Source organism: Bradyrhizobium iriomotense, from assembly GCF_030160715.1.
Lineage (GTDB): Bacteria > Pseudomonadota > Alphaproteobacteria > Rhizobiales > Xanthobacteraceae > Bradyrhizobium > Bradyrhizobium iriomotense.
In genome coordinates, this window is record NZ_BSOW01000010.1 from 1 (window position 1) to 111,454 (window position 111,454).

The 111,454-nt window shown below is 63.8% G+C and carries 110 protein-coding genes, 3 pseudogenes and 1 riboswitch (1 of these 114 cut by a window edge); of the genes and pseudogenes, 69 read left to right on the forward strand and 44 right to left on the reverse strand.

The features are described 5' to 3' along the window. Nucleotides 1-178 precede the first annotated feature (178 nt). Entirely contained in the window at nucleotides 179-322 is a 144-nt protein-coding gene (locus QQL28_RS45910) for a tyrosine-type recombinase/integrase (RefSeq protein WP_348522502.1), read from the reverse strand. A 377-nt stretch (nucleotides 323-699) separates the two neighbouring features. Here QQL28_RS45910 and QQL28_RS15530 point away from each other — a divergent pair, with 377 nt between their 5' ends. The 3 genes from QQL28_RS15530 (at nucleotide 700) to QQL28_RS15540 (ending at nucleotide 4,499) form a co-directional block, all read left to right on the forward strand. Then, nucleotides 700-2,301, forward strand: coding sequence for a sugar ABC transporter ATP-binding protein (locus QQL28_RS15530; protein ID WP_284266692.1), 1,602 nt, complete (start codon nucleotides 700-702; stop codon nucleotides 2,299-2,301). Then, nucleotides 2,289-3,281, forward strand: coding sequence for an ABC transporter permease (locus QQL28_RS15535; RefSeq protein WP_284266694.1), 993 nt, complete (start codon nucleotides 2,289-2,291; stop codon nucleotides 3,279-3,281). Before QQL28_RS15530 ends, QQL28_RS15535 begins: the two co-directional genes overlap by 13 nt. 66 nt (nucleotides 3,282-3,347) lie before the next feature. After that, nucleotides 3,348-4,499: a substrate-binding domain-containing protein gene (locus QQL28_RS15540; RefSeq protein WP_284266696.1), complete on the forward strand. Its 1,152-nt coding sequence runs from the start codon at nucleotides 3,348-3,350 to the stop codon at nucleotides 4,497-4,499. 80 nt (nucleotides 4,500-4,579) lie between these two features. Here QQL28_RS15540 and QQL28_RS15545 read toward each other — a convergent pair whose 3' ends face one another. Beyond that, complete coding sequence (locus QQL28_RS15545) at nucleotides 4,580-5,374, reverse strand: DeoR/GlpR family DNA-binding transcription regulator (RefSeq protein ID WP_284266699.1); 795 nt, start codon at nucleotides 5,372-5,374, stop codon at nucleotides 4,580-4,582. A 347-nt stretch (nucleotides 5,375-5,721) separates the two neighbouring features. Between QQL28_RS15545 and deoC the strand changes: the two genes are divergently transcribed. The 4 genes and pseudogenes from deoC (at nucleotide 5,722) to rbsK (ending at nucleotide 10,207) form a co-directional block, all read left to right on the forward strand. Further along, nucleotides 5,722-6,639, forward strand: coding sequence for a deoxyribose-phosphate aldolase (deoC, locus tag QQL28_RS15550; RefSeq protein WP_284267142.1), 918 nt, complete (start codon nucleotides 5,722-5,724; stop codon nucleotides 6,637-6,639). Nucleotides 6,640-6,641: 2 nt separating this feature from the next. Then, on the forward strand, nucleotides 6,642-9,029 hold the full coding sequence (locus QQL28_RS15555; RefSeq protein WP_284266701.1) for an aldehyde dehydrogenase family protein: 2,388 nt from the start codon (nucleotides 6,642-6,644) through the stop codon (nucleotides 9,027-9,029). Between the two features lie 79 nt (nucleotides 9,030-9,108). Next, nucleotides 9,109-9,240: pseudogene (locus QQL28_RS15560) on the forward strand (RbsD/FucU domain-containing protein); the annotation flags it as partial. Between the two features lie 43 nt (nucleotides 9,241-9,283). Next, entirely contained in the window at nucleotides 9,284-10,207 is a 924-nt protein-coding gene (gene rbsK, locus QQL28_RS15565; RefSeq protein ID WP_284266705.1) for a ribokinase, read from the forward strand. A 313-nt stretch (nucleotides 10,208-10,520) separates the two neighbouring features. Here rbsK and QQL28_RS15570 read toward each other — a convergent pair whose 3' ends face one another. Continuing rightward, on the reverse strand, nucleotides 10,521-11,525 hold the full coding sequence (locus QQL28_RS15570) for a LacI family DNA-binding transcriptional regulator (RefSeq protein WP_284266707.1): 1,005 nt from the start codon (nucleotides 11,523-11,525) through the stop codon (nucleotides 10,521-10,523). A 292-nt stretch (nucleotides 11,526-11,817) separates the two neighbouring features. Between QQL28_RS15570 and QQL28_RS15575 the strand changes: the two genes are divergently transcribed. The 6 genes from QQL28_RS15575 (at nucleotide 11,818) to QQL28_RS15600 (ending at nucleotide 18,935) form a co-directional block, all read left to right on the forward strand. Beyond that, nucleotides 11,818-12,891 (forward strand): ABC transporter ATP-binding protein, encoded by a 1,074-nt coding sequence (locus QQL28_RS15575; protein WP_284266709.1) that lies wholly within the window; start codon nucleotides 11,818-11,820, stop codon nucleotides 12,889-12,891. 85 nt (nucleotides 12,892-12,976) lie between these two features. Beyond that, on the forward strand, nucleotides 12,977-14,209 hold the full coding sequence (locus tag QQL28_RS15580; protein WP_284266711.1) for an ABC transporter substrate-binding protein: 1,233 nt from the start codon (nucleotides 12,977-12,979) through the stop codon (nucleotides 14,207-14,209). Nucleotides 14,210-14,367: 158 nt separating this feature from the next. Next, entirely contained in the window at nucleotides 14,368-15,258 is an 891-nt protein-coding gene (locus QQL28_RS15585; protein ID WP_284267143.1) for a carbohydrate ABC transporter permease, read from the forward strand. Continuing rightward, nucleotides 15,255-16,109 carry a carbohydrate ABC transporter permease gene (locus tag QQL28_RS15590; RefSeq protein WP_284266713.1) on the forward strand — a complete coding sequence of 285 codons (855 nt, stop codon included), beginning with the start codon at nucleotides 15,255-15,257 and terminating at the stop codon, nucleotides 16,107-16,109. Before QQL28_RS15585 ends, QQL28_RS15590 begins: the two co-directional genes overlap by 4 nt. Nucleotides 16,110-16,170: 61 nt before the next feature. Further along, on the forward strand, nucleotides 16,171-16,926 hold the full coding sequence (locus QQL28_RS15595; protein WP_284266715.1) for an SDR family NAD(P)-dependent oxidoreductase: 756 nt from the start codon (nucleotides 16,171-16,173) through the stop codon (nucleotides 16,924-16,926). 17 nt (nucleotides 16,927-16,943) lie between these two features. Continuing rightward, entirely contained in the window at nucleotides 16,944-18,935 is a 1,992-nt protein-coding gene (locus QQL28_RS15600) for an alpha-glucosidase (protein ID WP_284266717.1), read from the forward strand. 219 nt (nucleotides 18,936-19,154) lie between these two features. On the opposite strand, the gene QQL28_RS15605 is transcribed toward QQL28_RS15600, so the two are convergent. Together QQL28_RS15605 and QQL28_RS15610 are read right to left on the reverse strand one after the other, a co-directional pair. Beyond that, entirely contained in the window at nucleotides 19,155-19,457 is a 303-nt protein-coding gene (locus tag QQL28_RS15605; protein ID WP_284266719.1) for a hypothetical protein, read from the reverse strand. A 166-nt stretch (nucleotides 19,458-19,623) separates the two neighbouring features. Then, entirely contained in the window at nucleotides 19,624-19,938 is a 315-nt protein-coding gene (locus QQL28_RS15610; RefSeq protein WP_284266721.1) for a hypothetical protein, read from the reverse strand. 472 nt (nucleotides 19,939-20,410) lie between these two features. Here QQL28_RS15610 and QQL28_RS15615 point away from each other — a divergent pair, with 472 nt between their 5' ends. Then, nucleotides 20,411-23,155: a bifunctional diguanylate cyclase/phosphodiesterase gene (locus QQL28_RS15615; protein WP_284266723.1), complete on the forward strand. Its 2,745-nt coding sequence runs from the start codon at nucleotides 20,411-20,413 to the stop codon at nucleotides 23,153-23,155. A gap of 32 nt (nucleotides 23,156-23,187) precedes the next feature. After that, nucleotides 23,188-24,111, forward strand: a complete 924-nt coding sequence (locus QQL28_RS15620) for an amino acid ABC transporter substrate-binding protein (RefSeq protein ID WP_284266724.1) — start codon at nucleotides 23,188-23,190, stop codon at nucleotides 24,109-24,111. Nucleotides 24,112-24,121: 10 nt separating this feature from the next. Here the strand turns inward: QQL28_RS15620 and QQL28_RS15625 are convergent, their stop codons facing one another. The 3 genes from QQL28_RS15625 to QQL28_RS15635 all read right to left on the reverse strand — a co-directional run bounded on the left by QQL28_RS15625 (nucleotide 24,122) and on the right by QQL28_RS15635 (nucleotide 27,134). Then, nucleotides 24,122-24,274, reverse strand: a complete 153-nt coding sequence (locus tag QQL28_RS15625) for a hypothetical protein (RefSeq protein WP_284266726.1) — start codon at nucleotides 24,272-24,274, stop codon at nucleotides 24,122-24,124. Nucleotides 24,275-24,385: 111 nt separating this feature from the next. Further along, a complete protein-coding gene (locus QQL28_RS15630; RefSeq protein ID WP_284266728.1) occupies nucleotides 24,386-25,723 on the reverse strand; it encodes an ABC transporter substrate-binding protein in 1,338 nt (445 codons plus the stop codon). A 43-nt stretch (nucleotides 25,724-25,766) separates the two neighbouring features. Next, the gene (locus QQL28_RS15635) at nucleotides 25,767-27,134 is read right to left on the reverse strand and encodes an FAD-dependent oxidoreductase (protein WP_284266730.1); all 1,368 of its coding nucleotides are present in this window, start codon (nucleotides 27,132-27,134) and stop codon (nucleotides 25,767-25,769) included. Nucleotides 27,135-27,317: 183 nt separating this feature from the next. Here QQL28_RS15635 and QQL28_RS15640 point away from each other — a divergent pair, with 183 nt between their 5' ends. The 4 genes from QQL28_RS15640 to QQL28_RS15655 all read left to right on the forward strand — a co-directional run bounded on the left by QQL28_RS15640 (nucleotide 27,318) and on the right by QQL28_RS15655 (nucleotide 30,151). Further along, the gene (locus QQL28_RS15640) at nucleotides 27,318-28,937 is read left to right on the forward strand and encodes a winged helix-turn-helix domain-containing tetratricopeptide repeat protein (RefSeq protein ID WP_284266732.1); all 1,620 of its coding nucleotides are present in this window, start codon (nucleotides 27,318-27,320) and stop codon (nucleotides 28,935-28,937) included. A gap of 108 nt (nucleotides 28,938-29,045) precedes the next feature. Then, nucleotides 29,046-29,258, forward strand: coding sequence for a hypothetical protein (locus QQL28_RS15645; RefSeq protein WP_284266734.1), 213 nt, complete (start codon nucleotides 29,046-29,048; stop codon nucleotides 29,256-29,258). 64 nt (nucleotides 29,259-29,322) lie between these two features. Next, on the forward strand, nucleotides 29,323-29,544 hold the full coding sequence (locus QQL28_RS15650; protein ID WP_284266736.1) for a hypothetical protein: 222 nt from the start codon (nucleotides 29,323-29,325) through the stop codon (nucleotides 29,542-29,544). Nucleotides 29,545-29,731: 187 nt separating this feature from the next. Beyond that, nucleotides 29,732-30,151 (forward strand): DUF4118 domain-containing protein, encoded by a 420-nt coding sequence (locus tag QQL28_RS15655; RefSeq protein ID WP_284266738.1) that lies wholly within the window; start codon nucleotides 29,732-29,734, stop codon nucleotides 30,149-30,151. Nucleotides 30,152-30,160: 9 nt separating this feature from the next. Here QQL28_RS15655 and QQL28_RS15660 read toward each other — a convergent pair whose 3' ends face one another. Both QQL28_RS15660 and QQL28_RS15665 read right to left on the reverse strand, forming a co-directional pair. Further along, nucleotides 30,161-31,450: a glycosyltransferase family 87 protein gene (locus QQL28_RS15660; protein ID WP_284266740.1), complete on the reverse strand. Its 1,290-nt coding sequence runs from the start codon at nucleotides 31,448-31,450 to the stop codon at nucleotides 30,161-30,163. 204 nt (nucleotides 31,451-31,654) lie between these two features. Beyond that, nucleotides 31,655-32,626, reverse strand: a complete 972-nt coding sequence (locus tag QQL28_RS15665; RefSeq protein WP_284266742.1) for a LysR family transcriptional regulator — start codon at nucleotides 32,624-32,626, stop codon at nucleotides 31,655-31,657. A gap of 119 nt (nucleotides 32,627-32,745) precedes the next feature. Here QQL28_RS15665 and QQL28_RS15670 point away from each other — a divergent pair, with 119 nt between their 5' ends. The 9 genes from QQL28_RS15670 to QQL28_RS15710 all read left to right on the forward strand — a co-directional run bounded on the left by QQL28_RS15670 (nucleotide 32,746) and on the right by QQL28_RS15710 (nucleotide 42,181). Beyond that, nucleotides 32,746-33,780, forward strand: a complete 1,035-nt coding sequence (locus tag QQL28_RS15670) for a class 1 fructose-bisphosphatase (protein ID WP_284266744.1) — start codon at nucleotides 32,746-32,748, stop codon at nucleotides 33,778-33,780. 12 nt (nucleotides 33,781-33,792) lie between these two features. Then, entirely contained in the window at nucleotides 33,793-34,668 is an 876-nt protein-coding gene (locus tag QQL28_RS15675; RefSeq protein ID WP_284266746.1) for a phosphoribulokinase, read from the forward strand. 31 nt (nucleotides 34,669-34,699) lie between these two features. After that, the gene (gene tkt, locus QQL28_RS15680; protein ID WP_284266748.1) at nucleotides 34,700-36,718 is read left to right on the forward strand and encodes a transketolase; all 2,019 of its coding nucleotides are present in this window, start codon (nucleotides 34,700-34,702) and stop codon (nucleotides 36,716-36,718) included. Nucleotides 36,719-36,730: 12 nt separating this feature from the next. Next, nucleotides 36,731-37,816, forward strand: coding sequence for a class II fructose-bisphosphate aldolase (gene fba / locus QQL28_RS15685; RefSeq protein WP_284266750.1), 1,086 nt, complete (start codon nucleotides 36,731-36,733; stop codon nucleotides 37,814-37,816). Between the two features lie 38 nt (nucleotides 37,817-37,854). Next, nucleotides 37,855-39,315, forward strand: coding sequence for a form I ribulose bisphosphate carboxylase large subunit (locus QQL28_RS15690; protein ID WP_284266752.1), 1,461 nt, complete (start codon nucleotides 37,855-37,857; stop codon nucleotides 39,313-39,315). Between the two features lie 11 nt (nucleotides 39,316-39,326). After that, nucleotides 39,327-39,734, forward strand: coding sequence for a ribulose bisphosphate carboxylase small subunit (locus QQL28_RS15695; protein ID WP_284266754.1), 408 nt, complete (start codon nucleotides 39,327-39,329; stop codon nucleotides 39,732-39,734). Nucleotides 39,735-39,833: 99 nt separating this feature from the next. Continuing rightward, complete coding sequence (cbbX, locus tag QQL28_RS15700) at nucleotides 39,834-40,766, forward strand: CbbX protein (RefSeq protein ID WP_284266755.1); 933 nt, start codon at nucleotides 39,834-39,836, stop codon at nucleotides 40,764-40,766. Continuing rightward, on the forward strand, nucleotides 40,763-41,500 hold the full coding sequence (gene rpe / locus QQL28_RS15705) for a ribulose-phosphate 3-epimerase (RefSeq protein WP_284266757.1): 738 nt from the start codon (nucleotides 40,763-40,765) through the stop codon (nucleotides 41,498-41,500). The genes cbbX and rpe overlap by 4 nt, the downstream gene beginning before the upstream one ends. A 468-nt stretch (nucleotides 41,501-41,968) precedes the next feature. Then, nucleotides 41,969-42,181 carry a hypothetical protein gene (locus tag QQL28_RS15710; RefSeq protein ID WP_284266759.1) on the forward strand — a complete coding sequence of 71 codons (213 nt, stop codon included), beginning with the start codon at nucleotides 41,969-41,971 and terminating at the stop codon, nucleotides 42,179-42,181. A gap of 15 nt (nucleotides 42,182-42,196) precedes the next feature. On the opposite strand, the gene QQL28_RS15715 is transcribed toward QQL28_RS15710, so the two are convergent. Beyond that, nucleotides 42,197-43,033: a universal stress protein gene (locus QQL28_RS15715; protein WP_284266761.1), complete on the reverse strand. Its 837-nt coding sequence runs from the start codon at nucleotides 43,031-43,033 to the stop codon at nucleotides 42,197-42,199. A gap of 205 nt (nucleotides 43,034-43,238) precedes the next feature. Here QQL28_RS15715 and QQL28_RS15720 point away from each other — a divergent pair, with 205 nt between their 5' ends. Both QQL28_RS15720 and QQL28_RS15725 read left to right on the forward strand, forming a co-directional pair. Continuing rightward, nucleotides 43,239-44,819: a Do family serine endopeptidase gene (locus QQL28_RS15720; RefSeq protein WP_284266764.1), complete on the forward strand. Its 1,581-nt coding sequence runs from the start codon at nucleotides 43,239-43,241 to the stop codon at nucleotides 44,817-44,819. A gap of 255 nt (nucleotides 44,820-45,074) precedes the next feature. Beyond that, entirely contained in the window at nucleotides 45,075-45,437 is a 363-nt protein-coding gene (locus QQL28_RS15725; protein ID WP_284266766.1) for a hypothetical protein, read from the forward strand. Between the two features lie 86 nt (nucleotides 45,438-45,523). On the opposite strand, the gene QQL28_RS15730 is transcribed toward QQL28_RS15725, so the two are convergent. Both QQL28_RS15730 and QQL28_RS15735 read right to left on the reverse strand, forming a co-directional pair. Further along, nucleotides 45,524-45,772, reverse strand: a complete 249-nt coding sequence (locus tag QQL28_RS15730; RefSeq protein WP_284266768.1) for a DUF6496 domain-containing protein — start codon at nucleotides 45,770-45,772, stop codon at nucleotides 45,524-45,526. A 63-nt stretch (nucleotides 45,773-45,835) separates the two neighbouring features. Then, nucleotides 45,836-46,030, reverse strand: coding sequence for a DUF3072 domain-containing protein (locus QQL28_RS15735; protein WP_254097036.1), 195 nt, complete (start codon nucleotides 46,028-46,030; stop codon nucleotides 45,836-45,838). Between the two features lie 115 nt (nucleotides 46,031-46,145). On the opposite strand from QQL28_RS15735, the gene QQL28_RS15740 reads away from it, so the two are divergent. The 3 genes from QQL28_RS15740 to QQL28_RS15750 are packed head-to-tail and all read left to right on the forward strand — an operon-like array spanning nucleotide 46,146 to nucleotide 46,885. Next, on the forward strand, nucleotides 46,146-46,409 hold the full coding sequence (locus tag QQL28_RS15740; protein WP_284266774.1) for a hypothetical protein: 264 nt from the start codon (nucleotides 46,146-46,148) through the stop codon (nucleotides 46,407-46,409). Between the two features lie 15 nt (nucleotides 46,410-46,424). Next, entirely contained in the window at nucleotides 46,425-46,649 is a 225-nt protein-coding gene (locus tag QQL28_RS15745; RefSeq protein WP_284266777.1) for a hypothetical protein, read from the forward strand. A 35-nt stretch (nucleotides 46,650-46,684) separates the two neighbouring features. Then, nucleotides 46,685-46,885 carry a hypothetical protein gene (locus QQL28_RS15750; protein ID WP_284266779.1) on the forward strand — a complete coding sequence of 67 codons (201 nt, stop codon included), beginning with the start codon at nucleotides 46,685-46,687 and terminating at the stop codon, nucleotides 46,883-46,885. 73 nt (nucleotides 46,886-46,958) lie between these two features. Here QQL28_RS15750 and QQL28_RS15755 read toward each other — a convergent pair whose 3' ends face one another. Continuing rightward, nucleotides 46,959-47,186: a hypothetical protein gene (locus QQL28_RS15755; RefSeq protein WP_284266781.1), complete on the reverse strand. Its 228-nt coding sequence runs from the start codon at nucleotides 47,184-47,186 to the stop codon at nucleotides 46,959-46,961. A gap of 94 nt (nucleotides 47,187-47,280) precedes the next feature. Next, on the reverse strand, nucleotides 47,281-47,538 hold the full coding sequence (locus QQL28_RS15760) for a hypothetical protein (RefSeq protein WP_284266783.1): 258 nt from the start codon (nucleotides 47,536-47,538) through the stop codon (nucleotides 47,281-47,283). 161 nt (nucleotides 47,539-47,699) lie between these two features. Here QQL28_RS15760 and QQL28_RS15765 point away from each other — a divergent pair, with 161 nt between their 5' ends. Further along, nucleotides 47,700-47,921 carry a hypothetical protein gene (locus QQL28_RS15765; protein WP_284266785.1) on the forward strand — a complete coding sequence of 74 codons (222 nt, stop codon included), beginning with the start codon at nucleotides 47,700-47,702 and terminating at the stop codon, nucleotides 47,919-47,921. Here QQL28_RS15765 and QQL28_RS15770 read toward each other — a convergent pair. From QQL28_RS15770 to QQL28_RS15780, 3 genes are all read right to left on the reverse strand, one after another. Further along, nucleotides 47,918-49,405 (reverse strand): HWE histidine kinase domain-containing protein, encoded by a 1,488-nt coding sequence (locus QQL28_RS15770; RefSeq protein WP_284266788.1) that lies wholly within the window; start codon nucleotides 49,403-49,405, stop codon nucleotides 47,918-47,920. The genes QQL28_RS15765 and QQL28_RS15770 overlap by 4 nt on opposite strands. A gap of 13 nt (nucleotides 49,406-49,418) precedes the next feature. After that, on the reverse strand, nucleotides 49,419-55,703 hold the full coding sequence (locus tag QQL28_RS15775) for a HAMP domain-containing protein (protein ID WP_284266790.1): 6,285 nt from the start codon (nucleotides 55,701-55,703) through the stop codon (nucleotides 49,419-49,421). A gap of 354 nt (nucleotides 55,704-56,057) precedes the next feature. Beyond that, nucleotides 56,058-56,582, reverse strand: a complete 525-nt coding sequence (locus QQL28_RS15780) for a DUF4142 domain-containing protein (protein WP_284266792.1) — start codon at nucleotides 56,580-56,582, stop codon at nucleotides 56,058-56,060. 98 nt (nucleotides 56,583-56,680) lie between these two features. On the opposite strand from QQL28_RS15780, the gene QQL28_RS15785 reads away from it, so the two are divergent. The 3 genes from QQL28_RS15785 to QQL28_RS15795 all read left to right on the forward strand — a co-directional run bounded on the left by QQL28_RS15785 (nucleotide 56,681) and on the right by QQL28_RS15795 (nucleotide 57,444). Beyond that, a complete protein-coding gene (locus QQL28_RS15785; protein WP_284266794.1) occupies nucleotides 56,681-56,878 on the forward strand; it encodes a hypothetical protein in 198 nt (65 codons plus the stop codon). Nucleotides 56,879-56,999: 121 nt separating this feature from the next. After that, complete coding sequence (locus QQL28_RS15790; RefSeq protein ID WP_284266796.1) at nucleotides 57,000-57,134, forward strand: hypothetical protein; 135 nt, start codon at nucleotides 57,000-57,002, stop codon at nucleotides 57,132-57,134. Between the two features lie 103 nt (nucleotides 57,135-57,237). Next, nucleotides 57,238-57,444: a hypothetical protein gene (locus QQL28_RS15795; RefSeq protein ID WP_284266798.1), complete on the forward strand. Its 207-nt coding sequence runs from the start codon at nucleotides 57,238-57,240 to the stop codon at nucleotides 57,442-57,444. Nucleotides 57,445-57,585: 141 nt separating this feature from the next. Here the strand turns inward: QQL28_RS15795 and QQL28_RS15800 are convergent, their stop codons facing one another. The 5 genes and pseudogenes from QQL28_RS15800 to QQL28_RS15820 form a co-directional block, all read right to left on the reverse strand. Then, nucleotides 57,586-57,834, reverse strand: coding sequence for a hypothetical protein (locus QQL28_RS15800; protein WP_284266800.1), 249 nt, complete (start codon nucleotides 57,832-57,834; stop codon nucleotides 57,586-57,588). Between the two features lie 525 nt (nucleotides 57,835-58,359). After that, a pseudogene (locus QQL28_RS15805) lies at nucleotides 58,360-58,786 on the reverse strand (hypothetical protein); the annotation flags it as partial. Further along, entirely contained in the window at nucleotides 58,786-59,133 is a 348-nt protein-coding gene (locus QQL28_RS15810) for a DUF3147 family protein (protein ID WP_284266802.1), read from the reverse strand. The pseudogene QQL28_RS15805 and the gene QQL28_RS15810, both read right to left, overlap by 1 nt. Then, the gene (locus QQL28_RS15815; RefSeq protein ID WP_284266804.1) at nucleotides 59,130-59,513 is read right to left on the reverse strand and encodes a phosphatase PAP2 family protein; all 384 of its coding nucleotides are present in this window, start codon (nucleotides 59,511-59,513) and stop codon (nucleotides 59,130-59,132) included. Before QQL28_RS15815 ends, QQL28_RS15810 begins: the two co-directional genes overlap by 4 nt. Before the next feature lie 233 nt (nucleotides 59,514-59,746). Beyond that, complete coding sequence (locus QQL28_RS15820) at nucleotides 59,747-59,974, reverse strand: hypothetical protein (protein WP_284266806.1); 228 nt, start codon at nucleotides 59,972-59,974, stop codon at nucleotides 59,747-59,749. A gap of 157 nt (nucleotides 59,975-60,131) precedes the next feature. On the opposite strand from QQL28_RS15820, the gene QQL28_RS15825 reads away from it, so the two are divergent. From QQL28_RS15825 to QQL28_RS15885, 13 genes and pseudogenes are all read left to right on the forward strand, one after another. Next, entirely contained in the window at nucleotides 60,132-60,491 is a 360-nt protein-coding gene (locus QQL28_RS15825; protein ID WP_284266808.1) for a PRC-barrel domain-containing protein, read from the forward strand. A gap of 33 nt (nucleotides 60,492-60,524) precedes the next feature. Then, nucleotides 60,525-60,683: a hypothetical protein gene (locus QQL28_RS15830; RefSeq protein WP_284266810.1), complete on the forward strand. Its 159-nt coding sequence runs from the start codon at nucleotides 60,525-60,527 to the stop codon at nucleotides 60,681-60,683. A 297-nt stretch (nucleotides 60,684-60,980) separates the two neighbouring features. Further along, on the forward strand, nucleotides 60,981-62,009 hold the full coding sequence (locus QQL28_RS15835; protein ID WP_431309609.1) for an HlyD family secretion protein: 1,029 nt from the start codon (nucleotides 60,981-60,983) through the stop codon (nucleotides 62,007-62,009). Further along, on the forward strand, nucleotides 62,006-63,619 hold the full coding sequence (locus QQL28_RS15840) for a DHA2 family efflux MFS transporter permease subunit (RefSeq protein ID WP_284266814.1): 1,614 nt from the start codon (nucleotides 62,006-62,008) through the stop codon (nucleotides 63,617-63,619). The genes QQL28_RS15835 and QQL28_RS15840 overlap by 4 nt, the downstream gene beginning before the upstream one ends. Nucleotides 63,620-63,807: 188 nt before the next feature. After that, nucleotides 63,808-64,545, forward strand: a complete 738-nt coding sequence (locus tag QQL28_RS15845; protein ID WP_284266863.1) for an SDR family oxidoreductase — start codon at nucleotides 63,808-63,810, stop codon at nucleotides 64,543-64,545. A gap of 58 nt (nucleotides 64,546-64,603) precedes the next feature. Beyond that, nucleotides 64,604-65,606 (forward strand): annotated as a pseudogene (locus tag QQL28_RS15850) (NAD(P)H-dependent flavin oxidoreductase). Between the two features lie 148 nt (nucleotides 65,607-65,754). After that, nucleotides 65,755-67,350 (forward strand): NAD(P)/FAD-dependent oxidoreductase, encoded by a 1,596-nt coding sequence (locus QQL28_RS15855; protein ID WP_284266865.1) that lies wholly within the window; start codon nucleotides 65,755-65,757, stop codon nucleotides 67,348-67,350. Beyond that, the gene (locus tag QQL28_RS15860) at nucleotides 67,350-67,772 is read left to right on the forward strand and encodes a c-type cytochrome (protein WP_284266867.1); all 423 of its coding nucleotides are present in this window, start codon (nucleotides 67,350-67,352) and stop codon (nucleotides 67,770-67,772) included. The genes QQL28_RS15855 and QQL28_RS15860 overlap by 1 nt, the downstream gene beginning before the upstream one ends. 23 nt (nucleotides 67,773-67,795) lie before the next feature. Then, nucleotides 67,796-68,290: a RidA family protein gene (locus QQL28_RS15865; RefSeq protein ID WP_284266869.1), complete on the forward strand. Its 495-nt coding sequence runs from the start codon at nucleotides 67,796-67,798 to the stop codon at nucleotides 68,288-68,290. Between the two features lie 96 nt (nucleotides 68,291-68,386). Next, nucleotides 68,387-69,826, forward strand: a complete 1,440-nt coding sequence (locus tag QQL28_RS15870; RefSeq protein ID WP_284266871.1) for a M20/M25/M40 family metallo-hydrolase — start codon at nucleotides 68,387-68,389, stop codon at nucleotides 69,824-69,826. A gap of 135 nt (nucleotides 69,827-69,961) precedes the next feature. Further along, nucleotides 69,962-70,372 carry a hypothetical protein gene (locus QQL28_RS15875; protein ID WP_284266873.1) on the forward strand — a complete coding sequence of 137 codons (411 nt, stop codon included), beginning with the start codon at nucleotides 69,962-69,964 and terminating at the stop codon, nucleotides 70,370-70,372. A gap of 198 nt (nucleotides 70,373-70,570) precedes the next feature. Then, complete coding sequence (locus tag QQL28_RS15880; RefSeq protein ID WP_284266875.1) at nucleotides 70,571-72,145, forward strand: alkaline phosphatase D family protein; 1,575 nt, start codon at nucleotides 70,571-70,573, stop codon at nucleotides 72,143-72,145. A 156-nt stretch (nucleotides 72,146-72,301) separates the two neighbouring features. After that, nucleotides 72,302-73,135, forward strand: coding sequence for an aldo/keto reductase (locus QQL28_RS15885; RefSeq protein ID WP_284266877.1), 834 nt, complete (start codon nucleotides 72,302-72,304; stop codon nucleotides 73,133-73,135). Between the two features lie 58 nt (nucleotides 73,136-73,193). Here QQL28_RS15885 and QQL28_RS15890 read toward each other — a convergent pair whose 3' ends face one another. Beyond that, nucleotides 73,194-73,418 carry a hypothetical protein gene (locus tag QQL28_RS15890; RefSeq protein WP_284266879.1) on the reverse strand — a complete coding sequence of 75 codons (225 nt, stop codon included), beginning with the start codon at nucleotides 73,416-73,418 and terminating at the stop codon, nucleotides 73,194-73,196. Nucleotides 73,419-73,526: 108 nt separating this feature from the next. Beyond that, nucleotides 73,527-73,991: a hypothetical protein gene (locus QQL28_RS15895; RefSeq protein ID WP_284266881.1), complete on the reverse strand. Its 465-nt coding sequence runs from the start codon at nucleotides 73,989-73,991 to the stop codon at nucleotides 73,527-73,529. A 153-nt stretch (nucleotides 73,992-74,144) separates the two neighbouring features. Between QQL28_RS15895 and QQL28_RS15900 the strand changes: the two genes are divergently transcribed. Next, nucleotides 74,145-75,425 (forward strand): amidohydrolase/deacetylase family metallohydrolase, encoded by a 1,281-nt coding sequence (locus QQL28_RS15900; RefSeq protein ID WP_284266882.1) that lies wholly within the window; start codon nucleotides 74,145-74,147, stop codon nucleotides 75,423-75,425. Between the two features lie 90 nt (nucleotides 75,426-75,515). Next, nucleotides 75,516-75,788, forward strand: coding sequence for a helix-turn-helix domain-containing protein (locus QQL28_RS15905; protein WP_284266883.1), 273 nt, complete (start codon nucleotides 75,516-75,518; stop codon nucleotides 75,786-75,788). A gap of 8 nt (nucleotides 75,789-75,796) precedes the next feature. On the opposite strand, the gene QQL28_RS15910 is transcribed toward QQL28_RS15905, so the two are convergent. Together QQL28_RS15910 and QQL28_RS15915 are read right to left on the reverse strand one after the other, a co-directional pair. Next, nucleotides 75,797-77,032, reverse strand: coding sequence for an aminotransferase-like domain-containing protein (locus QQL28_RS15910; RefSeq protein ID WP_284266884.1), 1,236 nt, complete (start codon nucleotides 77,030-77,032; stop codon nucleotides 75,797-75,799). Between the two features lie 53 nt (nucleotides 77,033-77,085). After that, a complete protein-coding gene (locus tag QQL28_RS15915) occupies nucleotides 77,086-77,619 on the reverse strand; it encodes a DUF3124 domain-containing protein (protein ID WP_284266885.1) in 534 nt (177 codons plus the stop codon). A 67-nt stretch (nucleotides 77,620-77,686) separates the two neighbouring features. Here QQL28_RS15915 and QQL28_RS15920 point away from each other — a divergent pair, with 67 nt between their 5' ends. From QQL28_RS15920 to QQL28_RS15935, 4 genes are all read left to right on the forward strand, one after another. Next, the gene (locus QQL28_RS15920; RefSeq protein WP_284266887.1) at nucleotides 77,687-79,411 is read left to right on the forward strand and encodes a cation:proton antiporter; all 1,725 of its coding nucleotides are present in this window, start codon (nucleotides 77,687-77,689) and stop codon (nucleotides 79,409-79,411) included. Nucleotides 79,412-79,579: 168 nt separating this feature from the next. Further along, on the forward strand, nucleotides 79,580-80,656 hold the full coding sequence (gene ribB, locus QQL28_RS15925) for a 3,4-dihydroxy-2-butanone-4-phosphate synthase (protein WP_284266889.1): 1,077 nt from the start codon (nucleotides 79,580-79,582) through the stop codon (nucleotides 80,654-80,656). 97 nt (nucleotides 80,657-80,753) lie between these two features. Beyond that, entirely contained in the window at nucleotides 80,754-81,968 is a 1,215-nt protein-coding gene (locus tag QQL28_RS15930) for an acyl-CoA dehydrogenase (protein ID WP_284266892.1), read from the forward strand. A 134-nt stretch (nucleotides 81,969-82,102) separates the two neighbouring features. Then, complete coding sequence (locus QQL28_RS15935; RefSeq protein ID WP_284266894.1) at nucleotides 82,103-83,026, forward strand: MBL fold metallo-hydrolase; 924 nt, start codon at nucleotides 82,103-82,105, stop codon at nucleotides 83,024-83,026. Between the two features lie 106 nt (nucleotides 83,027-83,132). On the opposite strand, the gene QQL28_RS15940 is transcribed toward QQL28_RS15935, so the two are convergent. After that, nucleotides 83,133-83,987 (reverse strand): DUF1499 domain-containing protein, encoded by an 855-nt coding sequence (locus tag QQL28_RS15940; RefSeq protein WP_284266896.1) that lies wholly within the window; start codon nucleotides 83,985-83,987, stop codon nucleotides 83,133-83,135. A gap of 196 nt (nucleotides 83,988-84,183) precedes the next feature. On the opposite strand from QQL28_RS15940, the gene QQL28_RS15945 reads away from it, so the two are divergent. Continuing rightward, nucleotides 84,184-85,380, forward strand: coding sequence for an HTTM domain-containing protein (locus tag QQL28_RS15945; protein ID WP_284266899.1), 1,197 nt, complete (start codon nucleotides 84,184-84,186; stop codon nucleotides 85,378-85,380). Between the two features lie 73 nt (nucleotides 85,381-85,453). On the opposite strand, the gene QQL28_RS15950 is transcribed toward QQL28_RS15945, so the two are convergent. Further along, nucleotides 85,454-87,082 (reverse strand): fatty-acid--CoA ligase, encoded by a 1,629-nt coding sequence (locus QQL28_RS15950; protein ID WP_284266901.1) that lies wholly within the window; start codon nucleotides 87,080-87,082, stop codon nucleotides 85,454-85,456. A gap of 64 nt (nucleotides 87,083-87,146) precedes the next feature. Here QQL28_RS15950 and QQL28_RS15955 point away from each other — a divergent pair, with 64 nt between their 5' ends. Next, nucleotides 87,147-88,229, forward strand: a complete 1,083-nt coding sequence (locus QQL28_RS15955) for an extensin family protein (protein WP_284266903.1) — start codon at nucleotides 87,147-87,149, stop codon at nucleotides 88,227-88,229. 34 nt (nucleotides 88,230-88,263) lie between these two features. Here QQL28_RS15955 and QQL28_RS15960 read toward each other — a convergent pair whose 3' ends face one another. Then, the gene (locus QQL28_RS15960) at nucleotides 88,264-88,947 is read right to left on the reverse strand and encodes a L,D-transpeptidase (RefSeq protein ID WP_284266905.1); all 684 of its coding nucleotides are present in this window, start codon (nucleotides 88,945-88,947) and stop codon (nucleotides 88,264-88,266) included. 344 nt (nucleotides 88,948-89,291) lie between these two features. Between QQL28_RS15960 and QQL28_RS15965 the strand changes: the two genes are divergently transcribed. Further along, the gene (locus QQL28_RS15965) at nucleotides 89,292-90,269 is read left to right on the forward strand and encodes a magnesium transporter CorA family protein (RefSeq protein WP_284266906.1); all 978 of its coding nucleotides are present in this window, start codon (nucleotides 89,292-89,294) and stop codon (nucleotides 90,267-90,269) included. A gap of 187 nt (nucleotides 90,270-90,456) precedes the next feature. Next, a complete protein-coding gene (locus QQL28_RS15970) occupies nucleotides 90,457-90,675 on the forward strand; it encodes a hypothetical protein (RefSeq protein ID WP_284266910.1) in 219 nt (72 codons plus the stop codon). A 124-nt stretch (nucleotides 90,676-90,799) separates the two neighbouring features. Here the strand turns inward: QQL28_RS15970 and QQL28_RS15975 are convergent, their stop codons facing one another. The 3 genes from QQL28_RS15975 to pdxH form a co-directional block, all read right to left on the reverse strand. After that, complete coding sequence (locus QQL28_RS15975) at nucleotides 90,800-91,570, reverse strand: class I SAM-dependent methyltransferase (protein WP_284266911.1); 771 nt, start codon at nucleotides 91,568-91,570, stop codon at nucleotides 90,800-90,802. Between the two features lie 109 nt (nucleotides 91,571-91,679). Then, on the reverse strand, nucleotides 91,680-92,432 hold the full coding sequence (locus QQL28_RS15980; RefSeq protein WP_284266913.1) for an SDR family NAD(P)-dependent oxidoreductase: 753 nt from the start codon (nucleotides 92,430-92,432) through the stop codon (nucleotides 91,680-91,682). A 16-nt stretch (nucleotides 92,433-92,448) separates the two neighbouring features. Next, nucleotides 92,449-93,090 carry a pyridoxamine 5'-phosphate oxidase gene (gene pdxH / locus QQL28_RS15985; RefSeq protein WP_284266917.1) on the reverse strand — a complete coding sequence of 214 codons (642 nt, stop codon included), beginning with the start codon at nucleotides 93,088-93,090 and terminating at the stop codon, nucleotides 92,449-92,451. A gap of 113 nt (nucleotides 93,091-93,203) precedes the next feature. Here pdxH and QQL28_RS15990 point away from each other — a divergent pair, with 113 nt between their 5' ends. After that, nucleotides 93,204-93,614 carry an RT0821/Lpp0805 family surface protein gene (locus QQL28_RS15990; protein WP_284266919.1) on the forward strand — a complete coding sequence of 137 codons (411 nt, stop codon included), beginning with the start codon at nucleotides 93,204-93,206 and terminating at the stop codon, nucleotides 93,612-93,614. A gap of 112 nt (nucleotides 93,615-93,726) precedes the next feature. Then, nucleotides 93,727-94,680, forward strand: coding sequence for a J domain-containing protein (locus QQL28_RS15995; protein WP_284266921.1), 954 nt, complete (start codon nucleotides 93,727-93,729; stop codon nucleotides 94,678-94,680). Nucleotides 94,681-95,046: 366 nt separating this feature from the next. Here the strand turns inward: QQL28_RS15995 and QQL28_RS16000 are convergent, their stop codons facing one another. Together QQL28_RS16000 and QQL28_RS16005 are read right to left on the reverse strand one after the other, a co-directional pair. Further along, nucleotides 95,047-95,817, reverse strand: coding sequence for an anti-sigma factor family protein (locus tag QQL28_RS16000; protein WP_284266923.1), 771 nt, complete (start codon nucleotides 95,815-95,817; stop codon nucleotides 95,047-95,049). A gap of 106 nt (nucleotides 95,818-95,923) precedes the next feature. Continuing rightward, nucleotides 95,924-96,412 (reverse strand): sigma-70 family RNA polymerase sigma factor, encoded by a 489-nt coding sequence (locus QQL28_RS16005; protein ID WP_284266925.1) that lies wholly within the window; start codon nucleotides 96,410-96,412, stop codon nucleotides 95,924-95,926. 171 nt (nucleotides 96,413-96,583) lie between these two features. On the opposite strand from QQL28_RS16005, the gene fabI reads away from it, so the two are divergent. The 6 genes from fabI to QQL28_RS16035 all read left to right on the forward strand — a co-directional run bounded on the left by fabI (nucleotide 96,584) and on the right by QQL28_RS16035 (nucleotide 103,772). Next, nucleotides 96,584-97,399, forward strand: a complete 816-nt coding sequence (fabI, locus tag QQL28_RS16010) for an enoyl-ACP reductase FabI (RefSeq protein WP_284266928.1) — start codon at nucleotides 96,584-96,586, stop codon at nucleotides 97,397-97,399. Nucleotides 97,400-97,412: 13 nt separating this feature from the next. Continuing rightward, nucleotides 97,413-98,012, forward strand: a complete 600-nt coding sequence (locus QQL28_RS16015) for a histidine phosphatase family protein (RefSeq protein ID WP_284266930.1) — start codon at nucleotides 97,413-97,415, stop codon at nucleotides 98,010-98,012. A gap of 213 nt (nucleotides 98,013-98,225) precedes the next feature. Continuing rightward, a complete protein-coding gene (gene aroC / locus QQL28_RS16020) occupies nucleotides 98,226-99,314 on the forward strand; it encodes a chorismate synthase (RefSeq protein ID WP_284266933.1) in 1,089 nt (362 codons plus the stop codon). Nucleotides 99,315-99,378: 64 nt separating this feature from the next. Continuing rightward, nucleotides 99,379-100,575, forward strand: a complete 1,197-nt coding sequence (locus tag QQL28_RS16025) for an adenylate/guanylate cyclase domain-containing protein (RefSeq protein WP_284266935.1) — start codon at nucleotides 99,379-99,381, stop codon at nucleotides 100,573-100,575. 35 nt (nucleotides 100,576-100,610) lie between these two features. Further along, complete coding sequence (locus QQL28_RS16030) at nucleotides 100,611-101,141, forward strand: GNAT family N-acetyltransferase (protein ID WP_284266937.1); 531 nt, start codon at nucleotides 100,611-100,613, stop codon at nucleotides 101,139-101,141. Nucleotides 101,142-101,471: 330 nt separating this feature from the next. Then, nucleotides 101,472-103,772 (forward strand): phospholipase C/P1 nuclease family protein, encoded by a 2,301-nt coding sequence (locus tag QQL28_RS16035; RefSeq protein ID WP_284266939.1) that lies wholly within the window; start codon nucleotides 101,472-101,474, stop codon nucleotides 103,770-103,772. Nucleotides 103,773-103,861: 89 nt separating this feature from the next. On the opposite strand, the gene QQL28_RS16040 is transcribed toward QQL28_RS16035, so the two are convergent. The 7 genes from QQL28_RS16040 to QQL28_RS16070 all read right to left on the reverse strand — a co-directional run bounded on the left by QQL28_RS16040 (nucleotide 103,862) and on the right by QQL28_RS16070 (nucleotide 109,219). After that, nucleotides 103,862-105,340 (reverse strand): FAD-dependent monooxygenase, encoded by a 1,479-nt coding sequence (locus tag QQL28_RS16040; protein WP_284266941.1) that lies wholly within the window; start codon nucleotides 105,338-105,340, stop codon nucleotides 103,862-103,864. Between the two features lie 227 nt (nucleotides 105,341-105,567). Then, complete coding sequence (locus QQL28_RS16045; RefSeq protein WP_284266944.1) at nucleotides 105,568-106,338, reverse strand: hypothetical protein; 771 nt, start codon at nucleotides 106,336-106,338, stop codon at nucleotides 105,568-105,570. Between the two features lie 85 nt (nucleotides 106,339-106,423). Beyond that, complete coding sequence (clpS, locus tag QQL28_RS16050; RefSeq protein WP_284266946.1) at nucleotides 106,424-106,729, reverse strand: ATP-dependent Clp protease adapter ClpS; 306 nt, start codon at nucleotides 106,727-106,729, stop codon at nucleotides 106,424-106,426. Between the two features lie 34 nt (nucleotides 106,730-106,763). Then, nucleotides 106,764-107,105: a DUF190 domain-containing protein gene (locus QQL28_RS16055; protein ID WP_284266948.1), complete on the reverse strand. Its 342-nt coding sequence runs from the start codon at nucleotides 107,103-107,105 to the stop codon at nucleotides 106,764-106,766. Nucleotides 107,106-107,107: 2 nt separating this feature from the next. Next, on the reverse strand, nucleotides 107,108-107,536 hold the full coding sequence (gene crcB / locus QQL28_RS16060) for a fluoride efflux transporter CrcB (protein WP_284266950.1): 429 nt from the start codon (nucleotides 107,534-107,536) through the stop codon (nucleotides 107,108-107,110). A 5-nt stretch (nucleotides 107,537-107,541) separates the two neighbouring features. Then, a complete protein-coding gene (gene crcB, locus QQL28_RS16065; protein ID WP_284266952.1) occupies nucleotides 107,542-107,931 on the reverse strand; it encodes a fluoride efflux transporter CrcB in 390 nt (129 codons plus the stop codon). Nucleotides 107,932-107,956: 25 nt separating this feature from the next. After that, a complete protein-coding gene (locus tag QQL28_RS16070; protein ID WP_431309610.1) occupies nucleotides 107,957-109,219 on the reverse strand; it encodes an MFS transporter in 1,263 nt (420 codons plus the stop codon). A 36-nt stretch (nucleotides 109,220-109,255) separates the two neighbouring features. After that, nucleotides 109,256-109,332: riboswitch (Fluoride riboswitch) on the reverse strand. A gap of 303 nt (nucleotides 109,333-109,635) precedes the next feature. Between QQL28_RS16070 and QQL28_RS16075 the strand changes: the two genes are divergently transcribed. Beyond that, entirely contained in the window at nucleotides 109,636-110,478 is an 843-nt protein-coding gene (locus QQL28_RS16075; RefSeq protein ID WP_284266954.1) for a DUF1194 domain-containing protein, read from the forward strand. Between the two features lie 22 nt (nucleotides 110,479-110,500). Here QQL28_RS16075 and QQL28_RS16080 read toward each other — a convergent pair whose 3' ends face one another. Both QQL28_RS16080 and QQL28_RS16085 read right to left on the reverse strand, forming a co-directional pair. Next, nucleotides 110,501-111,280, reverse strand: a complete 780-nt coding sequence (locus QQL28_RS16080) for an enoyl-CoA hydratase/isomerase family protein (RefSeq protein ID WP_284266957.1) — start codon at nucleotides 111,278-111,280, stop codon at nucleotides 110,501-110,503. 13 nt (nucleotides 111,281-111,293) lie between these two features. Beyond that, nucleotides 111,294-111,454 carry the 3' portion of a hypothetical protein gene (locus QQL28_RS16085; RefSeq protein ID WP_284266959.1) on the reverse strand. Its footprint extends 40 nt past the window's final position, so the window shows 161 of its 201 coding nt (coding positions 41-201); its start codon lies beyond the right edge, outside the window; its stop codon occupies nucleotides 111,294-111,296.

Below are 111,454 nucleotides of genomic sequence, written 5' to 3' on the forward strand. Positions count from 1 at the left end.
CGTCATCCATGCTGGCCCCCGTTCCCCAGCATGGAGTTTGAATCAGAAATTGTCTCCTCTGGGAATCCCGATTCCGGGAAAAAACAACATGCTCTAGCGGTGATGGCCGTTGGCGCCCCCTGCATGTAGTCGGGGTGATGGTGGCTATCGTTCTCTTGCAGGACCTCGACGGACATTTCTAAGAACCCCGCGGCCTCCCAGAGTGGCGCCCGCGCTGTATCAGCCACGTTGCTGCCGTGTGGCGCAGCGTGTGTGGGCTCACTTTGCCGGACAGACCGGCAAGACGGACGGCGCTGCCAAATCCCTTCTTGACCGAGGCGATGACGTTGACTGCTCATCCGATGATCTGGCGCACGTTGTCGTAGGCGCGATCCCCCGCGGCTTTCTTCGACATCGGTGAAGTCCACTCCGGCGTGACCGCCATTTGGAATCGCGCGGCCGGTCAGCCACCGCCGGGCTCCCGTTGGCCGTGTGCGCCGAGCGCAACACGATCAAAGCGACACACCCAATGCAAGTGTAACAGCCATGCGGTGTGAACGCGCGATGGCGACCGCGCAAACCGTGGCTGCGCCGCAATCCGAACGCTTGCCAGGCGATCTCTCCCATTGACAGGCCACTCGATGTGATAGAATTATAACACACTAAGTTGCAGTAATAACAAAATGTCACTATCGTACCAATGGTGATCGGGAGGAGACCTTGGAGCCGTCTGATTCGGTTGCAGCACAGCACCGACCGCCGACGCCGCTCGTGATGGTCAACGCCATCAACAAGAGCTTTGGCGGTGTGCGTGCGTTGCGCGACGTGAATCTGCAGGTGCGGGCAGGGGAGGTGCATGCACTGCTCGGCGAGAACGGCGCCGGCAAATCCACGCTGATCAAGATCCTCAGCGGTGTGCATGCCTTCGACAGCGGTGCGATCGAGATTTCCGGCCGGCCGGTTGCGTTCGACAGCCCGGCGAAGTCGCGCGAGGCGGGGATCGCGGTCGTCTACCAGGATTTGAGTCTCGTTGAGTCGCTCAGCGTCGGCGATAATCTGATGCTCGGCCGTGAGCCGCTCGCCCGCTTCGGCTTCGTCAGGAAGCGAGCGTTGATGATGCAGGCCGGCGCGATGCTGGCGCAGCTCGGCATTCCCCTCGATATCAAGGCGACCGTCGGCTCGTTGCCGTTCGCCTACCGCCAGATGACAGAGATCGCCAAGGCGCTGATGGGCGAGGTGCGGCTATTGATCCTCGACGAGCCGACATCCTCGCTGACCTCAGACGAGGTCCGCATCCTCTTCGACGCGATCGGCAAGGTAACGCGCCGCGGCGTCGGCGTGATCTATGTGACCCACCGGCTCAACGAGGTGTTCGAGATCTCGCAGCGCGTCACCGTGCTGCGCGACGGGGCCAATGCCGGCACGTTCGTCACTGCCGATACCGACATGAAGCGGCTGGTGAATGCGATCGTCGGAAGCGATCGATCCGCGCCGGCGGCGACCCGGGCGGAGCCACAGGCAGCGCGCGCCGTCGAACCGTCGCCGGTCCTGTCGCTTTCGAACGTCTCCAATGATCGGCTGCGTGCGGTGGAGCTATCGGTCATGAAAGGCGAGATCCACGGCCTCGCCGGATTGATCGGCAGCGGCCGCACCGAGATCCTGGAAACCATCTTCGGCCTGCGCCCGGTCGAGAGCGGCACGTTCGAGGTCGAGGGAAGGCGATGGCTGCCGAAGAGCCCGGCCGATGCGATCGATCAGGGAATCGCCCTGGTGCCGGAGGATCGACACGTGCAGGGCCTGGTGCTCGATCATTCGATCGAGCGCAACGTCACGCTGTCGCGCCTGCCCTATTTCTCGCGGTGGGGCTGGATGCAGCAGCGCGCTGCGACGAGGCGCGCTGAGACCGCCATCGGCAAACTTGCGGTGAAGGCGCAGGGCGCATCGAGCCTGGTCAGGACGCTTTCCGGCGGCAACCAGCAGAAGGTCGTGTTCGGAAAATGGAATGATCCGCGGCCGCATGTGCTGCTGCTGGACGAGCCCACCGTTGGCGTCGACGTCGGCGCGCGTGAGGAAATCTACGGCGTGATCCGGCATGCCGTCCGCGACGGCTCTGGCGTCCTTGTTGTCTCGTCCGACCTCGTCGAGCTGATCGAGCTCTGCGACCGCATCTCCGTGATCGTGAACGGCCGCGTCGCGAGAGTTCTGGTGCGCGGCGAGATCGATGACGCGGAGGAGCTGCACCATCTGCTTCAGCTGTACCAGGCCTCCGGCCAGGACACCTCGAACGGCGTATTGCAAGAGTTGCCAGCATGTCCGAACTGACCGCGCCCAACATCGTTGCCGCGCCGACGCGAGCCGACCGCCGCCGCAAGCTGTTGCAGAACCTTCTGCGCGGCGAGCGGCCCTACATGCTCTACATCGCCTTCGTGATTCTGCTCGTCGTGTTCAGCCTGTCCTCGCCCTGGTTCCTGTCGGTCGATAATTTCCTGAACATCGGGCGGCAAACCACGCTGGTGTCGATCGTCGCCGTCGGCATGACCTTCATCATCATCGCGCGCCAGATCGATCTCTCGGTTGCATCGACGCTGGCGCTATCGGGCATGGCGGCCGCGCTGGCAATGAGCCAGATCAACAACAGCTGGATCGTCGGCGCGGCGGCCGGGCTCGGCACCGGTGCGCTGGTCGGACTGCTCAACGGCATCCTGACCACGCAGCTTTCGATCCCGTCGTTCCTGGTCACGCTCGGCACGCTGAGCATGGCGCGGGGCCTTGCGATGATGGTCACCAATACCAAGCCGGTCATCATCACAAACGAGACCTATTTCGCGATCTTCGGCGAAGGCACGTTCCTCGGCATGCCGGTGCCGATCGCCTGGACGCTTGCGGCGATGATCGTCGGCATCCTGATGCTGCATTATAACGTGTTCGGGCGGCGGATCTACGCCGTCGGCGGCAATCCGACCGCGGCGCTCTATTCCGGCATCAACACCAAATGGGTGACGACGGCGGCCTTCGTGCTCACCGGCACACTGGCCGGCCTCGCGGCGCTGGTGCTGTCGGCGCGCTCGCACGCGGCGCGGCCCGACGTTGTGCAGGGCATGGAGCTCGACGTCATCGCGGCCGTCATCCTCGGCGGCTGCAGTCTGTTCGGCGGGCGCGGCTACATCCTGGGGACGCTGTTCGGCAGCCTGATCATAGGCACGCTGAACAACGGTCTGGTGCTGCTCGGCGTCAGCTCGCCCATGCAGCTCGTGATCAAGGGCGCGATCATCGTTGCCGCGGTTGCCTTCACGAAACGCTAATCGAGATCAGTAGGGGCAAAGTCGCCGGCCTCGGTGAAACGGCGACCAACGGGAGGAGTACGAACAATGAAGCCACGCTCACGACAAACCTTGCCGCTGACCGCGTTGATCGCGGCGACGGTCATCTCGATCGTCCCGTCGGCGCGCGCCGAAGTGCCCGCGACCTGCGTCAAGGGCGTCGATCTCGCGACCCTTGGGCCGAAGTCGATCATAGGGCAGGGCCCCCACGGCGAGAAGGCCGCCTCGCCCGAGGTGCTCGCGCTGTCGGATGCCGATGTCGCCAAGATCAAGGAGAAGCATTTCAAGGTTGGCATCTCCATGCAGACGGTCAATCTCGACTGGTCGCAGCTTCAGATCCAGGGCATCACCGATACGCTGAAGAAGTACGGCGTGACGGTGACCGGCGTCGCGTCCGCCGAGTATCAGGTCGACAAGCAGATCGCCGACATCGAGAACACCATCCAGCAGCATCCGGACGGCATCATCTCTATCCCGGTCGATTTCACCGCGACCGCGCCCACCTACAAGAAGATCGCGAAAGCCGGCATCAAGCTGGTGCTGATGGATAGCATTCCGACCGGCCTGAAGCATCCGGAGGAATATGCCTCGATGGTCTCGGCGGACAGCCAGGGCAACGGCGTGATCGCGGCGCAGATCCTGGCGTCCTGCGTGGCGAAGGACGGCACGATTGGTCTCGTCAATTTCGGCGTCGACTATTTCAGCACCAACGAGCGGACCAAGGGCGTTCGGGAGTGGATGAAGGCGAACCGGCCCGATATCAAGATGAAGCAGGTCGACTTCACCGATCCGCCAAAGGTCTCGCAGATCGCGGGCGACTTCCTCACCGGCAATCCGGATATCAAGGGACTGTTCGCGGTGTGGGATCAACCGGCGCTGGATACGCTGAGCTCGATGCGGGCGCAGGGCATCGACATTCCCGTCACGACGGTCGACCTCGGCCTGCAATCGGCGATCGAGATCGCCAAGGGTGGTCCGCTGAAGGCGACCGGCTCGCAGCGTCCCTATGACCAGGGTGTCGCGGAAGCGATGGCGATGATGAATGCGCTGCTTGGCAAGGAAACCCCGGGCTGGATCGGCGTGCAGTCGCTCCCAGTGACGCAGTCCAACGTGCTGGAGTCCTACAAAACCGTGTTCAAGAAGGAGCCGCCGGCCGAACTGGCCGACGCCTGCAACAAGGCCAAGCCGGCCTGCAACTGAGGCCCCCGGGCGATGCGCGGTCTCTAACGCCCGCGCATCATCCAGCAAGCCTGATCCGGGCGAGCCAGCCCCCGTCCGGATCAGGTGGCGCCCGAGACGTATTCGACGGGAAGGCCGCGCAAGTGCTTGCGCATCTCCGAAGGCACTGCGCCGCCGACGATGACCCGCGAGAATGAGCTGACATCGGAGAAGAATGCCGGCTTCAGGCTGCCGAGCTTGCTGGCATCGACCACCAAAATGCTCTCCATCGCGGTGGCGATGACCGCCTGCTTAATCGCGACCTCGTGAAAATTCGAGCAGCTCGCGCCGCGTGTCCAGTGCAGGCCGCCGGCGGAGATGAAGGCTTTGTTGACCCCGAGCCGCCGCAGATAGGATAGGCCGTCGTCCGACGAGAATGACTGCGATGACGGATGGTAAAGCCCGCCCATCATCATCACCTGCGTCGCGGGCCGCCGCGTCACGATCGATGCGACGTTCAGCGAGTAGCAGATCACCGAGAGCGGCATGTCCTCGGGCAGGCAATCTGCCAGCGATTGCATCGTAGTGCCGCAATCGATGAAGATGGTGTCGCCTTCCTTGATCGAGGCGGCTGCAGACCGGCAGGCGAGCCGCTTATCCTGCGTGTGCTGGTCGATCTCCTGCTCGAACGTGTACTTGATCCCGGTCGGCGATGCCGCGTTGACGACGTAGCCGCCGAGGAGGACGAGCACGGCCTCGGGGCCGGCCAGGTCCCGCCGCACCGTCATCTCGGAAACTTTCAGCAGCTCAGCGGCGTCCTTCAGATGCAGCGCGCCGCTGCTCTCGACGGCACGGCGCAGCCGCTGCAGTCGCTGGACGCGTGTCTCGTTGGGTCGTGCGTTCGATGTTTCTGCCATTTTCATCACCGACCCTGCTTATCCGGTTGACAATGATCTTACAATGATGTGAGTTTATCAACGAAGGAATGTTACAATAATAACATGAGGCCGACAGGGACGATCCGGTGTCTGGCGGTATGCGTCGGGAGGCGGTGGGACTTCGGCGGGCAAGGGTGGAGGATCGCATGTTGCAATCGACACATTCAATCTATCTGGCGTCTCAGCCGATTCGCTAGGACCGCACGGCTTAACCGATGGCGCAGAGCGTCTTGATGCCAAATCCATCCGCCGTGCAGGCGCAGCCGCACGCGCGGGGCGAGAGTCATGTCCATCCCGTCGCGCGCAATAGCGGTCGCGCGCTCGAGATGGATTGGGTCGACGAGATCAGGATCAATCTGTCCGCGGCCGAGCGCCGGGTCGCGAGCCTGCCGGGCCGACGCACCGTCAAGAAGGACGCGCAGGCGGCGTGGCTGCTGAAGGCCATTACCTGCATCGACCTGACGACCCTCAATGGCGACGATACTGCTGAGCGGGTGAAGCGGCTCTGCGCCAAGGCGCGGGCGCCGGTGCGAAGCGACGTCCTCGAGGCGCTCGGCTTTGCCGGGCGCGAGCTGCACACGGGCGCGGTCTGCGTCTATCACCGCTTTGTTGCAACCGCAGTCGAGGCGCTCGATGGCTATGACATCCCTGTCGCCGCGGTCTCGACGGGATTTCCAGCCGGCCTCGTGCCGCACGATCTGAAGCTGAAGGAGATCGAGGCATCCGTCAGGGACGGCGCGCAGGAGATCGACATCGTCATCACCCGCGAGCATGTGCTGACCGCCGACTGGCGCGCGCTTTATGCTGAGGTGAAAGACTTTCGTGCCGCTTGCGGCGATGCGCATCTGAAGACGATTCTGGCCACCGGCGATCTCAAGACGCTGCGCAACGTCGCCAAGGCATCGATGGTCTGCATGATGGCCGGGGCGGACTTCATCAAGACATCGACCGGCAAGGAAGGCGTCAACGCGACACTGCCGGTCACGCTCGCGATGCTGCGGATGATCAGGTCGTATCAGGAGCGTACCGGCTTCAAGATCGGGTTCAAGCCCGCCGGCGGAATCTCGACAGCGAAGGACGTGCTGAACTATCAGTTTCTGATGAAGGAGGAACTGGGACGCGACTGGCTCGAGCCGGATCTGTTCCGCATCGGCGCCTCAAGCCTGCTCGCCGACATCGAGCGCCAGCTCGAGCATCACGTCACCGGCCGCTACTCGGCCTTCAACCGTCACCCCGTGGGATGAGCATGAGCGTTGCACATTACTACGAGACCATGGACTATGGTCCCGCACCCGAGGCGGACGTCGAGGCGCGCGCCTGGCTGAAGCGGCACGACGCGACATTCGGGCATTTCATCGGCGGCAAATTCGTCGCGCCCCATGCCGGCAAGTATCTGACGACGATCGAGCCTGCCACCGGCAAGACATTAGCGAAGATTGCGCAAGGTGCGGCAGCGGATGTCGAGGCGGCGGTCTCCGCCGCGCGATCAGCGCAACCGCTGTGGGCAAAGCTCGGCGGTCACGGCCGCGCCCGTCATCTGTATGCGCTCGCTCGCATGCTGCAGCGTCACGCCCGGTTGTTTGCGGTGCTGGAAGCGATCGACAACGGCAAGCCGATCCGGGAAACGCGCGATCTCGACGTGCCGCTTGCCGCGCGGCATTTTCTCTATCACGCCGGCTGGGCGCAGTTGCAGGAGCGCGAATTCGCCGATCAGGTGCCGATCGGCGTGATCGGCCAGATTATCCCGTGGAATTTCCCGCTTCTGATGCTGGCATGGAAGATCGCGCCCGCGCTTGCCGCGGGCAATACGGTGGTGCTGAAGCCGGCGGAGTTCACCTCGCTTACGGCGCTGCTGTTCGCCGAGCTCGCGGCCGAGGCCGGCTTGCCGCCGGGCGTCTTGAATGTGGTGACGGGCGACGGCGCCACCGGCGCGTTGCTGGTCGAGAATCCCGATGTCGACAAGATCGCCTTCACCGGATCGACCGAGGTTGGGCGGTCGATCCGCCAGTCGACCGCAGGGAGCGGCAAGTCGCTGACGCTCGAGCTCGGCGGAAAATCGCCGTTCATCGTGTTCGACGACGCCGACATCGATGGCGCCGTGGAAGGCGTGGTCGATGCCATCTGGTTTAACCAGGGTCAGGTTTGCTGCGCCGGATCGCGCCTGCTGGTGCAGGAGGGGATCGCGGATACTTTCCGCAAGCGCCTGATCCGCCGCATGGAGACACTGCGCGTCGGTCCGCCGCTCGATAAGGCGATCGACATGGGCGCGGTGGTCGCGCCGGTGCAGCTCGAGCGGATCAAGTCGATGGTCGAGACCGGGGTGAAGGAGGGCGCCGAGATCTATCAGGCGCCGGCTGCAATCCCGAACGAGGGATGTTTCTATCCGCCGACCTTCCTCTGGAACGTGCATCCATCATCGACCGTGGCGATTGAGGAGATCTTTGGCCCGGTGCTGGTGGCGATGACGTTCCGCACGCCTGACGAGGCCGTGATGCTCGCCAACAATACGCGTTACGGCCTTGCGGCGAGCGTGTGGAGCGAGACGATCGGGTTGGCGCTCGATATCGCGCCGAAGCTTCAGGCCGGCGTGGTCTGGGTCAACGCGACCAATCTGTTCGACGCCAGCGTCGGATTCGGCGGTTATCGCGAGTCCGGATTCGGGCGCGAGGGCGGCCGGGAGGGCATGTACGAATATCTCAAGCCGAAGGCATGGAGCACCCGCAAGCCGCGGGCCAAGGTATCGGCGATGCCGGCACCATCGGCCGACAGTGCCGGGTTTGGCGTGCCATCGATCGACCGGACGGCCAAGCTGTTCGTCGGTGGCAAGCAGGTCCGGCCCGACGCCAATTATTCGCGCGCCGTGCTGTCGCCGAAGGGCCGGCATCTCGGCGAGGCCGGCGAGGGCAACCGCAAGGATATCCGCAACGCCGTGGCTGCGGCACGGTCGGCGGAAGCGTGGGCGCGGGCGACGGCGCATAATCGCGCCCAAATCCTCTACTACCTTGCCGAAAATCTGTCCGCGCGGAGCGACGAGTTCGCCCGGCGCATCGGCGACATGACGGGTATGTCGATCGCCAAGGCGCGTGCCGAGGTCGACGCGAGCGTCGAGCGGCTGTTCAGCTATGGGGCTTGGGCCGACAAGTTCGAAGGGAGCATCCACGCCCCGCCATTACGTGGCGTCGCGCTTGCAATGCACGAGCCGATTGGCGTGGTCGGAGTGGCCTGCCCGGACGAGGCTCCGCTGCTTGCCTTCATCAGCTTGGTAGCGCCGTTGATCGCAATGGGTAACCGTGTCGTCGCCGTGCCGAGCGAGCGCCATCCACTCGCTGCAACCGATTTCTACCAGGTGCTGGAGACGTCGGATGTGCCGGCGGGCGTGGTCAACATCGTCACCGGCGACCGCGAGGGGCTCGTGAAGGTACTCGCCGAGCACGACGATGTCGACGCGCTCTGGGCGTTCGGGTCGCAGGAGGCTTCGTTGGCGGCGGAGCGGCTGTCGATCGGCAATCTCAAGCGTACGCTCGTCGACCATGGCCTGGCGCTCGATTGGTACGACAAGACTGCGAGTGAAGGTCCGATCCTGCTTCGCCATGCGGTGCAGGTGAAGAACATCTGGATTCCCTATGGAGACTAAAAAATCGCCTTGGGGTGATGACGGTTGAGGATCCGGACCGCCAGAGTTCGGACGATCGAAGAGAAGGGAGGGACGCAACATGCTGAAGAGCATCAATGCACTGCTCAAGGCCGACGTACTCTATGCCCTGCTTGCGATTGGGCACGGGGATCGGCTGGTGGTCTGCGACACTAATTTCCCGGCCGACTCGATCGCGCGCTATGGCTGCTTCATTTTTACCAAAGGCGTCATCGCCCCTGACGGAGAATGATCAGATGAGCAGGAATGGTGTCGCCGTCCTTGGCGTCTTCGTCGTCGACCTGGCGTTCCGCGCCGGCAACATGCCCGCGATCGGCGAGACCATCGCGGGATCCGGGTTCGCCATGGGGCCCGGTGGCAAGGGATCGAACCAGGCCGTCGCGGCCGCGCGTGCGGGGGCAGGGGTGACCTTCATCTCCCGGATCGGCAACGACGCCTTCGGCGAGCTTGCGATCAAGACCTGGGAGTCCGAGGGGATCAGGCCGCGCGTTGCCAAGACCGCGGAGGCGCCGACCGGTGCCGCATTCATTTATGTCCATGAGACGCGCGGCGACAACGCGATCATCGTGGTGCCGGGCGCGGCGGGCGGTATCAGCCCTGCCGATGTCGATGCGGTGGCGGACGCTATTCGCGAGAGCCGCGTGTTCGTGACGCAACTCGAGCAGCCTGTCGAGGCGGCATTCAGGGGACTCGAGATAGCGCGCGCTGCAGGCAGCATCACGGTGTTTAATCCGGCGCCGGCGATCAAGTTCGATCAGAGCCTGTTCGCGCTTTGCGACTACGTCGTTCCCAATGAAACCGAAGCGGAAGCGTTGACCGGAATCGCCGTTGGCGATCTTGACGGTGCCCGACGGGCCGGCGACGCGCTGTTGGCCAAGGGCGCCGGGACCGCGTTGATCACGCTCGGCGAGCGCGGCGCCCTGTTTCATGCACGTGGCCGCTCGCTGCATGTGCCGCCCTTTACCGCCGGCAAGGTGGTCGAGACCACCGGCGCGGGCGACGCATTCGTCGGCGGCTTCGCGGCGGCGCTCGCTGATGGCGTCGATCCGCTGGAGGCTGCGCGCTTCGGGGCGGCCACGGCAGCAATCTCGGTCACTCGTCCAGGGACAGCGCCTGCGATGCCGCGCCGGGCGGAGATAGACGCGCTACTGAGGGAATAGTTCGCTTCACGGCTTCCCGTCCGGGCCTTTGGTGGGCACGTAAAGCCGATACAACGGGGGCGAGGACTTGCCTGACGCCGAAGGGATCATGAAGGATGTGGAGCGAGTTGAGCCCGGCTTCTCATTGGAGGCCGGGCTCTGATCGATAGCGCCGTTTCATCGCGTGTGTCTTGGTCGGCCGCCGGTTATAGGGCGAGCGATTGACCGGTCTCAGCGAGATGCCGACGTTTGTCCCGGAGCGCCTTGTCTGCCTCCCAGCTCATGTTTGGACGATCGTTGACGGCGCCTTGTCTGCAGATTGAAAGCTGCCAAATCAGCTACTTTGCCTGTGAAGCAACGAGAAAGAAGTGTCGATGACGGCCCGCTCCGTCTTGCCATCAACTCCCGCAATTCTCTCAATGACAAGCCGAGCAGCTTCCCTTCCAATGAGATCACCCGGCGGGCGGATTGTGGTCATGGATGGGTTACATCCTGCGCTGAAGCTCAAGTCACCGAATCCGACCACCGACAAGCGCTCGGGAACCGCGAGGCCGAGGCGCTGACATTCGAAAATCGCGCCTAGTGCGATGTGATCGTTCGAGCAGGCGATGCCGTTGACGCCTGGAAAGCGACGCAAGGCCTCCGTGAGCAGCATGGCGCCCACGTCGGCGCTTGCCGGGGCCGGATGCTGTATGATCCCGGCACTCACGTCCGGCACGCTCCGTGCGGTCTCGACGAAACCCTGTGCACGCTGTGCAGCGCGACGATCCTCCTGCAGGCGGGCTCCAAGAAACAACAACTGCTTGCGTCGGCGTTGTATCAGATGCGACGCAGCGGCGCTGCCGACCTGAACGTGATGGAAGCCGACCGCCATGTCGATGGGCTGCGCACCGAGCTCCCAGATCTCGACAACCGGCACCTTGCCATCGCGTAACAGCTTGCGGGTAGCTGCGGTGTGGGAGAGTCCAGTCAGGACGATGGCCGCTGGTGCCCACGACAGCGCCGTGCGCACCAGATCTTCCTCGTCGTGCTCACTATATTCCGTGTGCCCCAGCATGACCTGGAGGCGCTGCTTGCTCAGTTCGGACTGCATGGTGGCGACGGTCTCGGCGAAGAACGCGTTGCGAACCGAGGGGACAATGATGCTTACGACGCGCGACGAAGCGGCTGCTAGGCCGCCGGCCATCAGGTTCGGCACGTAGTCGAGCGCCTTGATGGCGCGTGCGATCGATTGGCTGGCAGCCGCGGAAACCGCGTCGGGCTTCCTGAAATAAAGAGATACCGTAGAGGGCGAGAGCTCAGCACGGGCCGCCACGTCCATGATCGTGACCCGCTGCATCTTTCGCCGGGAGCGCGGAGACTTTGGTGAGGCCATCGGAAAATAATAGCGCTGCGAACGCTGCGAGCATAAGTGGGAATGCCCTCGGAATGCAATCGCTTCTTTTCTTGTATATTGTGGCGTGATATCAGGGCATTGTCGTCAAATTTGACCACCGTCAAGGATAAGAGCGGCTTTCGCCTTGATCTAAAAATTGCAGCGCTGCGATGGTGGGCGGAAGATCGAACGGCGTGGCTTAGCAGTGCTTCGGCGGCGCTGCGAAGGCTGCAGGATGCGCGAGGGAGGTGACGGGATGGCTTCAGTCAGCCTGTGCAAGCTCGACAAGAGCTATGGCTCGTATCGGGTCGTGAAGGGGATCGATCTCGAGATCGCCGATGGTGAGTTTGTGGTCCTTGTCGGCCCATCGGGCTGCGGAAAATCGACTACGCTGCGAATGATCGCGGGACTGGAGAGCATCACGGGCGGCGAAATCCGAATTGGTGAGCGCGTCGTCAATGCGCTGCCGCCGCGTGAGCGCGACATCGCCATGGTCTTTCAAGACTATGCGCTCTATCCCCACAAGACCGTGCGCGAGAACATGGGCTTCAGCCTGAAGGTGCGCGGTGCGAGCGCCGAAGAGGCTGAGGCCAAGGTTGCTGCGGCGGCGAACATGCTCGGCATCGCGCATCTGCTTGACAGGCGGCCGGGGCAGCTCTCGGGCGGTCAGCGTCAGCGCGTCGCCATGGGGCGTGCCATCGTGCGGCGTCCGCAGGTGTTTCTGTTCGATGAGCCGCTGTCGAACCTCGACGCGAAGCTGCGCGGCGAGGTCCGCGCCGAGATCAAGAGGTTGCATCGAGCCATCGGGACGACCATCGTCTATGTGACCCACGATCAGGTCGAGGCGATGACGCTCGCCGATCGCATCGTCATTCTTCGTGGTGGCGATATCGAACAGATTGGAACGCCCGATGAGGTATACAACAATCCGGCGAGCGTATTCGTCGGCGGCTTCGTTGGCTCCCCGTCGATGAACTTCGCCAAGGCGAAAGCCGCGGGCGGCCTCCTCGATTTCGCCGACGGCAATCGTCTGCCGCTCGCCGCGCTTGGCGGTTGCGCTATGTCCGCGGTCGACGGCCGCGAGTTCATCGTCGGAATCAGGCCCGAGCACTTCACCACCGCGGCGACCGATACCGGTCTGAACTGCGTGGTCGAGGTCGTCGAGCCGCTCGGCTCCGACACGCTGGTGCATTTCTCCATCGGCGGATCCACGCTGACTGCCCGGTTGCCGCCCCAGGCGAGGCCCACGCCGGGCGAGGCACTGTGGATCGGTCTCGATCCCAGGAAGATCCACCTGTTCGACACGTCGACCGAGCGCGTCGTTCACTGAGCCGGATCGGTTAAGCCGGATCAAATTGCATTGACTGAGATAAAGACCCGCGAAAAGGGGCAACAAATTCAGCCAGGAGGAAACGATGAAGTTTGCAAGGCTTGCAAGTCTGTTGTGGTGCGGCGCCGTGCTGGCCTCGAGTCCGGCGTTCGCCGAAACGCAGTTGAAGGTCTATCTCTCGAGTCAAGGCCAGCCGGCCGTCTGGCGGAAGGCATTGGATCAATTCGAAGCGCACAACCCGGGGATCAAGGTGACGATCGAACTCGGCGGTGCGACGTCCGACTTGCAGGCGCAGTACCTCAACACCGTGATGTCGGCGAAGGATTCGTCTCTGGATGTTTTGATTCTCGACGTCATTCGACCGGCGCAATTCGCAGCCGCCGGCTGGCTATCTCCATTCGCCGGGAGGGATTTGCAGTCCTACCTCCGTCCCTATGCCGAGGCCAACACCGTCGACGGCAAGGTGGTTGCGTTGCCGGCCTTTGCCGACGCGATGTTCCTCTATTATCGGAAGGATCTGCTCGACAAATACGGTCTCCCGCCGCCGAAGACCTGGGACGAACTCGCCATCGCGGCGAAGAAAGTCACGGAGGGTGAGCACAGTCAAGATCTGCAGGGGCTTTCCTTCCAGGGCAAGGCGATCGAGGGCGCGGTTTGCACCTTCCTCCTGCCTTATTGGAGCCAAGGCAAGACGGTCGTCGAAGGCGGCAAGCTCACGTTTGATCGCGACGCCGCAACCAAGTCGCTGGCTCTCTGGAAAAGCTTCGCCGAAGCCGGCGTCGCCAAGAAAAACATTTCGGAAGTAGCGACCGACGACACGCGCAAGGAGTTTCAGGCCGGCAATGTCGTGTTTGCCGTGAACTGGGGCTACGCATGGGCACTGTCGCAAGGGGACGGGTCAGCGGTCGTCGGCAAGGTCGGGGTCGCGCGTCTGCCTGCCGTTGCCGGCGGTGAGCAGTCGAGCTGCCTCGGTGGTTGGGAGTGGGGCGTTTCCGCCTATTCCAAGCACCAGGAAGAGGCGAAGAAGCTCGCCGAGTACCTCTCCAGTCCCGAGGTTTCGAAATTCATGGCGATCAACGGCTCGCTGCTGCCGACCTACGCCGCGCTTTACACGGATTCCGAGGTAAACAAGGCTGCCCCGTGGTTTGCCGATGCAGTGCCCGTGGTGCGAACGGCGAGAGCAAGGCCAGTCACGCCGCGCTACAATGAAGTCAGCGAAGTGATCCGAACCACAGTCAACGCGGTGTTGGCAGGCGTCACTACCCCGGCCGACGGCGCCGCCCAGATCGAGAATCGCTTGAAGCGGATTCTCCGCTAGGGTCGGTCGCGACCGCGAGCAGAGGTGTCCTTCCTTCGTTCACGCCTTGCTCGTCGTCGTGAATCGATGCCGCGCCTCGAAAGACAATGCGGACCGGGCACATGACCGTGACATCCAGACTCGAGCAAGTCGCCGAACGCGTCGAAACCCGACGCGCGATGCTGTCACGCTTGCTTGATCCGGATGAAACCACGCTCGGCGCGCTGTTGCTTGCACCGGCCGCCGTTCTGCTCGGGGGCGTGATCGTCTACCCGGTCTGTAAGCTGCTCTACACGAGCTTCCTCGATCTGTCGCTGACGTCGGGTGCGCCGGCGCGATTTGTTGGGCTCGCCAATTTCCAGCAGATGCTTGAGGATCCGGTGTTCTGGCAGGCGACCTGGAACACCATCCTGATTACCTTGATCACGGTACCGGGAGCGCTGGTCGTTGGGCTCGGACTTGCGCTGCTCGCCAACCTCCCATTCAACATCCGCTGGCCGGTGCGGCTGTCGCTCCTCATCCCCTGGGCGCTGCCGCTCTCCTTCGCGGGCCTGATCTTCGCTTGGTTCTTCCATTCGGAGTACGGCGTCGTGAACGACGTGTTGAACCGCGTCGGCCTCCCCGGTGCGATCTGGTTCAATTCGCCGAGACTCGCATTCGCCGCGATCTGCCTTACGATCACCTGGAAAGCTTCGTCCTTCATGGCGATGATCATTCTCGCCGGCTTGCAGACCATTCCGCGATCGCTCTACGAGGCGGCGGACGTCGACGGAGCCGGGCGCGTGCGGCAGTTTTTCGAAATTACGTTGCCGCTGCTCAAGCCGACCATCGTGGTTGCATTGATTTTCAGGACGATTGCCGCGCTGCAGACCTTCGATATTCCCTACATGATGACGGGCGGCGGGCCCGGCACGTCGACCGCGACGCTCGCCATGTATATCCATCAGAACACCGTGTCGTTCCTCGATCTCGGTTACGGATCGGCGCTCGCGGTGGTGATGTTCATTCTCTCGATGTGCGTGACCGCGGTCTATCTGCGCATGATCAGCGGCAGGGAGGGCGCCCGATGAGTGCAACCGCGATTTCAACCAGCGGATCACTCCTGTCGGGAAAGCCGCTGCGCGCGGTGGCGGCCGTTATTCTCATCGTCAACGGCCTATTTCCTGCGCTTTGGATTCTCCTCACCTCGTTCAAGACCGAGGCGGAACTGACGCTGAAGCCGATCACCTGGCTGCCGCATGCGCCGACGCTGCAGAACTATATGCAGGCGTTCGCCGATCAGCCGCTGCTCATCTTTCTGTTCAACAGCTTCATGGTTGCGCTGTTGTCGACCGCGTTGACTCTTCTCATCTCGGTTCTTGCGGCTTATGCGCTTGCACGGCTGAATCTCCGGTTCCGGGGACTGATCATGTCGCTGATCATCGCGGTCTCGACCTTTCCGCTGGTGACGCTGCTGGTGCCCCTGTTCGAGACGATGCGCGCGCTCGACCTGCTCAACACCTGGACTGCGCTGATCCTGCCTTACACGGTGTTAAGCCTGCCGGTGTGCACCCTGGTGCTGACCTCGTTCTTCGAAGGCATCCCGCGGGATCTCGAGAACGCCGCGATGATCGACGGCTGCACGCGATTTGGCGCGCTGTTCAGGGTGGTGGTGCCGCTCTCTGCGCCGGGCGTCTTTACAGCGGGCATCCTCGCCTTCGTCAACTCCTGGGACGAATTCCTGCTGGCGTTGTCATTCAACTCCAACCCGGCGCTGCGGACGCTGCCGGTTGGTATCCAGCTCTATCAGGGCGAATTCGCCTTTCCCTGGCCGGTCATCTCTGCCGCGCTTGTCGTAGGCATCGTGCCGGTCGCGGTCCTGATCGTGATCTTCCAGGAGCGCGTGGTCTCGGGGCTGACGGCGGGGGGACTCAAGGGATGAGGTGTTAACGTGTCTAAGAAACGTCGACCATCTGAGCAGAGGCTATTGCGAGGCGCCTGAAATGACCGCTTACGATTCCGTTCGCTACACTTCCCTGAAGGACCGCAACGTGCTGATCACCGGTGGCGCCTCCGGCATCGGCGCCGAGATGGTGAAGGCGTTCGCGGCTCAAGGGGCGACGGTCTCTTTCATTGACATCGATGTCGATGGGGGTGCGGCGATCGCAGCCTCGACGGGAGCAGAATTCACCGCGTGCGACATCACGGATATCGCAGCGCTGAGGTCCGCTATCGCGGCCGTGGAAGGCAGACATGGGCCGGTCGCGGTGCTGATCAACAACGCAGCCCGCGACGATCGCCACGCCATGGCCGATGTGGAGCCCGAGGCGTGGCGGCGCACGCTGGCGCTGAACCTCGATCATCAGTTTTTCGCGAGCCAGGCCGTGCGCACGCGGATGGCCGAGGCTGGCTGTGGATCGATCGTCATGTTCGGCTCGGTCTCCTGGATGCGCGGAATTCCGGGAATGGCCGGCTACACGGCGGCGAAAGCCGCGATCAACGGCATGACCAAGACGCTTGCCCGAGAGCTCGGCCCGGCCGGCATTCGCGTCAACTGCATCGTGCCCGGCGCAATCGTGACCGAGCGCCAACTGCGGCTGTGGACGACGCCGGAAAGCAATCAGAAGTTCATCGACAGCCAGGCGCTTAAATTCCGACTCGACGCCACGCATGTGGCGCGCATGGCGCTGTTTCTCGGCTCCGATGAGAGCGCCGGCTGCACGGGCGCGAACTTCGTTGTCGACGCCGGCCTGACATGAGTACTGAAGGAATGGACATGAGACTTGAGACCACCCAGGCGGGTTTTACGCTTTCTCTCGATGGTCGCCTGCTTCTGAGACACAGTGCGGCGGCTCCGTGCTTCTTCGTCGGGCGAGGCAACGACAGCATCGAGATGCATCGTGGCCGTTTCGAGATCGAAGATCGCCTTGTCGAGCGCTGTCCGCTGGCGCATGCCGAGATCGATGGTGAAAGGATCGTTCTTGCAGTCATGAAGGGGCAGCCACCGCGCCTGGTCATCAGGCTCGAGGGGAATGCCTTGGTGCTGCAAACCGTCGATTCCACCGTGAACCGGTTCTGGATTCGAGTGGCTGCCGATCAGGATGAGCACGTCTGGGGCGGTGGCGAGCAGTTTTCCTATTTCGATCTGCGCGGTCGTCGTTTTCCATTATGGAGCTCGGAGCCGGGCGTCGGGCGTGACAAGACGACGGAGATCACGTTCAAGGCGGATGTCACTGACAAGGCGGGCGGCGACTACTACCACACTTACTATCCGCAGCCGACCTATCTCTCATCGGCGCGCTATGCGCTTCATGTCGCAACGTCCGCCTTCAGCGCCTTCGATTTCCGCGACCGTTCGTTTCACGAAATCGAGGTCTGGGCTGTTCCGGAGCGGATCGAGCTTTTTGCCGCACCGTCGTTCATCGAGCTGGTCGAGATGCTGTCCGGCCGTTTCGGACGCCAACCGCCGCTGCCGGAATGGGTCTACAACGGCGCGATCATCGGGTTGAAGGATGGGACGAATTCATTCAAACGCCTGGTCAAGATGCGCGAGGCCGGCGTCAAGGTCACCGGCCTGTGGTGCGAGGACTGGGTCGGCATCCGGCCTACCGCGTTCGGCGCGCGGCTGTTCTGGAATTGGCAGGCCAACGAGACGCGATATCCGGGCCTGCGGCAGCGCATTGCCGAACTGAACAGCGAGGGCATCCGGTTCCTCGGCTATGTGAATCCCCATCTCTGCGACGATGGGGCCTTGTTCAAGGAGGCGGAGGCCGCGGACTATTTCGTCAGGGATGCCTCCGGGCGAACTGCCCTGATCGATTTCGGCGAATTTCATTGCGGCATCGTTGATTTCACCAATCCAGATGCTGCGGCATGGTTCTCCGAAGAAATCATCGGCGTGAGAATGCTCGACTATGGCCTGTCCGGCTGGATGGCCGATTTCGGCGAGTATCTGCCGGCTGACGTGCGTCTCGCCAACGGGATGGACGCGAAGCTCATGCACAATCAATGGCCGACGCTCTGGGCGGAGGTGAACGCGAAGGCGGTGGCGAGCCGCGGCAAGACCGGTGAAGGGCTGTTTTTCATGCGCGCCGGTTTCACAGGCGTGCAGAAATATTGCCCCTTGCTCTGGGCCGGCGACCAGTCGGTCGACTTTTCCCGCCACGATGGGCTCGTGACGGTGATGTGCGCGGCGTTGTCCTCTGGACTGCTTGGGAATGCGTTTCATCATTCTGACATCGGGGGTTACACGAGCCTGTTCGGCAATGTCCGCACGCCCGAGCTGATCATGCGCTGGGCGGAGATGGCTGCGTTCAGCCCGGTCATGCGGAGTCATGAGGGCAACAGGCCGCGCGACAATTTGCAGCTCGACGGCGATGCCGTAGTGCTGCAGCATTTCGCGAGGATGACCGAGATCTACGTTCATCTCGCCCCCTATCTCAAAACCTTGTCGCTGGAAGCCGCTCAGCGCGGCCTTCCAGTGCAGCGTCCCTTGTTCTTACACCACGAAGCCGATCGCCGGACGTACACCATTCAGGACAGCTATCTCTATGGTCCCGATCTGCTGGTCGCGCCCATCTGGCAGGCATCCCAAGAACAGCGGACAGTGTACCTCCCAGCCGGAACCAGTTGGGTCCACGTCTGGACAGGCCAGTCATTTTCAGGCGGCGATAAAATTACCGTCGACGCTCCACTAGGACAGCCGGCGGTCTTTCATAGGGCGGACTCCGCGTTTGGATCATTGTTCCGCGGATTGCGGGAGATCTAGGCGACACGTGGGTGGATGAAGCAGCATCCGACAGAGCGCCTCGCCTCATGGCGCTGTGTGATTGGCAAGCAGGATGGCAGGGAGTCCAGGGTAGAGAGCCGCTTGCCGGATTCACAACCTTAGAGCGTGTCTCCAGATTTGACTATGGGGATACAATAGTAGGTGCGGCGCCGCCGGGATCGGCCGCGCCGCTGTGACTTGCGCTACAGAGCAGGAGCGTCAGTACTCATCCGGCACGTAGGCCGGCGCGCCCCAGCCAGGCTCGCTATATCCATAGCCGTAACTGCGGCCCCAGTAGCCATAGCTGTTGGTGTGGTGCCAGCTGCTAAGGTTTCGACACTGGCCGACGCCAGCCATCAACTGGCCGCCGCTCATCGCCGGGCCAGCCGCGCCAACGACATTTTCACTCGACGGGGTGCACCAGCCCGGTCCGCGTCCCGCGGCAAGAGAAGGGCTTGAGGTCGCGAGCGGCAAAATCATGGCCGTCAGTGCGGCCGCGCTCACAAGTTTCAAACGCGTCATTATTGTCTCCATTGCTTGGATTGACAGAGGGCCAATCCCTGCCGCCGCCAGCCGTTCCTTACGGAACGGTCGCGATCTCGCGAGCACGGGTTTCCTCGGGTTTCACGGAACGGCGTGGATCCGCATCAGCACCTTCACGGGCGCGCGGTCTGCCAAGCGCGCGTCATCATCTGCGCGCGACCAGCACGCCCAGGAGAAACGCCACCAGCAGCGACGGTAGCGGCGCCTCGCGCACCATTCCACGCACGATGTCCGGCCAGTGCTGTTGGTCGGCGCCGGTCTCGACTGTTGGCCGGATACCCCACTCCGATGCAAGCGCGCCGATTTCACGCGGCGTGAGTCTTGAGGCGTCGCGGACGCGGAAGATCGCGGCTTCCGAACGGTCGCGCGCGGGCAGCGCCATGAGCGTAGCGAGCGCGGTGCGCAACGTCATCTCGCCATAGCCTTGCAAACGAACCGACTCTTCCGGGTCGGATGTCATATGTAGTTCTCCCTCACGCGGCGAAGTGACGGGCGAGGGTGAACACCGCCGTCGCGCAGAGAACCAGCGTGGAAATCGCGCCGGCGACGCCGCGCACAAGGCGGGCGCGTGTCAGATGCCTTGCCATGCGCCTCTCCTCTTCCTTTGAGGAAAATCGCGGCGCGGCCGGTTGGTTCCTCATGGAGAGACATAACCGTGGCTAAGGCTCGGTATGGCGTCGCGCAAAATCACCCGTCGCCAGCCAAAATCCGGCAAGCTGTGCTCGCCTCATAAGTAATCACACCCCAGGTACCCTGCATTTTCTCGATGCTCCGATCTCCGTAGAACTACCGAAAAACGCAGGCGCAACCATGCGCTCCTCTGCATCATTTGCGGTCACGTAATACGCACGTAACCGTAACTGACGTTTCAGCATCGACCTCGCGCCCGCCTTAACTTGTTCCAAGAATTCAAAGCCTAGACCTGCCGGAAGATGAAATTCCGAAAAGATCCGCAGGGGATCATGTTGCCGGCTGGCCGTTCGCTCAAAGGCCTCGTGACGATGTTCGGACGGGAGGGCGGGGCCCTGCCGATGCGCCGGACCGGCTCGACGCGTCCCGTCGTCGCCCTGATGCTGTGCGGCGCGTTCCTGATCGCGCTCGTCGTCTGCACTATCGCCCTTATCCTGTCCAACCTGCGCGATCACGCGATCGCGGAGAGCAAGCAGCAGTTGCTGGCAACTGCGAGCGTACTCGCCAAGCAGGCCGCCCGTGACTTCGAGGCCGTCGACCTGATCGAGGCGAATCTGATCGAGCACATGCAGACCCTCGCGGTCGTCTCGGACCAGGTCTACGCACGCGCCATGGCGAGCCGCGATATCCAGCTCATGCTCCAGGACAAGATCAGCGGTTTCCCGCATATCGAGGCCGTGATGCTCGTCGGCGCCGACGGCACGGTGATCAACTCGTCCATCGCGTGGCCCACCCCATCCCTCAATGTCGCAGAGCAGGATTACTTCCGGTCCCTCAAGGCCAATCCGGCGCTGACCTCGAAGCTCGGCCGTCCGGAGAAGGATCTGCGGACCGGGGCCTGGACGATATCGCTGGCCCGGAAGTTCATGGGCTCCGACGGCGAATTCCTCGGCCTCGTAGTCGGCACGATCAAGTCGCACTATTTCGAGGAGCTCTATCGAACGCTGGTCCGCGGCCCCGACGAGTCGATCGCGTTGCTTCGGCACGACGGCGTGATGCTGGCACGCTATCCGCACGCCGATTCCCTGATCGACAAGTCCGTGTCCGGCAGCTGGCTGGACGAGATCATGCGAACCGGCGGCGGCGTCACCCGACTGACCGATGCGGAGGGCGGCACTGACCGGCTGATCGCGGGCGCACGCCTTGCCAATGTCCCGATCCACCTGACCACCAGCACCACGGTGCCCGCCGCGCTCGCTGGCTGGCGGACGGAGGCGTTGTTCCTGATCGGACTCACTATCGTGCTCGTCATTGCCATCGGCGGCGCGGGAGCCATGGTCGTGCAGCACTTCCGCAAGCAGAGCATCCAGCTCGACGCAACCCTCAACAACCAGTCGCAGGGCGTGTGCATGTACGATGCGCACCACCGTCTCATCGTGTGCAACGACCGCTACGCCGAGATGTTTTGCCTGCCTCGCGAACTCACGCGACCCGGCACCACGCTGCACGAGATCTTCGGCCACCAGATATCGCAAGGCCTGTACTCCGAGAGCGACCCCGACGCGCATATCGGCGACCTGCTCGCCGTGATCGCGGCCAACAAGCCGGCGAGCATCGTGGCTGAGCTGCGGGACGGACGTGCCGTGGTCGTCGTGTTCCGGCCGGTGCCTGGCGGTGGCTTCGTGATGACGGTGGAGGACATCACCGAGCAAAAACGGGCCGAGAAGCGCATCGCGCACATCGCACACCATGATGCCCTGACGGGCTTGCACAACCGCGCCTCGTTTTCCGATTATCTCGCGACGACGGTCGACGAGACGATCAGCGCCGGCGGAGCGTTCGCGATTCTGTGCCTCGACCTCGACCGCTTCAAGGAGATCAACGATCTGCATGGCCATCTGATTGGCGACGCGCTGCTCTGCGAGGTGGCGCGGCGTCTGAAAGAGGTCGCAGGGAGTGCGTTCCTGGCCAGGGTCGGCGGCGACGAGTTCATCGCGGTGCTGCTCGGCGAGGCGCAGGCTGCGGCTGCCGGTCAGCTTGCGGAGCAGCTGCGGACGGCCCTCGTCGGCGACATCGAGATCGCGGGACGGCAGGTGCGCATCGGGCTGAGCATTGGCATCGCGCGCTCTCCCGCCGACGGCAACGATCCGACCACGCTGCTGGCCAATGCAGACATCGCTCTCTATCGTGCCAAGTCCGAAGGACGCAACGCGATCCGCTTCTTCGAGGCGGACATGGGCGCGCAATTGCGTGATCGCCGCGAATTGCAGCACGATCTGCAATCTGCGGTGGCCAATGGCGAGCTGCGCCTCGATTACCAGCCGCTGGTGCGGATCGGCGGCGAGATCGTGGGCTTCGAAGCCTTGGTCCGCTGGCACCATCCGAAGCGCGGCGTCGTCTCCCCCGGCGTCTTCATTCCGCTCGCCGAGGAGAACGGCCTGATCGTCGCCATGGGGGAATGGATACTGCGTGCGGCGTGCCGTGAGGCCGCGTCCTGGTCGAATGAGCTGAAGATCTCCGTCAATCTGTCGCCGGTGCAGTGCCGCAACGACGACATCGTGCGGCTCATCCACGAGATCCTGATCGAGACCGGATTGAGCGCAAGCCGGCTCGAGCTCGAGATCACGGAAGGCGTCCTGATCGACGACTTCTCCGGCGCTGTCTCGATCCTGCGCCGGCTCAAGGCGCTCGGCGTGCGCATCGCGCTCGACGATTTCGGCACCGGCTACTCGTCGATGTCTTATCTCCAGGCATTCCCGTTTGACATGATCAAGATCGACCGAAGCTTCATCTCGAACCTCGAGCGCGCGCAGTCGAAGGCGATCCTGCGCGGCGTCATCGGATTGGCGCGCGGGCTCGAGCTTTCGGTGACGGCCGAGGGCGTCGAGACGCAGGCGCAGCTCGATGTCCTGTCGCAGGCGGGATGCGATTTAGCGCAGGGCTTTCTGTTCGGACGGCCGGCCTCGATCAATCAATACGCGCAGATCGTGGGCGGAGCGCCGAGCCTTGCTCGGCGCGTCTTGGCGAGCCAGGCAACCACGGCATGAGCGGGCGTCGATCCCGAGGAGAAGATGGACCAATGAAGATCAAGATCATCCTGGCCGCAGTCGCGCTGAGCGTCGCGACGCGCGCGGCGATCGCCGAAGAACCGTCCGGTACGCTGGGGAAGATCAAAAGCTCCGGCTCGATCACGATCGGACATCGTGAATCATCGATCCCGTTCTCGTACTATGACAGCAACGAGAAGGTCGTAGGCTACGCCATGGACCTCTGCTACCTGGCTGCCGACGCCGTGAAGGCGCGCCTCGGGATGGAGAAGCTCGACGTCAAGCTCGTGCCCGTCACCCCGTCGGGTCGCATTCCGTCGGTGCTGAACGGGACGATCGATCTCGAATGCGGCACGACCACAAACAACATCGAGCGGCAGAAAGTGGTGTCGTTCTCGACCACCTATTTCGTGGCCGCGAACCGCTTCATGTCAAAGACGAAAGCCAAGCTGCGGACTCTGGATGACCTCAAGGGAAGGACCGTCGTCTCCACGATCGGATCGACCAATCTCAAGCAGCTCAGCGAGCTCAATGCGCAGCGTCATCTCGATCTCACCATCCTGGCCGCCAAGGATAACGGCGAGGCGTTCCGGATGCTGGAATCCGACCGCGCCGACGCCTTCGTGATGGATGATATCCTGCTCTACAGCCGCATGGCTCACTCGACCACTCCCGGCGAGTACAGCGTGTCGGAGGACGCGTTGTCGGTCGAACCATATGGCATCATGCTCCGGCGCGACGATCCGGCCTTCAAGAAGGTCGTCGACGATGCGCTCACGGCCGTCTATCGCGGCGGGGAGATCCAAAAGATCTATGCCAAATGGTTCCTGGCTCCGATTCCGCCGAACGACGTCAATCTCAACGTTCCGATGAGCGCGCAGCTTCAGCGCACGATCGAGCATCTGATCGACAGCGGCGATCCCGACGCGTATCTGGCGGAAAAAAACACGCAGTGACGAGCCTGCGTCAATCGTGATGATGGACCTCGACGGTTAGCTTGTGGACGGCCGGATCTTCGGCGACGAGCCGGGCCAGGGCGATACCGAAATTGCGCGTCATCTCAAAAGCCGTCGGACGTTGCCCGCGCGTACTGGGAAGCGCGAAGTCGAGTGTGGCCACCGACCACGGCGTTTCGTTGGGTACCCAGGTGTCGCAAACCTAGTAGTAGCGCGGGTCGCGTTTGGTCACTTCCGATCCGCTACGTGGAGCGAGCCGCCATGCCTACCGTCCTCAGCCTCGCATGAAGCCCTCGCACTCGCCCTCCGCCCACGCGAGGCTGTTCTCCATCGCTTCACCCCGCGAGTAGCGGAGGCACATCTTGGTCAGCGTCGCCTGCGTAAAGATTTGCTGCGCGATCTTCGGCGGGGCGGGCCAAGCCGCGATTGACAGTCTCTGATGATTGTGGGGATTGGGATAGTGATAGAGCGTGCCCTTCGGCGGCTCCGCTTCCGCCCAGACTCTTAAGTTCGTGAACTTCTCGTAGGCAGGGAGATCATAACCGCCGCTGGCGACTACCAGCTTCTCAATCGACGACGGCTGAGAGAGATGCGCGAGCAGGCTCTTGGCCGCCTCCTTGTTCTTGGAGAAATTCCAGACGCCCCAAAAGAAGGGCAAATACGGCGCAAAGCGGCCTTTCGGGCCAGCCGGGAAGCCGTGGGTCCAGCATTGCTCGGCAATTTGCGGCGCGTCGCGTTTGGCGACTGCCCAAGCGCTCGGTGCGTTCATGATCAGCGCCCCCCTGCCAGAGATCAGCCATTTATTGTTGGAAGCATCGTCCCACGCCGGCACGTCGGGGGGCAGGAACGCGATTAGCTTCTTGTAAAATTCCAGCGCCTGACGCACCTCGTCGGTCTTGACGGTGAGATTGCCTTTGACATCGACGAGCTGCGCGCCGAATGACTGGAAGAATGCGCCGGCGGCAACCACGCTGTCAGGGGTCTCTCCCAATCCGATGCCAAAGGGGAAGCCGCCTTTGTGGCAGGCTTCGGCCGCCTTCAAGAACACGTCCATCGTCCAGCTGTCGGCCAGCGGCGAGCTGCCTGCCGGGTATATCGCCCGCACGTCGATGCCGGCGTATTTTTTCATGAGATCAATGCGAGAGCAGGGAGCCAGAATTGAGCTACCAATAGTAGCGGGAACGGCCATCCAACTGGCGTTTACCTGGCCGAGATACTTCACCGTGCCGTTCGCCTCGCCGTTCTGTCTGAGGATCGGCTCCATGACATCGTTCACCGGCTCGAGCTGTTCGGCATAATTGTGAACACGCCATGTCGCCATCGCAAGAATGTCGTGTCCAGCTTTCGCTTGCGCTTCGGCAGCGCCGGTTAGAAGTAGTTTGTTGCCTAAGCTAGTAATGTAATCGATCCGAACCTCGACCTTTGCCTTCTCGGCCCATTCTTTGACGATATCCGCTGAGGTCGCGTTGGCGCCCGGCACAAAGTGGTCCCAGAAACCTATCGATAGCTTACCGGCAGCGTGAGCGCCGCGCACATAAGGCGTAGCGAGGAGCGCTGCGGACGACGTGGCGGCCGCGGCTACAAATTCTCGCCGAGAAAGTTTTCGTGACATTTGCTTCCTCCCTGCTGAGCCAGTCTGCTGGTCGAAAACGGCGTCAACCCCTCCCCGCAAGAGCAGTCTCGGTCATTTTCGCAAGCACACGCTGCACGAGCGCGGGATCGCGATAGACGCTGCGTGGCTTCAATAGATGTTGGACCTCGACCGTTAGCTTGTGGACGGCCGGATCTTCGGCGGCGAGCCGGGTCAGGGCGATACCGAAGTTACGCGTCATCTCAAAATCCGTCGGACGTTGCCCGCGCGTATTGGGAAACGCGAAGTCGAGTGTCGCCACCGACCACGGCGTCTCGATCAGCGTCGGCACTTCGGCGAAGAAAGCAGGTGCCAGCCCGGCGATTGGATCGCTGTTTCCCGCTGGTCTCTCGAGAAGCCGCTGGAGCAGGCACGCCTCCAGGGCGGCCACGCTCATGCCTTGCCCGTAGACGGGATTGAACCGACAAATTGCGTCGCCGATCGGCAACAGGCCGCGGGGAAAACCATCGAGTCGCTCGAAATGACGCCGCACGCTTTCCGGGAAACCGTAGCGCGCGACCCCGTCCAGGCGCCTGGCGTACTTGATCGCGTTGTAGATCGTCGGCGTCCGAAGTGATCGGGCATACGTCAGGAACCCCTCCGCATCGCCGGGCGGGACTTCACCGAGGCGACCGCTAAGGGTTGCCATCCACCGGTCGCTCTCGAGCGGAAACAAGATGCCACCCCGGCGATTGTGGGGCGCCTCGGCCAAGGTGATGACGCTTTTCCACTCAGTCGGGGCGTCGTCGGGGACGGCAAAGACGCATGTGGAATAGGAGAGATCGATGCCGATTGTGGTCTCCTCTGGCAGCGGTCGGCCGATCGATTGCAGCAGGGCGAGAGTGAGCGTGCCGCGCCCGGACGCGTCGACGACAAGATCCGTGGCGATCATCTCGCTCGCGCCCTCGCCATTCTCGCAGCGCACGCCGGTGACCGCCTCACCATTTGGCGAGGCCAGCACTTCCGTGACCCGGCAGCGCTGGCGCAGCATGATGTTGGCGAGGCCTTCGACCCGACGCCGCACAGCGCGCTCGATGGTGGGCCGTGACGCCGCGTAACCGCAGCAGCCGAGATCACGTTGCGGGAAGGGATTGTAGCCCGGGGGCTCGAAGCGAGTATCGAGACCGGACTGGAGCCGCACGCCTCCCGCCCGAGCGAGATCCTGTTCGAACCCCGGGAACAGCTCGCTCAGGGCGCGCTGGCCGCTGAGCAGCAGCGCATGCACATGCCGCGCCTGCGGCGTCCCGGCGCGAGGCGTGGGCTCCGAGGGCAGAGAGTCGCGCTCCAGAACAATGACCTGCTCGAAGTAGTTGGCGAGCGCCCCTGCGGCCACGAGCCCGCCCATTCCCGCGCCGATCACGACAGCCTGCTTGCCGATCAGAGTTGATGCCATCGCCACCTCCCCATTCCCAAGTATGTTTTGATCGACACGACGGCGCTTGGTGACCGCTTGAAGACGGTATCAGGCCATGGGCGGGGACTCTTGACATTCTCCTTACATTCCCCTCACCGGCGGCTTATCTTGCGTTGCAACCGGCGCGAGAGACCGACGGAAGTCACTCAAGGAATTGTCAGCTTGCGGTATCTCTTCGAGGAGTACGCATTAGACACCGACCTTCGCGAGCTTTACCGCGGGGCGCACTTAGTCTCCGTCGCTCCGCAGGTATTCGACCTGCTCGATTACCTGATCCGCAACAGGGAACGGGTCGTGAGCAAGGACGACCTCATCAATACCGTTTGGAACGGCCGTGTCGTGTCCGATGCGGCACTGACGACGCGCCTGAATGTCGCTCGGAGTGCGATCGGGGATTCGGGCGAAAAACAGCGTCTGATCAAAACCCTGCAACGCAAAGGCTTTCGTTTTGTTGGAGCGGTGCAGGAAGTGCAGGGGCCCGTAGACGCGCTGCTCCCAGCCCGTTCTGGCGAACAGAGCTTTCAGGGTATCGCTGGTCCGGATCGGCCCGACGCCGCGACCGTTACGATGTCGTTTCCTGCGCCGCGTCTTTCCATCGTCGTGCTGCCATTCGCAAACATCGGAGGTGATCCCGAGCAGGACTATTTCGTCGACGGCGTGACCGAGAGCCTGACCACCGACCTTTCGCGCATCAGCGGCTCATTCGTGATCGCGCGTAACACCGCTTTCACCTTCAAGGGCAAAACCGTCGATGTAAAGCAGGTCGGGCGCGAGTTGAACGTCCGCTATGTGCTCGAAGGCTCAGTGCAGCGAGGCGGCAACCGGCTTCGCGTGAATGTTCAGCTGATCGATGCGGAAACCGGTAACCACCTGTGGGCCGAGCGGTTCGAGAAACCCGTCGCCGACCTGTTCGATACGCAGGATGAAATCGTATCGCGGCTGGCAAATACGCTAAACGCCCAGCTCATTCAGGTCGAGGCGCGGCGAGCGGGCCGTTCAATTCATCCCGATGCAATGGACCTGTATTTCCAGGGCTGGGCTTGCGAGAACAATGGGACGACCGCGGAATACATGGCGCAAGCGCAGGCCTTTTTCGACCGTGCCCTGGCGCTTGATCCCGGGAACATTGAGGCGCTGGTCGGTTCGGCGCGGGTTAAAGCGGCGATTGGCGCCAACCTTATGCGCGATGACTGGATCGCGCATTTCATTGCGGCCGAGGCAGTCTTGATCCGGGCTCTGTCCCTTGCGCCAAACCATGCTCGGGCCCATAGCGTCCTGGGCCTCGTCCAGTCATTTACCAATCGCGCGGTCCAAGGCATCGCTGAATGCGAACGGGCATTGGCACTGGATCACAATTTGGCCGACGCTCATGCCTTCATTGGTCTCGCCAAGTCCTTTCTCGGACGCAGCGATGAGACCGAGGCCCATGTCCGCGAGGCGCTTCGCCTCTCTCCTCGCGATAACTACGCCTACAGGTGGTCGATGTTTGTCGGTCTCGCCAAGTTGGCGATCGGCGCCGACGTGGAAGCAGTTGCCTGGCTGCGCCGGAGCATCGAGGCCAACCGAAACCTTCCCTTCTCGCATTGCCTTCTCGCCGCCGCCCTGGCCCTGCTCGGCTCACTGGACGAGGCGCGGGCCGCCGCGCAGGCGGGCCTTGTGCTCAATCCGACCTTCACCCTCCGCCGCCTCCGAGCCCGCGTGTTGAGCGACCATCCGGCTTACCTCGCCGGGCGCGAACGTGTGTATCAGGGCCTGCGCATGGCCGGGGTGCCGGAGGGATGAACGGCACGAGGTTGCCGGTGCGACCGAAGCGCCGAAGCGGGCCGGGCCAGAAGCGTTGCGTCTGGCCAGACCTCTGTGATTCAAGCCTCCAGACTGGGGACTCGAATCATGCGCTACGAACTCGCCGATTATGAATGGATCGCCATCAAGCCCATGTTGACCGGTGATTTGCCCGACGTGTCAAATGATTTCGTAAAATCCGTAGAGCCTCATGCCGGCGAGGGTCGGCTCCTTTGCATGGGGTTGTTTTTCAAATTTTTTGTCGGGCCGCGCCGGCGCAAGGATTGGGAAACTATCCGCCGTCTCTCCGTCCGCCGCTAACGAATCGAAAAAGTTTCTGACGCACCTTTGGGCCCAACGAATGGGAATTGGGGAGTTTCTTGATATGGACGGGCAAGCCATCCTGGAGAACGTGCGGCGCTATCGGGCGATCGCGTCGTTGCACCGCCAGACGGCCGCGTTCCGGCCGCGTCAGAGCTGGTCTCTGCTGGAGCAGGCGAGCGAGTGGGAATCCCGCGCGCTGGCGGAGCTCGAGGCTTACTTTGCCGGTCGCGATCGTCGCTGGTCCGGACCCGCGCAAGCCGGTCTGGAACTGATGGCGGCCTAGACGCCGACGACCAGACCACGATGAGTGACGGCCGGAAGCCTCGTCTTTGCGATGGTCAGCCGGCGGTGGCCATTTACCAAGGCCGCGCATGGCCATTTCCGCAGTGCACATCTATCGCAGGCCCTGAACAGGTGTGCTAGCTTGGTTGGAACCTCAGCCGTGTTCGCGGCGCAAAAGGGGATTCCCAATGAGCCGCCCGGAAACGTTCGCTGGACCAAAAATACGACCTTGGTCCTGGCAGGCCTTTGCGTTCGCCTTCATTGTGCTGGCGACTTCAGCCGGCTTTCAGGGCGTCTGCGTTCTCTTTGGCGCTCAGCTTTATTTCGCGGCGTTCCTGCCGGCCGTTTTCGTCGTGGGGATCGTTGCGGGGGCGCCTGCGGCGGTGCTCGCCGTCCTGCTCACCGTTCCGCTGGTGTGGTGGGCCTTCATGCCGCCGTTCTTCGAGTTCAGCCCGCTGACCCGCGCCGACGCGCATGACATCAATCTGTTCTTCTTGTTCAGCGTGCTGTTGATCGGCCTTGCCGATCTCTGTCGTCAGACCATGACGATCATCAATGGCGGCGGCCTCGAGGCAACCGACAAGACCGTCGCGCCGAATTCGCAATAGCGCGCGCGGTCAGGGACTCGCCTTGGCCGATGCGGGCTCGGCTACAACCGCAGCCGAAGCAGGACCAGCGCCAGCAACGCAACGCCGCAGCACAATGCGAAGGATGAGGGCGAGGAGCAGGACCATGGCGAAAGCGCCGACGGCGGGGATCACCTGATGGTCCACCGTCTGATCAGCGCCTTGCAACACTTTCAGGCCCGCCGTCTCGAGCATCCCGTAAGCGCCGGCAATGAGGACAAGCGCGTAAAGGATGCCTCGCTCGGCGGAACTGGCCGCTCTGGTGAGGTCAGGGATCAGCAGCGCCAGACCGATGCCCACGATCGGGAGATCGTAGTCATAGGCGTAGGGGCTGATCATCACCGACACCAGCGCGGCGACGCCGAGCGCGGTGCGCGGCGACAGCTTGCGGGCCACCGCAACGCCAATCGCAAGCAGCGCAAGGCCGGTGCAGATCGCTTGCCCCCAGAACGCATACGCTGGGGCGACGCCCAGCGTATGCAGGGCGGCATAGCAGGAAATCATGCGAAACAGCGGATAGTCGCCGTGCTCCAGATAGGTCGCCGAAGCCCTGACGGCGTCGAAGAGCGCGGGCCAGATCTGCGGACCGAACAGCAGCGTGCACAGAACCGAGCTGGCCAGCACGCCGATGGCGGCGGTCAAAAGCGTCACCCAGCGGCGGGTGATCAGGAGATAGACAGCCATCGCGACCGCCAGATGCGGCTTGATCACCATTGCCGCGAGCGAGAGACCCGCGAAGACCTGTCCTGAGGCGTCGCGTTTCTCGACATTGAGGCAGATCAGGCCGATCAGTCCTGCAGTCAGGAATCCGTTCTGTCCGCAGGAGAGGGTGACGGCGAGCGCGGGAAACATCACCACCAGCACCAGCGCGAAGGCCCGCCCCGCGATCGCCCGTAGCGTCATGAGGAAGAAGGCGAGCGTGGCGGCCGTGAACAGGAAATAAGCGAGCCCGACCGGCAATAGCGCGAAGGGCGCAATCAGCACGTTGAATTGCGGCGGATAGGTCCAGGGCAGGAAGTTCGTGGCGCCGGACATCTCGCGCTGCATCTGCAGGAGCTTGTCGAGCTGATAGGCCTGGTGGACATCGCCGAGCCAGACCCTTTGCGCGACGATGTGGAAATCGTCGAAATCGACGAGACCACGCTGTTGCAGCGGCCCGATCCGGGCGAACCATATCGTCTTGGCGAGAACGCCGATCGTCACCGCCCCGAGGACGAGGCGCGTGTACATCGTTCGCTTCACTTCCGAGGATTGCGCCAGCTCCAATGTCTTGGCGAACATGAATTGACAGCCTTCTGGCAGAATTGACAGGTCGTGCCGGTCGCGAGCCTCGCGCTTGAGTGCCGCAACCGCACGTTGTGGATTGGTGCAGGAAAATCCTTAAAAGAAGCGCATCCGGGGGTTGTGAGGCGGCGAATTGCCGCATGGGAAGGGGTATTTAGGATTAACAATTCCATAGGAGCCTTTGAAATCGTCGAGCGTCGGTTATCGTCCGCGCAATTCCGGCACATCAGGCAGGTAGTTCGAACCCTCCGAGCCCAGAAAATCGAACATCGCCTGCGCCGGCGGCAGCAGCACCTTGTCGCTGCGGCGGATCACGTACCATTGCCGGACGATGGGTAGGCCCGCGACGTCCAGGATGATGAGACGGCCTTCGGCGAGCTCATGCGCTACCGTATGCGCGGAGATGAAGGCGATGCCGAGACCTGCGATCACCGCCTGCTTGATGGTCTCGTTGCTGCTCATCTCCATGCCGATGACCGGCTCGAGATCCGACTTCTGGAACATGCCTTCCATCAGCGTCCGCGTGCCGGATCCAGGCTCGCGGGTGAGGAAGGTCTCGTGCACGAGGTCGGTCAGGTTGAGGCCGGAATCCTTCGCCAGCCAATGTCCCTTGCGCGCGACGATGATGTGCGGGTTGCGCCCGAGCTGGCGGACGTCGACCGTGACGTCGGCCGGTGGCCGACCCATCACCGCGAAATCGAGGTCATAGCCGTGCATGGCCTCGCGGATCTCCTCGCGATTGCCGATGGTCAGCTTGATCTCGATCTTCGGATAGCGCTGCGAGAACGCCGCGATGGCATGCGGCACGAAGTATTTTGCGGTCGAGACCGCGCCGAGATGCACCGTGCCGCCGGTTCGCCCCGCCAGAAGATCGAGCGCGCCCTGGCAATCCGCGATCGCGGCTTCGACGCGATCGGCGAGCGCCAGCACCTCCTTGCCCGCCTCCGTCAGCAACATGCCGTCGCCGGTCCGCTGCACCAGCGGCAGCCCCGCCAGATCCTGCAATTGCCGGAGTTGCTGGGTGACCGCCGGCTGTGTCAGCCCGAGATGCGTCGAGGCCGCCGTCACGCTGCCCTTGGCCGACAGTACGGCGAGCGACCGTAGCTGTCGGATCGTCAGATGCCGGAGCTGGGTCGCTGGGTGGCTATTATAAGAAAATTCTTTGGCTGCCATTATGAATAGAAATTTTCCTTATTAGATCGGCTCTGTCAATTTCTTCGTGCTGGGACCAGCCGCTCCACTCCCTGACCCGGGAGCAAGGACTGCGGCGGCCGCGAGGGGATGGACGCAAGATGACCGGGCAACTCAGGCTGGATGACTATCTTCAACGGTACTCTGAAACCGCGCCCGAGGCGCTGGCCGTGGCAGTCGCGGTCGATGCCATCGCCACCGCGGCGATCGAGATCGCCGACCTTACTGGTACCGGTCAGTTGTCCGATGCCTCGGGTCTGACCACCGGCTGCAACAGCGACGGCGATCTGCAGCGCGACCTCGACGTACGGGCGGATGCCATCTTGCGCCGCTGCCTCGGCAAAGCGCCGATCGCCGCGCTTGCCTCAGAGGAGATGCGCGAGCCGCAGATCGTCGACCGCGCGGCAAAAATCTGCGTCGCGATCGATCCGCTCGACGGCTCCTCCAACATCGACATCAACATGACCGTCGGCACGATCTTCTCGATCCTGCCCGCACCGGACGATCTCGGGACTGCCTTCCACCAGCGCGGCTCGGCGCAGCTTGCGGCGGGGTTCGTCACCTACGGTCCGCAGACCTCGCTGGTGCTGACGCTCGGCGATGGCGTCGACGTCTTCACGCTGGATCGCGCGCGCTCGTTCCGCATGGCGCGGCGCGGCGTGCAGATCCCGGAGACGGCCGACGAGTTCGCGATCAACGCCTCGAACCGCCGGCACTGGGATGCGCCGGTGCGCGCCTTCGTCGACGAATGCCTCGCCGGCGTCGACGGTCCGGCGAACCGCAATTTCAACATGCGCTGGGTCGCCTCGCTTGTCGCGGAAGCCTATCGCATCCTGACCCGCGGCGGTGTGTTCCTCTATCCCTCCGATGCGCGTCCCGGTTACGGCGACGGCCGCCTGCGCCTGACCTACGAGGCGCATCCGATGGCCTTCATCATGGAGCAGGCCGGTGCCGCGGCCTCCACGGGGCGCGAGCGCATTCTCGATCTCGCCGCGCACAATCTGCATCAGCGCGTGCCGTTGATCATGGGTTCGCAGCACGAGGTGCGGCGCGTCGAGGAATTGCATTGCGATCCGCTGCTGGTCGCGAGCGTGTCGGCGCCGCTGTTTGCGCGGCGCGGCTTCTTCCGGCTGTGAGGAGGATAGGGCATGTCCAGGAAACATCCGATCATCTCGATCACCGGCTCGTCCGGCGCCGGCACGACCTCGGTCAAGAAGACCTTTGAGCAGATCTTCTTCCGCGAGCGCGTCAATGCCGTCTACATCGAGGGCGACGCGTTTCACCGCTACGACCGCGCCGAGATGCGCACGCAGATGGCGAAAGAGGCCGAGCGCGGTAACAAGCATTTTAGCCATTTCAGCCCCGAGACCAATCTGTTCGAGGAACTGGAGCGGGCGTTCCGCGACTATGGCGAGACCGGCACTGCAGTGACGCGCCATTACATCCACGACGCCGAAGAGTCCGCGTTGCATGGCGCGCCCCCCGGCACCTTCACCGAATGGGAGCGGCTACCGGAGAACTCTGACCTTCTGTTCTACGAGGGCCTGCACGGTGCCGTCGTCACCGACAAGGTGAACGTCGCGCGCTACGCCGACCTGAAGATCGGTGTCGTGCCTGTCATCAATCTCGAATGGATCCAGAAGCTGCACCGCGACCGGAGCGCGCGCGGCTATTCGACCGAGGCCGTCACCGACACAATTTTGCGGCGGATGCCGGACTACATCCACTACATCTGTCCGCAATTCACCGAGACCGACATCAACTTCCAGCGCGTGCCGACGGTCGACACGTCCAACCCCTTCATCGCGCGCTGGATCCCGACGCCGGACGAATCGATGGTCGTGATCCGCTTCAAGAACCCGCGCGGCATCGACTTCCCGTATCTCCTCTCGATGTTGCCGCACAGCTTTATGTCACGCGCGAATTCGATCGTGTGCCCGGGAGCGAAGCTCGATCTCGCGATGCAGCTGATCCTGACACCGCTGATCATGCAGCTCATCGAGCGCAAGCGAAGCCTGAAGTGATGCGCAAGCACTACGATAACGGGAGCGTCTGATGAACATCTCGGTTCATGCCGAAGTCGACCTCAACGCGGTCAGCCATGCCGATCTCGCCAACGCCGTCCGCTTCCTTGCGGTCGATGCCATCGAGCTATCGCAGTCCGGCCATCCAGGCCTGCCCATGGGCATGGCCGATGTCGCGACCGTGCTGTTCTCGCGCTTCCTCAAATTCGATGCCGCGCATCCCAACTGGCCGGACCGTGACCGCTTCGTGCTCTCGGCAGGCCATGGCTCGATGCTGCTCTACGCGCTGCTCTATCTCACCGGCGGCGCCGTCAGCCTCGACGACATCAAGGCGTTCCGGCAGTGGGGCTCGAAGACGCCGGGCCACCCCGAATATGGCCACACTCCGGGCGTCGAGACCACAACGGGACCGCTGGGGCAGGGGATCGCGACCGCGGTCGGCATGGCGCTCGCCGAGCGCATGGCCAATTCGCAGCATGGCGATGACCTCGTCGATCACTTCACCTACGTGATTGCCGGCGACGGCTGCCTGATGGAGGGCATCAGCCAGGAGGCGATCTCGCTCGCCGGTCATCTCCAGCTCGGCCGCCTCATCGTGCTGTTCGACGACAACGGCATTTCCATCGACGGGCCGACCTCGCTTGCGACCTCGGACGATCAACTCGCGCGCTTTGCCTCCTCCGGCTGGTCGGTCCGCCGCGTCGACGGACATGATCCGGAAGCGATCGCACAAGCGATCGCGGAAGAGCGCCAAACCGCAAGGCCGTCGCTGGTCGCATGCCGCACCATCATCGGCTACGGCGCGCCGGATCGACAGGGCACTGAGAAGGCGCATGGCGCGCCGCTCGGCACCGAGCAGACTGCGGCCGCCCGCCGGACTCTCGGCTGGGATTATCAGCCTTTCGTGGTGCCGATTCCGATCCTGAAGGCGTGGCGCTTGATCGGACAGCGCGGTCAGGTCGACCGTCTCGCCTGGCTCGATCGCTATGAGTGTGCGAGCCCGGCGCAGCGCGAGCTGTTCATCGAGGGCAAGGTTCTGGCCCTGCCGAGCGCCTATGCCCAGGCGTCGGCGAAATTGCGCGAGCGCTTTGCCACCGAGCGTCCGAAGCTTGCGACGCGGCAGGCCTCGCAACAGGTGCTCGACGGCATCGCCTCGTCGATTCCGGGGCTGATCGGCGGTTCGGCGGATCTGACCCATTCCAACCTGACGCATGCGAAGACGCAGGTTCCGGTCACGCGCGACAGGTTTGCCGGCGACTACATCCACTACGGCATTCGCGAACACGGCATGGCCGCCGCGATGAATGGGATTGCGCTGCATGGCGGCTTCATCCCCTATGGCGGCACGTTCCTCGCCTTCTCCGACTACAGCCGGCCGGCGATCCGCCTTGCAGCCCTGATGCGGCTGCGCGTCATCCATGTGATGACCCACGACTCCATCGGGCTTGGCGAGGACGGTCCGACGCACCAGCCGGTCGAGCATCTCGCCGCGCTCCGCGTGATTCCAAATCTGCTGGTGTTCCGTCCCGCCGACGCCGTGGAGACGCTGGAGGCCTGGGACTGCGCGCTGGAAGCGACGACGCGTCCCTCGGTGCTGTGCCTGTCGCGTCAGGCCTTGCCGACCTTCCGCAGCGATGCGCGGGGCACGAACCGCGTCGCGCGGGGGGCCTATCTCGTCGTCACGCCTGACGGCGGCCGCGATGTGACGCTGATCGCAACCGGCTCGGAGGTCTCGATCGCGATCGAGGCCGCACGCCTGCTCGCGACCGAGCATATCCGTGCGGCCGTGGTTTCGGCGCCGTGCTTCGCGCTGTTCGAGGAGCAGCGGGAGGAGTACCGCGCCGCCGTGCTGGGCATCGCGCCGCGCGTCGGTATCGAAGCCGCAGTGCTCGGCGACTGGCCGCGCTGGATCGGCGCCGACGGCGAGTTTGTCGGCATGCGCGGTTTCGGTGCATCCGCACCGGCGCCTGTGCTGTACCGCGAATTCGGCATCACACCGCAAAACATTGCGGAAGCCGCAAGGCGGGCCATCGCCCGCAAGAGCCAATAAGGAGGACGTCACGTGGCCCGTATCACCCTTAGGCAACTGCTCGATCACGCAGCTCACCACGGCTACGCGGTCCCGGCGTTCAACATCAACAACATGGAGCAGGGCATCGCGATCATGCAGGCCGCGGCCGAGGTCGATGCGCCCGTCATCATCCAGGCCTCGCGCGGTGCGCGCAGCTATGCCGGCGATCTCATGCTTTCGCACATGATAGACGCACTGGAGCGGACCTATCCGGACATCCCGCTCTGCATGCACCAGGACCACGGCAATGACGAGGCGACCTGCGCATCCGCGATCGCCCACGGCTTCACCTCGGTCATGATGGACGGCTCGCTGAAGGCCGACGCCAAGACAGCCGCCGACTACGACTACAACGTTGCGATCACCCGCCGCGTCGTCGATCTCGCGCATTGGGTTGGAGCGTCGGTCGAAGGCGAGCTCGGCGTGCTCGGCTCGCTCGAGCATGGCGGCGGCGAGCAGGAGGACGGTCACGGCGTCGAGGGCAAGGTCAGCCATGACCAGTTGCTGACCGATCCCGATCAGGCCGTCGACTTCGTCCGTGCCACCAAGGTCGATGCGCTCGCGATCGCGATGGGCACCTCGCACGGCGCCTACAAGTTCAGCCGCAAGCCGGATGGCGACATCCTGGCGATGCGGGTGGTCGAGGAGATCCATCGCCGGCTCCCGAACACGCATCTCGTCATGCATGGTTCCTCGTCGGTACCGCAGCCGCTCCAGGACATGTTCAACGCGTTCGGTGGCGAGATGCCGCAGACCTGGGGCGTGCCGGTGGAGGAGATCGTCCGCGGCATCAAGAGCGGCGTGCGCAAGGTCAATATCGATACCGACTGCCGCCTGGCGATGACCGCGGTGTTCCGCAAAGTGGCGTCGCAAGCGCGCTCGGAGTTCGATCCGCGAAAATTCCTGAAGCCGGCGATGGATGCGATGCGCGACCTCTGCCGCGAACGCTTCGAGCAGTTCGGCACCGCAGGCCATGCCGGCAAGATCAAGGTCATTCCCATGAGCGAGATGGCGCGGCGGTACCGCGCCGGCGAATTGGACCCGCGCGTCGACGTCCGCGAGTCGGTCGCTGCTTAGTCAATCAGAAAGAGCACACAGAAGAGCAGGAGAGAGACATGAACGCACATGCAGGCACGGTCCGCGGCAAAGAGCGCTATCGCTCCGGCGTCATGGAATACAAGCGCATGGGCTATTGGGAGCCCGACTATGTGCCGAAGGACACCGACGTCATCGCGCTATTCCGGGTGACGCCGCAGGAAGGTGTCGACCCGATCGAGGCCTCCGCTGCGGTGGCCGGTGAATCCTCGACCGCAACCTGGACGGTGGTGTGGACCGATCGCCTGACAGCCGCGGAGAAATATCGCGCCAAGTGCTATCGCGTCGATCCGGTCCCGGGCACGCCGGGCTCGTACTTCGCCTATATCGCCTATGACCTCGACCTGTTCGAGCCGGGCTCGATTGCGAACCTCTCGGCCTCGATCATCGGCAACGTCTTCGGCTTCAAGCCGCTCAAGGCCTTGCGGCTGGAGGACATGCGCTTCCCGGTCGCCTATGTGAAGACGTTCCAGGGACCAGCCACCGGCATCGTGGTCGAGCGCGAGCGGCTCGACAAGTTCGGCCGGCCGTTGCTAGGGGCAACGGTGAAGCCGAAGCTCGGTCTCTCGGGGCGCAACTATGGCCGAGTTGTCTACGAAGCACTTAAAGGCGGGCTCGACTTCACCAAGGACGACGAGAACATCAACTCGCAGCCCTTCATGCATTGGCGCGACCGCTTCCTCTATTGTATGGAGGCCGTCAACCGCGCGCAGGCTGCCTCGGGCGAGGCGAAGGGCACGTACCTCAACGTCACCGCCGCGACGATGGAGGACATGTATGAGCGCGCCGAGTTCGCCAAGGAGCTCGGCTCGGTCATCGTCATGATCGACCTCGTGATCGGCTACACCGCGATCCAGTCCATGGCGAAGTGGGCGCGGCGCAACGACATGATCCTGCATCTGCATCGTGCCGGTCACTCGACCTATACGCGACAGAAGAGCCACGGCGTGTCGTTCCGCGTCATTGCCAAATGGATGCGGCTTGCCGGCGTCGACCACATCCATGCCGGCACCGTGGTCGGAAAGCTCGAAGGCGACCCCAATACCACGCGCGGCTATTACGACGTCTGTCGCGAGGATTTCAACCCGACAAAGCTTGAGCACGGCCTGTTCTTCGACCAGTCCTGGGCGAGCCTGAACAAGATGATGCCGGTGGCGTCCGGCGGCATCCATGCCGGCCAGATGCACCAGTTGCTCGATCTCCTCGGCGAGGACGTCGTGCTGCAATTCGGCGGCGGCACGATTGGTCATCCCATGGGCATTGCTGCCGGCGCGACCGCCAACCGCGTGGCGCTGGAAGCGATGATCCTCGCCCGCAACGAGGGCCGCGACTACGTCCACGAAGGGCCGGAGATCCTGGCCAAGGCGGCACAGACCTGCACGCCGCTGAAGGCCGCGCTCGACGTCTGGAAGGACGTGACCTTCAACTATCAATCCACCGACACGCCGGACTTCGTGCCGACGGCGCTGGAAACCGTGTGAGGAGACGCAACATGAAACTGACCCAAGGCTGCTTCTCGTACCTGCCTGATCTCACCGACGATCAGATCACCAAGCAGGTGCAGTACTGCCTCGCCAACGGCTGGGCCGTGAACATCGAGTTCACCGACGATCCGCATCCCCGCAACACCTATTGGGAGATGTGGGGCCTGCCGATGTTCGATCTTGCGGACGCCGCCGGCGTCATGATGGAGCTCGCCGAATGCCGCAGGGTGTATGGCGACCGCTACATCCGGATCAGCGGCTTCGATTCCAGCCACGGCTGGGAATCGGTGCGGATCTCCTTCCTCGTCAACCGGCCGGCGAAGGAAGCCGAATTCGAGCTGGTGCGCCAGGAGGTTGCGGGACGCGCGATCCGCTACACCACCGTGCGCAAGCCGGCTGAGCACGCCTCGGTGTAGAGCGCATTCGTTTCCGCGCGGAGCTCTCCCTGCTGCGCTTCCTTGGCGGACAACTGCTTCGCCGCCCCTCCGCGGCGAAGCCTTTTCTTCGAGAGTCCCATGCTTGATCTGCCCCATGCGAAAGCCACCGAGACGAGCGAGGCCGTCTTCGATCTCCGCAAGGAGGCCGAAGCGGCAGGAATCACCGAGACGCTGCGCGAGCTCGATCAGGAGCTGATCGGCCTGAAGCCGGTAAAGAGCCGGGTGCGCCAGATCGCTTCGCTCCTCCTCATCGAGCGGATTCGCCAGCGCGCCGGCCTCGTCGCCGCGCCGCCGACGATGCACATGTCGTTCACCGGCAATCCCGGTACCGGCAAGACCACCGTCGCGCTGCGCATGGCAAAAATCCTTCACGGTCTCGGCTTCGTGCGGCGCGGGCAGGTGATCTCGGTGACGCGCGATGATCTCGTCGGACAATATATCGGCCACACTGCGCCGAAGACCAAGGAGATATTGAAGAAAGCAATGGGCGGCGTGCTGTTCATCGACGAGGCCTATTACCTGCATCGTCCCGACAATGAGCGCGACTACGGCCAGGAGGCGATCGAAATCCTGCTCCAGGTGATGGAGAACCAGCGCGAGGACCTCGTTGTCATTCTCGCCGGTTATGGCGAACGGATGACGAATTTCTTTGCTTCCAATCCAGGCTTCCGCTCGCGCATCGCTCATCACATCGAATTCCCCGACTATTCGGAAGCTGAATTGCTCTTCATCGCGGACTTGATGTTGCAGGAGCGGGGATATCGCTTCTCGGCTGCCGCGCGCGAGGCTTTCGAAAAGTACATCGCGCTGCGCCGGATGCAGTCGTTCTTCTCCAACGCGCGCTCGATCCGCAACGCCGTCGATCGCATCCGGCTGCGCCAGGCCGACCGCCTGGTTTCCGATCTCGACCGCATGCTCGAGATTTCAGACCTCGAGACCATTGATTCCGCTGACGTGCTGGCGAGCCGGGTGTTCAGCGGCGGAGCCGACGCGCGGAGTTCAAATCCATGACGAATGAAATCATCATCGCCCCCTCGATCCTCGCCGCGAACTTTGCGAGGCTCGGCGAGGAGATCGCCGCGATCGATGCGGCTGGCGCCGACTGGATCCATTGCGACGTCATGGACGGGCATTTCGTGCCCAACATCAGCTTTGGTGCCGATGTGATCAAGGCGATCAGGCCGTCCACCAGCAAGACGTTCGATGTCCACCTCATGATCACGCCGGTCGATTGCTATCTCGAAGCCTTCGCGAAAGCCGGTGCCGACATCATCACGGTCCATGCCGAGGCCGGGCCGCATCTGGACCGCTCCTTGCAGGCGATCCGCGCGCTCGGCAAGAAGGCCGGCGTGAGCCTGTGCCCGGCAACGCCGGAAGCTGCGATCGAATATGTGCTTGATCGTGTCGACCTGATTCTCGTGATGACGGTCAATCCGGGCTTCGGCGGGCAATCGTTTTTGGGATCGCAGCTCGAGAAGATCCGGCGCATCCGCGCGATGATCGGAGACCGACCGATCCGGCTCGAGGTCGATGGCGGCGTCACGCGCGACAACGCCGCCGTGGTTGCGGCCGCCGGCGCTGACACGCTGGTGGCGGGATCGGCGGTGTTCCGCGGCAATGGCAGTGCCGACTACGCGAACAACATTGCCGCCATCCGTGTTGCGGCGGAATCCGGCCGGGTTCCGAAGCTGCAATATGGTTCGGCATCGCCGGTGCGGACTAGCGAGAGCGAACTGGTCCGATAAGCCCGCGCGGCATTTCGCAGATGCATGCCTGCTGCGAGCGAGCGGAATTCGGATGAGTGAGCGCATCCCGGTGGTGGAACGTCGGCGCCAGGGCAGTGCGCCTCAAAATGAAAGAGCCGCCGGTTCCAGTTCCGTGCGGCTCCGGGAAGTCGCGGCTGCATGCCGATCTGTCGCAGTCCCTGTGTACCGCCGTTACCTTGTTTGCGGCCATACGCAGGAACTCATAGCGGAAATCTTTTGGCTTGACTGTGACTTGCCCCACTCGCGCCGCAACTTTGTGGCATGAACCTGACTCGGCTGACGGCAAAACCTTTCCGAAGTTTGACCCAAGGCAAAGCGAACGGGCTGGCGTCCGCGTTAACTCTCCAATGAGAGTGAGTGGCCGCGCAGCAAATGTTTCGCATGAATGCAATATCCGCGACGCAAACCGGCGAAATAAGCCGGGCGTAGCCAAGGAGGGAGATTCGCATGGAGAACGTACGTCGATACCGTGCTCTGGCGTCCTTGTGCCGTCAGCAGGCGGCATATCGACCCCTGCAAAGCTGGGATCTTCTCGGCCAGGCCGAGCACTTCGAACATCTCGCCGAAACAGAGCTGAGAGCTCACTTCGACGCATGCAATTCACAAGGTGCCGACGACGCAGCCGCCGTCGCGGAGTGGCAGCCTCCCGCCGCCGCGTGAGACGCGAAGCTCGCGTCAATGCGACATCAGCGTCGGGACCGTCATCGTGTGCAGCATCGCGCGCGTGACGCCGCCCAGCACGCGCTCCTGCAGGCGCGAATGACCGTAGCCGCCCATCACCAGCAGATCGAGGCTCTCGTCGGCTGCGAGTGACAGGATTGTCGGCTGAATGTCGGCGCGGCTCGCCGACAGGCTGACGATCCGAGCGTCCAGCCCGAGCCGTGCCAAATGCCTTGCGAGCTGATCCGCCGAAGCCGCGCCGGGCGCGGGCGTCGGCTCGTTCACCGTCATGATGACGATCTCTTCGGCCCGCGACAGGAACGGCATCGCGTCGCGCACGGCACGCGCCGCGACGCGGCTGCCGTCCCAAGCGATGCCGATCCGCCGAGTCTTGAATGTGCCGCGGAAGATATGCGGCAGGAACAGCACCGGCCCACCGGCCTGGAACAGGATCTCCTGTGGCAGGTCGCTGTCGAAGGATCCTTGATCTGCATCGGGCTGGAGCACGACGCTGAAATCGTGGAGGCGCGCCATCGCACCGACCATGTCGATCGCGTCCGCCGGGATCGCGCCGACCGGGTGGCAGCTATGGGAAATGCCGGCGTGCCTGGCTTCGGTCTCGAACACCGTGAGCACGGTCTCGGCGCGCTCGACCGCGCGCTCGCGCTCCATTTCGAACACGGCGGCCACCGCCGCGCCGCCTTCCATCACATAGGCCGTGCTGGTTGCGACATAGCCGACCGAGACCGCATCGAGATGGGCATTGAAGCCGGCTGCGAGTGACACCGCGCCATTGATGACCGGGCGCATGGGGCGTTCGGTCGGGATGTGGACGAGAATGTCTTTGATCATGGCGTCGCCTCCGGCGGAGATCATTGCACCGCTGTAATTTTCCACCGCGTGCTGAAATCGCCTTGACCTGCATCAAACGCCGTCACCCGCGGCCGCAGGTCGCGGCTTTCTTTGCCAAGAATTAATCGCGTGGACGGGACGTCGTAATGTTGCGTCGTCAATGTTGGGAGCAAGGCGACTGCTCATCCAACATGGACATTTCGACATGAACGATCACGTTAATCCCGATTCCGCCAATCCACATGTCACCAAGCCGCGTGCGATCCTGAAACCCCGGCGCCTCGCGTTACTCGGCACCGTGGCCGCGCTCGGCGTCGCAGTGCTTGCCGCAGCCCCCGGCGGACATTCGCCGTTCGACGGCGCCTCCTTCACCTCGCCTGCGCTCGCCGCCGAAACGGCTCCGACTCCGCCTGGCTTTGCCGATCTGGTCACCAAGGTGAAGCCCGCCGTGATCTCGGTGCGCGTCAAGATCGACCAGGCCGATGACAAGAGCGCGATGCTCCAGCAGAACCGGATGGACTCGGATGAGGATTCGCCGTTCGGCCAGTTCCCGAAGGAGTTCGGCTTCCGCCTGCCGAAGGGCATGCAGCAAATGCCGAACGGGATGCCGCAGCGCCACCGCGTGATCACCGGCGAAGGCTCGGGCTTTTTCATCTCGCCCGACGGCTATGCCGTCACCAACAATCACGTCGTCGACCACGCCCAGTCCGTGCAGGTGACGGCGGACGACGGCACGATCTACACCGCCAAGGTCATCGGCACCGATCCGAAGACCGACCTTGCGCTGATCAAGGTCGACGGCAAGAAGGATTTTCCGTTCGTGAAATTCTCCGAGCAGCGCCCGCGGATCGGTGACTGGGTGGTTGCTGTCGGCAATCCGTTCGGCCTCGGCGGCACGGTGACGGCGGGCATCGTCTCGGCCAACGGCCGCGACATCGGCGCCGGCCCCTATGACGACTACATCCAGATCGACGCGCCCATCAACAAGGGCAATTCCGGCGGTCCGGCCTTCGACATGAACGGCAACGTGATCGGCGTGAACACCGCGATCTTCTCGCCGTCCGGCGGCTCGGTCGGCATCGGCTTCGACATTCCGGCCAACACCGCAAAGCTCGTCGTCGCCCAGCTCAAGGACAAGGGCTCGGTCACGCGTGGCTGGCTCGGAGTCCAGGTGCAGCCGGTGACGGCTGATATTGCCGACAGCCTCGGGCTGAAGGAAGCGAAGGGCGCGATCGTCGACACGCCGCAGGACAACAGCCCGGCGGCCAAGGCCGGCATTGAGGCGGGCGACGTCATCACCGCCGTCAACGGCACCGCCGTCAAGGACTCCCGCGATCTGGCCCGTACCATCGGCACGATGGCGCCGGGCAGCTCGGTGAAGCTCGACGTCTGGCACAAGGGCGAGAGCAAGACCGTGAGCGTGAACCTCGGCGAGCTCCCGAACGAGCGCCAGGCCAAGGCGAACGACAAGGCGAACGACAAGGCGGACGAAGGTCAGCCGAGCGCGGGTACGCCGCGTCTCGGCCTCAGCCTCGCACCGGCCGGCGACGTGCAGGGCGCGGGACAGAAGGGCGTCGTCGTGACCTCCGTTGATCCGGAAGGCCCGGCGGCAAGCCGCGGCATCCAGACCGGCGACGTCATCCTCAATGTCGGCGGCAAGGCCGTCGGCAGCATCGACGATGTCCGCGCCGAGCTGAAGCAGGCAAAATCCGCCGGCAAGCGCAGCGTGCTGTTGCAGGTGAAGAGCGCGGAGGCGACGAAGTTCGTCGCGGTGCCGCTGGCGTAAGTCAGGAAACAGCAACGACCAAAGGCGGCCTTCGGGCCGCCTTTTTCATCCGTCGGTAAGATTCCCTGAGGATAGCGATAACATTCGCGTTAACGGGAGCGTTGAGGACAGGCTTCAGCCCCAAAAACCGCACTAAGTTAGAGTGATCGCGAGTCGCGTCATGCGGCTCGGCGGGCGAGGGCGGTTTTCAAGGCGGAACTTCTGGTCGCATTGCCGCTTTGTGGAACCGGATCTCGTCAGGGATCGGTGCCAACGATGGATCGATTGAAGACCTTCAGCAAGGGCGCGTTGCTTTTCGCGTCGCTTGTGCTCTGCACTCAAAGTGCTCTGGGGCGCGACGACGGACGCTATACGGATTCGCCGCTCAAGCCATGGTTCGACAGCCTGCGCAGCCACCTCGGTCCATGTTGCTCAGATGCCGATGGTGTGGCTGTCGCCGACCCCGATTGGGAATCGTACGGGGGACACTATCGCGTGCGCATCGACGGTCAGTGGGTCGAGGTGCCCGATGAGGCTGTCATCACCGAGCCCAACCGGGCCGGGCGAACCATGGTGTGGCCGGTGAAGACAGCGTTCGGCATTTCGATCCGCTGCTTCATGCCCGGCACGATGATCTGAAGGCCAATATCCGAGGGCCAAGATCTGGGGGCGAAGCATCGACATTGGGTGGCGCACGAGAGATTCGCGCACCCCCGTATGTCGTCTCACCGGGCGCTCTTCTTGCTCGACTTCCTCTTCGAGCTCTTCCGCTTCGACGTCTTCTTCGGGACTTTCTTGCCCTTCTTGCGCGCCTTCGACAGACCGATCGCGATCGCTTGCTTGCGGCTCTTCACGCGTCCGCCACGTCCGCCACGACCGCTCTTGGCCGTGCCTTTCTTGTAGCGACGCATCTCACTTTCGACCTCCTTGCCGGCGCTTTTCGAATAGCGCCGTGTCTTTGCTTTGCGTGCCATCGCTGATCTCCCTGGCTGCGGAAGAACAGCGCCTGACACGCAATAGTTCCGGACCAGCTAACGTCAGAACGAATTGGCAAGCTCGATCTCGGCCTCCAGCGCCTGGATGCGCTTTGCTGCCTCGTCGAAGCTGAGATCCCGCGCATACTGGCCGGGCTGATAGGCCTCCTCGCTCAGTCGCCTTAGCCGCAGGACCTGGGCCCTGGTCATCTGCGCGGCGAGGAAATCCTTGGCGTCGTATTTACCTTCCACTCGCATTGCCACTCTCCATCCCTGAATCGTGACTTGACTATATGTTCCTATTTTGTTCTAACAAGCCATGGACAATAGAATTAATGAAATTCGTCGAAAAATCAGTGCGTTAAGGTCCGAGATGATCGACCTTGAGGCGTCGGTGCGCGACCTCATCAACCGCGATCGCGACTGCAGCGAAAGCGCGCTTCGATTGCTCGGATTGCGCCAGGACATGAAGCAGCTGATTGCCGACTGGAAGGCGGCCGGCGGTGGCGATCTCCTGCCCAATATCGGCGAGCGGGTGAGCCTCCGCGCGAACGTCAAGAACGATCCCAAGCCGAACAAGCAGAACGATCCCGAGCAGAACGGTTACAAGGCGGCCCGCATGGCCGTGCGCCGGTGAAGCCGGGGGCTCGCCGTGGCTGAGGACCCGGACGCGTACCGGATTCTGAAGCTGCGTGCCGAGATTCTCGAACTTGGGTCGGCCATCCGCCAGTTGCGGCGTGCGGGCCTTGACGATGCCGCGGCCCAGCTTTTGATCGCGCGCAAGCGCGCGAAGCTCGAAGCACTCGTGAAGTGCGAGCCGCAAAGCGCAGCCCAGGCTCAATCCGGCCTTAACATGCCTGACATCCGACGCAGTTAAGTCCGCCACGTCACGCGGCGTGCCGGAGCCTTGCGTTGTTGGACACCGAGACGACAGCCCTGCTGCGCGCGGTTCTTGATGAAGTCTGCGCGGATATCCCTGCATCCAAGACGGCCGCGCGCGAACGCGTCGCTGCGACGATTCTCGGGATGATCCGCACGGGCCACCGCTCGATCGACGATCTGCGCCGCGTCGGCCGCGATGCGCTCAACCGGGCGCCGACGATGTGGCGCTAGCTACGGGCGTCATGGTGGCACCTTCAATAAGAAAGCCCCGCGAAGGGCGGGGCTTTTTCGGGTGTGAACGCACTCACTTGCTGGGCATGCTGCCGGCCTGATTGGTGCCCGGGCCGACATTGCCCTGGCTCGATGGATTGGCTGCTCCTCCACCGCTCGACTTCATGTTCGCACCGGTCGTGGTCTGCGACGTGGTCGCGGACGAATGATGCTTCTTGTGAGATTTGGCTTGCGCGGCCAATGGCGCGGCCGCGAGGCCTGCTGCCACGATCATGGCAAAAGCGAGCTGGGTCTTCTTCATGCGCGGAACTCCCTTGAGTTAAATTGACGCAGGGAGCCAACAGCGATCGGACCTGGGAGTTCCAGCGCGCGTTACATGCGCCCTCAAGCGGGCTTCAAGATTCCTTGTCGTCCATCAGAACGAACACGGCGCCGGTGAGAGTTGCGCCGATCGCAAAGCTCGTCACGAGCGTGATGACGAATACAAGAATGGTCGGGCTTCCTCCAGCCCTGAGCAGCGCCGCAACGGCTGGATTGATGAGTACGAGCATGAGGCCGAAGATGAGCCCGAGGGCCGCGCCCATCATCGCCTGCGTCATCAGCGTGATGGCGCCTGCCGTCGAAACCAAGCGTGGCGATTTTCGCGTTCGCATTGCCGCCCTCGACAATCATCCTGAAAACGCGCCGGACCACCCGCGAGTTCCTCGAATGCCGTATCTTCCTGAACAAATATTCACAGTGCGCGATCTTCAGGTGGCGTTCATGCGAGGCGTGAGAAGATCGGGGCTGAAGCAACGACAAGGAAAGCTCGATCATGGGACAGGTGATCTTTCTGTATCGCTCCCTTGCCTATCGAGACGCGGCGGCGGAAATGCTGCGCAAGGCGCGCATGCTGCCGCGTGGCGCCGAGCAGCGCGCCGCGCGAAGCTATGCGATGGCTCTGCGCGATCTCGAGCGGAGCGAAGCCTGGCTCGAGGGGCGCATCGCGAATGCGCCGTTGCAGATGCAGGCGGTGAGGGTGCGCGTCCGGCGCTAGCCCGAGGCGCGCTGCAATTCGCCGGCGATAGCAGCGCCGAATTTTTCGACCGCCGGCAGCGTCGCCTTCCGCGTCAGCGGCACTTCGAGGCGGCACAGAAGGCCCTCGGCGCGCCAATCGAATTGCGCCTGCCCGCCGAGCTGGGACTCGACGCTCGCGAGCAGGCTCTTGGTGCCGAAGCCGCGCGCCTTCGGCTGCCTGACCAGCGGCCCGCCGGATTCCTCCCAGGTCAGCGCGAGCATCTCGCCATTCACTTCCCAACCGATCGCGAGTCGTCCCGACCGCGTCGACAGCGCGCCGTACTTGGCCGAATTGGTGAACAACTCGTGCAGCGCCAGCGCCAGCGTCTGCGCGGTGGCAGGCACGAGCTGCACTTCGGGACCCGACAGGCGGATCTGGCCGCCGAGCGAATAGGGCGCGAGCTCCTCCTCGATCAGCTTGTTGATCTCGGCACCCTGCCAGCTCGATAGCGACAGGATGGTGTGCACGCGCGCCAGCGCATTGATGCGTCCTTCGACGGCATTGACGTAGGTCTTGACGTCGTCGGCGCGGGTCAGCCGGACGATCGATTGCGCGAGCGCCAGGGCGTTCTTGGCACGGTGATCGACTTCACGGGCGAGCAGGTTCTGCCGTTCCTCGGCGCGCTTGCGCTCGGTGATGTCGACGGTGACGCCGCTTACCCGCACAACGCGACCATTTCCGTCCAGCGTCGCCGCCGCCGTGCCGACGCACCAGCGTACCTCGCCGTCCGGCCGCTGAACGCGGAATTCGGCTTCATAGGCGCGCGTGCCCGTGTTGAATTCGGCGATCGCCTTGCGGAACTGATCGACGTCATCGGGGTGCAGCAGCGCCTGCACGCTGGCCGAGGTGACGTTGAATGTCTCCGGGTTGACGCCGAAGATGCGATACTGGCCTTCGTCCCACATCCAGTCGCCGTTGATCCAGTCCCAATCCCAGGATCCCATCTTGCCGGCGGCGATCGCCATGCTGCGCCGCTGCTCGCTCTCGAGCAGCTTGGCGGTGGAACTTTCGAGCTCGGCAGTGCGTGCGCGAACGCGATCCTCCAGCTCCTGGTTCAGCCGCTCGAGCTCGCGCGTCTTGCGATAGAGCTCGGCGAACACCTTGATCTTGGCGCGCAGCACCTCCGGGACGACCGGCACCGGAACATAGTCGACAGCGCCCATCTCGTAGCCGCGCAGGCGATCGATGTCGGAGACCTGGATTGCCGAGATGAAGATCATCGCGATCTTCTGGAAGCGCGGATGATCGCGGATCATCGCCGCGAGCTCGAAGCCGTCGAGCTCGGGCATGCAGACGTCCACTAGGATCACCGCGATCTCGCTCTTCAGCAGGATCTCCAGCGCCTCGCGGCCGGAGGAGGCGATCACGAGGTTCTCGCCGAGATCCTTCAGGATCACCTCATAGGCGAGCAGCTTCGCCGGCTGGTCGTCGACGAGGAGAATGTTGACCTTTTCGTGGTCCATACCCGGATCCCACTCAGCGGTGCAGCCACATGCGGATCGCAAGCAGCAATTGATCGGTGTTGACGGGTTTGGCGAGATAGTCGGAAGCGCCCGCTTCCAGACATTTCTCCCGGTCGCCCTTCATCGCCTTCGCAGTCAGCGCGATGATCGGCAGGCGCAAAAAGGCCGGGTTCTCCCGGATCACGCCGATGGTCTGATAGCCGTCCATCTGCGGCATCATGATGTCCATCAGCACGATCGCGATTTCCGGATTGGACTCCACCAGCGTCACCGCCTCGCGGCCGGTCGTGGCGGTCAGCACCTTCATGCCGCGCCGTTCCAAGACGCTCGACAGCGCGAAGATGTTGCGGGCATCGTCGTCGACGAGTAGCGCGGTCTTGCCGATCAGATCCTCGTCGGAACTGTTCAGCTTCTCCAGCATGCGCTGCTTTTCGGTCGGCAGCTCGGTGATCACCCGGTGCAGGAATAGCGCGGTCTCGTCGAGCAGGCGTTCGGGTGACTCCACGCCCTTGACCACGATGCTGCGTGCCATGGTGTGGAGCTCGGCGTCCTCTTCGGCCGAGAGCTCTCGGCCGGTGAAGACCACGACCGGGATGTTCGACAGCGCCTCGTCGCTGCGGATCTGGTCCAGCACCTCGAAGCCGCTCATGTCCGGCAGACGCAGGTCCAGCACCACGCAGTCGTAGGGAGCTTCGCGCAGTGTCGAGAGCGCGCCGGCGCCGGTGTCGGTCGCCACGATCTCGATGTCGTCGTGATGCAGCAGCTCGCGGATCGAGAGCTGCTCCGCCTCGTTGTCCTCCACGATGAGGAGCCGCTTGCGCCGCGGCCTTGCATATTCCTTGATCTGGGTCAGCGCGGCGGCAACGCCTTCGGTCGTGGTCGGCTTGTTGACGAAGGAGAAGGCGCCGCGGGCGAGCGCGTGCTGGCGGTCCTCGTCGAGCGTGATGATCTGCACGGGGATGTGACGGGTCAGCGGATTGTGCTTGAGCTGGCTCAGCACCGTCCAGCCCAGCATGTCCGGCAGGAACACGTCGAGCGAAACCGCCGTCGGCTGGTATTGCTTGGCGAGCTCGAGGGCTTCAGCGCCGCGTGCGGCGACCAGCACCTTGAAACCCTTGTCGCGGGCAAGATCGACCAATACGCGAGCGTAATGCGGATCGTCCTCGACGATCAGCAGAATGGTGTCCCCGGGTTCGAGATTGAGCCGGTCGTCGGGCAGTTGCTCGATGACGCGCTCGGGCGCAGTCGCCTGGGCCTGGAGCGCCGGCGGCTGGTTGGCCGCGGGCGCCGCCCGGGGCGCGAGTGTCGGTCCAGAATATTTGAGCGGCAGGTACAGCGTGAAGGTGGAGCCCCTGCCGGTCGCGCTGCGCAGGTGGATCTCGCCGCCGAGCAGGCTTGCGAGTTCGCGGCTGATGGCGAGCCCAAGGCCGGTGCCGCCATATTTGCGGCTGGTGCCGGCGTCGGCCTGCTGGAAGGCCTCGAAGATCAGCTTCTGTTTCTCCAGGGGAATGCCGATACCGGTATCGGAAACCTCGAACGAGATCACTGCGGGCGCAGCGTTGAGCACGGGGTGATCCGGCGTCCAGCCGCCGAGCGCGCCGGCGACCTTCAGCCGCACGCCGCCTTCGGCCGTGAACTTGAAGGCGTTCGACAACAGGTTCTTCAACACCTGCTGCAGCCGCTTGGAGTCGGTGACGATGCTGCGGGCGAGGTTCGGATCGACCTCGATGTTGAAGGACAGGTCGCGGTTCTCGGCCTCGTGCCGGAACGGACGTCCGACGGTCTCCAGCAGGTTGGCGGTCAGGATCTCCTCGGCGTCGACCGTCACCGTGCCGGACTCGATCTTGGAAAGATCGAGAATGTCGCTGATCAGGTTCAACAGGTCAGTGCCGGCGCCGTGGATCGTGCGGGCGAACTCGACCTGCTTGGCCGAGAGATTACCATCCGGATTGTCGGTGAGCTGCTGGCCGAGGATCAGGATCGAATTCAGCGGCGTACGCAGTTCGTGGCTCATATTGGCGAGGAATTCGGACTTGTACTTCGATGTCAACGCGAGCTCGGTCGCCTTTTCCTCCAGCGCGCGGCGGGCCTGTTCGATCTCCTGGTTCTTGCGCTCGACTTCCACGTTGCGCTCCGCGAGCTGCTGCGCCTTCTGCTCGAGCTGATCGTTGGTCTGCTGCAATTCGCGCTGCTGGGCCTGGAGCTCACCCGCGAGCTGCTGCGACTGCTTGAGCAGGCCTTCGGTCTGCATCGTCGCCTCGATCGAGTTGAGCACGATGCCGATGGAGTCCGTCAGCTGCTCGAGGAAAGTCATTTGCGAGGTCGTGAACGAGGTAAGCGAGGCGAGCTCGATGACGGCCTTGACCTGGGCTTCGAACAGCACCGGCAGCACCACGAGGTTCTTGGGTACGACGCGCAGCAGGGCCGAATTGACCGGCACCACGTCGGTCGGGATGTCTGCGATCAGGCGCGGTCGCTTGTCCAGCGCACATTGCCCGGCGAGACCGTCACCGAATTGCAGCACCTGCGGATAGGGATAGGCGCCGTCGCCGGCATAGGAGGCAAGCAGGCGGAGCTGCGGGCTGTCCTCGTTCTCGATCTGGTAGATTACGCCGGTATGCGCGTTCACCAGCGGCGACAACTCGGTGAGCAGGAGACGGCCGACGGTGGTGAGGTCGCGCTGGCCCTGGAGCATGTTGGTGAATTTGGCAAGGTTCGTCTTCAGCCAATCCTGCTCGGTGTTCACGTCCGTCGTGAGACGCAGGTTGGTGATCATGGTGTTGATGTTGTCTTTCAACTCCGCGACCTCGCCGCGGGCATCGACCTGGATCGACCGGGTCAGGTCGCCCTTGGTGACGGCGGTCGCGACCTCCGCGATGGCGCGCACTTGCGAGGTGAGATTTGCCGCCAGCAGGTTGACGTTGCCGGTGAGGTCCTTCCAGGTGCCGGCGGCGCCCGGCACGTCCGCCTGGCCGCCAAGCCGGCCTTCGACGCCGACCTCGCGCGCCACGGACGTCACCTGATCGGCGAAGGTCGCGAGCGTCTCGGTCATGTTGTTGATGGTGTCGGCGAGTGCCGCGACCTCTCCCTTCGACTTCACCGTGAGGTTCTGCTTGAGGTCGCCGTTGGCGACCGCGGTCACGACCTTGACGATGCCGCGGACCTGCTCGGTGAGGTTCGCCGCCATGAAGTTCACGGTGTCGGTGAGGTCCTTCCAGGTGCCTGCGACGCCCGGCACCTGCGCCTGGCCGCCGAGCTCGCCTTCGGTGCCGACCTCGCGTGCAACGCGCGTCACTTCGCCGGCGAAGGCGTTGAGCTGGTCCACCATGGTGTTGATGGTGTTCTTCAGCTCGAGGATTTCGCCCTTCACATCGACGGTGATCTTGCGGGAGAGGTCGCCGCGCGCCACGGCGGTCGTGACTTCGGCGATGTTGCGCACCTGTGTGGTGAGGTTGGCGGCGAGCAAGTTGACGTTATCGGTGAGGTCCTTCCAGGTGCCGCCGACGCCGGGCACCACGGCCTGACCGCCGAGCCGCCCCTCGGTGCCGACCTCGCGCGCCACGCGCGTCACTTCGGCGGCGAACGAACGGAGCTGCTCGACCATCGTGTTGAGGGTGTCCTTGAGTAGCAGGATCTCGCCGCGGACGTCCACCGTGATCTTCTTGGAGAGGTCACCGCCCGCGATCGCGGTCGCCACCTCGGCAATGTTACGGACCTGCGCCGTCAGGTTCGAGGCCATGAAGTTGACGTTGTCCGTGAGGTCCTTCCAGGTGCCGGCGACTTCGGGCACTTGCGCCTGGCCGCCGAGCTTGCCTTCGGTGCCGACCTCGCGCGCGACGCGCGTCACTTCCGATGCGAAGGCATTGAGCTGGTCCACCATGGTGTTGATGGTGTTTTTCAACTCGAGGATTTCGCCGCGCACGTCGACGGTGATCTTGCGGGACAAGTCGCCGCGCGCCACGGCGGTCGTAACCTCGGCGATGTTGCGGACCTGGGCGGTGAGGTTGCCCGCCATCGAGTTCACGCTATCGGTGAGGTCCTTCCAGGTTCCGGCGACGCCGGGCACGTTGGCCTGGCCGCCGAGACGGCCTTCGGTGCCGACCTCGCGCGCCACGCGCGTCACCTCACCCGCGAAGCGGTTGAGCTGGTCGACCATCGTGTTCAGCGTGTCCTTGAGCTGAAGGATCTCGCCGCGCACGTCGACGGTGATTTTTCGCGACAGGTCGCCGCCGGCGATAGCGGTTGCGACTTCGGAGATGTTGCGGACCTGGGCGGTGAGGTTGCCCGCCATGGAGTTCACGCTATCGGTGAGGTCCTTCCAGGTTCCGGCGACGCCGGGCACCTCGGCCTGGCCGCCGAGCTTGCCTTCGGTGCCGACTTCGCGCGCCACACGCGTCACTTCTCCCGCGAAGGCGTTGAGCTGGTCGACCATGGTGTTGAGCGTTTCCTTGAGCTGAAGGATCTCGCCCGACACGTTCACGGTGATCTTCTTCGACAGGTCGCCCTTGGCCACAGCGGTCGCGACCTCGGCGATGTTGCGGACCTGGCCGGTCAGGTTCGAGGCCATTGAGTTGACCGAGTCGGTCAGGTCCTTCCAGGTGCCGGCGACGCCCCGCACCTGGGCCTGACCGCCGAGCTTGCCTTCGGTGCCGACCTCGCGCGCCACGCGCGTCACTTCTCCGGCGAAGGCGTTGAGCTGGTCCACCATGGTGTTGATGGTGTCCTTCAGCTCCAGGATCTCGCCGCGTACGTCCACGGTGATCTTCTTCGAGAGATCGCCGCCTGCGACGGCCGTCGTCACCTCGGCAATGTTGCGAACCTGCGCGGTCAGGTTCGATGCCATCGAGTTGACGCTCTCCGTCAGGTCCTTCCAGGTGCCGGCGACGCCGAGCACGTTGGCCTGGCCGCCGAGCCGTCCTTCGGTGCCGACCTCGCGCGCCACGCGCGTCACTTCGCCGGCAAAGGCGTTGAGCTGGTCGACCATGGTGTTGAGCGTTTCCTTGAGCTGAAGGATCTCGCCCGACACGTTCACCGTGATCTTCTTGGAGAGGTCGCCGCTCGCGATCGCGGTCGCGACGTCGGCGATGTTGCGGACCTGCGCCGTCAGGTTCGAGGCCATGAAGTTGACGTTGTCGGTGAGGTCCTTCCAGGTGCCGGCCACACCAGGCACTTGCGCCTGGCCGCCCAGCTTGCCTTCGGTGCCGACCTCGCGCGCGACGCGGGTCACTTCAGAAGCAAACGAGTTGAGCTGGTCCACCATGGTGTTGATGGTGTCCTTCAGCTCGAGGATTTCGCCGCGGACGTCCACCGTGATCTTGCGGGACAGGTCGCCGCGCGCCACCGCCGTGGTCACGTTGGCGATGTTGCGAACCTGTGCGGTCAGGTTGCCGCACATCGCATTGACGGAGTCGGTGAGGTCCTTCCAGGTGCCGGCGACACCGGGCACGATGGCCTGGCCACCGAGCTTGCCGTCGGTGCCGACCTCGCGCGCCACGCGCGTCACCTCCGAGGCGAAGGAGCGGAGCTGGTCCACCATCGTGTTGATGGCTTCCTTGAGCTGCAGGATCTCGCCGCGGACGTCGACCGTGATCTTCTTGGACAAGTCGCCATTGGCCACCGCGATCGTCACCTCGGCGATGTTGCGCACCTGGTTGGTCAGGTTGTTCGCCATCGAGTTGACGCTCTCGGTCAAATCCTTCCAGACGCCGGTCACTTCCGGCACCTGGGCCTGGCCGCCGAGCTTGCCCTCGGTGCCGACCTCGCGCGCCACGCGCGTCACCTCGGAGGTGAACACGCCGAGCTGCTTGATCATGGTGTTGACGATGGTCGCCGACTGCAGGAATTCGCCGCGCAAGGGGCGGCCGTCGACGTCGAGCTTGACGGTCTGCAGCAGGTCGCCTTGCGCAACGGCTGCGACCGCGCGCGTCACCTCGCGCGTCGGCCACAGGAGATCGTCGATCAGCGTGTTGACCGAGCCTTCCATGTCGGCCCATGAGCCGGAGGCCAGGCCAAACTTCACGCGCTGGCGCGTCTTGCCTTCGCGCCCGACCACCTGGCCGACGAGCTCGAGTTGCTGCGCCATGCGCTGGTTGGCGGCGATGATCTCGTTGAAGGTGTCGGCGATCTTGCCATCGATGCCGAGATAGTCGCCGCTCATGCGCACCGAGAAATCGCCGCTGCGCATAGCCTGTAGCGCGAGCAGCAACTCCTGTCGGGAGTCGGCTTCCGGGCTGCCATTCGCCTTTCGTTTGGGGACGCGACGACCAGACTGAACCGGTCCGGGATCGAGGTCGCTCATATCATTCCCCCCGCAGGTGCGTCGCCGAATCCAAAGCAAATACGCAGCGTTGCAAATAGAACGTCGGCGCAATTCCAAATCAAGCTCCAACATTGGAGCAGGAAAAACTGGAACCTGCCTCGCTCAGCCCGGTGAAGCTAACGCGCGTCTGGGAACAGGGTTCCAACCGGGGTCAGGAATATTTTCTTGTGGCTTTTCCCGGTGTTCCGCGCGCAGGAACGGCCTAGGCGACGGTTCGGCTCGGAAACGCAGCGTCTCGGTTAGCCTGCAAAGCCGAACGAGCCTGTTAGGAAAATCGTAACCCTGATCGCCGGTGTGCCGAGAGCGAGCAGCATCAACCCGAACGGTGAGCGCCTACTTGTCGGCCATCGTGCGCGCGGCGTCCTTGAGCTGCGATCGCAGGATCGGCAATTGTTCGCGCGCGAAGGCTCTGAGCGCCTCATTGTCGGGCGCTCGCAGATAGCGCTCGAGCAGGGCGATGGTCTCTTCATATTCGGCGACCTGCGCCGCGTAGAATCGCCTGACATAAGCGGGCCCTTCGGAATCGTCAGGGCCGGCGAGTGCGGCGCCCGCTGTCGAGGTCTTGCGAGCGTTCAGCTCCGCGCCGATCGCTTGCTGGATCTGCTTCAGCGCCTTGTCGCGCCTGGCTGCATCCTCGGCGCGCGAGATCGCGAGGGTCTTGACCTCGTGATTGCCCCTAAGATCGGCGCTCTCGAGCAGGCCCTGCTGGAATCGCCCGAACGCATAGAGACCGCTGATGACGTCGGTTGCCGTCGGCGTGCGCGCGGACTCGTGCCCTGCCCATGTTCGCTCGCCGCTATTGTCGGCGAGTGCGGCAGTGCTCGTGAACAACAGGACAGTGGCGACTATCATCCGCATGAACCGTCAATGGCGGGCTTAAGCCGAAGTTCCCCCGCGACATTACGATCCGGTAAGGCGCCGTTGCGGATCGCTGAATTGTCCCCCACCTGTTCCGCATGAAGCAATCGGATATCTTCAGGGAAAATGCAGAGAACTGCCTGCATCTTGCCGAGCGGGCCGAAGGGCAACCCACCTACAAGCGCTACCAGCGGATGGCGGAAGCCTGGACGGCGCTCGCGGAGGAGCAGGATTGGCTCGATGGCGAAATCCCGCCAGTCGCCGAACGCATGCCGCAAAAGAAGCCGAAATCATAGCCGCTCTCGCGTTCGTGAGTCCTCGTGTGAGACTGCTCACTGACGATGCGCGACCAACTGACGATGATCCGGGGAAAGTCGGTACGAACCGCGTTTGTTCATTTCCAGCAGGAGGATTGTAATGGCTCCCCGTCTGGTACTGTTCGCCCTCATCATGGCGTTTGGCCTTTCCGCGACCTTCGCGACCCTGACGACGCTGCGGCAGGTCCATCTGGCGCATTCGTCGCCGACCGCCGCGCAGCATGCGCGCGGCTAAGCGCGCACCGCTTCCGTTCCGCTATCCCCGCTTGGCGCGCCGGAACCATTGCCGTTGCGGCGCGTAAGCGTCTTGAAGAGAAACGAAAGCGGAAAGCACGATCATGACGTATTCCAACCACGGCATCGTTCGCGACAAGCGCGCCGAAGATCAGCCGAGCGACAAGCAGCGCGCGCAGACTGTTCACAAGTCCGGCGCGAAAGGCTCGCCCTCGAGGGAGGCGACGCGCGATCCCGCGCTGAACGATGCAAGCAAGACGCCCGGCTCGGGCATGACGCCGGATGAATCAGGCACACCGCCCACCGGCTGAGATTCACGCAAGGAACGAATTCACCTTCGCCGCGTAGACGGATTGCTTTCGGCTTCATACCCCCGGTGGGCCGCAAGCAATCTCCAAGGCCGGCCCTGGCACCCCGTGCCGGGGCCGTTTGTTTTTCTGATCCCAATCGAATCAGTCTTCGGCGTTGCCATTCGGAAGATCAGGGGTGTGCCCCTCGGGGCCGCGGCCGAACACGCCGAAGTCGCTCGACTTGACGCCCGCCTTGGCGTCGAGGCCGACACTCGCAAGACCGAGCTTGAGAATTTCGCGCACCGCTGCGGCACGCGTCGGCATGCGGTGACGGAAGCGGAAATCGTCGACGGCCGCCAGTTCTTCAGGTGAGAGCATGACTTGCAGTCGCTCTGCGCGGAGATCACTCATCACAAGCCACCCAAAGTTAGCAAGTTGAGTAGTTTGCTCAACGAACCAAGTCGATGCGGGTTCCGCGGAGTCAGTGAAAATTGCCAAGTGAGTAAATTACCATGAAAAATCAATAGGTTGCATTGAACTTAGGGGCAGGGTGCGCGTTCTCCTGCTGATTGGAGAGCGTCATGACAGATCAAGTCAGATTGCCGCGCAAGCTTTCCGAGGAGCCGGGCGCGCCGGAGCCGCGGAGGCCGAGCCATCAGAAGGTCATTGAGCAACTCGAACGCTGGGCCAACAGCCCGGGCCTGCAACCACCGAGAGTCCCCGATGCGGAAACGATCTGAGCCCCACACATTCGAGCAACGGCTCGAACAGCAAAGACTTCGACTCGAAGAAGAGCTTGCAAGAACGCCGGTCGGACGGCTGCGCGATCTGATCGCAGCCCGGATCGAGCAGCTTCAGACCGCGGCCGAGATGAACGAGTTTCTGACGATGCGGCAACAGCCGGTTCGCTGACGTGCGGTCTTGCCAACGTCGAAGGCGCACGATGCGCAGCTTGCGACGCAGCCACCACATCGACACCGCGACGGTTCCCCAAGCGAGCAGTGCGCTCGCGAAGGCGCCGGTGATGCTTGCGGGAACGACGAGGCAGAACGCGGCCGCAAAGGCGATCAGGCCGACGCTGCCGAGGCCCGCGCCTGCGGCGTCGAGCGCTGCCGCCTCTCGGCCACGCCTTTCACCGCTGAGCCCGGCCTTCTCTTTCGTGCGGCGCTCATGCCGTTCGATCAGCGTGGCGCTGGCACAGAAGATCGCGGGCAGCGCGAGGAACAGGCCCCCCACCGACGTGCCGAATTCCTTGCCGATGAAAACCGGCCAGGACGGTTGCGCCGCCACCGAGAATAAGGCGGATAAGATATTCGTACCAATGCGTCTGCTTCAGGGACGACGCCGACAGCTTGACGGGCATCACGTAGAGCCTCCGAAGCTCGCCAGCAGGCCCAGGGCGACCGCGAGCCAGACGACGAAGGAGACGATCGTCGCGGACAGCGCCGCCATGTGCCATCGCATCAGCAATTGGCACACGACGAAGCTGTAGCAGGCGAGCGCAACTGCGCCATAGATCATGGTCCAGCTTTCGGCCGCGGCGTAAGTGGGGCCATGCTGGGCGACGGCAATGCCGAGCGTTGCCAGCGCGACCGAGGGCGCGGCGCCCAACAGGCCGGCAAAGCTCTTGGGCCGGAGCATGTCGCTCAGGATCGCGAAGGCGGACACGATCAGGCCGCCCGCGATGAAGCGTATTACGTATTCGCTCACGGCCGTCTTCGCGCGCGGCGCCTTCCAAGCCCGCGTGGCCTCATGATCCGCTCAACGGCGGCACCGAGCGCAAAGCCCACCACCACGTCGCTCGCCCAATGTGCCAGCAGGACGATGCGCGTCAGCGACAGTCCGATCGCAACCGCGCGCACGGCGCGACGCGGGCCGCGTGGCAGCAGGTCGGCCGCGGAGGCTATGGCCCCCATGTGAACGGCATGTCCCGACGGAAAGGCGTCGCGCGATTTTCCCGAGATCGGAATGCCGCGCCGGTCAGGCCTCGTCTGGTCGAAGATCGATTTCAGGATATGCGGAAGAACTGCCGTTATGAGTGACACAGCGAGCGCATGGTTGGCGATTGGCCGTGCCGTGGGGCGCCGCATCTGCGCATAGACTCGTCAGCGCCCCATGTCAGCGCCTCGGCGGCCTCCTCCATGCCGGGGTTGGCATGAGCTGCGATTTCGTCGGCGATCGCCGTGTCGATTCCGGTCGGCCTGACTGTTACGAGTGCCATCCTTGCCGGACGTCGGGGATACCGCGGCGTGCCCGATGCGGTCGCCGCGCTGGTGTTGCATGGCGACCAACATCCGATTTGAGCGCCCGTTCCAATGCTGCGCTAGTCGGCGGGATTGCGGCCGGTCCGCGGATTGAGCGGTTTGGTCGGCGCCCGACGCAACCTTTCGGGCAGGAACGGCTCGCCGGCCTGCGCACTTGGCATCGCGCGCACGTCGGCGTAGCGCTGCGCCCGCTCATGCGGAGTCTCGTTGTTGTTGATCTGTCGCTTCACATCGACGCCGCCGACGGGATCGTTGACGCCATGCTGGATATCGCGAAAGTCGCTCATGGTGATCCTCATCCCTCGCCTAATCTAGTGGGATAGGGGAGAACCGTTGCTGTCAAGCCTGGTTCCCGACGATGCGCGGAACACGAGCCGCGCGCGCCGGAACGATCGTTTCGCGGCTTGGTTGATCCGCAAAGCGAGTCTCAATGGAGATTTCACCATGATGGATCAAAGCGAAACAGGCACGCTGATCGGCAGCGACAAGGTCGAGGGGACCTCGGTCTATGGCGTCGACCACAGCAAGATCGGTTCGATCGAGCGCGTCATGATCGACAAGAAGAGCGGCAGGGTTTCCTACGCCGTGCTCGGCTTTGGCGGATTCCTCGGGCTAGGCAACGATCACTATCCGCTGCCCTGGCAGTCGCTGAAATACGATACCGACCTCGGCGGCTATGTCACCGGTATCACTGCGAAGGAACTGCGTAATGCCCCGCACTATGGCGAGGCCGCCGAGTGGAACTGGAGCGACGACGCCAAGGTCCGGGCGCTGAATGCCTATTACGGCGTGCCGATCGTCTAGAGCATCCGTCGCGCCATCGAGCAGGAGTTTCCGATGAGCAAAGAAAAGCCCACGGACGATCCCCGTCAGCAAAACGACTGGGGATCGCATGCCCAGACGGATAAGCCCTGGAAGGGTAATCCGGAAAAGGAACAGAGGTCGGGCGAGGCGAAGCCCGATCTGGAAAAGTGGCACGAGACAAAGACGCATTGAGGTGTGTGATTGCCGAGTGCGCAGCCACGCACTCCGACGTCATCGCCCGGCTTGACCCGGCGATCCAGTATTCCAGAAGCAGTCGTGGCTTCGCAGAGAGGCTGCGGCATACTGGATGCCCCGGTCAAGTCGGAGCATGACAGCGTTGGAATTTCCAACTGATTGAGGACTCAAACCGTGGATGCAAAAACACGGGAGCGTGGGCCGTCCGCGGAGCAGCCGTCGCTGCCGAAATCCAGGGATGACCCCGACAAGACCCAACAAGCTCCGTCGCCAGCGACGAGCACGACGCCGTCGTTGCGCTACCGCCTGCGGGAGCACCGGCTGCTCGCGAGCGCGGGGGCGCTCGTCCTGATCACCGTGCTCTTGGCCGGCCTCGTCTATTGGCTGAGCATCCGCCACTATGAATCGACCGACGATGCCTTCGTCGCCGCGCGCAGCTTTTCGGTGGCCTCGAAGGTCGCGGGCTACGTCGCCGACGTCCCCGTCACGGACAACCAGCACGTCAAGGCTGGCGATCTGCTGGCTCGGATCGACGAGCGCGACTATCGGATTGCTCTCAACCAGTCCGAGGCGCAGGTCGCAGCGTCGCAGGCGAATATCGGCAACGTCGAGGCCCAGATCGAGTCGCAGAAGGAGCAGATCAACCAGGCCAAGGCCCAGCTCGATCAGGCCCAGGCGCAGCTCAAATTTGCGCAGGAAGAGGACGCGCGGGCGCAGGACCTGGTCCAGAAAGGCGCCGGCACCGTCCAGCGCGCGCAGCAGACGCACTCCGACCTTCAGGCGCAGCAGGCCAACACCGAGCGTGCGAAGACCGCGGTCACCGGCGCCGAACTCGGCATCAAGACGCTTGAGGCGCAGCTCGAAGGTGCGAAGGCGCAAGCGAAGCAGTCCGAGGCGCAGCGCGATCAGGCCAGCCTGAACGTCGACTACACCAGCGTGCTCGCCGCGCAGCCGGGGCGCGTCGTCAAGCTTAGCGGTGCAAAGGGCACGTACGTCACGCCGGGGCAGAGCCTGATGATGTTCGTACCCGATGATGTCTGGATCGTCGCGAACTACAAGGAGACGGAGCTCAAGGACATGCGGCCCGGCCAGCTGGTCGAGATCCGCGTCGACGCCTATCCCGACCGTAAGCTCACCGGTCGCGTGGCGTCGGTGCAGCCGGGTTCCGGTACGGCATTCAGCCTGCTGCCGGCGGAGAACGCGACCGGCAATTACGTCAAGGTGGTGCAGCGCGTGCCCGTGAAGATCGTGGTCGATAGCTGGCCAGCCGATCTGCCGGTGGGTCCGGGCATGTCGGTCGTGCCCTGGACGAAGGTGCGATGACGGACATCGCGCAAGGCAGCGCAGGCGGCTGGTCGCCGGAACGCTCCGCGGCGGGCGGACACAATCCCTATCTGATCGCCTTCGTGGTCTCCATCGCCACTTTCATGGAGGTGCTCGACACCACCATTGCCAACGTCTCGCTGCGCCACATCGCCGGCGGGCTCGCCGTCGGCCTCGACGAGAGCACCTATGTCATCACGAGCTATCTCGTCGCCAACGCCATCGTGCTGTCGATCTCCGGCTGGCTCTCGACCGTGATCGGCCGCAAGCGCTTCTACATGATGTGCGTTGCGACCTTCTCGGTGGCATCGCTGCTCTGCGGCTTCGCCTGGAGTCTGGAGGCCCTGGTGCTGTTCCGCATCCTCCAGGGTCTCGGCGGCGGCGGCATGGCGACCAGCGAGCAGGCGATCCTTGCGGACTCCTTTCCGCCGCACAAGCGCGGTCAGGCGTTCGCGATCTATGGCGTCGCCGTCGTGGTCGCGCCGGTGATCGGCCCGACGCTCGGCGGCTGGATCACCGATACCTATTCCTGGCACTGGGTGTTCCTGATCAACGTGCCGATGGGTCTGATCTCGCTGTTCCTGGTCGGCACGCTGGTCAAGGAGCCGTCGAGTGCGGAAGAGGAGAGGGCGAAGCTCCTGAAGAGAGGCCTTCGCCTCGACTATGTCGGCTTCATCCTGGTCGCGATCGGCCTGGGCTCGCTCGAATTCGTACTCGATGAGGGCCAGCGCAATGATTGGTTCGGATCGACCATGATCGTTGCCTTTGCGTGTCTCGCAGCGTTCTGCCTGCTCGCGCTGATCCCGTGGGAATTGGCGCGCGAGGATCCCATCGTCGACATCCGCCTGCTCGGCCGGCGGCAGTTCGGCGCCTGCTTCGTGGTGATGCTGGGCACCGGTGCGGTGCTGATCTCGACGACGCAGCTCATTCCGCAGCTCTTGCAGACCGAGCTGAGCTACACCGCGATGCTTGCGGGCCTTGCCTTGTCGCCCGGCGGCGTCGCCACGCTCATTCTGATGCCTGTCGTCGGGCGCCTCATCGGCATTGTGCAGCCGAAATATCTGATCATGACCGGTGCGGCCATCTGTGCGGTTGCGATGTGGCACCTCACCGGGCTCAACGGTGACATCACCTACGGCTACGCGGCGATGGCGCGCATCCTGCTTGCGCTCGGGCTGCCCTTCCTGTTCCTGCCGGTGACGACCGCATCTTACGACGGCGTGCCGCAGGACAAGACCAACCAGGCCTCTGCGCTGATCAACGTTGCGCGCAATATCGGCGGTTCGATGGGCGTTGCGCTGGCCCAGACCATCCTCGCCCAGCGCCAGCAATTCCACCAGAACCGGCTGATCGAGCATCTCGCGCCGTCCGATCTCGGCTATCAGCAGAGCGTGGATGCGGTGACGCGGTTCTTTCAGGCGCAGGGCTCGAGCGCGTCGGATGCGGCGTCGCAGGCGATCGCCTGGGTCGGCAAGACCTTGCAGCAGCAGGTGGACTTCCTCGCCTATATCGACGTGTTCTGGACGCTGGCGATCATCGCCGCGCTGATGGTCCCCATCGCCGCCATCCTTCGCCCGATCGACCTGCACGCGCCGGCCCGCGGGCATTGATTGCTCTCGCAAGGTCCAACGATTTCCAAGAAAAGTCTGAAAAAGGAACTTATATGAAAGATCAAGATATTTCAAACTAAACCATAGCCCGCAATGCGAGAGTTTGACAGTTCTATTTTAGAACTATAGGTTCGGCCTCAATATTCCAACGGCCGCGCCGCGGCGCGGCCTCACAGGAGGAGGCGACCTTGTCCAAGCGAAACGCCACGGCTGCGGTCATCGGCGCCGGCGACTATATCGGCTCCGAAATCGCCAAGAAGTTCGCATCGGAAGGCTTCACCGTATTCGCCGGACGCCGCAACGGTGACAAGCTCGCGCCGCTCGTTCGCGACATCGAAGCGGCCGGCGGCGAAATCCATGCCCGCTCGCTCGATGCGCGCAAGGAGGAGGAGATCATCTCCTTCCTGGAAGACTCGGACAAGCACGCGCCGCTTCAGGTCTGCATCTTCAACGTCGGCGCCAACGTCAATTTTCCGATCCTCGACACCACCGAGCGCGTGTTCCGGAAAGTCTGGGAGATGGCCTGCTATTCCGGCTTCCTGGCGGGGCGTGAGGCGGCGCGGCTGATGTTGCCGCGTGGCGGCGGCAACATCTTCTTCACCGGAGCGACCGCGTCCTTGCGCGGCGGCAGCGGCTATGCGGCGTTTGCCAGCGCCAAGTTCGGCCTGCGCGCGGTCGCCCAGGCGATGGCGCGCGAGCTCGGTCCGAAGAACATCCATGTCGCGCACCTCATCATCGATTCCGGTGTCGACACGGCTTGGGTGCGCGAGCGCCGAGAGCAGCTCTGGGGCAAGGAGGCGCTCGACAATCCCGACCTCCTGATGCCGCCGGCCTCCGTCGCGGAATCCTATTGGCAGCTCTACCAGCAGCCCAAGAGCGCCTGGACCTTCGAGATGGAGATCCGCCCCTTCGGAGAGAAATGGTGACCGCGGCGCAGGACTACGACTAAACTCACGCTAGACAAACATCCGGGAGGACGCCTACGTGAAGACTGCGATCACCGAACTGTTCGGCATCGAGCACCCGATCATCCAGGGCGGCATGCATTTTGTCGGCTTTGCCGAACTCGCTGCCGCCGTCTCCAACGCCGGCGGACTCGGCATCATCACGGGGCTTACCCAGAGGACGCCGGAACTGCTCGCGAAGGAAATCGCGCGCTGCCGCGAGATGACCGACAAGCCGTTCGGCGTGAACCTCACTTTTCTTCCGGCCTTCTCGGCGCCGCCCTATCCGGAATACATCGCCGCGATCGTCGAGGGTGGCGTCAGAATCGTGGAGACCGCAGGCCGCAGCCCGGAACAATACATGCCGGCGTTGAAGGCTCACGGCATCAAGGTGATCCACAAATGCACCTCGGTGCGCCACTCGCTGAAAGCCGAGCGGATCGGCTGCGATGCGGTTAGCGTCGACGGCTTTGAATGCGGCGGCCATCCCGGCGAAGACGACATCCCCAACATGATCCTGCTGCCGCGCGCGGCGGAGGAGTTGAAGATTCCCTTCGTTGCCTCCGGCGGCATGGCCGACGGCCGCAGTCTCGTCGCAGCATTGTCGCTCGGCGCCAGCGGCATGAACATGGGCACGCGCTTCATCGCCACCAAGGAAGCCCCGGTGCACCAGAACGTGAAGAACGCGCTGGTCGCGGCGACCGAGCTCGACACCCCGCCTGATCATGCGTGCGCTGCGCAACACCGAGCGCGTGCTGAAGAACGCCAATGTCGATCGCCTGCTCGAGATCGAGCGCGAGAAGGGCGACAAATTGAAGATCGACGACATCCACGATCAGGTCGCGGGCGTCTATCCCCGAATCATGATCGAGGGCCACATGGATGCCGGCGCCTGGAGCTGCGGCATGGTCGCAGGACTCATCCACGACATCCCCTCGTGCAAGGAACTCGTCGACCGCATCATGAGCGAGGCGGACGAGATCATCCGCGGCCGGCTCATGGGCTTCCTCGACGGCAAGGCGGAGGCGCGCAAGGTCGCGTGACGTCGTGCTTGCGCTAAAGTGACGAGGATCGCGATCAGCATCCTCGTCACGCCGTGCGATGGAACGCCGATCAACAACGCGTGTGTTGCCTCGCTTCGCGGTGTGCTGTTTGCTGACGGCTCAGGACTGGGCCCTCTCCCGAAACGCCATGCAAAGCGAACCCGTGACCGTCAGGCGACGTGATCTTCTTGCGTTGATCGGCACGGTCGCCGGCAGCGCGGCCATGTATCATGCGATGACGAGCCTCGGGCTCGCATCAGAGTCGCGTTACAAGGGGCCGATCCGGCTCGAAGGCGATCCCAAGGGCGCGTCCGTGCTCGTGCTCGGTGCGGGCCTTGCCGGCATGACCTCGGCGCTGGAGCTGCGCAAGGCCGGCTACACGGTCCAAATCCTCGAATTCAACGGCCGCCCCGGCGGCCGCAACTGGACTCTGCGGGGCGGTGACACCTTCACCGAGCTTGGCGGCCACAAGCAGTTGTGCGAGTTCGAGGATGGTCTCTATCTCAATCCGGGGCCGTGGCGTATTCCCTATCATCATCGCGCGCTGCTCGATTATTGCCGGCGCTTGGGCGTCGCGCTCGAGCCGTTCAATCAGCTCAATCACAATGCTCTCTTGCATTCGGTGCGCGCCTTTGACGGTAAGCCGCAGCGCCTGCGCGCCGTGAAGGCGGATTTCCAGGGCCAGATCGCAGAGCTGCTCGCCAAGGTGACGCAGCAGGGCAAGCTGGACGAGACCGTGTCGAAGGAGGATCAGGAGATCCTGCTCCAGGCGCTGAGATCGTGGGGCGCGCTCGACAATGGTTATGGTTACAAGGCCAATCTGATCTCGGCGGAGTTCCGCGGCTACACCAGGGATCCCGGCGGCGGATTGACGGCGATGCCGGAGCCGAGCGAGCCGGTGGGTCTGTCGGAAGTGCTGAAGTCGCGACTCTGGCGCTATTTGCGCGGCTTTGCGCACTACAATTTCCAGACCACGATGTTCCAGCCGGTCGGCGGCATGGACATGATCGGCAAGGCCTTTGCGAAGGAGGTCGGCGATCTCATCCGCTACAATGCCAAGGTCACGCAGATCCAGCAGGATGCGCGCGGCGTCACCGTCAGCTATGTCGATGCCAAGCATCCGGGCGCGGTGCAGCAGGTGCACGCCGACTGGTGCGTCTGCACCATCCCGCTGACGATCTTGAGCCAGTTGCCGCTGGACGTCAGCGCCGCCATGAAGTCCGCGATCGATGCTGTTCCTTATGCCGCGTCCGTCAAGATCGGCCTGCAATTCAAGCGCCGGTTCTGGGAGGAGGACGAGGCGATCTATGGCGGCATCAGCTACACCGATCTGCCGATCCGCCAGATCGCCTATCCGAACTACCACTACAACCGCGCCGGGCGCGGTGTGCTGTTAGGGGCCTATCTGTTCGATGGTCCGAACTCCTACGAATTCACCGCAATGTCGCCGGCCGAGCGGGTCGCGCGCGCCGTCGAGTTCGGCGCCGTCATTCACCCGCAATACAAGAGCGAATTCGAGAACGGCATCGCCGTCGCCTGGCACCGGGTGCCCTTCGTGCTCGGTTGCAGCGGCGACTGGAGCGACGAGACGCGCGCAGCGCATTACAACAACCTCTGCCAGATCGACGGCCGCATCGTGCTCGCGGGCGAGCACGCCTCCGCGCTGCCAGCCTGGCAGGAGGGCGCGATCCTCTCCGCGCTCGACGCGATTGGCCGGCTGCACGACCGCGTGGTGAGGACGTGATGAGACAGGGCTTTCGACGGGAGCGATGGCCGGCGCGGCTTGCCTTGTCGGCACTCATGATGCTGTCGGCAACTGCGCGGGCGCATGACGGCCCCGAAAACCGCATCTTCAGCTCGGGTTTCAATTTCGCGGAGACCACGGGCGAGGAGTTGTTCGCCAATGTCTGCCAGGGCTGCCACATGCCGGATGCCGGCGGGGCCACTGGCGCCGGCGTCTATCCGTCGCTCGTCGCCAACAAAAATCTGGAAGCGCGCGGCTATCCCGTCTATCTCGTGCTCAACGGCCGGCGCGCCATGCCGCCGTTCGGCGAGATGATGACGGACGCGCAGATCGCCGCCGTCGTAAATTATCTGCGTACGCATTTCGGCAATGCTTACGATGATGCAGTGACGGCCAACGAGGTGAGGGACGCGCGTCGCTGACGTCCCGGCAAGAGGAGAAACCAATGAATTTCAGAACCGCCGCCGTCATTGGCGCATTGCTCGCGATTGCCCATGCGGGCACGACTTACGCCGAGGTCATCCGGCATCCAATTCCGAACTCGACCTTTCCGATTGCGCAGGCCGTGCAGGTCACCGGCAATGCCACGACCTATTATGTCAGCGGCCAGGTGCCACCCGTCGCCAACAAGGATGCCGATCCCCAGAGCCGGGAGGCCTATGGCGACACCAAGACACAGACAGTCGGCGTGCTCAACCGCATCAAAGGCATTTTGGACGGGCTCGGCCTCACCATGGGCGACGTCGTGAAGATGCAGGTCTTCCTGGTGCACAATGCGTCGGCACCGATGGACTTCAAGGCCTTCATGGAGGGCTACACCCAGTTCTTCGGCGGCAGCCAGCCCAACCTGCCGGCCCGGTCGGTGGTCGGCGTCGCCTCGCTTGCCAATCCCGGTTTCCTGGTCGAGATCGAGGTGATCGCGGTGAAGGACGCGAAATAGGCCGGGGGCGGTTGCAAAAACGGTAGAACGATCGCGCTTGCCAAAGCGCGCCTGCGCTGTCTGAATTCAGCAAGGCCGCATTTGCAGGAGCGCAAGATGAAGAAGACCATCACCACCAACAATATCTCGTGCCGGAACGCACTCCTGTCAGTGGCCTGCGCGGCCCTGCTGCTCTCCGGTGGTGTGGCGGCTGCCGAAGGCCTGAGCCAGCAGCAGCAGCTCTCCCACGACGTCTACAAGGAGCTCGTCGAGATCGACACCACCACCGCGACCGGCGACACCGCGCGCGCGGCCGAAGCGATGGCGGCGCGGCTGAAGGCGGCGGGCTTCCCCGACTCCGACGTCCAGGTCTTCTCGCCTGCGGCGCGCAAGGGCAATCTCGTCGCCCGCCTGCATGGCAGCGGCGCGCGCAAGCCAATCCTTTTGGTAGCGCATCTCGACGTCGTTCCGGCGCTGCGCGAGGACTGGTCGGTCGATCCGTTCAAGCTCGTCGAGAAGGATGGCTACTACTACGGTCGCGGCACCGCCGACGACAAGCACATGGCGTCGGCCTTCGTCACCAGCATGATCCGCTTCAAGCAGGAGGGCTACAAGCCCGACCGCGACATTATCGTCGCGCTGGAGACCGACGAGGAGATTTTTGACCGCGACGGTCTCGGCATCAACTGGCTGATCAAGAACAAGCGCGACCTCATCGATGCCGAATTCGCCCTCAACGAGGGCGGCGGCGTCGGGCTGAAGGACGGCAAGCCGATCCGTGTCGGCGTCCAGACCAGCGAAAAGATCCCGGTCAGCTTCCAGCTCGACGTCACCGACCCCGGTGGTCACAGCTCGGTACCGCGGAAGAGCAACGCGATCTACAAGCTCGCCGAAGGTCTCGTGCGCCTGTCCAAGTTCAACTTTCCGCTCAAGCTGAACGCGACAACGCGCGGCTGGTTCGAGAAGAGCGCGCAGTTCGAGAACGAGCAGACGGCGGCCGACATGCGCGCCGTGATGTCCGACAAGCCGGATCCGGCGGCGCTATCCTTTGTCCGGCTCGCTGCGAACCCCGTCTACAACGCCCAGCTCCGCACCACCTGTGTTGCGACGATGCTCCAGGGCGGGCACGCCGTTAACGCGCTGCCGCAGTCGGCGAGCGCCAAGGTCAATTGCCGCATCATGCCGGGCGAGCCGGTGGAGGAGGTCAAGGCGACGCTGGAGCAGGTGCTGGCGGACCCCGATATCAAGCTGACGCAGCTCGATACGGCGGTGGTCTCTGCGCCAAGCGAGCTGCACGAGGAGATCATGGGCGCGATCGAAAAGCTCTCGGGCGAGTTCTTTCCCGGCGCCATCGTGCTCCCGGTCATGAGTTCCGGTGCCACCGACGGCAGCTACCTGCGCAATGCGGGCATCCCGACCTACGGCCATTCCGGCATGGCGATCGACATTGGGGAAAACCGCATCCACGGCAAGGACGAGCGTGTTCCCGTGGCCTCGTTCTACAACGGGCAGGAGTACCTTTACCGGCTGGTCAAAACGTTGGCCGGCGGTTCCTGAGCCTGCGAAAGGACCGTGAATCGGGGATTGGTTTCGGCGGCCGGTAACCCTGATGGCAATCTGCGGCTGGAAATCCGTCTCATGCCTCCTAAATAAGGGTAAAATTGCCCTTAACTGAATTTCAGGAGGCGTCTCGTGGTCCTGAAAAGCGTTTCTTTTGCCTTCGCCACCGCGCTCATGCTCGCATGCAGCAGCGCGGCGATGGCTGACGACTACAAGCCTGACGAATATCTCGGCCTCGATCTCTCCAAAGCGGTACTGTCGCCGAAGCGGCTCGGCCCTGCGACGCAATTCGCGCCAGTCAAGGTGGAAGCAAGAAGTGACGCGGCGCGTGCCGTGCCTGACGTCACGCCGAAGACGGTCGCGACCGTGCGCGTGAAGGCGCCGGAGGCGCGGATTGCTCGCGCCAAGAGCGCTGACACGCGTGGCGCTGCCCGCGCCAAGCTTGCGCATCGGCACACCAGCCCGCTGGACGCGCAGGCGATGGACACGCGCATCCAGGCCTGGCCGTGCAGGTCGGGCGGCATCTGCAACTGGAAACGCTAGAGCTTGATCCGGAAAAGTGTGAAGCGGTTTTCCGAAAAGATCATGCTCAAAAAATAACCTGAAGCGCGATAACATCGCGCTTCAGGCGAGCGGCGTCATCCGCCCGTCGTAAAACGGTAGGCGCGGAGTCAAAAAACCGTCGGCTTGGAGTCAAGGGGCGCAGGCACCTTTCGTCGCGATTCGACGAAGGTTTCCTGAATGGCAACGCTACGCGCCTCGCGCGCATGGACCCGGCGGCAGTTTCTGGTCCGCTCCACATCCTCCCTCGCGCTCGCCGGTCTCGGCCCTCTCGCCAAACCAAGTCTCAGCCGCGCCGCTGACCGCCCGCTGATTGCGGGCGGCATCCAGTCCGGCGACGTCTCCGAAGGCTCGGCCGTCATTTGGGCGCGCGCCGACCGGCCTGCGCGGATGCAGGTCGAATGTGCCACCGCCGAAAGCTTCAAGACGGTCCTGTGCATGGCGTCCGCCGATGCGGTGCCGGCTGCCGACCTCACCTCAAAAGTGCTGCTGCGTGACCTCCCGCCCGGACAGGACATCTTCTACCGCGTGCGCTTCGACGACATCGCGACCGGCGGTGCCGGCGAAACGCGCACCGGACATTTCCGTACCGCGCCGGCCGCTGGCCAGTCGGTCTCGTTCGTGTGGTCCGGCGACACCGCCGGGCAGGGGTGGGGCATCGATACGTCGCGCGGCGGCATGCGCAGCTATCGTACCATGCTCGACAATCGCCCGGATTTCTTCATCCATTCCGGCGACCACATCTATGCCGACTGCACCGTTCCTGCCGAGCTGAAGCTGCCCAACGGCGAGGTCTGGCGCAACCTCGTCACCGAAGAGAAATCGGAAGTCGCGCATACGCTGGCGCAGTTCCGCGGCAACTACCGATACAATCACCTCGACGAGAATTTCCGCGCCTTCCATGCGGAGGTGCCGATGTTCGCGCAATGGGACGACCACGAGGTCACCAACGACTGGTCACCTTATGGCAGTGTCGACGAGACCGGCTTTGACGCGGACGGCGCCTCGCGTCTCGTCGCGCGCGCGAGGCGCGCGTTTTTCGACTTCATGCCGATCCGCGAGATCTCCCAGCAGCAAGGCCGCATCTATCGGAAGATTGGTTACGGACCGCTGCTCGACGTCTTCATGATCGACATGCGCAGCTATCGCGATGGTACCTGGAACAAGGGCGAGGAGCACGACGGCTGGATCTTGGGCCGTGAGCAGCTCGCCTGGCTGAAGCGCGAGCTCGCCGCTTCGCGCGCGACCTGGAAGGTGATTGCGGCCGATCTGCCGATCGGCCTGATCAGCCTCGATGCCGTCGCGCTCGGCGACGGTCCGCCCGACCGGCGCGAGCACGAGATTGCGGACCTGCTCGCCTTCATCAGGCGCGCCGGCGTGCGCAACATCGTCTGGCTCACCGCCGACATGCACTACACGGCGGCGCACTACTACGATCCCAACCGCGCGGTGTTCTCCGATTTCGAGCCGTTCTGGGAATTCGTCTCCGGTCCCCTTCATGCCGGCACATGGGGCCCGGGCGAGCTCGACAACACCTTTGGGCCGGTCGCGATGTACCAGCATGGCTGCAATGCCGAGCAGGGCGAGAATCTCGCACCCTGCTTCGGACTGCAGTTCTTCGGCCGCGTCGACATCGACGGCCGCACGGAGGTCATGACCGTGACCCTGAAGGACGTCGACAACCGCGACCTCTGGTCGGTCGACATCCTCCCGCAGCCGCAAGTGCGGCCCGCTGTGGTGGCACAGCATTCGTAAGGCGGCTGGCGCCAGCTAACCCGATCTTGATTGGCCGCGCCTTAGCCGCCCCGTTATAGTGCTTATCCCGCCATCGCTCTTCCATCACCGAAAATTCTGCTTGCGCGGCGATTGCCGCACGCATCCGGCGGGCTGGAATTCGTCAGGAGTGTTCTTATGGAAAATCTGAAAACCAAAAATCTGACAATCCACGGCATCAGCATGCCCAAGCTCGGCCTCGGCACGTTCCGCATGCAGGGCGATGCCTGCCGCACCGCGGTGGAAAGCGCGCTGTCGCTCGGTTATCGCCACATCGACACTGCCGAGATGTACGCCAATGAGGAGCCGATCGGTGCGGCGATTGCCGGCGCCGGCGTTCCGCGCGGCGAACTGCACGTCACGACGAAGGTCTGGCACGAGAACCTCGCACCGGACGCGATCCGGCGCGCCTTCGACGCCAGCCTGAACAAGCTCCGGCTCGACCACGTCGACCTCTATCTCGTGCACTGGCCGTCGCGCAATGCGAACTGGCCGGGGGTTTTCGAGACGCTGATGAAGCTGAAGGAAGAAGGCCGCACCCGCGCCATTGGCGTTGCCAATTTCAACACCGCGCTGCTCAAGCTCGCGGTCGAGGAGATCAGGGCGCCGATTGCCTGTAACCAGGTCGAATATCACGTGATGCTCGATCAATCGAAGGTCATCGACTATCTCGCCGCCAAATCGATTCCGCTGGTTGCATATTGCCCGCTCGCGCAGGGACGCGTCGCCTCGGACCCGGTGCTCGGCGAGATTGGCCGCAAGCACAACGCGACCGCCGCGCAGGTCGCGCTCAACTGGTTGCTCGGTCAGAAAGGCGTCGCGGCGATTCCGAAGGCATCACGGCGCGAGAGTCAGCAGGCCAATCTCGATGCGTTGAAGATCGCGCTCGACGACGACGACCGCAGAAAGATTGCGACGCTGCGGAAGGACGGGCGTTGCGTCAATCCCGGCTTCGCGCCTGCGTGGGACTGATATTACTCGATACGCACGCAAGGAAATGGCCCCGTCAGGGGCCATTTCTACGTGTGCATCAGTAGTCGTAGTGGCGGTGACCGCGCTTGATCACCACGACCCTGTCGCCGTGATGACGCCAGCCGCGATGCATGCCGAAGTCGCGGTGCTCGCGGAATTCGGCGCGGGCGCCGTAAGGGCCGTGATGATGATTCTTGATCACAACGGTCTCTGCGCTCGCCACCGTCGGCGCCACGATCGCAAGCGCGCCGAGGGCCGCGACGACATAGCCAAGCTTCCTCATGATGTCCTCCTCCAATGAACGCAAATTTAAACCGCGCATGCGCGCGAACGTTCCGGAGGAACACCGGGAGAATTCTGAACAGCTGTTCAGTTTCGAGGCTGCATGCGCTCACGTGCTGTTGCCACAGCGGTGCTGTGCCGGCGTCGGCGCGCCGGTCCTGACGAACTTGCCGTCGCGAATGGTGTAGTCGCCGCGTTCGCCGCGATTGAAGATCGCGCGCAGGCTGCCGTCCGTCTGCAGCGCGAGGCCGAACTCGCGCGTCTGATGCAGCGCTGGAAAGAACACCATGATGTTGAGCAGGCCGTCCGCGTCGGTCGAGGCTGCAACCACCTCGTTCTCGTCCCTGGCATCGCCAAAATTGCGGCGGTACATCACCCGCCCGTCCGGCCTGACCTCGTAGGTGAGCACCGCGCCCTTGTCGCGGTCGGGCAGAAGCGAGCAATCGATCGCCCACGAGCCGAGCAGCCCCCAATTGATGATCGTCGCCGTCAGCGTCTCGGCGCCGGCTGCGGATACGAGCGCGAGCCAGACCAGCGCGGCCGTCGTCCCACGGACCAAAAGCAATCCCGTCACTTCCAAAAATCCCCGCCGCCGCCCGTCGCAATAGCTTGAAGCCTAGCATTGTTATGCCGCACTGCAACTCGCAATGCATGTGCATGGTGCTTGCACCCGCACACCGCGCGGCGCATCATCTCCACAACAAACAGATGAAGGGGGAACGTCGCCATGACCGGGTTGTCGCGTCGTCAGCTTCTCATGTTCGCCGGATCGTCTGCCGCGGCGGCCCTCTCGGGCCCAGCCGGGGCGGCGATGGGGCCGGCTGACAAGTTCGATCTCGTCATCAAGGGCGGTGACGCGATCGATCCCAGCCAATCGTTGCGCGGCAAACGAGATATCGGCATCCGATGGGGCGTGATCGAGGCGGTCGAGCCGGAGATTCCGGCGGAGCGTGCGCTGAAAAGCATCGACGCTTCCGGCAAGCTGGTGACACCCGGACTCGTCGACCTGCACTGCCACGTCTATCCCTATGGCTCGGCTATCGGCATTCCCGCCGACGAGCTGGTGCAGTTTCAGGGCACCACCACCGTGGTCTCCGCCGGCGATGCCGGCGTCAACAATCTCGCGGCGCTGCGCCGCTACATCGTCGCGCAGTCGCGGGCGCGCATCTACGCCTTCGTGCACATCGCCAATAACGGGCTGTCGGCGTTCCCCGTTGCCGAGCTCTACAACATCGACAATGCACAAATGGAAGCCTGCGCGATGGCGCTGGCGGAAAATCCGGACTTTCTCATCGGCGTCAAGGTGCGGATGTCCGAGAACGTCATCTTCAAGCACGGGCTCGAGCCGCTCAAGCGCGGCATCCAGGCCTGCGAGCTCTGCGGCTGGCCGGCCAAGATGATGGTCCATATCGGTGGCGTCGAGACCAAGGAGCTGATGTCCGATATCCTCAACCTGCTGCGTCCTGGCGACGTGCTGACGCATTCCTATTCCGGCGCGCCGAACATGTCGGGCGCTTTCACCAACATCGTGCAGGACGGCCGGCTGTTGCCGGCGGCGCTCGCCGCCAAGCAGCGCGGCGTGATCTTCGACGTCGGCCACGGCGGCGGCAGCTTCGATTTCACGGTCGCCGAGGTCGCGATTCCCGGCGGCTGCACGCCGGATACCATTTCGTCCGACATCCACGTCTTCTCCGGCAACTCGCCGGGGATACCGTTCCTGCCCAACGTCATGAGCAAGTTCATGACTCTCGGCTTCTCGCTCGATCAGGTGGTGTCGATGGCGACCAGCGCGCCGGCCAGGATCATCAACCGGGCGCCCAAGCTTGGCACCCTCCAAATCGGCGCCCCCGGTGACGTCGCGATCATGGAGCTGGTCGAGGGCCCCGTCACCTTCGTCGACACCCGCAACAACAAGCGCGACGGCAAGGCCTATTTGAAGCCGGTCCAGACCGTGATCAACGGCGTGCCGTTCGGCCGGCCCTATCAGGCGCCGTTCGCGGTGCGCTAACCCGATCGTTCCGCTATTTGATCCGCGTCAATGAGGTGGCCCGAAGCTGCGCCATAATGCCGGCTTCGGGAGGCGACCGTGGATAGATCAATGCTGGATGAAGTCACCGATTTCGCGGGCGAAGCGCTGCCGGGCGGCACTGCCGTGCCGCCATATTCCGAGACCGAATTCCTGGTGGAGCTCGGCGAGCGGGTGCGCTCCTCGCGCATGCGCTGCGAGCTGTCGCGGCGGGAGCTCGCGCGCAGATCGGGAATTTCCGAGCGCTACATCGCGCAGATCGAGGCCGGCAAGGGCAACGTCTCGATCGTCCTCTTGTTGCGGCTGGCCTCTGCGATCCATGGCAGCCAGGCGCAGGCGGCCTGAAGGTCGCCTTAACCTCGCGCCTTTTCGACATTCGCGATCCGTGCCGGCACACCGAACTCCCTGCGGCAGACCTCGGCGAGCACGGCGACACCTTCGCGGATTTGCTGGTGCGTGGGGCTGGCAAAGCAGAGCCGCAGCCGCGAGCCCGAATGGCCCTTGCTGGTCGACCATTCCGGACCCGGATTGATCGAGACGCCGGCCGCGAGCGCGGCCTGGTAAAGCTTAAGCGTATCGACATGATCGGGCAACTTCACCCAGAGGAAGATGCCGCCTTTGGGCTCCTCGAACTCGGCAGCCGTTCCGAACTGTTCGTTCAGTGCCTCCATCAGCGTGTCGAGCTTGGTGCGCAGCGTGCGCGTCAGTGCAGGCACGTGGGTCGCGAAATGCGGCCGGCAATATTCGGCGAGCACCATCTGTTCGAGCGCGCCGGAGCCGGCGTCCGTCTTCAGCGCGAGCATCCGGGACATCACCTCCCAGGGCGCGACCATGAAGCCGACCCGAAGCGCCGGCGCGATCGATTTGGAGAACGAGCCGATATGGATGACGCCGCCCTTGTCGCTCATCGCATGGATGGCCCGCGGGCGCTGGCCTGACCAGACGAGGTCGGCATAGCAATCGTCCTCGAAGATAGGCACGCTATAGTCGGCCGCAAGCCGCAACAGCTCGGCGCGGCGGCTTTCAGGCATGATGCTGCCGGTCGGATTCTGCACGGTCGGGATGGTGTAGACGTATTTCGGCCGGACGCCTCGGCTCTTCAGATCCGCGAGCGCGGACGCCAGCGCGTCGATGCGCATGCCTTCGCCGTCGAGGGGAATGCCGATCGTATTCACGCCGAGCCGCGTCAGACGGTTGAGCGCGCCCTGGTAGGTTTCCTGCTCGACGATCACGGTATCGCCGCGCGCGAGCAGCGTGTGGTTGACGAGGTCCAGCGCCTGCAAGGAGCCCGAGACGATCAGGAGATCGTCAACCGTGCTGATGATGCCGGCGTCGCGCTTCAGCTTCGCGCTCAGGAATTCGCGCAGGGGCAGGTAGCCTTGCGGACCGTGTGCCAGTCCGTAAGTAGCGAGGTTGCGGCCCTCGCGCCGCAGCACCGCATCGACCGCCGCGATCAGATCATCGACCGGCACCTGCTCGGAATCATTGTTGCCGCCGACGAAGCTGTATTTGGCAAGCCCGGTCCAGCGCGCAGAAGGAGCCGGCAGCCCCGGCGGGAACAGGGGCGCAAAGTCGAAGTGGGCAGTCATGGGCAGTTTCCTCTGTTCTTGTTGAGCCAGCCGGCATTGCGCCGGCCGGCCTGTTACTTCTTGCCGATCGTCCGGGTCGGGCGGCCCTGGCTGATGAAAGCGTAATGCGCATTGGCGACGCCGCCAACCATCAAGGCCTCGACCACGGGTTCGGCGATCTCGCTCGCTGCCGCCCAGTCGACGATGAAGTTGGCCCCGGTCCCGCCGCGCACGTCCTCGGTCGGGATAACAATGGAGACCGTCGCGAGCGGCTTCAGCGCGACCGGAGATTTCAGGTAGCTCTCGATCATCTTGCCGGTGGTGCCGAAATAGGCGATCCGCTTCAGCACCAGGGGGAGGGTTTCCGACGCATTGTGGACGCTCAGCGTCACTGAGAAGTCGACGCGCAGCTTGCCCTGGCTCATCGCGACGCTGGAATAGGCCGGCACGTAGAAGCCGCCGGAGACGGCGAGTTCCTCCTTCGGCATCGCCGTCAGCGAATCGGCAAAACTCTGTTCAATATTGACCTTCGGCTGTGCCGCGGCAGGCAGCGTCACGCCGAACAGGCCACCTATCAATGCGAGCACGATCGGCAGGACAATTGGCATGTGACGAATTGCTCGTTTGCCGCGCTGCACCCCGCCTCTAGGGTGCGGCAAAAAGGACTGCTTTGAGATGCACGAACTCATTCGCGATATCACTCTTTGTATCTTGTTTGCCTGGATGCTGGGGCTTTTGGCCCATTTCTCCCGCCAGCCGCTGATCCTTGCCTACCTTATCGCCGGCTTCTGCATAGGTCCATTTGGCGCCGGCTGGGTCAAGTCGCAGGAATCGATCAGCGTCATTTCCGAGCTCGGCCTGATCTTCATGCTATTCATGATCGGGCTCGAGATCGATTTGAAGAAGATCGTGCGGGCGGGACGGGTGATCCTGTTCGCGGCCGGTGGCCAGCTCCTCGGCGGCTGCCTGCTCGGCATCCTGTTCTTCGCCGCCATCGGCCTGACGCTCGGCGGCGGTCATTTCGATGCGCTCTATCTTTGCGTGGCCTGCGCGCTCTCCAGCACGGTGATCATCGTCAAGGTGCTCTATGAGAAGCGCGAGCTGGACACGCTGCCCGGCCGCATCACCCTTGGTGTGCTGGTGCTTCAGGACATCTTCGCCATCCTGTTCCTCGCCGTGCAGCCGAGCCTTGCCGATCTGCAAGCGAGCGTCATCCTGCTCTCGATCGTGCGCGTCGCAGTGCTGGTCGCGGCCGCGCTCCTCGTCAGCCGTTTCGTGCTGCCGCGCCTGTTCCACCAGATCGCGCGCCGCCCCGAGCTGATCCTTCTGGGCGCGCTCGCCTGGTGCTTCCTGGTCGCCGAGACCGCCGAGCGGCTGTCGCTGTCGCGCGAAATGGGGGCGCTGATCGCCGGCGTGTCGCTCTCGACCTTTCCTTACGCGCTCGACGTCACCGCCAAGGTCACGACCTTGCGCGATTTCTTCATCACGCTGTTCTTCGTCGCGCTCGGCATGACGATTCCGGTGCCGAGCATGTCGGTGATCGGGCTTGCCCTGATGATCGCGGCCTTCACGGTCGTGAGCAGGCTGGTGACCACCTTCGTGCCGCTCTATCTGATGCAGCAGGGCCTGCGCGCGAGCTTGCTGCCGGCGATCAACCTGGCGCAGATCAGCGAGTTCTCGCTGGTCGTGATCCAGACCGGCGTCGCCGACAACCATATCGCCCAGGAGACCGCCAATGCCGCCTCCTTCGCCTTCGTGGTGCTCGCGGTGCTCTCGACCTTCGTGATGGTGAGGAGCGACGAGATCGCGCGCCGGGCGATCGGCCCCCTGAAGCGATTCGGCCTTCGTGACCTCGATCACGGCCACGCCGAGGAGGGGCACGAGGGCGGCCATGGCGAGGCGCGGCGCATCGTCATCCTCGGCTTTTTCCGCGCGGCGAGCGCGCTGCTCGCGGAGATCGAGCGGCAGGCGCCGGTGCTGCTCGAGCAGATCACGGTCGTCGATTTCAACCCCAATGTGTACCAGACGCTGCTTTCACGCGGCCTGCACGTCATCTACGGCGACATCAGCAATGTCGACACGCTCGTCCATGCCGGCGTCGGCAAATCCGAGATGATCATTCTCAGCGTGCCCGATGCGCTGTTGAAGGGGGCTACCAACGAGAAGCTGGTCCGCCACGTCCGTGCGCTCAACCCCAATGCCCTGATCGTGGCCACCGCCGATCTGTTGTCCGACGTCGGCGAGCTCTACGCGGCGGGCGCCAACTACGTCACCGTCACCCGGCTTAGCGATGCGCACGAGCTGTTCACGGTCATCGAGGCAGCTCAAGCCGGCCTTCTGGAGGACAAGCGGATCGAGCTTGACCTGCGATTGAGCGAGCGGCGCGAAGTGCTGCCATAGGCTCGGTAGCCTTCCACGCAGCCCGGGAGGTGCCTATATCTCTGGTATTTCCGGTGCAAGGCGGGCCTCGCGGGACCTGCTGACGGCATAAGCGGTTGCGTCCGGGACACTAGCGCTGGCGTCGGAGTCCGGCTAAGCCTCCGGCCAACAATAGCCAGAGATTGGGAAATGCCCGATACCATACAGGAAGTTCTACAGGCCTTTGCCAAAGGTGAGCTCGTCGTCGTCACCGATGACGAGGACCGGGAAGGCGAGGGCGATCTGATCGTCGCCGCCTCGCTCTGCACCGCCGAGAAGATGGCGTTCATCATCCGCCATACCTCCGGCATCGTCTGCGCGCCGATCACCACGGAGGACGCGCGGCGCCTGCGGCTCGATCCGATGGTCGCCCACAACGACTCCGCCCACACGACGGCCTTCACTGTCTCGATCGACTACAAGCCCGACGGTGGCACCGGCATCTCGGCCGAGGAGCGCGCATCCTGCTGCCGCGCGCTCGCCAATCCCAATGTCGGTGCCGGCGATTTCGCCCGTCCCGGGCACATCTTTCCGCTGATCGCCAAGGACGGCGGCGTGCTGCTGCGCTCCGGCCATACCGAGGCCGCCGTCGACCTCTGCAAGCTCTCCGGCTTGCCGCCGGTCGGTGTCATCAGCGAGCTGATGAACGACGACGGCAGCGTGATGAAGGGCGAGCAGGTCGCGCGCTTCGCGGCCCAGCACAAGCTCAAGCACGTCACGATTGCCGACATGATCGCCTATCGCCAGGCGCGCGAGAAGCTGATCGAGCGGGTGTCGACCTTCGTCACCGAAAGCCCGATCGGGCCGCTCCAAGGCTATGCCTATCGCTCGCCCTTCGACTCCATTGCCCATGTCGCCTTCGTCTATAACGGCGTCGGTGACGGCAAGAACGTGCTGACGCGCTTTCACAAGCCGAACATCGTCAAGGAGATCTTCACCGGCCACAAGCGCATTCAGGCCGTGCTCGAGCAATTCAAGAAGGAGGGGCGCGGCGTCCTGATCTACTTGCGCGACGGCGCCGCCGGTGTTCCCGTTGAACCCTTGCCGAACGAGACCTCGGCGGAGGCGGACCGCAACCGGCAGTGGCGCGAAGTCGGCGTCGGCGCGCAGATCCTGCGCGATCTCGGCGTCACTTCGATCCGCCACCTGACCTCCTCGGTGCACGACTACAAGGGCCTATCCGGCTTCGGCATCGAGATCGTCTCGAACGAGCAGCTTGAGAACTGACCGCCGCCGAGCAGGTGCAACGCAATTGCACTTGGCGCCGTGGCGTTTTAATTTATCGGTCAATTTTTTGACGGAACCAGACGCGAAAGGACGTTTCATGAGTGTGCGCCCTCAGGCCAAGGACAAGCCGGCTGCGGCTTCTTTCCAGTGGGACGATCCGTTCCTGCTCGACGAGCAGCTCACCGAAGACGAACGCATGGTGCGCGACACGGCGCGGGCCTACGCCCAGGACAAGCTGCTGCCGCGCGTCACCAAGGCTTATCTCGAGGAGAAGACCGATCGCGAGATCTTCAACGAGATGGGCGAGCTCGGCCTGATCGGCATCACGCTGCCCGAGGAATATGGCTGTGCCAATGCGGGCTACGTCGCTTACGGCCTTGTCGCCCGCGAGATCGAGCGGGTCGATTCCGGCTACCGTTCGATGAACTCGGTGCAATCCTCGTTGGTGATGTATCCGATCTACGCTTATGGCGACGAGAACCAGCGCAAGAAGTACCTGCCGAAGCTCGCCAGCGGCGAATGGGTCGGCTGCTTCGGCCTCACCGAGCCCGACGCCGGTTCCGATCCCTCCGGCATGAAGACCCGCGCCGAGAAAGTCTCGGACGGCTATAGGCTGACTGGCAGCAAGATGTGGATCTCGAATGCGCCGATCGCTGACGTGTTCGTGGTCTGGGCGAAGTCGGCCGAGCACGATAACCAGATCCGTGGCTTCGTGCTGGAGAAGGGCATGAAGGGCCTCTCCGCGCCGAAGATCGGCGGCAAGCTGTCATTGCGCGCCTCCATCACCGGCGAGGTCGTGATGGACGGCGTCGTGGTGCCCGAGAGCGCGCTGCTGCCCAACGTGTCCGGCCTGAAGGGTCCGTTCGGCTGCCTCAACCGCGCCCGCTACGGCATCTCCTGGGGCGCGCTCGGCGCGGCCGAGGACTGCATGCACCGCGCCCGGCAGTACACGCTCGACCGCAAGCAGTTCGGCAGGCCGCTCGCCGCGACCCAGCTCGTGCAGAAGAAGCTCGCGGACATGGAGACCGAGATCGCGCTGGGCCTCCAGGCCTCATTGCGCGTCGGCCGGCTGATGGACGAAGGCAAGTTCGCGCCCGAGATGATCTCGATCGTCAAGCGCAACAATTGTGGCAAGGCGCTCGACATCGCCCGCGTCGCGCGCGACATGCATGGCGGCAACGGCATCCAGATCGAGTATCACGTGATGCGCCACGTCCATAACCTCGAGACGGTCAACACCTACGAGGGCACGCACGACGTCCACGCCCTGATCCTGGGACGTGCGATTACGGGCATTCAGGCGTTCTTCTGAATACGTCTTCCGTCATTCCGGGGCGCGCGAAGCGCGAACCCGGAATCTCGGGCCGCATCATCCTGTTCAATCGAGATTCCGGGTCTGGCCCTGTCGGCCATCCCGGAATGACGTCAAAGAACAAAGAAGAAGCCATGTCCGATAACGACGACGTCCCGTTCAACCGCAATTTTCCGCTTGTGCCCGGTGTCGCCGAGGAAGTTCGTCCCGGCGTGCGTCGCGTGCTCTGCAACAATCCGAGCCCGTTCACTTTTACCGGCACGGTCAGCTACATCGTGGGCCGGGGCAAGGTCGCGATCATCGATCCGGGGCCGGACAACGAGGCCCATGCGGCGGCGCTGCTCGATGCTGTCAGTGGCGAGACCGTGACGCACATCCTGGTCACCCACACCCATCGCGACCATTCGCCCAACACCGGCCGGATCAAAGAGGCGACCGGCGCGACCGTCTATGCCGAAGGCCCGCATCGCGCCTCCCGTCCGCGCTTCGAGAGCGAGAAGCACAACCCGGAATCGGGTGCCGACCGCGATTTCGCGCCCGACGTGACGGTTGCCCATGGCGACATCATCGAAGGCTCCGGCTGGCGGCTCGAAACCGTCGCAACGCCTGGCCACACCGCCAACCATCTCGCCTTCGCGTGGCCCGAGCGGAAATTCAGCTTTGTCGGCGATCACGTCATGGGCTGGTCGACCTCGATCGTGGCTCCGCCCGACGGCTCGATGATCGACTACATGGACTCGCTCGACCGGCTCGCTGCGCGCGAGGAGGACCTCTATTTCTCCGGCCACGGTGCCGAGATCCCCGAAGGGCCGCGCTATGTGCGCTTCCTGATCCGCCATCGCAAGGCGCGCGAAGCCTCGATCCTGCATCGCCTCGCCAAGGGTGAGGCCGACATCCCGACCATGGTGCGCGCGATCTATATCGGCATCGATCCGAGGCTCACGACAGCGGCCGGGTATTCCGTGCTGGCGCATCTTGAGGACCTCGTCGCCCGCGGCGTGGTGGCGACCGACGGCGATCCCGTGATTTCGGGGACGTACAGGATGGCGAACGCCTAGCTTCACCGTCATTCCGGGGCGCCGCAAAGCGGCGAACCCGGAATCTGGAGATTGCGGCGCGAGATTCCGGGTTCGGTCCTGCGGACCGCCCCGGAATGACGGAGTGCTATTTCTTCACTGTCTTCGCTGGCGGCTTGACCGGCACGACCGGCGCCTTCTTCGCCGGCTTCAGCGCGTCGGCGTCGGCTGCAGTGTTGAGATCGTCGATGAACTTGCTGACGCGCGCGGCGTTACTGCCGAGGTCGCTCTCGAAATAGCGTGAGGCCGAGCGGATATCGACGCGCGAGTCGTCGCCATCAGGCACGATGCGGATCGAGACATCCTCGCGGAAACCCATGATCGGCGTGCGCGCCACCGCCTCGATGCGGCCGATGCGGCGCGGCGGCTGCGGCGGACGCTCGTCGATGATCAGCCATTTGCGCTTGTTGGCGATCTGGAGCGACAGCGCATAGGCGCGGTCGACGGAAATCTCGAGCTCGATCGGCTCGATGTCGGGATAGAAATGGCGTTGCTGCTCGGCCGAATAGAGGCCGGCATAGACGGCTGGATTGGCGCCGTCGCCGGTGCGAAGGCGCGCCAGCGCCTCGAAGCGCGGCGGGTCGATCGGATCGGTGGTGATGTCGTGGATCGCCGGCAGTTTCCGGTACTGGAAGGCGAGATAGGCGGGATAGGCAAGGATCAGCGCGTTGATCACGAAGGCGAACAGGATGCGCGCCATTCCGCGCGAGCCGTTCTGCCAGATTGCCGCAAAGCCCGCGAGCCCGAACAGGATGGAGAGCCCTGCGATCGCAAGCCCGCCGAAGAAGGTAGCGAGCGCCGGCTTGATCTCCAGAAAGCCGAAACGGACGATGATGATCGAGACCAGGACCGCCACCACCGCGAACACGGCCAGATTGCGCGCCCAGCTGGCGAGCCCGGACACGGGCTCCGACTGGTAGGGAGCGGAAAACCTGCGGGCCATGCTGTTCCATCACCGATGTCAGTCGCCGGTTGCGGGGCGCGGGCGACGGGGAGCAAGCTGACCTAGCGCATTTTCCGCAGGCCTGTGAAGCGGTTTATCCCCGGCCTTTATCCCGTTCCGGATCTTCTGCGGTGCTCGAACCATTGACCTCCGCGAACCACCAATTGTGTATGGCTGTTCGAGGGGGGCAGGAAGCATGGCGGGGCGCGACAATCGGCACAATCCTTTCGGCGGCCCGGCTCCGGCGAAGAGGCTATTTCTGCTCCGCCTGACCATCCTTGCAGCGTTTTGCGTCGGGCTGTTGATGTGTCCGGCCTTGTGGATCGGGCCGCGTTCCTATCCGGAGGCGCCGGCCGTCCCGATCCTGCCCCCGATCGAGGGCGCTGTCGCGGTCACCCTCTATGGCGCACTGTTCGTGCTGGCGGGGCTCGCCGTGCTGGCTCCTCGCGTGCGCTGGTCGATCGCCGGCTTCCTCGCCATCGTCGCAGCGTTCTGCCTCGCCGACCAGACGCGGTGGCAACCCTGGGTCTTTCAATACAGCTTCCTGCTCGCGATTCTGGCGCTCGGGCAAAGCCACAACGCGGATCCGGCCGAGGACCAGCGGACCCTCAACGTGGCCCGGCTGGTCATTGCCTTCACCTACGTCTTCTCGGGTCTCCAGAAGATCAACCTCAACTTCATGGAGAATGATTTCCCCTGGATCGTCACACCGATCACCGGCCTGCTTCCGTCGCTCGGCAGCATTCTCGATGCCTTCGGCTTCGCCGTCCCCTTCATCCAGGTGGCGTTCGGCGCCGGCCTGTTGACCCGGCGTTTTCGCCGCGTCTCGCTGGTCGCAGCGGTCGCCATGCACGTCTTCATCCTGGCCATGTTCGGCCCGCTCGGGCTCAACTGGAACAACGTCGTCTGGCCGTGGACCGCGACGATGGCGGTCTTCGACGTGCTGCTGTTTTCGGGAGAGGCCGACTTCGCCTGGCGCGACGTCGTCTGGAACGTGCGCGACTTTCGTCATGGCGCGGCCGTGGCGCTGTTCGCCGTGCTGCCGGCGCTCAGCTTCTTCAATCTCTGGGATTCCTATCTGTCCTCGGCGCTCTATTCTGGCAATCTGACGGAGGCGCAGATCTATCTCAGCGATCTCGGCGCGGCCTCGACTCCGAGCAGTGTCAGGTCGCACCTCGTCCATACCTCCGACAACACCAACGTGCTCAATCTGCAACGCTGGGCGATCGAGGATCTCAACGTGACGCCCTATGCGGAGACGCGCGTATTCAAGGCCGTTGCCAGAGGCCTGTGCGGCACCTTGCGCGACCGCAATCAGCTCGTGCTCGTCGTGAAGGAGCAGCGGATGTTCTTCAGCCGGCCGGAGGCGGGCTTTCGCTGCTCGCAATTGTGAGCGCTCCAAAACGACGCGGCCCCTGCCGGTTCCGCAGGGGCCGCGCCGCCAATGCTCTCGCGAAGCCTCGCGCTTACGCTGCCGCGTTCGGGAAGCGGTAGTCTTTGAACTGGTCGCGCAGCGCCGTCTTCAGGATCTTGCCGGTCGCGGTGTGCGGGATGCCGTCAACGAAGGCGACGTCGTCGGGCATCCACCATTTCGCGATCTTGCCGTCCATGAACGTCAGGATGTCCTCGCGCGTGGCGTTCTGGCCCTGCTTGAGCTGCACGATCAGGAGCGGGCGCTCGTCCCATTTAGGGTGGTAGACGCCGATCACGGCGGCCTCCGCCACCGCGGGGTGGCCGACCGCGAGGTTTTCCAGATCGATCGAGGAGATCCACTCGCCGCCGGACTTGATCACGTCCTTGGAGCGGTCGGTGATCCGCATATAGCCGTCCTGGTCGACGGTGGAGACGTCGCCGGTATCGAAGAAGCCTTCTCCGTCGAGAATATTGGCGTCGAGCCGGTAATACGCCTTGGCGACCGCTGGCCCCGAAACCTTCAGGCGGCCGAAGGTCTTGCCGTCCCATGGCAGCTCCTTGCCGGCATCGTCGGTGATCTTCATCTCCACGCCGAACGGCGGATAGCCCTGGGTCTGGAGCACGTCGAGCCGCGCATCGCTGGTGGTCTCGGCAAACGGTGGCTTGAGCGCTGCGACCGTGCCGATCGGGCTCATCTCGGTCATGCCCCAGGCATGGCGTACCCGCGCGCCCATGTCGATGAACGACTTGATCATCGAGCGCGGCATCGCCGAGCCGCCGCAGATCACCATCTTCAGATGCGGCAGCTTCAGATTGTTGGCGGCCATGTGCTGGAGCAGCATCAGCCAGACGGTCGGCACGCCTGCGGTGTGCGTCACCTTTTCGGTCTCGAGCAGCTCGTAGACCGAGGCGCCGTCGAGCTTGGCGCCGGGCATCACCAGCTTGGTGCCCTGCGAAGGCGCGGAGAAGGCGATACCCCAGCTGTTGGCATGGAACAGCGGCACCACCGGCAGCATTGTCTCGGAGGCGCTAGTGCCGAGCGCGTCGACATTGTTGGCCATCAGGGCGTGCAGCACGTTGGAGCGATGCGAATACAACACGCCCTTGGGATCGCCCGTCGTGCCGGAGGTGTAGCACATGGCGGCGGCCGTGTTCTCGTCAAAATCCTTCCATGCGAACTTGCCGTCGGCCTTTGCGATCCACTCTTCATAGGCGACCGCGTTCTTCAACGTGGTCTGCGGCATATGCGCCTTGTCGGTGAGGACGACATAACGCTCCACGCTCGGCAGCTTGTCGGCGAGCTTCTCCAGGATTGGAACGAAGGTGATGTCGGTCATCACGATGCGGTCCTGCGCATGGTTGATGATCCAGGCGATCTGCTCGGGGAAAAGGCGGGGATTGACGGTGTGGCAGATGGCGCCGATGCCCATGATGCCGTACCAGACCTCGAGGTGGCGCCAGGTGTTCCAGGCGATCGTGGCGACGCGGTCGCCGAGCTTGATGCCGTCGCGCTCCAGCATCTGCGAAACTTTCAGGGCGCGGGCGTGGATTTCGGCGTAGTTGGTGCGATGGATCGGTCCTTCGACCGAGCGCGTGACGACCTCCTGCTTGCCATGAATCCTGGCGGCATGTTCGATGATCCGGTGGCAGAGCAGGGGCCAATCTTGCATCAAACCAAGCATTCCGACGTTCCTCCGAATAAGGCTGGACTTGTTATCGCTCTCAGCTCTGGGCCAAAGAATTGTCATGAATTTTAGCCTGCCGGACTTTTGCCGCAAATGGTCTTGTCGCGGCTATATGTCCGCCGGTGCGGCAATGGTTACCGTCGCGCTGGGGCTGTCGCTTGCGCCTGCCGAGGCGCGGAAATACGCCGCGCCGCTCGACCTGTTCGGCTTCGGTCTGCCGCGGCCTCGCGGCACGGTTCATCCGGCCAGGATTCCGGCCAAAATTCCCTTGCCGAGACCGCGTCCCGAAGATGCGCCCAAGGAAGTGGCCAAACCTGCGCCGGAGCGGCCGGCAGTCGAAGAAAAACTTGCTGCCGACAAGCCGGCCGAACCGACCGCGCCGCCAGCAAAGCAGGCCTCGGCCTGCCGCCTCGCCCTGACCGAGGAGATCGCAATTGCGCCCTCGGTCCCCGACATTCATGGCCCGGGCAGCTGCGGCGGCCAGGATCTGGTGCGGCTCGAGGCGATCGTGCTGCCGGATAAGCGCAAGGTCCAGGTCAAGCCGGCCGCGATCCTGCGCTGCGGCATGGCATCGGCCATCGCCAACTGGGTCCGCTCGGACATGGCGCCGCTCGCGGCGAGCCTCGGGAGCACCATCAGCGATCTCGACAATTTCGATTCCTTCGAGTGCCGCGGCCGCAACCGCATCGTCGGCGCCATGCTGTCGGAGCACGGCCGCGCCAATGCGCTCGACGTGCGTGCGTTCAAGCTTGCCAACGGGCAGTCGATCGGCCTGACCGACCGCACCGTGCCGCGGGAGTTGCGCGAGCGCGTGCTGCATTCGGTCTGCGCGCGCTTTTCAACCGTGCTGGGACCGGGATCGGACTGGTATCACGAGGACCACATCCATCTCGATCTGATGCAGCGCCGCAACGACTACCGGATTTGCCAGTGGAACGTCTGGGATCCGCTGCCGCAGGTCGCCCCGCTGCTGCCGACCGAGCGGCCCGAGGAAGCCCCACCGCGCGAGGTAGCAGCCAAATCGGGGGAGACCAACGAGGGCGCGGAGCAGGGCGATGCGGCAAAGTCCGGCACGCCACAGCCGGACGAGCCTGCCGGCGCCGGCCAAACGCCCCGAAAGCCGGCAACAAAAAAGCGCCGGTAGCGAGCCGGCGCTTCTTCGAAAGCCTTGGGGAAGCTCAGTACTGTGAAGTGCTGTTGCCGCCGCCACGCAGAGCTAGCTGCGAGTTGTACGGGGAATCACCGTGCTTCGGCTCGAGCACGACCACGATTGTGCCGACCTTGACGCGGTTGTAGAGGTCGATCGCGTCCTCGTTGGTCAGGCGGATGCAGCCCGAGGAGATCGAGGCACCAATATATTCAGGCTGGTTGGTGCCGTGGATGCGGAACAGCGTGTCCTTGCCGCCCGAGTAGAGATACATCGCGCGGGAGCCCATCGGATTGTCAGGACCCGGCGCCACATAGGTCGGCACGCCCAGGCGCGAGATTTCGCCGGGGGTCGGATGCCAGGCCGGCCATTCGGTCATGCTGCCAACCTTGGCGATACCCGACCAGGCCATGGCCTCTTCACCGACGGTGATGCCGTAGCGGATCGCCTTGCCGCCATCCATGACGTAGTAGAGGTAATGATTGTCGGAATCGACCACGATCGAGCCCGGCGACTCCTTGCGGTGGTAATCGACGATGGCGCGGCGGAACGGCTCGGCGACGGGGGTGTTCTCATACCGAATCTTGGCAAGGAGTTCCTTGTCCTTCGGCTTAAAGGCCTTGGTGTCGGTCGCCTCGAAATGAGTGGCCTGCATGCAGCCCGTCAGCATCAAACCGGCGGCCAGAATTCCCAACTTAACTTTCAGCGACGACATTGGCTTGGTTCCAATCGAAACAAATACCCATGCGCAGGCCCTGAGCGTATTGCCCAAGTTCCACGATTCCGATGGGCCTATTATCGGTTGAAACCCGCCACAATTCCAGCTTTTAGGGCTTTATCCCGCGCTGCAAAGCCCAAGCTGTGGCTTTTTTGCCGCAAGTTTTGAGGCTCTGGGTCGATTTTTGGGCAAGGGATGCCGAGTTGTCGATTCCGTGCCACAGTTACGCCGCTGGCTGGCCACAAATGCAAACGCCCCGTTAATGTGATTGTCATCCCGTACCTGTCAGAATCGCGCTAAGGGCCGTGCGCCGGCCTTTTCGGTCCCCGCTGGAGTAGTTCATGTTTTCGGTGTTCGTTCCGTCCGAGTCCTCCCTGAAGAAGGCGGCCGTCGAAGACCTCGCGGTGCTGCCCGAAAATGCGGTGTGGATCGACCTGTTCAATCCCACCGGCGCCGAGGACAAGGCGGTGGAGCGGCTGGCGGGGATCGCGATCCCGACCCGGGAGGACATGCAGGAGATCGAGGTCTCCAGCCGCCTCTATATCGAGAACAGCGCGCGCTACATGACGGCGACGCTGATGTGCCACTCTGATACCGACATGCCCCGGACCACGGCGGTAACCTTCATTCTCGGCGACCATCGCCTGGTGACGGTGCGCTACGACCTGCCCAAGCCCTTCGCCCTGGTCGAGGCCAAGCTGGCCCGTTCCTGCACCCCCGCCATCACCGGCGAGATGGTGCTGATGGAACTTCTGGACGCCGTGATCGACCGCTGTGCCGACATTCTGGAGCGTTGCGGCGCCGAGATCGACCAGGTCTCGCACGATATCTTCGAGCCGGAGAGCGAGCGCCACGGTCACGCCAAGCAATATTCCCAGATCCTGATCGCGATCGGCCGCAAGGGCGACCTGACCTCGAAGGTCCGCGAGAGCCTCGTGTCGATCGGTCGCGTCGTCACCTTCCTCTCGGCGATCGTCGAAGGCGTGAAATGGTCCAAGGACATGCGCGAGCAGCTCAAGACCATGCAGCGCGACGTCGCATCGCTGACCGACCATGCCTCCTATCTCTCGAACAAGATTACCTTCGTGCTCGACGCCATGCTCGGCGTCGTCAATCTCGAGCAGAACAACATCATCAAGCTGTTCTCGGTGATGGCCGTGGTCCTGATGCCGCCGACGCTGATCGCGTCGATCTACGGCATGAACTTCAAGGCGATGCCGGAGCTCGAATGGGCGCACGGCTATCCGATGGCGCTGGTGATGATGCTCGCTGCCGCGATTGTTCCGTACTGGATTTTCAAGTGGAAGAAGTGGCTGTGAGATAGCTACCGAATTGTTACGCCGTTTGCAGGGAGACGGTGAACGCGCGTTGTGAAATGTGGCGCTGTGTAGACAAGATCTGGGTCACAATCTCTGCCTCATTTCCTCAGCTAAAATTTGAGCGTTGGGCTGAACGTTTGGGCGAAACTTGTCTGCGATAAGCAGCGAGTAGCCGCGAGGAACAGCCATGGTTGAAAAACGCATAACGACGCCCCGTAACGTCATCGATCTGGCGAGCTATCGTCGGGTCCTGGCGAACGGCAAGGCGTCGTCGATGTCGGCACGGCTGTGCCGGCACTGTGGTGCTCCGCTGCTCGACGGTGAGAACGACGACGACTGCTCGACCGCATCCAATGTAGCCGCTCCGCGGCTGCGCGAGACGTCGCGTCGGATTCGTGCCGATTGAGAAACGGGAGGGGTTAAGGCAATCCGGGTCTTGCGGCGGCTCTGTCTGGATTGCCTTGCTTCCGTTTCCAAACACCGATCGTTCCTGGGACAGCCCGCCGCATCGTCGCATAATCCCAGCGCCCTCAGCGCCTCACGATCTCTGCCACGGATACCAGCGTCTCGATGATCGCGCCGTCGCGGCTGAAGGGCGCAAGACGCTCCTCGACATCACTCAGCATCGCCTCGACATTGCCACCCAGTGCTTCGGGCGATGACGAGGAAAAGGTGAGCACGCGCCGGGCCAGGTCACGCACGCTGATCTCGTGCCTCGTCTCGACCCGGATCACGTCGATCGGGCGAAACGCGCTGCCACGGAAGAAGGCCGGCAGGTCGCGGTGCGTTCGCTCGCCGCGGCCGGCCTCCTCCCACAGGCCGGCTGGCGACCAGTTGCGGCGCACCGCATTGTAGTCGTCGAGCCACGGATTGCGACCGTCGGGGGTTGAAAACGATGCGCAGATGGCGATCGCGCCGTCCTGCGCAACCAGCCGCTCGAACACTGCAAGGATGGACGCACGATCCATCCAATGCAGGGCGCGCCCGATCGTCACGACGTCGAAGGAGCCGATGTCGGCGGGAAGCATCTCGGCCTTGCCCTCAATCAGCCCGAGATCCCGGCCGGCGCGCGCCGCCGCACGCCGTGCGGCATCGAGCATGTCCGGTTCCGGGTCGACGCCGACGATGCGGCCGACAAAGGGGGCGAAGCCGAGCGCGAGCAGTCCTGGCCCGGTGCCGAGATCGATCAGCGCGGATCGCTCGGTGAGGGCGAGCTTCTGCGCGACCCTGCTGAAGAATTCCGGCGGATAAGGCGGCCGGAATTTCTCGTAGAGCGCCGCCGTAGTCGCGAACCGACCCATCGCTCCGCCCGCAGTCCTTTCCTCACCTAAAGCGCGATGAGATTAGGATGAATCGTTGTTTGAGCATGATCTTTTCGGAAAACCGCTCCACACTTTTCCGGATCATGCTTTAGACGTGCTGGCCGCCATTGATGTGGATTTCGGCACCGTTCACGTAGGACGACGTCTCGGTGCACAGCACGTAGATGATCTTGGCGACCTCGTCGGGCGTGCCGAGGCGGTGCATCGGGATTTGCTGGTCGACGATCCTCTCGGTGCCCGGCGACAGGATCGAGGTGTCGATCTCGCCCGGCGCGATCGCGTTGACGCGCACGCCGACGCGGCCGAAGTCGGAAGCCATCTCGCGCGTCAGCGCGGCGAGCGCGGCTTTCGAGGTGGCGTAGGCCGCCCCCGCAAAGGGATGCACGCGCGAGCCGGCGATCGAGGTGACGTTCACCACCGATCCCTTCGCCGCCTTCAATTCCTCGATCAACCCGCGCGCCATCATGATTGGCGCGAAGAAGTTGACGTGGAAGACATGCGTCCAGGTGTCGAGATTGGTGTCGACCGAGCCGAGCCTGGAGCCGCCGGGTCCCTTCGGCGAGATTGCGGCGTTGTTGACGAGCGCATGCAGCGAGCCGCCTTCGAGGCGGTTGCGGATTTCATTGATCGCGCGCGTCGTGTCCTCGGGATCGGCAAGGTCGACCTGGATGTGATCCTCAGGACCTGCGTCCCACGGACAATCTTCCGGAAACGCATGTCGCGAGCAGGTGATGACGCGCCAGCCTGCGCTTGAGAAACGGATCACGGTGGCATGGCCGATGCCGCGGCTTGCTCCGGTCAGGAGCAGGGTGCGTCGCGGCACGTTGGACGAGTGCGGCATGGAGGTCTTTCAGAGCTTAAGGATACATCCGCGTCTTGGACCACGGCTGGCCGGCCCCGTCACGGCGAAATTCGATGCGGTCGTGCAGCCTGAATGGGCGGTCGTGCCAGAACTCGATGCGCAAGGGCGTGATGCGCCAGCCGCTCCAGCCCGGCGGCCGCGGCACCTCGCCGATGACGTATCTGGCCGCGACCTTGGCAATCGCCTGCTCGAAGGCGAAACGGCTCTCCAGCGGCTGCGACTGCTTGCTCGCCCAGGCGCCGATCTGGGCCTGCTTGGGGCGCGTGGCGAAATAGGCGTCGGCCTCGGCGTCCGTCACCGGCGTCACGTTGCCGCGGATGCGCACCTGTCGGCGCAGCGACTTCCAGTGAAAAAGTAACGCCGCCTTAGGATTTGCGGCGAGTTCGCGGCCCTTCTGGCTCGCAATGTGGCTGTAGAAGACGAAACCGTCGGAATCGAAGCCTTTCATCAGCACCATGCGCACATCAGGCAGCCCGTCGGGGTCGACGGTTGCGAGCGCCATGGCATTCGGATCGTTCGGCTCGCCCTTGATCGCCTCGTTCAGCCAGGCCTCGAACAGCGCGAACGGCTCGTCGGCGGCGGTGAAATCACCGGATGTTAAGGGTGTCTGGTGTTTCATCGAGGTCGTATCGGTCATGTCTGGAGTCCGAGTTGCGTTCCGCGGCCCAAAGCGCGTTGTTGTCCGCTTCTGCCCTATATAGGGCATGGGGGAGCGTTGGCCTATCGGCGATCCGGCCTTCCAGCCTCGTCATGACAATGATTCTAATCGGGCTCGGGACGGCTGGCTGTAGTCTCTCCCGCAACGACGGCGGCGCACTTGCCAAGGGGCCGTTCGCCAAGTTGGTCGAGGGCGATGTCACCGGCTCGATCACCACGCAGGCGCCGACCGAGGGCGATCTCGCCTTCGCCCGCAACGCGGCCTCCGACGTGCTGAGCCAGGGCGACAAGGATGCCAGCCAGCACTGGGAAAATCCGGAGACCGGCGCACGCGGCTCGGTGACCCCGATCGCGCAGTCCTATGCCGCCGAGGACGGCCGCAAATGCCGGGATTTCCTGGCGAGCTACGTCAACGGCCGGACCGAAAGCTGGCTCCAGGGCGCCGGCTGCCAGAGTGGCCATGGCCGCTGGGAGATTCATACGCTAAAGCCATGGCGGAGCTAGGATTCGCTCAGCGACCCTAGTTGCAAAAATGCCACGGGCACCCCAGATGATTGACAGGTGGGGCGGGGAGCCCTTTTGACACTATCGATTTCCGTGAAGGGAGACGTGACGGATGCGCGACCCCTATGAGGTCTTGGGGGTGCCGCGGAGCGCCAACGCTGCCGCGATCAAGAGCGCCTATCGCAAGCTCGCCAAGAAGCATCATCCCGACAGCAACAAGAACGATCCGAAGGCGGCCGAGCGCTTCGCCGAGATCAACACTGCGAACGAGATCCTCGGCGACGAGGACAAGCGCAAGCAGTTCGATCGCGGCGAGATCGACGGCGAAGGCAAGCCGCGCTTCCAGGGCTTTCCGGGCGGCGGGGGCGCGCGCGGGCGCGCCGGCCCCGGCGGCTTCGAATATTCGTTCCGCTCCGGCGGCGGCGGTCCGGGCGGAGGCGCGTTCGAGGACATTCTCAACAGCATGTTCGGCGGCGCGGCGCGCGGTGCGCGGTCGGGTAGCGGCGGACCCCAGTTCGAGTTCGATACCGGCGGGGTCGGGGTCGATCTCGACCTCAACGTAGCCATGACGGTGTCGCTGGAGGAGGCGGTTCATGGCGGAGAGAAGCGTGTCCGCCTGCCGACCGGCAAGGAGCTCAACGTCAAGATTCCGGCCGGCGTCACGAGTGGCCAGCAGATCCGGCTGAAGGGGCAGGGCGAGACCGCGCCAGGCCATCCGCCCGGCGACCTGCTCATCACGGTCACCATCGGCGCGCATCCGTTCTTCAAGGTCGATGGCGCCGACTTGCGGATTGATCTGCCGGTCACGCTTTATGAGGCGGTGCTCGGCGGCAAAGTCCGTGTGCCGACCCTCGGCAATGCGGTCGAGCTGACGATCCCGAAAAACACCTCGAGCGGACGGACTTTCCGCCTGAAGGGCAAGGGCCTGCCGAAATCGGGTGGAACCGGCGACCTCTTCGTCACCACCCGCATCATGCTGCCGGACGGGAACGATGCCGAGCTTGAAGCATTGATGCAGAAGTGGCGGGACCAGCATCCCTACAACCCTCGCAGCGGGCTCGGCTGAGGCGTGATCCGCGCAAGTGGGGCGGTTAGCCCTGGCGACAAACGCGCAAGCGTTTGCGCCGCGATCACGCGCTAAGAGAGCATTTTCCCCGACAGGTGGTGCTCCCATAGACGCATGGAGCGCGATGGCGCTTTGACGCTATCGTGTCCGGCGTGTCGGCCGCCGCAAGGCGGCCGCGAAAAGAGTGCGGCCTCGAGAGGGGGACCAGCGCGGTACCAAAAACCCCAATCGAGGCCGCCTGCGCCGATCGGCGGATCGAACGCCACTCATTTTCGCGTGATCATCCGGTGCGATAATGAGACGCGTCGATGTCTTGATTCCAAATTTTCAATGTCGGAATCTGGGCGAGCGCATCCAGCGCGTTGTCTAGGTGCCGTTCTTCTCGGCCTGGTCGTAGACGGCGCGCGCCACCTTGGTCAGCCGGTCGCGGTCGTTGCCGCCGCTCACGACATAGCCGACGCCGCGGTCGGCCCAGAACAAGGCGCCATCCCTGTCCATCGTGGTGTAACGCATCTGCGTCTCGCCGGTCTCGGTCTTGGCAGTGTAGATCGTAAACCGCTCCCCGGAGGCGCCCTCATACATGAGGAAAGAGGCCGGGCCGTTCGGCCCCGGCAGCAGCCGGCCGCCGACGAGCTTCAGCCCGCTCGCCTCGAGGTTCGGTGCGAACACCGTCCAGCCGCACCGCTTGGTCAACCAGGCCTGGAGATGGTCGCGCTCGTTGCCGGGGACCTCGACGGGGTGGCGGATCTCGACGACATAGAGGCGGTGGGCGTCGAGCGCGTCCTCGGTGAAGCTCTGGAAGGCCGAGGGCCTGTTGGCGGCGCCGTGCGCCACCCAGCCGGCTGCGCCGCCGGCCACGAAGGCCACCAGGGCAGCCGCCGCTGCGCCATAGAGCCACTGCCTGGGGCGGCGCACCAGCCGCTCGAGCTCCAGCCGCCTCGGCACCGGCTCCTGCGCTACGGTGTCATAGCGGGCGTGCAGCATCTCGGCCATCGCGCGCCAGGAGTTGACCCGCTCGGCCTCCTCGGGATTGGCGGCAAGCCAGGCCTCGACGTCGGCGCGGCGCTCAGCCGGCAGCTCGCCGTCGACATAGGCGTGCAATTCGTCCTCGGTCACGGAAATCCTGCGCTCGGTCATATCGCTCGTCTCTGACTCATCGGTCCGAAATATCGTTCGTCGTTCAAATCCATTCGTCCCCGCTGCGTGCACAGGGCGCTGAAAATCCGATGCGTGGACCCTGCCATCATTTTACCCTTCTCAGCGCCGGCCGCTCACCATCCAGCGCCGCCTTGATGTGGGCCCGGGCGCGCGCAAGGCGCGACATCACCGTGCCGATCGGGACGCCCTGGATGTCGGCGACCTCGCGGTAGCTCAGGCCTTCCAACATCACGAGCAGCAGCACCGAGCGCTGCTCCTCCACCAGCGTCGTCAACGCCTTTTCTATGTCCCGCCCTTCGGCTTCCGTCCCGCTGGCGTCGGGATTGTTCTCGGAGAGCTGCATGAACTGCGGCCGCCTCGCGAGGGAGCGGCGGCGGTTCTTGTTGAGGTTGGTCAGGATGGTGTAGAGCCAGCTCCTGACGTCGCCCCCGAGAAACAGCCGCTCCGAGCGCAACGCCCGGACCAGCGTGTCCTGCACCAGATCGTCCGCGATGTCGGCGTCGCGTGCGAGCGCCCGCGCATAGCGCCGAAGCGCCGGGATCATGGCTTCAACACTCTGGCGAAACGCGCTCATGCCGCCTCGATTGTCCTTCGTTCGGCGCGAGCGCCTTCACTCATCATAACACCCGAATGGAACGGCTATTCCGGCAACCGAAACAGCGTTAACGCCGCGGATTAGGACTGTACCGCAGGGAAGCGCTGGTGTACCTCCAGACCTCTTGACCAGCTCGATTGGATGACAGGCATGGCGCAGAATTCGGGTCTGATGCAGGGCAAGCGCGGGGTGATCCTCGGTGTTGCCAACAACCGCTCGATCGCCTGGGGCATCGCCAAGGCATGCCACGCCGCCGGTGCCGAGCTCGCATTCACGTATCAGGGCGACGCGCTGAAGAAGCGGGTCGAGCCGCTCGCCGCCGAGATCGGCGGCCTCGTGCTCGGCCATTGCGACGTCACGGACGCTGCGACCATCGATGCGGCGTTCGCCGTCGTGCAGGAGAAATGGGGCAAGATCGATTTCGTGGTGCACGCGATCGCCTATGGTGAGCAGCTCGACGGCCGCTATGTCGACACCACCCAAGAGAACTTCACCAAGTCGATGCTGATCTCCTGCTACTCACTGACTGCGGTCGCGCAGCGCGCCGAGAAGCTGATGACCGACGGCGGCTCGATCATCACGCTGTCCTACTATGGCGCCGAGAAGTGGATGCCGCACTACAACGTCATGGGCGTGGCGAAGGCTGCACTGGAGGCCAGCGTGCGCTATCTCGCCGCCGATCTCGGTGAGAAGAACATCCGCGTCAACGCGATCTCGGCGGGGCCGATCAAGACGCTGGCCGCCTCGGGCATCGGCGATTTCCGCTACATCCTGAAATGGAACGAGGTCAACGCGCCGATGCGGCGCAACGTGACGACCGAGGACGTCGGCGGCAGCGCGCTCTATCTCCTGTCGGACCTGTCGCGCGGCGTTACCGGCGAGGTGCATCACGTCGATTCCGGCTACCACGTGCTCGGCATGAAGCGGCCGGATGCGCCGGATATGGCGCTGGGCGGGAAGGACTAACTACTCTCCGACAATGCCCGCCCCCACGATCTACTATCTTCGCCACGGCGAAACCGAGTGGAATGCGCTCGGGCGTCTTCAAGGCACGCGGGACATCCCGCTGAACGCGCGCGGCCGCGGCCAGGCCGTGCAGGCCGCTGGCATCCTCGCCGATCTCTTTGCGCGCGAGGGCCGCGACAGGGCTTCGCTGCCCTATGTATCGAGCCCGCTCGGGCGCGCGCGCACGACCATGGAGCTCGCGCGCGGCAAGCTCGGCCTGCCGATTGCCGACTATTCGCTCGACAACCGCCTGCGCGAGATCGGCTACGGCGCCTGGGAGGGACTGACGCTGCCGGAGAGCGAGGCCGCCGATCCCCACGTCTACGCGCGTCGCCTGGTCGACAAGTGGAGGGTGGCGCCCGCGGACGGCGAGACCTATGCCGACGTCCAGGCCCGCATGCGCGAATGGTACGACCAGGTCCGGACCGACACGGTCGCGGTCGCCCATGGCGGCACCGCGCGGGCCCTGATGGTGACGCTCGGACTGGAGACGCCCGCGAGCGCCGCCGAGCTCTATATCGAGCAGGGCGTCGTTTACGTATTCCGCGATGGCCAGCTGGAGAAGCATAGTTAACGGGGGTACGGGGTACCGCCCCGAAGGGCATCTCGGGTTCCGGGTAAAAAATCGCAAAACAACCCCATGCAAAGGAGCCATGGGCGGGTTTTGAGCCACGTTCGCGAAGGCGATCGAGGTTACGATCGTCCCGCGACGACGAGTTGCGAGGCGCCATTTGACCCTTCTTCGAGGGCGCGTTACCACACGCCGGAACCGATCCAGCGAGCAGCGATGTCCTTCAACACCTTCGGCCATATGTTCCGTGTCACCACCTTCGGCGAGAGCCATGGGGTGGCGATCGGCTGCGTGGTCGACGGCTGTCCGCCGCTGATCCCGCTGGTCGAGGCCGACATCCAGCGCGACCTCGATCGCCGCCGGCCCGGCCAGTCGCGCTTCACGACCCAGCGCCAGGAGCCGGACCAGGTGAAAATCCTCTCCGGCGTGATGGCGCATCCGGAGACCGGCGAGCAGGTGACGACGGGCACGCCGATCGGGCTTCTGATCGAGAACACCGACCAGCGCTCGAAGGACTATTCCGAGATCAAGGACAAGTTTCGCCCCGGCCACGCCGACTTCACCTACGAGGCCAAATACGGCTTGCGCGACTATCGCGGCGGCGGGCGCTCCTCGGCGCGCGAGACCGCGATGCGCGTCGCCGCCGGCGCCATCGCGCGCAAGGTGCTGCCCGGTGTGACCGTGCGCGGCGCGCTGGTGCAGATCGGTCCGCACAAGATCGATCGCGACAAATGGGACTGGGACGAGGTCGCCAAGAATCCGTTCTTTTGTCCGGACAAGGACAAGGCGGCGTTCTTCGAGAGCTATCTCGACGGCATCCGCAAGAGCGGCTCCTCGATTGGTGCCGTCATCGAGGTGGTGGCCGAGGGCGTGCCGGCAGGATTGGGCGCGCCGATCTATGCAAAGCTCGACTCTGATCTCGCGGCGGCGATGATGACCATCAATGCCGTGAAGGGCGTCGAGATCGGCGCCGGTTTTGGCGCGGCCGAATTGACCGGCGAAGAGAACGCCGACGAGATGCGCACCGGCAATGACGGCACGCGCTTCCTGTCCAATCACGCCGGTGGCGTCCTGGGCGGCATCTCCACGGGCCAGCCGGTGGTGGTGCGCTTTGCGGTGAAGCCGACCTCGTCGATCCTGCAGCCGCGCCTGACCGTCGATCGCAAGGGCGCAGACACCGAGATCATGACCAAGGGCCGCCACGACCCCTGCGTCGGCATCCGCGCGGTTCCCGTCGGCGAGGCCATGATGGCTTGCGTGCTAGCCGACCACTTCTTGCGTGATCGCGGGCAGGTGGGGCGTTAGCGTCCGGCGCTAGCCGCCCGCGCAGCTTGACGGGGCGGAAGGTTCGCCCGCAAATTGTGGTGCCATGGATGCATCTGAAATCAACGCCATCACCGACTGGCTGATCGACGGCGCGCGCTCGGCGCCGATGCCGAGCCAGATGATGGCCCAGGCTTGCGAGCGCATGGTCGCAGCCGGCCTGCCGCTGTGGCGGGTCGGTGTCTTCATTCGCACGCTGCACCCCGAAATCTTCGGCCGCAACTTCATCTGGCGGCAGGGCGCCCCCGAGGTCGAGGTCGGCACCGTGGACTTCGAGATCCAGGAGACGCCGGAATTCAAGAGGAGCCCGTTGAGCCTCGTCTTCAACCGCGGGCTCGAGGTGCGCGGCAATCCCGACAACCTCGCCGACGTCGAGCGCTTTCCTTTTCTGTTGGATCTCAGGCAGGAGGGCGCCACGGACTATGTTGCGATGCCGCTGCGCTTCCTCGACGATACCGTCCACGCGATGACCTTGACCACCAAACAACCCGGCGGCTTCAGCGACGCGCAGGTCGCGGCGCTGCGCGCGTTGACGAAACCTCTGACGCGCATCACCGAGATCATCACGCTGCGCCGCACCGCCACCACGTTGCTCGACACCTATGTCGGCAACCGCGCCGGCGAGCGCATCATGGGCGGTCAGATCCGTCGCGGCCACACCGACACCATGCAGGCGGTGATCTGGCTGTCGGACCTGCGCGGCTTCACCGCGCTGTCGGACCGGCTGCCGGCCGAAACCGTGGTCGAGATCCTCAACCATTATTTCGACTGCCAGGTCGCCTCGATCCGCGCCCATGGCGGCGAGGTGCTGAAGTTCATGGGCGACGGCCTGCTCGCGGTGTTTCCGATCGACGAATATATCGGGGATGCGAACCACGTCTGCGCGCGCGTGCTCGAGGCCGCGCGCGAGTCGCGCTGTAGCGTCGATGCGCTGGCATTTCCGATCGGCGAGGCGATCGAGCGCTTCCGCTTCGGCGTCGCGCTGCATGTCGGCAACATCCTCTACGGCAATATCGGCGGCGGCAACCGTCTCGACTTCACCTGCATCGGCCCTGCCGTGAATCTCGCCGCGCGTCTGGAGAAGATCGCCGGCCGGATGGGGCGGACGGTGGTCGCCTCCGAAGGTTTCGTGCGCGCCTGCGGCGCCGACTGGAACGAGCTCGGCGAATTCCCGATCGCCGGGTTTTCGACGGCGCAGCGCGTCTACGGGCTCGCCGACGAGGCGCCGGTGGTGATGGCTTAGGCCGTTCGGGCGTGAATGCGAGCGGAGAGCATTACTTGAGCGACATCATTATCCGAACCGCCACCGAGAAGGACGCGGCAGTCATCGCTGCGATCCATGTTGCAAGCTGGCGTGATGCCTATGCCCATATTCTTGCGCCGGAATTTCTGAGCGGCGGCATCGAGACCGACCGGCTTGCCGTCTGGTCGCAGCGACTCCGCGATCCCTCCTTGACGCAGTTCGTCAACGTTGCCTGCGACCCGGGCGGGCTCGTTCAGGCGTTTGTCTGCGGCTATTGTGATTTCGATCCTGTTTGGGGAAGTCTCATCGACAATCTACACGTTCGCCCGCAGGCTCGCGGTCAGGGGATAGGTGAGCGGCTCTTTCGTGCCGCCGCCGGTCAATTTTCGGCAACGGCGACCGGCGCCGGACTGCACTTGTGGGTCTTCGAGGCGAACGCAGCAGGTCTTCGCTTCTACGAACGGCTTGGAGGTAGCGTCGTCGAGAAGGACCGTTCCGGTATTCCCGCTGCGGGAGGAAAGACTGTCCTGCGCGTCCATTGGCCGGCCGCGGCGCGGATTGGTTGATCGTCCGAGGGTTTCGCAAACAGCCGCGGCGCTTCGCTGCGGTCGACAAATGTGCGATCTGCTTCCCGAAAAGGATCCCCTTCGACTGCCGTCGCCAAAATAGAGCGCGGCTTGTCACACAACCATTTTCTTCCTGCACTACCCTTATTCGACTCTGAGCCGCCCGTCGGCCAGCCCTCCCGCGGATTTTCCAGCCGACCATTTCGATTGTCATTTGCATCGAGGATAGTCATGGACGCAAAGCTCGCCGACAAGCCCAAACAGCCCGCATCAGGTCGTCCGCCCGCTCGATCGCCGGTCCCCGTACGTTCCGAATTTGACGCGCTCTCAATGTCGGACCTGCTCGACGCGCGCGAGCAATACCACGTGCATCTGATGCGCCATCCGAAGGTCGTCGCGACGGCGATCGGCTATTACCGGATTCGCAAGGGCGATACGCCGCCCGGCGTACATCCGCCCGTGCACGGCACCGGGCCGCGGAATTTGATGAACTCGGAGGTCCGCTCGTATTCCTGGCCGGCGGTTCTCGTGTTCGTGGAAGACTGGATCGCGGCGACCGACTTCGGCAGCGGTCGACCCTATGACGCCGACGAGATCGTGCCGAAGACATTGTATCTGCCCGACGGCCGGCGCGTTCCCGTTTGCGTCATCGAAGCCCCGAAAGACCCGAAGACTCCAGACGCGCCCGACGTCAAAAGGCATCCGCTGAACAACATCGGCAGCGGCCACCCAGTCTTCGTCGAGGTCCAGAACCGCAACCATTTCGCGACGATCGCGTGCCTTGTGACCGACGGGCACAGGACCTACGCGCTGACCAACAGACACGTGACCGGCGAGCCTGGTCTCGAGCTATCGTCTCAGCTCGGTGGGCGCTCGCAGCCGATCGGCCTCTCATCACCGCATCAGGCGACGCGCGTGCCGTTCACGGACCTCTATCCGGGCTGGCCCGGCAAGGCCGTGTACGTGAACATGGATGCCGGGCTGATCGATGTCACGGATGTCAATTCCTGGACAGCTAAGCTCCAGGACAATTCCGTGATGGGGCCCATGGTCGATCTCTCCGTGGCAAACTTCCCAATGTCGCTGCTCGGCCGCTATGTGCGCGGGTACGGCGCGGCCTCGAACCGCTGGGTGTTTGGCGAAGTGCAGGCGCTGTTCTATCGCTACAAATCGAAGGGCGGCTTCGAATATGTTGCCGATTTCTTCATCGGCCCCCGGACCCCGACGCCGGACCGTCCCGAGCAGCCGTCCTTCGCGACCATGCCGGGTGACTCCGGCACACTTTGGCTGCTCGAGCCGAGCGGCGACAAGAGCCGCATCGACGGCAATGATGCGGCAGGCACGATGCGGCCTCTGGCGCTGCAATGGGGCGCGAACCGGCTCTACTCCAGTCTGAGCTCGCAGCCGCATTCCTACGCGCTCGCCACGTGCCTCAGCACGATCTGCGACCGCTTGGATGTCGACGTGGTTCGGGACTGGAATCTGGACCAGCCCGACACTTGGGGCGCGGTCGGCCACTTCGCGATTGCGAGCCGGGTCGCCAAAGCGCTGTCCGAGGACGTGCCGACGCTCAAGGAGCTGATGGACAACAACGCTGAGATCATCAGCCACGACGATCAAACGATCCTTTCCGATGAATTCAAGAAGATGGGCGATCTGGACTTCATTCCGATGGCGGACGTGCCGGATTTCTTCTGGAAGCACGGACATCAAGGGCACAACCGGCCGTTCGAGGGACCGAACCATTTCGCCGATATGGATCAGGTCCGCGAGTCCGACGGCATCGACCTTCTCGAGCTGTGCAAGGATCCCAAGAATATCGATCCGAAGGTGTGGAACGACTTCTATTCGAGCGTCGAGGATCTGCTGGACGGTGGGCCGATCACGATGCCGCACCGCGGACTTCTGCCGTTCCGCGTGTGGCAGATATTCGAGGCCATGGTGCAGTTCGTCCGCGACGACGACATGCCAAGCTTCGTCTGCGCCGCCGGCGTTCTCACGCACTATGTCGGCGATTCATGCCAGCCGCTGCACATTTCCTATCTGCACGATGGCAACCCGATGAATTCAACCAGCCACACGGTCCATCACCACGACGGCACGACGAGCATCACACATATCCCGGAGGGGCGGGGACTGCACGGTGCCTACGAGGACGATATGGTGAATGCGCACCGCAAGCAGATCCTGGACGGCCTGGACGAGACGCCGGCGGTGCAGAAGTCGGAGCTCATCGCCAGCGGACGGGACGCGGCGCAAGCGACGATCGAGCTCATGCGGGCGACGTTCGAGGCCCTGCCGCCGCCGGACATGCTGCGGGACTACCTGGCCGCGATCAAGAAGAACCAGGATACGACTGAGATGTTCTGGAAGAACTACGGGCTCGCAACGATCAAGGCGATGCAGGACGGTACGCATCTGCTCGCCGTGCTCTGGGAGAGCGCCTGGGTTACGGGTGGTGGAGAAGACGCGAAACGGTCCACGGCGCGGCTGAAGCCCGAGCAGGCCATGGGGATTTGTGCGCCCGCGGAGTTCCTGCCATCATGCAGCATTACCACTGTCGGCAAGTTTCTCGGCAATGCGGCGGCGAAGTCGAAGCCGAAAGGAAAGCCGAAGACAAAGAAGAAGTAGCGGAACTTCGAGCTCTGCTTCATTTGGGCGGCCTTTGCGCGATGACGATTGATCCCCAATCTCATCGCGCTTCAGGCTGGGATGGCGTGCTACGTCGCGGCGGGCGGCCCGAACCAGGTGGTAAGCGCGTCAGCGAGCCCTGACCGCGTCCGGTCGCCCACCCAGGCCACATATCCATCGGGCCGAACCAGCACGGCGTCGGGTGCCATGACCGCGCCAATCACCGGAAGCTCCCACGTCTCGGCGCATCTGGCATCGATCGCCTGAACGCGATCCTGCCACGGCGTGACGTCGAGGCCGCCGGACTCACCGAAGTTGAGGAGGACCGGCCGTGCATCGTGTAGGAGACTGAAGACTCGCAGCGAACCGTTCGCTGTGACGAGGTCGAGATCGGGCATGCGGCGTCCGAGCAGCGGATGTCCCGCGCCGAGATCGTAGTGAATATCGAGACCTGACATCATCGCGGCGACGCGCTTGCGCGGTTCGTCCATGCCCAAGAGTTCGGACACCGCCTCGCGCAAGGCCTCGATGCGGTCGTCGTAGCGAAGTAGCGCTGTCTGCGCCATCGTGTTCCGCAGCGCGCGCTGTGCGACCGGGTGGCGCTCGGAATGGTAGGTGTCGAGGAGAGTTGCCGGCGAAGTGCCGTTCACCACCTGCGCAAGCTTCCATCCCAGATTCACCGCATCCTGCACGCCGATCTGGAGGCCCTGTCCGCCCATCGGCGGATGCACATGTGCGGCGTCGCCAGCCAGCAGGACCCGTCCGTCACGGTAGGAGGCTGCCTGCCGCGTCATGTCGGTGAACCTGGAGATCGAGGTGGGGCTGTGGATCCCGTAGTCGGTCCCGTATATGGCAACGAGCGCCTCGCTGAGATCGCGCAGCGTGGGCTCGGCGGTGCGTCCGACGTGCCGTTCGGTCACCATGACGCGCACCGGGCCGTTCTCCACGCGAGAGAAGGAATGGATGCCCTTGTCATCGCGGCGAAGGCCCCACTGCGGCTCTTCGGCCGCTTCGATCTCGGCGAGCAGGCAACTGATCGTCGGATCCCAGCCGGGGAAGTCGATGCCAGCGGCTTTCCGGATCGTGCTGCGTCCGCCGTCGCACCCGACGAGATAGTCCGCCCACAGGGATTGGCCATCGACGAGCGCGACGTCGACGCCGGTCTCGTCCTGAGTGATGTCCGTCACTTCGCGTCCGCGGTAGATCGGCACCCCCAATTCATCGACCCAATCGGCGAGGATGCGCTCGATCAGGTTCTGCCGCAATGCGAGCCCGTAAGGGTGCCGGGTGGGAAAGTCGCTGATGTCCAGGCGGATCCAGGCAAAGCCCGCGACCTGCGCCACCTGGCCCTGTGCGAGGAACCGGTCGGCGAGTCCACGTTGATCAAGGACCTCGATGGTGCGTGCATGCAGACCGCCCGCGCGCGAGCCGGTGAGGTCCCGGCTCAATCGCCGTTCGATGATGGCGACGTCGACGCCCGCCAGTGCCAGTTCGCCCGCCAGCATCAGTCCCGTCGGACCTGCTCCGACGATCACCACCGCATGCCTGGTCGACAGCAATTCAGTCATTCGCAACTCCCGTAGGTTCTGGCTTGGGGCCGCCGGTTCTACGGGATGGTCGGGGTCTTGAAGCAAGCCCCTTGCGCGCCACATATTAAGCTGGGAGGAGAGTGTTGCCGTCCTCCGTCTGTCCGCGACTGAGCGAGTTATCTGTCCTCGACCGTTAGGTCTGGGTGTGGCGTTCGTCCGTCCCCTCCGGATAATCGCGCACGCGGTGCTTCAACTGGGCGCCGCAACTAGCTGCGGTCCCTACGAATATACGACCGCTTCAATCCGAGTGTCAGGATCGTCAGGGTGATCCATAGCCGCAGCATGGCGAAGCTGAAGATGAAGACGAAGTAGATCAGGTTCTTGGTGAACTGGCTCGCCGTTGAGGTCTGCCAGAAATTCCAGATCGCACTGCGAACCACCTCCTGCCCGTAGAAAAGTGCGATATTGACCACGCCGAGCACGATCACGGCGGCCCCGAGCCACAGCCCGCGCCGGGCGAGCTCGGCAATCGCGGCAAACAGCGCGATCTGGCCATCGTTGCGCTCGGCATGGACGATGATGAGCAGCACCAGTGCAGCGATCAATGCGCTCCAGAAGCGTCCGATATGGGTGAACTGGTCGAAAGCCATGCCGTCGAGGCCGGCCATCAGATGTCGCGACAATCCTGCATAGCCGATTGCTTCGGTGCCGAGGGACACGGCAATCATCAGAAGCGTGATCCGCCAGAAGATCGCGAAGGACAGCTTGAACTGTTCGCCCATCGTCAGCTCGCCGAGGGAAGACTGACCGCCCGCGGCTTCGATCGAGCGCTGCGCGGTCGCAAAGAAGGCCAGCAGCACCGACAAGTCGGAAATGATCGTCGCCGGCAGCGCCGCAGGACCGCCGCCGAACGCGATCACCCGCATGGCGGCCGCCAGGATCAGCCAGGGCAGGGCATGCAGAAGTTTGAAGGGGCCGAACGAGGTCTCGGGGCGGGCGGGCCGGAGCTCGAGTTGCTTGCGCAGTGCGATTGTCATCGCGTGGTGGTGACACAGGAGATTGAACCTGCGGTAGCAACGATCGGTAAAATTGACGCAAAAGCGTGCGGCAGACTGGCGCGCTCTATTCCTCCGGCTCGGTGGTGAACAATAGCGGATAGCCCTTGGCGCGGCCGGCGTCGGTGGCGCGCGTCGCCTTGGTCTCGGCGACGTCCTTGGTGAAGACGGCGACGACGCAAGCGCCCAGCTTGTGCGCGGTGATCATGACCTTGTAGGCCTGATCCGCCGTCATGCGGAATTCGGCCTTCAGCACCAGGGTGACGAAGTCGCGCGGCGTGAAGTCGTCGTTGAGCAGGATGACCTTGTGCAGCCGCGGCCGCTCGACCTTGGTCTTCGTTCTGGTTTTCGGCTTGGTGACGGCGTCGTTCATTCCGCCTCCGAAAAACGCGAGGGGTTCCAGCCGCTTAAGACGCGGCCTTCTCACCATATTGCAGGACCTGCACCTTCTCCAAGGTGATCAGCCCGCTCGACATCATGCCATCCAGGATGGGCAGGAATGCGTTGATGTTGTCCTCGCTATCGACGATTTCGATCAGCAGCGGCAGGTCTTCCGACAGCCGCAGGATTTTCGAGGTGTGCAGCCGGCTCGATTTGCCAAAACCCATCGGCCCGCGCAGCACAGTGGCGCCGGCAAGGTGCCGTTCGCGCGCGCTGATCACGATCGCTTCATAGAGCGGCTTGCCGTCGAAATGGTCGTTCTCGCCGATGAAGATGCGGAGCAGCACTGCTTGACGGGGAATTTGCATGATCAGCTCCTTTTCAAGCGGTTGTAGCGGCTTGCCATCATATGACCGAGCCACACCGATACCAGCCAGCAGATGAGGGAGGCGGCGATATAGGCCAGCGCGGTGTATTTCATGCCGCCATGGAACAGGCGGAAGGTCTCCAGGCTAAAAGTCGAGAAGGTGGTGTAGCCGCCGCAAAAGCCGGTCATGACGAACTGCCGGTGCTCGGGCCGCGCCAGCACGCGGCCGTCGGGGCCGGTCAGCGTCGCATAGAAGCCGATGACGAGGGATCCTGTGGCGTTGATGAACAGCGTCGCGAAGGGAAAGCCCGGCCCGGTTTCGAGCAAGAGCCCAACGAAATAACGCGCGAGCCCGCCAAGGATGCTGCCGAACGACACCCACGTATAGAGGATCGCGCTGCGCCAGCGGGCATTGGAGGTGAGGGTGGTCATCGCCTCTAGCCTCCGAGCCTGTCCGCGAGGAGAAAGCCGCACGTCACGGCGGTGAGGCACAGGCCGACCGAGAAGACGATGTTGCCGAGCGCATGAAGCTGCTCGCCGTTGCGCGCGAGGGTCAAGGTCTGCAGGCTGAACGAGGACACGGTGGTGTAGCAGCCGAGGAAGCCGGTCACCGCGAACAGCCATGGTGTCGGGGCGGCGAAGATCGAGCCCGGATGCGTCGCCAGGGCACCGAAAATGCCGATCAGGAAGGCACCGGTGACATTGATGGTCATGGTGCCCCAGGGAAACGTCTCGCCGAAGCGCCGCGCGATCGCGCCGGAGAGGAAATAGCGCGCACAGCCGCCGAGCACGCTGCCGATTGCGATTGCCAGAACACCGCTCACCACGTCGAATGATCCCCCACTTGTCCAATCATTGCCCCACCGGTTTCGCAAAGCTCTTGCCGATTGCAAGCAGTCCCGCAAGCGAGATCAGCGCAAAGCTTAAGCCGGCGAGGAAGGTGGCGGCCGGTCCATAGGCGTCCCACAGCGCGCCTGCGAGGATGCTGGCCGCGAGCGTCGCAAGCCCCGTGAACAGATTGAAGTAGCCGAATGCGGTGCCGCGCAAGCTCGGCGGCGCGGTATCGGCAACGAGCGCCGCGAACAGCCCTTGCGTCAGTCCCATATGCAGGCCCCACAGCACGACGCCGAGCGCGAGGCCCGCAAGGCTCGGCAGCGTCGCAAGTGCGAGATCCGCACCGGCGAGAAAGACGAGGCCGAGCACCAGCAACCCGGTGCGGTTGATGCGGTCGGACAAGGCGCCGGCCGGATAGGCCGAGAGCGCGTAGACGACGTTCATCAGCACCAGCACTGCCGGCACCCACATCGCGTTCAGCCCGATATTCTGCGCCCGCAGGATCAGAAAGGCCTCGCTGAATCGTGCCAGCGTGAAGACGATGCCGACCGCCACGACGCGCCAATAGGCGGTGCCAAGCTGCCGCATCGCGGCGGTGTTGAGCGGATTTCGCGACGGCACGCGGGTCCCGTCGGGTTCGGGCTCGCTGACGGCGAACGCGATCAGGGCAAAGGAGAGGAACGCCGGCAGCACCGCGGCCCAGAACACGGCCGTGAAATTGTCTGCCGTCCACCACATCAGGCCGATCGCCGCGAGCGGCCCGACGAAGGCGCCGATCGTATCGAGCGACTGGCGCAGGCCAAAACTCGCACCGCGCAATTGAGCCGGCGCGATGTCGGCGATCAGCGCATCGCGCGGTGCGCCGCGGATGCCCTTGCCGACGCGGTCGATGAAGCGCGCCGCGATCAGCCATCCGGCGCTGGGCGCGAGCGGAAAGAGCGGCTTGGTGCACGCGGCGAGCCCGTAGCCGAGCGCCGCGAGCAGCTTGCGCCGGCCGAGCCAGTCCGACAGGGCGCCCGAGAAGATCTTTGTAATCGAGGCGGTCGCCTCTGCGATGCCCTCGATGATGCCGACCGTCACGGTGGAGGTGCCGAGCACCGTGACCAGATAGACCGGCAGCAGCGCGTGGATCATCTCGGAGGAGACGTCCATCAGCATCGAGACGAAGCCGAGCACCCAGACACCCCTGGGGACCGCGGTCACGGATGGATTTGGCGCCGTCGTCACGTCTTGCCCTTCGCATTCAGGCAACAAAAAACCCGCCACCGGCGGGTTGTCCATGCTCCCGCCGAAGGCGAGGCTTTCCAAAATGCCTCACCTCAAGCAGGAGTCATCAGCCCATACAATGTGACATCGCCGGGCGGTTATCGGGGGACTCCATCCCCATCTGTATGACAAGCCTAGCATGGAAATCGCGCCGCACAATAGGGCGCGGAAAGCGACGTGTCATTCCGGGGCTCGCGAAGCGAGAACCCCAATGCGCAATTGCGCATTGGGAATCTCGAGATTCCGGGTTCGGCGTCGCGAGCCCCGGAATGACGCGTGCTTAGGGCGCGAAGCGGCGCGACCGTGGCGGAGCTGCGGCGGCTTTGCGCAAGAGCGTGCAGCCCTAACTCGAATGTGAAGCGAGGTCGATCTTCGCGCTTTGCGGAAATGCATTTGCATGTCACCATCGCGACATACGACGGGAGGGCGCGATGCGCTTGCTGATCTCGATCGGGGCTGTGCTGGTGGCCGGCGTGCTTGCCGGAGGTGACGTCGCGAGCATCGCGGCACCGGGGACCAGGTATCAGCAGCAGGCGGCGGACAAGGACGCGCAGACCGTCGATGTCGAGCTGATCCTCGCGGTCGACGTCTCCTACTCCATGGACATGGACGAGCTTGCGATCCAGCGCGAAGGCTACGCCCAGGCGATCCAATCCAAGGAATTCCTCCAGGCGCTGAAGGCGGGGCCCAACGGCCGGATCGCGGTGACCTATTTCGAATGGGCTGCGTCCAGCGACCAGAAGATCATCATCCCCTGGCGGCTGATCGACGGGCCCGAGACGGCGGATGCAGTCGCCGCCGAAATACTGAAGACGCCGATCCGGCGCGCCTCGCGCACCTCGATCTCCGGCGCGATCAATTTCGCGATGCCGCTCTTCGACGAAGATCCGTATAAGGGCCTGCGCCGCGTCATCGACATCTCCGGCGACGGTCCCAACAACAATGGCGGCCCGGTGACCGTGTCGCGCGATATGGCGCTGGAGAAGGGGATCGTCATCAACGGCCTGCCGATCATGGTCAAGGAGCCGTCTTATTCGACCATGGATATCGACAATCTCGACTATTATTACGAGGACTGCGTGGTCGGCGGCCCCGGCTCCTTCGTGATCGCGATCAAGGACCGCGACAAGTTCAAGGAGGCGATCCGCACCAAGCTCCTGATGGAGGTCGCCGGCCGCACGCCCGAGCGCAAGGTCGTGCACGTCGCCGACAAGGAGCCGCGCGTGAGCTGCCTGATCGGGGAGAAGATCTGGCAGGACCGCTGGGGCAGGTAGGCGAGAACCGGTCCGGTTCTCCTCACCATTTCGGCGGACGCTTCTCCACGAAGGCTCGCAGACCTTCCTGAGCCTCGTCAGACGTCGCAACGTTGCAGAAATCCTCGACCGCGTTCGCAATGCTGCGCCGGTAGTCGAGGTCGATCTGGCGCATGAAGGCAGCGCGGCCCATCCGCAGCACGGTCGCGGATTTGGCGGTGAACTGCTGGCAAAGCCTGTCCACCTCCGCTTCCAGCTCGGCATCGGCGACCACCCGGTTCACGACACCGAGCTCGTGCGCCTCAGCCGCGCTGAAGACGCGGCCGGTGAATAGCAGCTCGAAGGCACGGTGGCGTCCGACGATCCGCGGCAGATGCGCATAGTGGATCGCGGGGATGACGCCGACGTCGATCTCGGGATAGCCGAACGTCGCGCTCTCGGATGCCAGCACGACGTCGCAGGACACCGCCATGGTCATGCCGCCGCCACGCGCCGCGCCGCCGACGGCCGCGATCGACGGCTTTCCGAGATCGTACTGGGCGTCATAGAGGTCGATATAGAGCGCCTGGAGAAATTCGCGCACGCTTGCCGCCGGCTTGCCCAGGAGGATGTCGAGATCGAGCCCGGCCGAGAAGCGCTTGGCGACCGCGCTTGCCAGCACGACGACGCGTGCGTTGGGGTCAGCGGCGGCGCGGCGGAAGCCGGCGACCACGGCGCGGATCAGTTCCAGGCTCAGCGCATTGACGGGCGGCCGCCGCAGCGTGAGACGGGCGACGTTGCCGGTGAGCTCGTAGCTGACGATATCGTCTGGTTTGTCCGTCATCTGGTCCTGTGCGCTATTTGGCGAGCGGCGGCAACGGCGGGGTGCTGTCGTTCGGCGCCTCGGCCTGCATGGTGATCAGCGTCATCGAAACGAGGTCGTAGTAGCCGATGATGCCATCCTCCCTCGTGGCGGGACTGCCGCTGCGCGGCAAGCTTACGTTGCGGCGAGGGCCGA

Bases quoted from the DNA above. Each gene is read 5' to 3' on its own strand.
- QQL28_RS15535 (WP_284266694.1), top strand. From the start codon at position 2,289: ATGTCCGAACTGACCGCGCCCAACATCGTTGCCGCGCCGACGCGAGCC.
- QQL28_RS15540 (WP_284266696.1), top strand. From the start codon at position 3,348: ATGAAGCCACGCTCACGACAAACCTTGCCGCTGACCGCGTTGATCGCG.
- QQL28_RS15545 (WP_284266699.1), bottom strand. From the start codon at position 5,374: ATGGCAGAAACATCGAACGCACGACCCAACGAGACACGCGTCCAGCGA.
- deoC (WP_284267142.1), top strand. From the start codon at position 5,722: ATGGATTGGGTCGACGAGATCAGGATCAATCTGTCCGCGGCCGAGCGC.
- QQL28_RS15555 (WP_284266701.1), top strand. From the start codon at position 6,642: ATGAGCGTTGCACATTACTACGAGACCATGGACTATGGTCCCGCACCC.
- rbsK (WP_284266705.1), top strand. From the start codon at position 9,284: ATGAGCAGGAATGGTGTCGCCGTCCTTGGCGTCTTCGTCGTCGACCTG.
- QQL28_RS15570 (WP_284266707.1), bottom strand. From the start codon at position 11,525: ATGCAGCGGGTCACGATCATGGACGTGGCGGCCCGTGCTGAGCTCTCG.
- QQL28_RS15575 (WP_284266709.1), top strand. From the start codon at position 11,818: ATGGCTTCAGTCAGCCTGTGCAAGCTCGACAAGAGCTATGGCTCGTAT.
- QQL28_RS15580 (WP_284266711.1), top strand. From the start codon at position 12,977: ATGAAGTTTGCAAGGCTTGCAAGTCTGTTGTGGTGCGGCGCCGTGCTG.
- QQL28_RS15585 (WP_284267143.1), top strand. From the start codon at position 14,368: ATGCTGTCACGCTTGCTTGATCCGGATGAAACCACGCTCGGCGCGCTG.
- QQL28_RS15590 (WP_284266713.1), top strand. From the start codon at position 15,255: ATGAGTGCAACCGCGATTTCAACCAGCGGATCACTCCTGTCGGGAAAG.
- QQL28_RS15595 (WP_284266715.1), top strand. From the start codon at position 16,171: ATGACCGCTTACGATTCCGTTCGCTACACTTCCCTGAAGGACCGCAAC.
- QQL28_RS15600 (WP_284266717.1), top strand. From the start codon at position 16,944: ATGAGACTTGAGACCACCCAGGCGGGTTTTACGCTTTCTCTCGATGGT.
- QQL28_RS15605 (WP_284266719.1), bottom strand. From the start codon at position 19,457: ATGACGCGTTTGAAACTTGTGAGCGCGGCCGCACTGACGGCCATGATT.
- QQL28_RS15610 (WP_284266721.1), bottom strand. From the start codon at position 19,938: ATGACATCCGACCCGGAAGAGTCGGTTCGTTTGCAAGGCTATGGCGAG.
- QQL28_RS15615 (WP_284266723.1), top strand. From the start codon at position 20,411: ATGAAATTCCGAAAAGATCCGCAGGGGATCATGTTGCCGGCTGGCCGT.
- QQL28_RS15620 (WP_284266724.1), top strand. From the start codon at position 23,188: ATGAAGATCAAGATCATCCTGGCCGCAGTCGCGCTGAGCGTCGCGACG.
- QQL28_RS15630 (WP_284266728.1), bottom strand. From the start codon at position 25,723: ATGTCACGAAAACTTTCTCGGCGAGAATTTGTAGCCGCGGCCGCCACG.
- QQL28_RS15635 (WP_284266730.1), bottom strand. From the start codon at position 27,134: ATGGCATCAACTCTGATCGGCAAGCAGGCTGTCGTGATCGGCGCGGGA.
- QQL28_RS15645 (WP_284266734.1), top strand. From the start codon at position 29,046: ATGCGCTACGAACTCGCCGATTATGAATGGATCGCCATCAAGCCCATG.
- QQL28_RS15650 (WP_284266736.1), top strand. From the start codon at position 29,323: ATGGACGGGCAAGCCATCCTGGAGAACGTGCGGCGCTATCGGGCGATC.
- QQL28_RS15655 (WP_284266738.1), top strand. From the start codon at position 29,732: ATGAGCCGCCCGGAAACGTTCGCTGGACCAAAAATACGACCTTGGTCC.
- QQL28_RS15660 (WP_284266740.1), bottom strand. From the start codon at position 31,450: ATGTTCGCCAAGACATTGGAGCTGGCGCAATCCTCGGAAGTGAAGCGA.
- QQL28_RS15665 (WP_284266742.1), bottom strand. From the start codon at position 32,626: ATGGCAGCCAAAGAATTTTCTTATAATAGCCACCCAGCGACCCAGCTC.
- QQL28_RS15670 (WP_284266744.1), top strand. From the start codon at position 32,746: ATGACCGGGCAACTCAGGCTGGATGACTATCTTCAACGGTACTCTGAA.
- QQL28_RS15675 (WP_284266746.1), top strand. From the start codon at position 33,793: ATGTCCAGGAAACATCCGATCATCTCGATCACCGGCTCGTCCGGCGCC.
- tkt (WP_284266748.1), top strand. From the start codon at position 34,700: ATGAACATCTCGGTTCATGCCGAAGTCGACCTCAACGCGGTCAGCCAT.
- QQL28_RS15690 (WP_284266752.1), top strand. From the start codon at position 37,855: ATGAACGCACATGCAGGCACGGTCCGCGGCAAAGAGCGCTATCGCTCC.
- QQL28_RS15695 (WP_284266754.1), top strand. From the start codon at position 39,327: ATGAAACTGACCCAAGGCTGCTTCTCGTACCTGCCTGATCTCACCGAC.
- cbbX (WP_284266755.1), top strand. From the start codon at position 39,834: ATGCTTGATCTGCCCCATGCGAAAGCCACCGAGACGAGCGAGGCCGTC.
- rpe (WP_284266757.1), top strand. From the start codon at position 40,763: ATGACGAATGAAATCATCATCGCCCCCTCGATCCTCGCCGCGAACTTT.
- QQL28_RS15710 (WP_284266759.1), top strand. From the start codon at position 41,969: ATGGAGAACGTACGTCGATACCGTGCTCTGGCGTCCTTGTGCCGTCAG.
- QQL28_RS15715 (WP_284266761.1), bottom strand. From the start codon at position 43,033: ATGATCAAAGACATTCTCGTCCACATCCCGACCGAACGCCCCATGCGC.
- QQL28_RS15720 (WP_284266764.1), top strand. From the start codon at position 43,239: ATGAACGATCACGTTAATCCCGATTCCGCCAATCCACATGTCACCAAG.
- QQL28_RS15725 (WP_284266766.1), top strand. From the start codon at position 45,075: ATGGATCGATTGAAGACCTTCAGCAAGGGCGCGTTGCTTTTCGCGTCG.
- QQL28_RS15730 (WP_284266768.1), bottom strand. From the start codon at position 45,772: ATGGCACGCAAAGCAAAGACACGGCGCTATTCGAAAAGCGCCGGCAAG.
- QQL28_RS15735 (WP_254097036.1), bottom strand. From the start codon at position 46,030: ATGCGAGTGGAAGGTAAATACGACGCCAAGGATTTCCTCGCCGCGCAG.
- QQL28_RS15740 (WP_284266774.1), top strand. From the start codon at position 46,146: ATGATCGACCTTGAGGCGTCGGTGCGCGACCTCATCAACCGCGATCGC.
- QQL28_RS15755 (WP_284266781.1), bottom strand. From the start codon at position 47,186: ATGAAGAAGACCCAGCTCGCTTTTGCCATGATCGTGGCAGCAGGCCTC.
- QQL28_RS15760 (WP_284266783.1), bottom strand. From the start codon at position 47,538: ATGCGAACGCGAAAATCGCCACGCTTGGTTTCGACGGCAGGCGCCATC.
- QQL28_RS15765 (WP_284266785.1), top strand. From the start codon at position 47,700: ATGGGACAGGTGATCTTTCTGTATCGCTCCCTTGCCTATCGAGACGCG.
- QQL28_RS15770 (WP_284266788.1), bottom strand. From the start codon at position 49,405: ATGGACCACGAAAAGGTCAACATTCTCCTCGTCGACGACCAGCCGGCG.
- QQL28_RS15775 (WP_284266790.1), bottom strand. From the start codon at position 55,703: ATGAGCGACCTCGATCCCGGACCGGTTCAGTCTGGTCGTCGCGTCCCC.
- QQL28_RS15780 (WP_284266792.1), bottom strand. From the start codon at position 56,582: ATGCGGATGATAGTCGCCACTGTCCTGTTGTTCACGAGCACTGCCGCA.
- QQL28_RS15785 (WP_284266794.1), top strand. From the start codon at position 56,681: ATGAAGCAATCGGATATCTTCAGGGAAAATGCAGAGAACTGCCTGCAT.
- QQL28_RS15790 (WP_284266796.1), top strand. From the start codon at position 57,000: ATGGCTCCCCGTCTGGTACTGTTCGCCCTCATCATGGCGTTTGGCCTT.
- QQL28_RS15795 (WP_284266798.1), top strand. From the start codon at position 57,238: ATGACGTATTCCAACCACGGCATCGTTCGCGACAAGCGCGCCGAAGAT.
- QQL28_RS15800 (WP_284266800.1), bottom strand. From the start codon at position 57,834: ATGAGTGATCTCCGCGCAGAGCGACTGCAAGTCATGCTCTCACCTGAA.
- QQL28_RS15815 (WP_284266804.1), bottom strand. From the start codon at position 59,513: ATGCGGCGCCCCACGGCACGGCCAATCGCCAACCATGCGCTCGCTGTG.
- QQL28_RS15820 (WP_284266806.1), bottom strand. From the start codon at position 59,974: ATGAGCGACTTTCGCGATATCCAGCATGGCGTCAACGATCCCGTCGGC.
- QQL28_RS15825 (WP_284266808.1), top strand. From the start codon at position 60,132: ATGATGGATCAAAGCGAAACAGGCACGCTGATCGGCAGCGACAAGGTC.
- QQL28_RS15830 (WP_284266810.1), top strand. From the start codon at position 60,525: ATGAGCAAAGAAAAGCCCACGGACGATCCCCGTCAGCAAAACGACTGG.
- QQL28_RS15840 (WP_284266814.1), top strand. From the start codon at position 62,006: ATGACGGACATCGCGCAAGGCAGCGCAGGCGGCTGGTCGCCGGAACGC.
- QQL28_RS15855 (WP_284266865.1), top strand. From the start codon at position 65,755: ATGCAAAGCGAACCCGTGACCGTCAGGCGACGTGATCTTCTTGCGTTG.
- QQL28_RS15860 (WP_284266867.1), top strand. From the start codon at position 67,350: ATGAGACAGGGCTTTCGACGGGAGCGATGGCCGGCGCGGCTTGCCTTG.
- QQL28_RS15865 (WP_284266869.1), top strand. From the start codon at position 67,796: ATGAATTTCAGAACCGCCGCCGTCATTGGCGCATTGCTCGCGATTGCC.
- QQL28_RS15870 (WP_284266871.1), top strand. From the start codon at position 68,387: ATGAAGAAGACCATCACCACCAACAATATCTCGTGCCGGAACGCACTC.
- QQL28_RS15880 (WP_284266875.1), top strand. From the start codon at position 70,571: ATGGCAACGCTACGCGCCTCGCGCGCATGGACCCGGCGGCAGTTTCTG.
- QQL28_RS15885 (WP_284266877.1), top strand. From the start codon at position 72,302: ATGGAAAATCTGAAAACCAAAAATCTGACAATCCACGGCATCAGCATG.
- QQL28_RS15890 (WP_284266879.1), bottom strand. From the start codon at position 73,418: ATGAGGAAGCTTGGCTATGTCGTCGCGGCCCTCGGCGCGCTTGCGATC.
- QQL28_RS15900 (WP_284266882.1), top strand. From the start codon at position 74,145: ATGACCGGGTTGTCGCGTCGTCAGCTTCTCATGTTCGCCGGATCGTCT.
- QQL28_RS15905 (WP_284266883.1), top strand. From the start codon at position 75,516: ATGCTGGATGAAGTCACCGATTTCGCGGGCGAAGCGCTGCCGGGCGGC.
- QQL28_RS15910 (WP_284266884.1), bottom strand. From the start codon at position 77,032: ATGACTGCCCACTTCGACTTTGCGCCCCTGTTCCCGCCGGGGCTGCCG.
- QQL28_RS15915 (WP_284266885.1), bottom strand. From the start codon at position 77,619: ATGCCAATTGTCCTGCCGATCGTGCTCGCATTGATAGGTGGCCTGTTC.
- QQL28_RS15920 (WP_284266887.1), top strand. From the start codon at position 77,687: ATGCACGAACTCATTCGCGATATCACTCTTTGTATCTTGTTTGCCTGG.
- ribB (WP_284266889.1), top strand. From the start codon at position 79,580: ATGCCCGATACCATACAGGAAGTTCTACAGGCCTTTGCCAAAGGTGAG.
- QQL28_RS15930 (WP_284266892.1), top strand. From the start codon at position 80,754: ATGAGTGTGCGCCCTCAGGCCAAGGACAAGCCGGCTGCGGCTTCTTTC.
- QQL28_RS15935 (WP_284266894.1), top strand. From the start codon at position 82,103: ATGTCCGATAACGACGACGTCCCGTTCAACCGCAATTTTCCGCTTGTG.
- QQL28_RS15940 (WP_284266896.1), bottom strand. From the start codon at position 83,987: ATGGCCCGCAGGTTTTCCGCTCCCTACCAGTCGGAGCCCGTGTCCGGG.
- QQL28_RS15945 (WP_284266899.1), top strand. From the start codon at position 84,184: ATGGCGGGGCGCGACAATCGGCACAATCCTTTCGGCGGCCCGGCTCCG.
- QQL28_RS15950 (WP_284266901.1), bottom strand. From the start codon at position 87,082: ATGCTTGGTTTGATGCAAGATTGGCCCCTGCTCTGCCACCGGATCATC.
- QQL28_RS15955 (WP_284266903.1), top strand. From the start codon at position 87,147: ATGAATTTTAGCCTGCCGGACTTTTGCCGCAAATGGTCTTGTCGCGGC.
- QQL28_RS15960 (WP_284266905.1), bottom strand. From the start codon at position 88,947: ATGTCGTCGCTGAAAGTTAAGTTGGGAATTCTGGCCGCCGGTTTGATG.
- QQL28_RS15965 (WP_284266906.1), top strand. From the start codon at position 89,292: ATGTTTTCGGTGTTCGTTCCGTCCGAGTCCTCCCTGAAGAAGGCGGCC.
- QQL28_RS15970 (WP_284266910.1), top strand. From the start codon at position 90,457: ATGGTTGAAAAACGCATAACGACGCCCCGTAACGTCATCGATCTGGCG.
- QQL28_RS15975 (WP_284266911.1), bottom strand. From the start codon at position 91,570: ATGGGTCGGTTCGCGACTACGGCGGCGCTCTACGAGAAATTCCGGCCG.
- QQL28_RS15980 (WP_284266913.1), bottom strand. From the start codon at position 92,432: ATGCCGCACTCGTCCAACGTGCCGCGACGCACCCTGCTCCTGACCGGA.
- pdxH (WP_284266917.1), bottom strand. From the start codon at position 93,090: ATGACCGATACGACCTCGATGAAACACCAGACACCCTTAACATCCGGT.
- QQL28_RS15990 (WP_284266919.1), top strand. From the start codon at position 93,204: ATGACAATGATTCTAATCGGGCTCGGGACGGCTGGCTGTAGTCTCTCC.
- QQL28_RS15995 (WP_284266921.1), top strand. From the start codon at position 93,727: ATGCGCGACCCCTATGAGGTCTTGGGGGTGCCGCGGAGCGCCAACGCT.
- QQL28_RS16000 (WP_284266923.1), bottom strand. From the start codon at position 95,817: ATGACCGAGCGCAGGATTTCCGTGACCGAGGACGAATTGCACGCCTAT.
- QQL28_RS16005 (WP_284266925.1), bottom strand. From the start codon at position 96,412: ATGAGCGCGTTTCGCCAGAGTGTTGAAGCCATGATCCCGGCGCTTCGG.
- fabI (WP_284266928.1), top strand. From the start codon at position 96,584: ATGGCGCAGAATTCGGGTCTGATGCAGGGCAAGCGCGGGGTGATCCTC.
- QQL28_RS16015 (WP_284266930.1), top strand. From the start codon at position 97,413: ATGCCCGCCCCCACGATCTACTATCTTCGCCACGGCGAAACCGAGTGG.
- aroC (WP_284266933.1), top strand. From the start codon at position 98,226: ATGTCCTTCAACACCTTCGGCCATATGTTCCGTGTCACCACCTTCGGC.
- QQL28_RS16025 (WP_284266935.1), top strand. From the start codon at position 99,379: ATGGATGCATCTGAAATCAACGCCATCACCGACTGGCTGATCGACGGC.
- QQL28_RS16035 (WP_284266939.1), top strand. From the start codon at position 101,472: ATGTCGGACCTGCTCGACGCGCGCGAGCAATACCACGTGCATCTGATG.
- QQL28_RS16040 (WP_284266941.1), bottom strand. From the start codon at position 105,340: ATGACTGAATTGCTGTCGACCAGGCATGCGGTGGTGATCGTCGGAGCA.
- QQL28_RS16045 (WP_284266944.1), bottom strand. From the start codon at position 106,338: ATGACAATCGCACTGCGCAAGCAACTCGAGCTCCGGCCCGCCCGCCCC.
- clpS (WP_284266946.1), bottom strand. From the start codon at position 106,729: ATGAACGACGCCGTCACCAAGCCGAAAACCAGAACGAAGACCAAGGTC.
- QQL28_RS16055 (WP_284266948.1), bottom strand. From the start codon at position 107,105: ATGCAAATTCCCCGTCAAGCAGTGCTGCTCCGCATCTTCATCGGCGAG.
- crcB (WP_284266950.1), bottom strand. From the start codon at position 107,536: ATGACCACCCTCACCTCCAATGCCCGCTGGCGCAGCGCGATCCTCTAT.
- QQL28_RS16070 (WP_431309610.1), bottom strand. From the start codon at position 109,219: ATGGACAACCCGCCGGTGGCGGGTTTTTTGTTGCCTGAATGCGAAGGG.
- QQL28_RS16075 (WP_284266954.1), top strand. From the start codon at position 109,636: ATGCGCTTGCTGATCTCGATCGGGGCTGTGCTGGTGGCCGGCGTGCTT.
- QQL28_RS16080 (WP_284266957.1), bottom strand. From the start codon at position 111,280: ATGACGGACAAACCAGACGATATCGTCAGCTACGAGCTCACCGGCAAC.